Source organism: Halarchaeum sp. P4 (assembly GCF_051195175.1).
Lineage (GTDB): Archaea > Halobacteriota > Halobacteria > Halobacteriales > Halobacteriaceae > Halarchaeum.
This window is the reverse complement of record NZ_JBNTKC010000002.1, coordinates 107,143-212,233: the sequence shown is the minus strand read 5'-3', so window position 1 is coordinate 212,233 and position 105,091 is coordinate 107,143. Positions and strand designations below refer to the sequence as shown.

The window sequence follows — 105,091 nt, the reverse complement described above, 5'->3', positions numbered from 1 at the left end:
AGCGCCGCTCGACCCGTTCGAACCGTGGCCAGGAGCGCCGTCGTGTCCGGGCGGGTCGGGATGTGTCGCGTTCCCCGTGTCGCTGTGGCCGGGAGCGCCGTCGCGTCCGGGTGCGTTGGGGTGCGTCGCGTTCCCCGCGTCGCCCCCAGCGTCGTGGCCGGGCGGCGTGCCCCATCCGGGGCCGTCGCGGGCGTCGTCGTCCCCGCTACTCCGGTTCGTCGGCGGTCCGGCCCACGGCGGCGCGTTCCCGTGGGTGGCGCGCACCGCCTCGTTCGTCGCGCGGCGCAACTCGTCGAGGCCGCGCGGCGTGGCGTTCGTGCGCGCCGCCACCGTCGCGGTGTCGTTCACCGCGGCTGCGAGCGCGCTGATGCGGCTGTTGAGCGCCGCGAGGCGCGCCCGCGCTGCGATCGGGGAGCCGTTCCCGCGCGTCTCGTTTAGCAGCCGCGCCCGCTGGTCGTGGAGTCTGTCGAGGCGCTCGCTGAGCGTGTCGACGCGTTGCTCGAGGCGCTCCGTGCCCGCGTCACCCGCGGGACCGTCGGCGTCGACGCCGGCGTGCCAGACGCCCTGATCGACGGCGCCTTCGGCGCTCGCCGACGCGGACGCCATGAATCCCGAGAGCGCCCCACCGAACGCACTGGTCTCGTTCGTCGTGTTCGCTGTGCTCGTCGCGTTCACCACCCCGCCCTCTCCCGTCTGTACGCCCTGCGCGCTCGGGCCGGGCGGGGCGCCCGTCTGGGCTGCCGCCGCCGGCGCCGTGCACGCGAGGATGGCGAGTAGACAGGCCACCGCGCGTCTCATCATCTCTTGATACCGTACTCATCCCTAAAAACCCGCGGGACCGTTCGAGCCGTTTAGCGCCGTTCGAACCGTCCCTATGGCCGCTCTCGCCCGGTCGGGCGACGGCGGGCAATGCACTTTTCCGTTAGTGTGACAAACGTTACCATGTATGTTCGAGGTGTTCTCGTCCGGCTACTACCTCGGGCGGCTCTACGTCGAACCGTCCGACGGCGACACCGCCGCACTCCAGCGACGGCAGCACGAACGCGTCAACGAGCAAGTCTACGCCGACGACGGCGTCTCGCGGACCGACTACCCGCTCGTGATGAAGGTCGGCACGCGTCACTACCGCGTCGAGGGCGACGCGGACGTCCCCGCCGACACGCTCGTCGTGCCGCGCGACACGCTCGATGAGGCGGGTATCGACAACCCGCCCGCGCTCTCCGAAGTCCTGCTCGCGCGGCCCGGCCACGCGCGGCGGCTCTACGAAGCCGGCGCCGTCTGAGCGTGGCGCACGGCCCGCGGCGTTCGCCGGCCCGCGAGACTGCGCTCCGCTCGGACTGCTCGTGGCTCGCGGTGCTCACCGCCCGCGTGTTCGTGGGTCCCGCTCCGTTCGGGCGTTCGCGCCTCACTCCGTTCAGCGCTCCCTGTTCCGCGAGTTCTCGCGCTGCTCGCACTCGCGGAGACCACAACCCCTAAGCGGCGAGCGGACGCCGTTCCGGGCATGTTGGACCGACTCCTCGGCCGCGCGAGTCTGAAGGAGCGCATCGCGGAGCTGGAAGACGAGGTGGAGAGCCTCCGCAACCAGTTGGAGGCCGAGAGCGAGCGCCGCCGGGACGCCGTCGCCGCCCGCAACGAGGCCGAGGAGGAGGTCAACCGCCTCGAGGACCGCATCGAGGAGCTCGAGGACCGCGTCGAGCGCGCCGAAGCGACCGGCGACGGCCGGCGGGACTTCCGCGAGCGCAGCGCGCTCCGCGGCCGGCGCCTCGACGACGTCCTCCACCGCCTCGAAACCGTCGAGGCCGGCACCGAGGGTGCACTCACCGCGATGGTCCCTGACGAGCACGACATCCCCGAGGCCGTCAGCGACGCCGTCGGCGACCGGACGCCGCTCGTCGGCGCGGCCGCGCCCTGTCTCGTCTACGCTGACGACGCGGGGGTCGTCGCCTGCACGCTCGACCCGCCGCTCGCCCCCGACGCCTTCTGGGAGTGGGACGACGGCTTCCGCATCCAGCGCGAGTGGTTCGAGCCGTCGGGCCGCTACGCCCTCGCGCTCGTCCGCGCCGACCTGTTCGCCGTCGGCGTCTACGACGCCACCGGCGAGGGCCGGCCCGAGCGCGTCGCCTACGAGGGCTTTGAGAGCGACGTGAAGGGCACACACTCCAAGGGCGGGTTCTCGCAGGGGCGCTTCGAGCGCCGCCGAGAGAGCCAGATACGCGAGCACCTCGACGACGCCCACGACGTCCTCGACGGCCTCGACTACGACGCGCTCTACGTCACCGGCGAAACGACGCTCCTCGGGGAGTTCGACGCGGACGCGACGGCGCCCACGGACGCCTCCGGGCCGCCACGGGAGGCCCTCGAGAGCGCCGCCGAGGACTTCTGGACCGTCCCCTTCCGCGCGCTCTGAACCGGGTGGAGACGCCGACGCGACGCGCTTAACACCGCCCGCGACGACCGTTCCGGTATGCGAATCGCCATCCTCGCCCACGAGAAGTTCCCCGACGGCGCGAAGACCGCGACCGGCGTCCTCCGCTACGGCCAGCACGACGTCGTCGCCGTCCTCGACCGCGAGCACGACGGCGCGAGCGCGAGCGACCTGCGGCGCGACCTCCCGGACGTCCCGGTCGTCGCGTCGTTCAGCGACCTCGCCGAACCCGTCGACGCGCTCCTCATCGGCATCTCGCCCATCGGCGGCGGCTTCGACGAGACGTGGCGCCCGGACGTGCGCGCCGCCCTCCAGCAGGGCTGTGACGTGATTTCGGGCCTTCACTACTTCCTCGAGGACGACAGCGAGTTCCGCAACCTCGCCGAGGAGCACGGCTGCGAGCTCTGGGACGTCCGTCGCCCGCCGAACGACCTCGGCGTCGCGGACGGCGTCGCGGACGACGTCGAGGCCACCGTCGTCGCCACCGTCGGGACGGACTGCGGCGTCGGGAAGATGACGACGACGCTCGAACTCGTCGAGCGCGCCCGCGAGCGCGGCGTGGACGCCGCCTTCATCCCCACCGGGCAGACCGGCATCATGATCGAGGGCTGGGGCTACCCCATCGACCGCACGGTCTCGGACTTCACCGCGGGCGCCGTCGAGGAGATGATTCTCGAACGGGGGAACGACCACGACTACCTCTTCGTGGAGGGGCAGGCGAGCATCGTCCACCCCGCCTACTCTGCGGTCACGGCCGGCATCCTCCACGGGTCGATGGCGGACGACCTCGTCCTCTGTCACGCGACCGGCCGCGAGAACTTCCACGGCTTCACGCAGGAACTCCCGAGCATCCCGGAGTTCGTCGACCTCTACGAGTCGATAGCCGCACCCGTCGGCGGGGGCGAGGTCGTCGCGGGCGCGCTGAACACGAGCGGCGTCGCGGACGCCGAGGAGGCCGCGGCGGCCGTCGAGGCCTACGCGGACGCCCTCGGCGTGCCCGCCGCCGACCCCGTACGTGAGGGGCCGGACGCCATCCTCGACGAGATACTGTGAGCCTCACCACCGAGTTCGAGCGCCTCGAACTCCCGCTCGAACACGAGTTCGCCATCGCGCGCGGGTCCTCGGCGGTCGCCGAGAACGTCGTCGTCCGCATCACTGACGACGACGGCGTGACGGGCGTCGGCGCGGCCGCGCCCTCTGCCCACTACGGTGAAACGGTCGAAACGGTCGAGGCCGTCCTCCCCGACTTCCTTAGTGCGGTCGAGGACGTCGGCGATCCGACGAACCTCCAGCGTATCGAGGTCGAACTGGCGACCGTCGTCCGGGACAACCCCGCGGCGCGTGCCGCCGTCAGCATCGCCTGCCACGACTACGCCGCGAAACGAGCCGACATGCCCCTGTATCGCTATTGGGGCCTCGACCCCGCGCGGACCGTCGAGTCGTCGTTCACCATCGGCCTCGACACCACCGAGCGGATGCGCGCAAAGACCCGAGAGGCCGTCAACGCGGGCTACGGCATTCTGAAGGTGAAACTCGGGACACCCCGGGATAGGGAAATCGTCGAGGCAGTGCGCGACGCCGCGCCCGACGCGACGATTCGCGTGGACGCGAACGAGGCGTGGACGCCCCGCGAGGCCGTCGCGAACACCGAGTGGCTCGCCGACCTCGGCGTCGAGTTCGTCGAACAGCCCGTCCCCGCCGAGAACCCCGAGGGGATGCGCTTCGTCCGCGAGCACGGCGCGCTCCCGGTCGCGGCCGACGAGTCCTGCGTCACGCTCGCGGATATTCCCGAAGTCGCCGAAGTCGCGGACGTCGCGAACGTGAAACTGATGAAGTGCGGCGGCCCCCGTGAGGCCCGCCGGCTCATCGCCGCCGCGCGGGCACACGGTCTGGAGGTGATGCTCGGCTGTATGGTCGAGACGAACGCCGCCATCGCCGCCGCCCACCACCTCGTCCCGCTCGTGGACTACGCGGACCTCGACGGCTCGCTCCTCCTCGCCGAGGACCCCTACGAGGGGGTGCCGGTGCCCGCCGGGCACGTCGACCTCGCGGCCGTCGAGCGGCCCGGAACCGGCGCGCGACCCGTCGAATCCGGCGACTCCTCGTAGGTTCGGGGCGCCGTCGCTATCGGCGGACGGACACGCTTATGTGGGCCGTTGGCCGTATCACGCCCCATGAGCGACATCACGGTCACGCTCCCCGACGGCTCCACGCTCGACGCGGAGTCCGGGGAGACGGTCGAGGACATCGCGTACCACATCGGTGAGGGACTCGGCCGCGACACCGTCGCCGGCGTCGTCGACGGCGACCTCGTTTCCAAGGAGACGCCCCTCACGGAGGACTGCCGCATCGAAATTGTGACGGACTCCTCCGAGGAGTACGTCGACGTCCTCCGGCACACCGCCGCGCACGTCTTCGCGCAGGCCCTCCAGCGCCTCTACCCCGAGTCCAAACTCACTATCGGCCCCTACACGGACGAGGGCTTCTACTACGACATCTACGGCGTCGACCTCGACGAGGACGACCTTGAGGAGATTCAGGCGGAAGCCGAGGACATCATCGACGAGGACCTCGACGTCGAGCACGTCACGCTCGAGCGCGAGGACGCCCTCGAGTATTACGAGGACAACCGCTTCAAGCGCGAAATCCTGGAGGAGGAGGCCGCGGGCGAGGACCCCGTCTCCTTCTACCGGCAGGGTGAGTTTCAGGACCTCTGTAAGGGCCCGCACGTCGAGTCCACGGGCGAAATCGGGGGGTTCGAGCTCCTCGACATCTCTGCCGCCTATTGGCGCGGCGACGAGGAGAACGAGACGCTGACGCGCGTCTACGGCACGGCGTTCCCGTCCGAGGACGAACTCGAGGAGTTCCTCGAACTGCGCCGAAAGGCCGAGGAGCGCGACCACCGCAAGATTGCGCGCGAACTCGACCTCTTCAGCATCCCCGAGCACTCCCCGGGCTGTGCGCACTACCACCCGAACGGGATGGCGATTCGCCGCGAGCTCGAGGACTACATCCGCGCGAAGAACGACGAACTCGGCTTCGAGGAGGTCCGCACGCCCGAGCTGAACAAGACGGACCTCTGGAAGCCCACCGGCCATTACGAGACGTTCACGGAGAACGGCGAGATGTTCGCCTGGGAGCAGGACGACACCGAGTACGGCCTCAAGCCGATGAACTGCGCGAACCACGCGCACATCTACGACTCACAGACCCACTCCTACCGTGACCTCCCGCTGCGCTTCTCCGAGTTCGGGAACGTCTACCGCAACGAGCAGTCCGGCGAACTCTCCGGTCTGCTGCGCGTGCGCGGCCTGACGCAGGACGACGGCCACGCCTTCGTGCGCCCCGACCAGATTCAGAGCGAGATTCTCGACATCCTCCAGACCATCGAGGAGGTCTACGGCCACTTCGGCCTCGACGTCCTCTACAAGCTCGAGACGCGCGGCGAGGACGCGATGGGCAGCGAGGAAATCTGGGAGCAGGCGACGGACGCGCTCATCGACGCCCTCCGCGAGGAGGACCTCGACTACGACGTCGAGGAGGGCGAAGCCGCCTTCTACGGCCCGAAGATCGGCGTGAACGCCCGCGACGCCCTCGGCCGCGAGTGGACCATCGGCACGGTGCAGGTGGACTTCAACATCCCGCGCAACCTCGACCTGACGTACGTCGGCGAGGACAACGAAGAGCACCACCCGGTGATGATTCACCGCGCGCTCCTCGGGAGCTTCGAGCGCTTCATGGGCGTCATCATCGAGCACTTCAACGGGAAGTTCCCGACGTGGCTCGCCCCCGAGCAGGTGCGCGTCCTCCCCATCAGCGACGACAACCTCGATTACGCCCGCGAAGTCGCCGCCGAACTCGGCGACTACCGCGTCGAGGTCGAGGACCGCTCGTGGACCATCGGGAAGAAGATCCAGGCAACCCACGAGGACCGCGTCCCCTACATGGTCATCGTCGGCGGCGACGAGGCGGAGTCCGGGACCATCTCGGTGCGCGACCGGAAGGAGCGCGAGGCGAACGACGTCGACCCCGTCGAGTTCCGCGAGCACCTCGAGCGCGAAGTCGAGCAGAAGCACCTCGAGCCGACGTTCCTCGCTGGCCAGTAAGCGTGCGTCCGGGCGACGTCGAGCACGCTGTCCTCCTCACGTGGCTGCTCGGACCGCTCGCGCTGCTCGCGTGGCTGACGGGGATGCCGTTCCTGCTGCCGAGTCTCGGCCCGTCCGCGTACGTGCTGGTGACGCGCGAGCGCCCGTGGCGTGCGACCGCCCGCGAGGTCATCCTCGGGCAGGCGGTGGGGGTGCTGCTGGCGTTCCTCGCGGTGCGCGTGCTCGTCGGCCCGCTCGCGGGCGTCACGCTCCTCCCGCACACCGCCGTCGGCCTCCGACAGGTCGCGGCCGTCGTCGTCGCCGTCGTCGCCGCGACGCTCGGAATGGCGGCGCTGGAGGCGCGCCATGCGCCGGCGTACGCGACGGTACTCATCTTCACGCTCGGCATTCCCGGGCGGGCCGTCGACGTCCTCGTCTTCCTCGGCGGCGTGGGCCTCCTCCTCGTGCTCGACGCGGCGCGCGTGAAGGCCCGTGCTATGCGCGCACGGTGAGGACGGGCGCGTCGGAGCGCCGGATGACCTGCTCGGTGGTGCTGCCGACGAGGAAGCGCGCGACGCCGCTGCGGCCGTGCGTCCCCATCACGACGACGTCGATGTCGCGCTCGCGGACGTAGGACACGATGGTCTGATGGGGGCGTCCCGTTTCGATGGTGGTCTCGACGTCGAGGCCGCGCTCGCGTGCGCGAGCGGCGACGTCCGCGGCGGTGCGCTCGCTCTCGGCCTCGTAGGCGGTGGCGAGCGACCCGGTGGCGGCGGGGCCGACGACGGTCGTCGTCTCCTCCGTCGGGACGACGGAGAGGACGTGGAGTGTGGCGTCGTACTGGGCCGCGAAGTCGAGTGCGTGCGCGACCCCGCGGGCGGCGACGTCGCTCCCGTCCGTCGGAACCAACACGGAGTCATACATGCGTGAGACACACTAGCACCCACAACTATGTTAATCTATCGTGTAGAATCCTATTCCGTCTCGCCGTCGTGCTCGTCCCACTCGAAGTCGTGCGACCGGTCCGTCTCCCGGAGGATGAACGGGCCGATGGAGAGCGTTCGCTTCGTCACCGTCGCGATGCGCAGGACGTACGCGAGCAGGATGGCGAACGGCAGGAGCGCCACCGAGACGGTGGCCGCCGCGACGACGAGCGCCACCCAGCCCTGTGCCACGTCCCGCGGGTCGAAGAACAACAGCGACCCCGCCGCCACCGCGAGCGCCGGAATCGAGGCGTAGAGCACCGTTCGCGAGAGATCGACGAGCTCCCACTGGAAGTACAGCGTCTTGAAGTGCTCGCGTGCCGGCCCGAACAGCTCCAGCGCCTCGATGAGGTCGTCGAGCGCCGCCGTCCCTCGCTCCGAGAGCGCGTCGGCGTGCGCCACACGGAGGCGACGCGCCGCGTAGAGCTTCCACGAGTAGTTGTAGTTCAACGCTGAGAACACCACGTCGAACTCGCCGAACTGTGAGCCCTCGAGGTTCGACGCCACCCGTTCGGCGTTCCCCACCACGTCGTCGACGAGCGTCGCCGCGCGCTCCGCCAGTTCACCGTCGTCCAGTTCCGCGACGGCGTCGCCGACGGTTTCCGCCCGGCGCTGCGTGACCGCCACGAGCGCACGGAGGAACGCCGACGGCTGCGCCGGACTCACCGGCTCCCCAACGACGTCCGCCACGTCGTCGCGAAAGGCCATCGCGCCCTCCATGCGCTCGCGCTGGTCGCCCGCCGGTCCCTGCTCCTGTGAGAGCACGAGCTGGCTCAGCGTCAACACGAGCGTCACGCCCGTCACCGTCGAGCCGACGAGCGCCTGATAGAGCGTCTCCAGCGGGTCGCCACGCGTCAACAACGCCTTCACCGGCGTCGGGTGCAGCAGACCCGCCGCGACCAGCGTGCAGAACACCGACCCGAGGAAGAGGCTCGCGACCAGCCACCGGTCGGCGTCGAGCAACACCCAGAACGCCCACCTGCTCTCCGGCACCCGCTCGCGCATCGTGTCCCCCGGTTCGGAGTTCCCGTCTCCGTCCGACATACGCGGGAGTCGCGTCCCGACGCGCCAATAGCGTGGCGGCCCCTACTGCTTCTCCGCGTCGTCCTCCTCGCGCAACTCCTCGAGCTCCGCCTCGACGGCCGCCTCGTCCACGTCGACGTCCGCCTCCACGTCCTCGGTCTCGGCCGTCTCGTCCGTCTCGATCGACTTTCCGGACTCGGCGCGGAGCGTCTCCAGTTCGGCCTCGACCTCGCGACTGGCACGCCCCTGCGAGAGTTCGCGGTCGATGGCGTCCTCGTCCGAGAGTTGGTCCTCGAAGACGCCGCGGTCGGTGAGTTCGTCCATCGCCGCCGCGCGCGCCTCCATCTCGTCGGTGCGCTCCTCGGCGCGCTCGATGGCGCGCCCGACGTCCGCCATCTCGTCGCCGACGCCCGTCATCGCCTCCGAGACGCGCGTCTGTGCCTCGGCGGCCTCGTAGCGCGCCTTCATCGTCTCCTTCTTCGTGCGGAAGCGCTCGATGCGGTCCTGTAGTTGGCTCTTCTTCTCCTCGAGGTCGTGCTGCGTGGACTCGAGCGAGGAAATCTGCTCCTCCATCTCCTCGATCTGGTCGAGTTTCTGCTGTTTCTTCTCGAGGGCGCGTCGCGCCAGGTCCTCGCGGTCCTGTCGCATCGCCTCGCGCGCCTGCTCGTTGTGCTTCTCGACGTTCTTCTGGAGGCGCTCGCGCTGGACTTCGAGACGTTTCTTCTGCGCGACGAGGTCGGCGAGGCCGCGCTCGACGTCCTTCAGTTCGTCGCGCATCTGCTCGTACGAGTAATCGAGGGTCTCCGTCGGGTCCTCCGCGCGGTTCAGGAGGGAGTTGAACTTCGAGCGGAGGATGTAGGAGGCCCGCGAGAGTAGTCCCATACTCCAAACACGTCGTTCGAGGGTTAAAGTTCTCCCCCGCGCTCGTACCGGTATGCGACAGGAGACGGTACTGGTGCCGGGCGCGCGCCGCGTCGAAGCCACCCGTGACGCGCCCGAGGACGGCGCGGCCGCCTGCGTCGTCGCGTGCCCGCCACACCCACGGATGGGTGGCCATCGCGGTGACGGACGGCTCACCGCCGTCAGCGACTACTGCACCGAGCGCGGCGTCGCCTGTCTCCGCGTCGACTACGGCGAGTGGGACGACGGCTACGGCGAGCGCGAGGACGCCCGGAACGCCCTCCGGTGGGCGGCCGAGCGCTACGACCGGGTGGGCCTCTACGGGTTCAGTTTCGGCGGCGGCGTCGCCGCCCTCGCCGCCGCGGACGTCGACGTCTCCGTCGACGCGCTCGCGCTCCTCGCGCCCGTTTCGGCAGTCGGCGACGAGTTGGACGCCGCCGCGGCGATACGCGACATCGACCCCTCGACGCCGGTCTGTGTCGTCTACGGCGAGCGAGACGACACCGCGGACTGGCAGGGCGTCGTCGACGCCGTCCGCGAGCGCGGTGGGCCAGTCCGGGCGCTTAACGCGGACCACTCCTTCGTCGGCCAGCAGGACGCAGTCGCGGAGGAAGTCGGGTCGTTCCTCGTCACGCGCCTCACGGCGTGAGGACGGCGCGGAAGCGGACGTCGGCGTTCAGCATGCGCTCGTAGGCCTCGCCCGCGTCCGCGAGGTCGAACGTCTCGACTTCGGGCGTGACGTCGCGGAGCGCGCTGAACTCCAGCGTGTCCTGCGAGTCGCGCGCGGTGCCCGAGGCCCACCCGGAGACGGACCCGCGGGTGCCGACGAGTTGGCCGACGTGGACGTCCACGGGGTCGGCGGGGATGCCGACGGCGAGCACCTCGCCGTCAACACCGAGGCCACCGACGACGGAGGAGATGGCCTCACTAGACGGCGCAGTGGCGAGGACGACTTTCGCCCCGCCGAGCGCCTGCAGGGCTTCGGCGGGGTCCTCGCGCTCGGTGTCGACGTAGTGGTCCGCGCCGAGTTCGCGGGCGTACGCCTCCTTCTCGGTGCCCCGAGAGAGCGCGACGACCTCGAAGCCGGCCTCGTGGGCGTACTGGATGCCGAGGTGGCCGAGGCCGCCCACACCCTGCACGGCGACGAGGTTGCCGGGCCGGGCGTCGCTGTTGCGGAGCGCATTGAACGTCGTGATGCCCGCGCAGAGGAGCGGTGCGGCCTCGGTGGCGTCGAGTTCCTCGGGCACCGCGGCGAGCGCCTCGCGGGGCGCGACGGTGTACTCGGCGTAGCCGCCGTCGAAGTCGATGCCGGTGACGTCGGCGTGCTCGCAGTTGATGAAGTCGCCACGGCGACACGCCTCGCAGGTGAAGCAGTGGCCGCCGTGCCAGCCGACGCCGACGCGATCGCCCTCCGCCCACTCCGTCACGTCCGCACCGACGGCGTCGATGCGCCCCACGACCTCGTGGCCGGGCGTCCGCGGGAACTCGATGCGGGGGTAGACACCCTCCTTCGTCATCTCGTCGCTGTGACAGACGCCGCAGGCCTCGACGGCGATGCGGACCGCCTCGGGGCCGGGGGTCGGGACCTCGCGTTCGACGACCTCGAAGTCGGCACCTGCCTCCGGAACTTCGACTGCGCGCATCGTCTCTGACATACGCGAGGCGTCGGACGGCGCGCCGTTAGTTCTGTGGCTACGGGCACTCCGGGCCGCCTCCACGCCCGGGCGGACGCGTGGCACCACACCGCACTCTGCGGCCCGTCCCGAAACCGTTTTCATCGCTTCGTCCGGAGACGCAGTATGCCGCAGGAGACCGGATACGACCCCGAATTGGGGAACAAGTTCGTCTTCGTCACCGGCGGCGTGATGTCCGGCCTCGGGAAAGGCATCACCGCCGCGAGCCTCGGCCGCCTCCTCACGAACGCGGGCTTCGACGTTACCGCCGTCAAAGTCGACCCGTACCTCAACGTGGACGCGGGCACCATGAACCCCTATCAGCACGGCGAGGTGTACGTGCTGAAGGACGGTGGGGAAGTCGACCTCGACTTGGGCAACTACGAACGCTTCCTCGACGTCGACATGACGTCGGACCACAACGTCACGACTGGGAAGGTCTACCAGGAGGTCATCGAGCGTGAACGCGCCGGCGACTACCTCGGGAAGACCGTCCAGGTGATTCCGCACGTCACCGACGACATCAAGCGCCGCATCCGCGAGGCCGCGGAAGGCACCGACGTCTGTATCGTCGAAATCGGCGGGACCGTCGGCGACATCGAGGGGATGCCCTACCTTGAGGCGCTCCGCCAGTTCAGCCACGAGCAGGACGACGAGGACCTCCTCTTCACGCACGTCACGCTCGTCCCGAACTCGAAGAACGGCGAGCAGAAGACGAAGCCGACCCAGCACTCCGTGAAGGAACTGCGCTCCATCGGCCTCCAGCCGGACATTCTCGTTGGGCGCAATCCCGAGAAGCTCGACCCGGACGTCAAGGAGAAAATCGCGCTCTTCTGCGACGTCGACACCGAGGCCGTCTTCTCCAACCCCGACGTCGAGGACATCTACCACGTCCCGCTCGTCCTCGAAGACGAGGGCCTCGACGAGTACGTCATGGAGCGCCTCGCCATCGCCGACGACGCGCTCCCCGAGGGCGAGCGCTCGACGGAGTGGCGCGACACCGTCACTCAGGACACGACGGGCGAGGTCGACATCGCGCTCGTCGGGAAGTACGCCTTAGAGGACGCCTACATCAGCATTCACGAGGCGCTCAAGCACGCCGGCCTCCAGCAGCAGGTCGACGTGAACGTCCAGTGGGTGGACGCCGACGAGATGACGGACGCCCACGAGGAGCGCCTGAAGGAGGCCGACGGCGTCGTCGTCCCCGGCGGGTTCGGTGCGCGTGGCACCGAGGGCAAACTCGAGGCCGTCCGCTACGCCCGCGAGAACGGCGTCCCCTTCCTCGGCCTCTGTCTCGGCTTCCAGCTCGCCGTCGTCGAGCACGCCCGGAACGTCGTCGGCCTCAAGGGCGCACACTCCGCCGAAATCGACCCGGACACGCCCCACCCCGTCATCGACCTCCTGCCCGAGCAGTACGACCTCGAGGACCTCGGCGGCACGATGCGCCTCGGCGCGCACGTCACCGAAATCGACGAGGGCACGCTCGCCGAGGACGTCTACGGCGATACCGAGTGCACGGAGCGCCATCGCCACCGCTACGAGGTCAACCCCGAGTACATCGAGCGCCTCGCCACCGAGGGCTTGACGTTCTCCGGGCACGCCGGCAACCGCATGGAAATCGTCGAGCGCGAGGATCACCCGTTCTTCCTCGGGACGCAGTTCCACCCCGAGTTCCGCTCGCGACCCTCGCGTGCGTCGCCGCCGTTCGTCGGCCTCGTCGACGCCGTCATCGAGCAGGCTGGCACCGAGACGGCCACGGAGGTGAGCAACTGATGGTGGACGTCGAGGAATTCGTCGCGGACGCGAAAGCGGAGATTCGCGAGGAACTCGGCGACAGCACGGCCATCATCGCGCTCTCCGGCGGCGTCGACTCCTCGACGGCCGCCGCGCTCGCCTACGAGGCGGTCGGCGAGCAGCTCGTCCCCGTCTACGTCGACACCGGCCTGATGCGCAAGGGCGAGACCGAGGAAATCGAGGAGGTCTTCGGCTACATGGAGCGCCTGCGCGTCGTCGACGCGTCCGAGAGGTATTTCGACAAGCTCGAGGGCGTCACCGATCCCGAGGAGAAGCGCCACGTCATCGGCGAGCAGTTCATCCGGGAGTTCGAGACGGTCGCGAAGGAAGTCGACGCCGACTACCTCGTCCAGGGCACCATCTACCCGGACCGCATCGAGTCCGAGGGGAACATCAAGAGCCACCACAACGTCGGCGGCCTTCCCGACGTCGTGGACTTCGACGGCCTCATCGAGCCGCTGCGCGACCTCTACAAGGACGAAGTGCGCGAGGTCGCGCGCCACCTCGGCCTCGAGGAAGTCATTTCGGAGCGCATGCCGTTCCCCGGTCCCGGCCTCGCCGTCCGCGTCGTCGGCGAAGTCACCGAGGAGAAGGTCCGGGTCGCCCGCGAGGCGACCGCCATCGTCGAAGACGAACTCGAGGAGTACGACCCGTGGCAGGCCTTTGCGGCCGTCCTCGGTCGCGCGACCGGCGTGAAGGGCGACAACCGCGTCCACGGCCACGTCGTCGCCGTCCGCTCCGTCGAGTCCCGTGACGGCATGACCGCCCGCGCCCAGGAACTCGACTGGGAGACCCTCCAGCGCCTCCAGTCGCGCATCACGGGCACCGTCGAGGACTGCTCGCGCGTCGTCTACGACGTCACGCACAAGCCGCCCGCGACCATCGAGTACGAATAACGAACCGGCGTTCCGGAGTCGTCGTGGCCCGGTACGTCTTTTTATCTCTCTATTTACGTGTCACGTATGGACCGCTACAGCGACGTCGACATGGACGTCGACCCGAACGAAGTCGAGACGACCGAACTCCACTACTCGCCGGACGTGCTCGTGAAGGCGTTCGCGCTCGGGCCGGGCGCCCGAGTCGACCCACACGAACACCCAGAGCAGACGAACGTCTTCCACGTCCTCGAGGGCGAACTCGTCGTCGTCGCGGACGGCGAGGAGGAGCGCGTCGGCGCGCCCGCCGTCGTCCCCTTCGAGCGCGGCGTCCCGCACGGCGCGCGCAACGAGAGCGAGTCAGTCGCGGTGTTCACGGCGACGATGGGACCGATGGAGTGAGTCACCACGGTTGCTGACGGGTGCGCTACTCCCGCAGTTCTCCGCCATCTCGTCGCCGTCGCGACGTCCATGGCGACGCCGCCGCTCCTCCGCCGCACCCTCGCACGCCTCCCCGCCGACGCGTAGGCTCGCGGCGTGTCTCGCTCTAGCCGTAACGTCCGTTTTCCCGACAGTCGTACGTTCGCGTGTATGGGAGCGTCGGAGACCGATACCGGGTCGGTCGACGACTCGACCGGCCACGTGCGCTCGCAGGAGGAAGTGCTCGCCGCCCAACTCGACTACGGGCTCGACGAACTCCGGCGGCCGACCGACGGCCTCCTCCTCTCCGGCGTCTCGGCGGGCCTCGACGTCGGCTTCGGCCCGCTCTTCATGGCCGCGCTCTACTCCGTCGCCGCCGGCGTCTGGTCGGCCCCAACGCTCGAGTTGACGCTCGGCGTCCTCTACGCGACGGGGTTCGTCTTCGTCGTCCTCGGGCGCGCCGCGCTCTTCACGGAGCACACCACGCTCGCGGTCGTCCCTGTCCTCGACGGCCGTGCGACCGTCCGCTCGCTCCTTCGGCTCTGGGGCGTCGTCTACCTCGGGAACGCCGTCGGCGGTGCCGTCTTCGCGCTCGCGATGGTCGCCGCCGCGCCCGCCTACGGCATCGTCGACCCCGCGGCGTTCGTCCACCTCGCCGAGCCGCTCGTCTCCCATCCGTGGTACGTCACGCTCGTCGCCGCCGTCCTCGCCGGCTGGCTGATGGGCCTGCTCTCGTGGCTCGTCACCGCCGTCCGCGACGCGACGACCCAGCTCGCGCTCGTCGTCCTCGTCACCACCGTCATCGGCTTCGGCCACCTCCCGCACGCCGTCGCCGGCACCGTCGAAGTGCTCGCGGGCGCGTTCGTCGCCCCCACGATCACGCTCGCCGACTACGCCCGCTTCGTCGTCCTCGCCGTCCTCGGGAACGCCGTCGGCGGGTCGGTGTTCGTCGCCCTCCTGAAGTACGGCTACGTCGTTCGCGGCCAGCGCGAGTGAGGACGGCAGTCGGCACGCACCGTACTCGCCACATTCTTAGGCGCTCGTCGCGCAGAACAGGCCATGAACGTAATCATCGTCGGCCCCGACCGCGGCCTCGGCGCCGCCCTCGACGCCCGCGGCGCGGACGTCACGCGCCTCGAAGGCGCCGCGTCCGGCGACCGCCTCCGCGAGGCCGGCATCGAGTCCGCCGACCTCCTTGTCGTCACCGACGTCGGCGAAGCCACCGCGATTCCGGTCGCCCTCGAACTCAACGAGGGCCTCAAGACCGTCGTCTACGCCGCCGACTCCGTCCCCGAGTTCGTCCGTGGGAACCTCGACCTCGCCGTCCACCCGGACGTCCTTCCCGTCGAGGCCGTCGCCGAGGAACTCACCCCCGACGTCGAGTGATGCCGTCGCGCCCGTCGATTCCCGAATCGCTCCCCGAATTCTCGCTCCCGAAGCCGTCGCTCTCGGCGCCGAAACCACCTATTCCGTCCCCACCCGTCTCGTTCCCGCGGCCGCCGCGTCCGCGCTCGCTGCTGGCGGCGCTCCGGCCGTCCCGCGAGACGGTGGACCTCGTGCTCGCCGTCGGCGCGCTCGGGACTGGAGCCGGTATCGTCGCGACGGCAGCCTACACCGCCGCGAACGCGGCCCTGCCGCTCGCGCTGCTCTCCGGCGTGCTCTCAGGTCTCCGCGAGCGCGTCACTCCCTGAAGGAGTCGAGGGGCACCGCGATGGGGCGCTCGCTCGACTCGGGCGACCCGTTCACGTCCGCGGCGTAGGGACTGACGTGCTCCCAGCAGGCGAACGTCGACACCCGGTCGGCCTCGTAAAGGTAGAAGTCGGCGGACGCGGGACAGACCGAACACGTCGGCTTGCCGCCGCAGGCGTCCATTGCCGCGTCGCGGACGGCGAGTGCGGCGGCGTCCGGCCCGTCCGGGTCGTCGCCGCCGTCGGTCGCGTCGCCCGAAGACATGCCGTACAGTTCGGATCGCTGACTGATAAACTATCGGCCCGATTCCGCGAGTTCGTCGAGGATCGGGATTTCCTCGCGCTCCGTCGCCGAAACGGCGTCCCAGTCGATGCCCGCCGGCCGGTCGTAGGGCGTCTCGGTCTCGATGACGCGCTCGGGCGTCACCACGAGGTCCATCGGGACGTCGTGGGCGTCCACCGGCCACGACGCCTCGGCGAACACCTGCTCCTCGTGGACGGTCGTCGCGACCGTCGTCTCGTCGTCGCTTGTGGTTTCACCGCTCGCCGTTCGGTGGGTTCGACTCGGGGCCGGTCCCACCAACCCGGCGTCGGTGAGGATCGCGAACTCGAAGTCGCTGAACCCCTCGCCCTTCCCGACGCGCGCGCCGTCCTCGGAGACGGCGACGCTTCCCGAGAGCACCAGATCGACGTGTCCGACCGCCTCGGGGCGGACCGCCGTCGCGTACTCGTCGACGTTCGAGAGGGCGGGCGCGCGGTCGTACTCCGCCTCGTCGATGCGCTCGGGGTCGAGTTCGAGGAAACACTCGGGGTCGCGCAGGCGCGGCACCGCCATGTAGAGCGTCTTCCCGTCGTGGAGCGCGCGTCGGCGCGCCGGGAGTTGGGGCGCGTCCGGGTTCGCCTTCACGACGTCGGCGTCGCGCCACGCGTCCGTCTCGGCGAGGCGCTCGGCGGCCTCGTCCGCCCCCGCGAAGTTCGGGATGCGGCCGTGCGGCGGGAACGGGAAGCGCGCCAGTCCTTCCTCCTCGAGGGTGTCCCACACCGACTCGCGGACGTCGTCCTTCTCCATGCGGGGGCGTTCGGGCGCGTGCCCTAAGTCAGTCGTCGTCCGCGGGCGTGAACGTCACGCCGCCAACCTCGATTTCGTCGGGGACGCGGGAGGTGTCGTGCTCGCCGACCGGCGGACGGTTCGCGTCGGCGGCGGGCGAGGATTCGAGGTCGGTCTCGTCGTCGATGGTGCTCATCTTGCCGTCGTCGCGGGCGTCGCGGGCGTCCTGGTCGATGCGCATCGAGCAGAACTCCGCGCCGCACATCGAGCAGAAGCGCGCGTCCTTGTAGTTGTCCCCGGGGAGTGTCTGGTCGTGGTAGTCGCGGGCGCGTTCGGGGTCGAGCGCGAGCGTGAACTGCTCGCGCCAGTCGAACTCGTAGCGGGCCTCGGAGAGCGCGTCGTCCCAGTCGCGCGCACCCGGCAGGTTGTTGGCGACGTCGGCGGCGTGCGCGGCGATGCGGTAGGCGGCGAGGCCGTCCCGAACGTCCTCCTCGTCGGGAAGCCCGAGGTGTTCTTTGGGGGTGACGTAGCAGAGCATCGCGGCACCCGCGCGACCGGCTTCGGCGGCGCCGATGGCGCTCGTGATGTGGTCGTAGCCGGGCGCGACGTCCGTGACGAGCGGGCCGAGGACGTAGAAGGGCGCGCCGTCGCAGACCTCGCGCTGGCGCTCGACCTGTCCGGCGACTTCGTCCAGCGGGACGTGGCCCGGGCCCTCGACCATTACCTGCACGCCGTGCTCCTGCGCGGTCGCGGTGAGCGCGCCGAGCGTGTTGAGCTCGGCGAACTGGGCGTCGTCGCCGGCGTCGGCGAGACAGCCCGGACGGAGGCCGTCGCCGAGCGAGACCGTCACGTCGTGCTCGACGAGTATCTCGCAGATATCCTCGAACTCCGTGTAGAGCGGGTTCTCCATCGCGTTCTCCTCCATCCACTGTGCGAGGACCGACCCGCCGCGCGAGACGATGCCGGTCTTGCGCCCGTCGGTGAGCGGGAGGTGTGCCATCCGCACGCCGGCGTGTATCGTCATGTAGTCGACGCCCTGCTCGGCTTGCTTCTCGATGACGTCGAGGAGACCCTCGTGGGTGATGTCAGCGGGGTCGCCGGCGCGCTTGACGGCCTCGTAGATGGGGACGGTGCCGATTGGGACGGGCGAGTGTGCGACGTTCGCCTCGCGGACGGCGTCGAGGTTCGGGCCGGTCGAGAGGTCCATCACGGTGTCGGCGCCGTAGTGGACGGCGGTGTGGAGTTTCCGGAGTTCGCCCTCGCGGTCGCTCGTCTCCTCGCTGTTCCCGATGTTCGCGTTGACCTTCGTCGCGAACGCCTCGCCGATGACCATCGGGTCGAGCGAGTCGTGGCCGTGGTTCGCGGGAATGACCGCCCGTCCTTCGGCGACCTGCTCGCGGACGAACTCGGGGTCGCGGCGCTCGCGCTCCGCGACGCGCTCCATCTCGCTGGTTATCTCGCCGTCCCGTGCTCGTTGCAGCTGCGTTCGAGCCATCGATTACTAGGTTATACTACCACGTTATAGGACTAGGGGTGCCGACTCTCACTCCTCGCCCGACTGCTCTCCCCCCACCGTGTCGTCGCCATCCTCGGCGTCGCTGCCGGTCGATTCGGTGTCCGGTTCGTCCTCCTCGGGGCGCGTCGCGAGGCCGACGAGGTGGCTGATCTCCGGGAGAATCACCTCGGAGACGCCGAGGCGGACGGCGTCCTCGCTCCCCGGTAGCGAGAAGACGGGAACGCCGTTCGCGACACCCGCCTCCGCGCGCGTGCCGACGACGCGCGTCCCGATGTCGTCGTAGGAGAACCGTCGGAAGAGCTCACCGAAGCCGGGGAGGCGCTTGTCGCAGAGCGGCCGCACCGCCTCCACGGTCACGTCGTCGGGTGTCACGCCCGTCCCGCCCGTCGTCACCACGGCGTCCACGTCGTCGCGGCGGACGATGCGGTCGACGGTCCCCTGCACCTCGTCCAAGGCGTCCGGTACGAGTTCGCGCGTCACCACCTCGTGGCCCGCCTCGGCGAGGAGCGAGACGATGGCGTCGCCGCTCGGGTCGTCGTCCTCGGTCCGCGACGACGACACCGTCACCACGCCGACCGCCACCGACTCGACGTCGTGGGCGTGATGGTCGTGGCCGTGCTCCGCCGCATCGTGCCCGTCGCGGTCCGCGTGCTCGTCGTGGCCGCCGTTCTCCTCTCCCTCGCTCGCCTGTTTGTCGCCCTCGTCACTGTCGTCCCCGGCCGCGAGACGGCTGTCGCGGGACTGAAAATCGACCATACTCGTGGTGACGCCGCCACCCGCAAAGCCGTTGTCACCCCGGCGGGCGACCGGCAAGGCTTTGGCCCCGCCGCCGATACCCACGCCGTAATGGCACAGGACGCCGAGGACCCGTACGTTCACGAACCGGCGAGCGCCGAGAGCGACGCCGAGGGACTCTCCGAGCGCCAGTCGTGGCTCCTCGTCGGCGTCCTCGCGTTCGCCGGCATCGTCGCGCCCGGCATCGTCTACCTCTGGCCGCCCGCCTTCCTCAGTTTCGAGAACGCCTACATGGCCGCCGCGATGGTCCCCGCGCTCATCCTCGCCGTCGCCGCGCTCTGGTCCGTGCAGGCCTCGCGAAACTAGACGGGTTCCTCGGGTGCGCGGAACGCCTCGCCCATCGGCCCGCCACCCGCGAGACGCGCGAGCCACAACACCGTCTCGACGCCCTGATTCTCCTCGTCACCGGCTTCCGCGGACGCAAAGGCCGTGTTCGCCATCAGCCCGCGCGTCCCGTACTCCGCGTCGAGGTAGCGCGTGAACGCCGCCAGCCCCGCCTTCGAGACCTGATACCCCGGCGACCCGGACGTCGTCTCGCCCGGCGCACCGAGCGCGCTCCCGACGTTCACGACCCGCGGGGCCCGCTGCTGGAGGAGCAGCGGGAGCGCGTGCTTACAGAGCACCATCGGCCCCCGGACGTTCGTCGCGAGCGCCCGGTCGATGCGCGAGGGGTCCTCCGTGACGATGGTGTCGCTCCCCTCACCCTCCGGGCGGCCGAACTCCGCGGCGTTCACCAGCACGTCGAGGCGCTCCGTCTCGCTGTAGATGCCGTCCACGACCGCCTCGGCGTCGCCCTCCTGTGTCACGTCGAGCAGGACGTGCTCGCAGTCCGCGGGCACGTCGTCGTTCATCGACTGCGTCGCCGCGTACACCGTCGCGTCGTACTCCGCGAGGCCCGCTGCCACCGCGCGCCCCACGCCCGACGCCGCGCCGGTGACGAGGGCAACCTGTCCCGTCAGTGACTCCTGCGTCTCGACCATACTCGTGGGAAACGGCCCGCCCCCAAGAGACCCGCGGACGCGCGGCGTCGCCCGCGACGGGTGCGGAGAGAAAAATACGGCTCGGTCAGCGCTCGCGTATCGCGGCCCTCACACGGTGAGCGCCGAGGTTGCTCGCGTCTCACTCCGTTCGCGCTCCGCTCCTCGTCACGCGTTGCGTGACGGTTACTCGCGCGGTCCGCCGGCCTCGGGGTCCGCCTCGCCGGTGAGGTCACGCCGGAGCGCGATGTCGAACCACGGGCAGAAGCGGAGTTGGCGGTAGTGGCGCGGGTTCTCCCAGAGGTCCTCGTAGTCCGCCCAGAGGACGCCGCCGACCTCCTCGGGGTCCGGGTCGAGCGTCGTGTCGTGGAGCGTCGCCTTCAGCACCGCGCAGACCTCCCACTCGACGCCCTCGTCGAGGTAGTGGCGCTTGTACTCGAAGCGGTCGGTGACCTCGAGCTCGCCATACTGGTCGGGGGTCACGCCCAGTTCCTCCTCGAGGCGTTCCTCGGTCGCCTCGATTTGGGACTGGCCCTCGACGGGGTGGGAGGCGACGGTGCCGTCCCAGTGGGTGTCCCAGAGGCGCTTGCGCGCGGCGCGCTGTGCGAGGAGGACGCGGCCGTCCTCGTCGAAGAGGAGGCAGGTGAACGCGCGGTGGCGGACGCCGTCGCCCGTGTGCGCGTCGAGGCGGTTCACCAGCCCCTCGGGTTCGTCCGCGTTGTTCACCGCGACGACGTCCTGTCGCGCGTTCTCGACCTCCTCCGCCGTTCGGACGATTTCCTCGTCCTCGCGGCCGGCGTCTGCGTCGCTCATGCTCTCAGGGAGGGCGAGGCGCTACAAATGGCTTCGGACTTCCGTCGTCGCGCCGAGGACCCGGCGAGGGTGACGCTTTTCCCGCTCGTCCCCGCACCAACGAGCATGAAGGCCGCAGTGCTCCGCGAGTACGACGACCCGCTCGCCATCGAGGACGTCCCCGAACCGACACCGCCCGAGCACGGCGTGGTCGTCGACGTCGAGGCCTGCGGGGTCTGCCGGAGCGACTGGCACGCGTGGAAGGGCCACGGCGAGTGGGCGGACGACGCCGTCGAGCGCGGCCAGGTGCTCGGTCACGAACCCGCCGGCCGCGTCAGCGCCGTCGGCGAGCGCGTCACCGAGTGGGCGGTCGGCGACCGCGTCGTCGTCCCGTTCTCCCTCGGCGACGGCACCTGTGAGCACTGCGTCACCGGCCACGGCAACCGCTGTACGGACGGGTACGCGCTCGGCTTCGAGCAGTCCGTCCCGGGCGCGTTCGCCGAGCGGGTCGCCGTCCCGCACGCCGACTACAACCTCGCCGCGCTCCCCGACTCGCTCTCCGTTCGGGACGCCGCCGCGCTCGGCTGTCGCTACGCCACCGCGTTCAACGCGTTCACCAATCAGGCCGCCGTCGGGGCTGGCGACTGGGTCGCCGTCCACGGCTGTGGCGGCGTCGGCCTCTCGGCGGTCCAAATCGCCGCCACGCGGGGCGCGACCGTCGTCGCCGTCGACATCAACGAACAGGCGCTCGACCTCGCCGCCGCCCTCGGCGCGGACGTCCTCGTGAACGCCCGCGAGAGTGACGTCCGCGCCGAAGTCCGCGAGCACACCGATGGTGGCGCACACGTCTCCGTGGACGCGCTCGGCCGCGCGGAGACCTGTCGGAACTCCGTCGACTCGCTCCGACGCGCCGGCACGCACGTCCAAATCGGCCTCACGACGGACGCCGAAGAAGGCGAGGTGTCGCTCCCGACGGACGCGATGACGCGCAACGAGCTTACGTTCGTCGGGGCGCGCGGCCTCAGCCCCACCGACTACCCCGCGCTCCTCCGCTTCGTCGCGGGCGCGGACGTCGACCCGGGCGCGCTCGTCACGCGCGACGTGTCGCTTGACGAGGTGCCCGCGCGTCTCGCCGCGATGGACGACTACGACACCGCCGGCGTCGAAGTCGTCACCGAGTTCTAGGCGCCGTCGTCCGCTGCGGCGTCCTCGCGCTCCGACTGCACGAGGGCGAGCATGAGGCTCCCGAGGAGGTAGCTCACCGCCCCGACGGCGAGCAGCACCGCGAGCGGGCGGAGGACTGGCGTCGTCCGGTCGGCGATGCCGCGATACATCAGCGAGCGCGTGTAGGCGAGGAGGAGCGCCGCGAGCGGGAGCACCAAGACGGCGGTACACCGGCGGAGCGTGCGCTGAAGGGAGTCGTCGGACATACCCGTCTCGACGACTGCCCGGAAGAAGGAGGTTCGGGTGACTGAGACGGCGACTGAACCGTCACGTGGGCGCGCGCCGTGCCGGTCAGTTCCCGAGTCCGACGCACACGAGGACGTCCGCTAGCGGCCCTCGCCGCTGCCGACACCCGGAATCGCCACCTCGTCCTCGACCTTCGACATCGCGTAGGAGGCGGTGACGACGAGCACGAGGTAGAACACCGCCGCGAGGACGTAGGAGTTCGTGTACGCGAACGTCTCCGAGCCGACGTCCTGGGCGTTCTTGAATATCTCGGGCACGGTGATGAACGTCGCGAGCGAACTGTACTTGATGAGGTAGACGAGCTCGTTCGTCCACGACGGAATCGCGTACCGGAGCGCCTGCGGGAGGACGACGAAGCGGATGCCCTCCAGTTTGTCGAGGCCGACGGCGCGCGCCGCCATCAACTGGCCGGGGTCGACGCTCTCCACGGAGCCGCGGATGTACTCGGCCTGATAGGCCGAGGAGTTGATGGTGAAGCCGATGATGGCGATCCAGACTGCCTGCCCCGGGACGATGCCGTGCCCGACGAACGGGAGTTCGCGGATGAACTTCGAGAGGAACGGCGCGCCGAAGTAGAGCAGGAACAGTTGTGCGACGAGCGGCGTCCCGCGGATGAGTTCGATGTAGACGAGCGCGACGTACTTCGAGACGCCGCCGTAGACGCGCGCCGCCGCGAGCGGCACCGCGATGACGAGGCCGAACAGGATGCCGAGGACGGTGAGCACGACCGTCAGCCACGCCGCGACGGCGAGCTTCGGGCCGTACTGGCTCGCGAACCCGACCATCCCGACCGCCCAGCCGAGGAAGTCGAAGGCGACGGCGACGACCGGGACGCCGTTCGCGACCGCGCCGACGCTCGCGCCGAGCGACTCCAGCGACGCCGCGAACGACTGCGGGACGAGCGGCTCCGTCGGCCCGACGACGACGCCGCCGAGCCACGAGTTCAGCCACCGGAACACCAACCAGAGCCAGACGAACCCGCCGACGGCGTACGTGAGGGCGCGTTCGAGTCCGGCGTGACGGCGCTCTCGCTCGACCGACATCTATGACTCCGGTTCGGTGCCGCCGTGCAGTTCGGTGAGCCGGCGGAGGAACTGCTCGGTGCGTTCGTGCTGCGGGTTCGTGAACAACTGCTCGGGGTCGCCGTGCTCGACGAGGTGGCCGTCCTCGAGGAACATGATGTCCGTCGCCACCTGCCGGGCGAACCCCATCTCGTGGGTGACACAGAGCATCGTCATCCCCTCCTCGGCGAGTTCGCGCATCACGCCGAGGACGTCGCCGATGAGTTCGGGGTCGAGCGCTGACGTCGGCTCGTCGAACAGCATCAGCTTCGGGTCCATTGCGAGCGCGCGGGCGATGCCGACGCGCTGTTTCTGCCCGCCGGAGAGCTCCGCCGGGTAGGAGTCGACCTGGTCGGCGAGGCCGACGCGCTCGAGTTCCGCCAGCGCGCGCTCGTTCGCCTCCGCCTTCGACTGCCCGAGGACGCGGCGCGGGCCGAGCGCGACGTTCTCCCTCGCGGTGAGGTGCGCGAAGAGGTTGAAGTCCTGGAAGACCATCCCGACCTGCCGGCGCAACTCGTTGACGTCCATCGCCATGACGTCCTCGCCGTCGAGGCGAATCGTCCCGCCCTCGAACTCGGTGAGGCGGTTCACACACCGCAGGAGGGTGGACTTCCCGGAGCCGCTCGGCCCGATGAGCACCTGGACGTCCTGTCGGTCCATCTCGAAGTCGATGCCCTCGAGCACCCGTTCGTCGCCGTAGCTCTTCTGGAGGTCCTCGGCGGTGAGGAGGTGGTCGCTCATTGCGACGCACCTCCGCCGGGGATACTGAAGACGTCGTCGACGTACTCGAGAATCCGGTTCCCGGCCAGCGTCAACACGAGGTAGATGACGGCGACCGTGACGAACAGTTCGGGCGTCGCGGTTGTCTGCTGGGGGATGAGGTTGTACATCTGGTAGAAGATTTCCGTGTAGCTGATGGCGAACGCGATGCTGGTGTCCTTCAGGACGATGGTGTACTCGTTCTGGAAGCCCGGGATGTAGCGCCGGAGCGCCTGCGGAATCATCACGTGGCGAATCGCGCCGAGCTTCGAGAGGCCGATGGCGCGCGCGGCCTCCATCTGGCCGCGGCCGATGGACTGGAGCGCCCCACGGAACACCTGCCCCTGATAGGCGGCGCTTCGCACGCCGAGTGCGGCCGTCGCGGCGACGAACGCCGGCGAGAGGCCGAGCCCGAAGTACGTGATGAACATCAGGACGATGATGGGCGTGCCCCGAACGGCGACACCCACCTTCCGGGCGAGCCACGCGCTCCGTCGCCCGCCGTACACCTCGAGGACGCCGAGGGGAAGCCCGGCGACGAACCCGAGGCCGAGTGCCGCCCCGGTGAGCTTCAGCGCGGGCCAGACGGCCGCGAGGAGCGTCCAGAGGTTGTCCCTGACGAACCCCCAGTCAGACGCCGCGAGCGGCAGGGCGACGGACGACATGGGTTAGTTGCTGCTGTTCTCGCTGCTCGTCGTCGTCGTAGTCGTCGTCTCGGCGGACGCGAACCACTTCGTCTTCAGGTCGGCGTACGTCCCGTTGTCACGGACGGCCTGCAGGCCGGCGTTGAGGCCGGACTCGAGGTCCGGCGAGTTCTTCCGGATGCCGAAGGCGTACTGCTCGCCGGTTTCGACGACGGTCGAAATGACGACGTCCCGACTGCTGACGAAGGTGTCCGCGACGGGCTTGTCGAGGACGACGGCGTCGATGTTGCCGTTCTCGAGGTCGGTGACGGCGAGGACGTAGTTCGAGTAGGCGTTGTAGTTCGCCTCCTTGAGGGTGCCGTTCTCGATGAGGCCTTGGATCTGGGACTCGCCGGTCGTCCCGGACTGCGCGCCGACCTTGTGGCCGGCGAGGTCCGAGAGGCTCTGGGGCTTCCACGAGGAGCCCTTGCGGACGAGGATGGCCTGGTTCGCGTCCCAGTAGGGGTTCGTGAAGGCGATGGACTCCTTTCGCTTCTCCGTGATGGAGAGGCCGGCGGCGAGCACGTCCACCTTGTTCGCGGTGAGCGCGCCGATGAGCGAGCCGAACTCGTACTGCTCCCAGGTCTTGAGGGTATAGCCGTCGGACTGTTCGACGACGGCTTCGAGCAGGTCGATGTCGAAGCCGACGAGCTTGCCGTTCTGAATCATCTCGAACGGCGGGAAGCCGGGGGCGGTGCCGGCGACGATCTGAGTCTGCTGCTGGCTGGACGTCGTCGAGCCGGTGGTCGTGCCGTTGCCGCCGCCGTTGGACGAACAGCCGGCGAGCGTGAGCGCCGCACCGCTCGCTCCGAGTGCTTTGAGGTAGCTCCGTCTATCCATATCCACTCAATCGGGCGGGTTCTACATAAATTGAGGCAAAAGTGAGCGACGCGCGCCGAGAAACCCGTTTGGCGGCCGACACGCCGACCAGATGGTTACGACGGACGACGAACCCCCGTCTCGACGCAGACCATAGGTTTTTGGCGTGGGCCGTCGCCGTAGTGGACATGGGATTGGACGAAGACGCGCTCGAGTATCACGAGCGCGAGCCACCAGGCAAACTGGAGATCGCGACGACGAAGCCGACGAACACGCAGCGGGACCTCTCGCTGGCGTACTCGCCCGGTGTCGCCGCGCCCTGCCGACGTATCGACGAGGACTCTGAGAAGGCATTCCGCTACACGGCGAAGGGGAACCTCGTCGGAGTCGTCTCGAACGGCTCGGCGGTGCTCGGCCTCGGTGACATCGGCGCACAGGCCTCGAAACCCGTGATGGAGGGGAAGGGTGTGCTCTTCAAGCGTTTCGCCGACATCGACGTGTTCGACGTCGAACTCGACCAGAACGACGTCGATGCGTTCGTCGAGTCGGTGGCGGCGATGGAACCGACGTTCGGCGGCGTCAACCTCGAGGACATCAAGGCTCCCGAGTGCTTCGAGATCGAGGAGCAACTCCGCGAGCGGATGGACGTCCCCGTCTTCCACGACGACCAGCACGGCACCGCCATCATCAGCGGTGCGGGCCTCATCAACGCCCTCGACATCGTCGGGAAGGACATCGAGGACGTCGACATCACCATCTCCGGCGCGGGCGCCTCCGCTATTGCCTCCGCGAAGTTCTACGTCTCGCTCGGCGCGAAGAAGGAGAACATCACGATGTGCGACTCGACGGGCATCCTCACCGAGGAGCGCGCCGAGGCCGGCGACCTCAACGAGTACAAGGCCGAGTTCGCCCGCGACCTCCCCGAGGGCGGCCTCGCCGACGCGATGGAGGGCGCCGACGTCTTCATCGGCCTCTCCGCGCCCGGCATCGTCTCCCCCGAGATGGTGCGCTCGATGGCTGCGAACCCGGTCATCTTCGCGATGGCGAACCCGGACCCCGAAATCGGCTACGAGGAGGCGAAGAACGCCCGCGACGACACCGTCATCATGGGGACCGGACGCTCCGACCACCCCAACCAGGTGAACAACGTGCTGGGGTTCCCGTTCATCTTCCGGGGCGCCCTCGACGTTCGGGCGACCGGCATCAACGAGGAGATGAAGGTCGCGTGCGCGAAGGCGCTCGCGGAACTCGCGCGCGAGGACGTGCCCGACCAGGTCGTGAAGGCCTACGGCGACCAACCCCTCCAGTTCGGCCCCGAGTACATCATCCCGAAGCCCGTCGACCCGCGCGTCCTCTTCGAGGTCGCCCCTGCCGTCGCCGAGGCCGCCATCGAGTCCGGCGTCGCCCGGCGCGACCTCGACCTCGCGGAGTACCGCGAGCGCCTCGAGGCCCGCCTCGGCAAGTCGCGCGAGATGATGCGTGTCGTCCTCAATAAGGCGAAGAGCGACCCGAAGCGCGTCGCGCTCGGCGAGGGCGACGACGAGAAGATGATTCGCGCCGCCTCCCAGATGGTCGAGGAGGGCATCGCCGAACCCGTCCTCATCGGCGACGCGGACACCATCCACGAGACCGTCGAGGATCTCGGACTCGGCTTCGACCCCGAAATCGTCGACCCCGAGCAGTCCGACTACGACGAGTACGCCGAACGTCTCTACGACCTCCGCAAACGCAAGGGCGTCACGGAGAGCGAGGCCGCCGAACTCGTCCGCCGTGACCCGAACTACCTCGGGAGCGTCATGGTCGAGAAGGGCGACGCTGACGCGCTCCTCACCGGCCTCACCCACCACTACCCCTCGGCGCTCCGCCCGCCGCTCGAAGTCATCGGCACCGCGCCGGACGCCAAGCACGTCGCCGGCGTCTACATGCTGACGTTCAAGAACCGCGTCGTCTTCTGCGCCGACACCACCGTCAACACCGACCCCGACGAGGAGGTGCTCGCCGAAATCGCCGAGCACGTCGCCGCGCTCGCCCGGCGGTTCAACGTCGAGCCGCGCGTCGCGATGCTCTCCTACTCGAACTTCGGCAGCGTCGAGAGCGAGGGCACCGAGAAGGTCGCGGCGGCCGCAGAGCGCCTCCGCGAGGACCCCGCGGTCGACTTCCAGGTGGACGGCGAGATGCAGGCCGACACCGCCGTCGTCGAGGACATCCTCGAGGACACCTACGACTTCGCGGACCTCGACGGCCCCGCGAACTGCCTCGTCTTCCCCAACCTCGAGGCCGGCAACATCGGCTACAAGCTCCTCCAGCGCCTCGGCGGCGCAGAGGCAATCGGTCCGATGCTCACCGGCATGGACGAGCCCGTCCACGTCATCCAGCGCGGCGACGAGGTCAAGGACATCGTCAACCTCGCGGGCGTCGCCGTCGTCGACGCACAGGAGGAGGAAGCAGAATGAGTGACGCGACCTTCCTGCACGTCTGCCTGAATGTCGCGGACGTCGAGGAGTCCGTGGCGTGGTACACCGAGCAACTCGGCTTCGAGGAGTCCTGGGGCTTCGAGCTCGAGGACACCGTCAATCGCTACGTCGCCGACGAGGCCGGCGTCGAACTCCAGCTCTCCGAGACTGAGGGTGTGACGCCCTCCGAGTCCGGCGACCGCTGGGACCACTTCGCCGTCAAAGTCGAGGACGTCGACGCGGCGTTCGCGGACATCGACCACCACGGTGTCGTCCAAGCACCCGAGGACAACGAGACCGCGGGTGCGCGCACCGCGTTCATCGAGGACCCCGACGGCCACGTCATCGAACTTGTCGGTCCGCTGAGCGACGAGTAAGCGCACCTACCTCTCTCGGTTTTTCGCGCTGAATACGTCATGTTGCACTTGCCGGGCAGTCGTTACGATGGGCGCAAGGAAGTGGCTCGTCGTGGACAACCGGGTCCGCTCAGTCCCCGGCGTGGCGGTTCGCGCGACTCGGCGGCGGAATCTGTGGCTCCTCGGTCTCCACGTCGGGGAGGCGACACTGCGCGGGTTCCTCGTTGACGTGCGCGTACTGCTCGGGGGCGTTCGCGAGGACGTGCGCGGGGTTCTCGCCGCTCCCGAGTTCGGCGGCCCGGAGTTCGCCGAACCCGGCGACGCGCGCGCGGATGCCGCGCCAGTGGTTCGCCGCGCCGGACGGCACGGTGACGTCGCGCAGCGCCCGGTAGTTGGGGTCGCGACCCGCGAGGACGGCGAGGTTCACGTCCCCGGCGAGGTCGCTGTGGTCGACGAGGACGCCGACGTTCGCGTCCGCGGGCGCGCGGTGCGCGAGGACGTCGAGGCCGAGGTGGAGCGCGCGGTACTCCGCGACGTTGTTGTCCGGGGCCGAATCGGGGACGGCGAGTCGAGCGACGCGCTCACCGCTCCTGGTCTCGATGATGACTCCGAGCCCACCCCCGTCGGGTGCGAACGACCCGTCCGTCGCCACGTAGAAGTCCCGGCGGTGTGTCCGGGGGTGGTGGGCGATATGGGGGGTCGGTGAGTCGTCGAACAGCTCGCGCAGCCGTTGCCGGCCCACGGTGGCCATACGCGTCAGTACCTCCTGAGGGGACTTAAACCGTATGCTGGACCATGTCACAATTACCCATGGACCGGTCGCCCCACAACTACTACTACCGTCTCCACCGACAGGCCGGTATGGCGCTCACTGCCCGCGATTTAATGACGACGGACGTCGAGACCGTCTCGCCCGACGACGAAATCAGCGAGGTGCTCACGAAACTCGCCCGGCGCGACTTCACGGGCTTCCCAGTCGTCGAGGGGGGCGAACTCGTCGGCATCGTCACCGAACACGACCTCGTCGACATCTTCCAGCCGAGCGACCGCACCCTCTACGTCCCGTTCGGCCTCCCGCCGTTCCTCGAGAGCCTGACGTACGCTATCGACCTCTCGTGGGACGAACTCGACGTCGAACTCGACCTCGTGAAGAACGCCGGGCGGCCCATCCGCGAGGTGATGACGACGGACGTGAAGACGGTCACGCCCGACGCGCCCCTCGACGCGATACTCGCCGTGCTCACGAACGAGGACGAGGACGTCAACCGCATCCCCGTCGTCGAGGGCGACCACCTCGTCGGCATCGTCACCCGGCAGGACGCCCTGCGCGCCGTCTACCGCGAGCGGACAGGTGTGGACGTCGACGCGGCGTGAGGACCACGTGGGACGAGCACCTATCGAAACGTTGAGTGACGGCAGGCCCGTCCCTCCGCCGTGTCCCGATATCGTAACCTCCTGTTGTTCTGCGTGCTCGCGCTCGCGTGGGGGTCGGCGTTCGTCGCCATCAAGGCCGGCCTCGAATTCTTCGACCCCGTCTTCTTCGCGGCGCTGCGCTACGACGTCGCCGCCGTCCTGATGCTCGCGTACGCCGCCTACACCACCCGACAGTGGCGGCCCGAGACGCGTGCGGACTGGGCCGCCGTCGCCGTCGGCGCCGTCCTCCTCATCGCCGCCTACCACGCCTTCCTCTTCGTCGGCGAAGACCTGCCGGGCGTCACCTCCGCCTCCGCCGCCGTCGTCGTCAGCCTCAGCCCCGTCCTCACGTCCGCGTTCAGCCGCTACCTCCTCCCGAGCACGCGGCTCACCCTCCCTGGTGTCGCCGGCCTCCTCCTCGGCCTCGTCGGCGTCGGCGTCCTCGTCGTTCCGCCGGAGGTGTTCGCGACTGGCGACCTCTCGGCGCTCGTCGGGCCGAACGCGCTCGGACCCGTTCTCGTCTTCCTCGCCGCTGCGTCGTTCGCGCTCGGGAGCGTCCTCACCGAACGCATCGACGCCGGCCTCCCGCCGGAGACGATGGAGGCGTGGTCGATGCTCTTCGGCGCGCTCCTGATGAACGTTGCGAGCGTCGCGCTCGGCGAATCCCAACGCGTTCCGCTCACCGTCGAGAGCCTCGGTGCGCTCCTCTACCTCTCCGTCGTCGCGAGCGCGCTCGGCTTCCTCCTCTACTTCGACCTGCACGAGCGCCTCGGCTCCATCGAAATCAACCTCGTCTCCTACGTCGCGCCCGTCGTCGCCGCCGTCGTCGGCTGGATACTCCTCGGCGAATCCCTCGACGTCACCACCGCCGTCGGTTTCCTCGTCATCTTCACGGGCTTCTGCCTGCTGAAGCGTCGCGCGATGGCCGCGGAGCTACGGCGTCTCGGCGTGCTCGCCTAGAAAAAGCGGTCACTCGGTGTTGTACTCGCGCCCGACGACGAGCGCGACGACGTGGAGGGCGACGAGGAGCGCGAAGGCGTACTGCGTCCCCGTCGTCTGGAGGCCGCTGAGCACCAGCGGCACGTAGAGGAAGGGAAGGACGACCGCGCTCCAGAAGCCGAGCGCTTCGACGGGGCGCCGGAGGAACGCGAGCCCGTCGGCGTGACTGTTGAGGCGACGCAACGGGAGTTCGTGGAGGGGATGGTTGGACATGGGCGGGCTGACCTCAGCGGATACCATGAACGCCACCGGCATATAGGGGGCCGATACTTCCGGTCGTTTCACGACGCTCAACCGGAGTTGTCACTCGCACCCGGACGTTTCACGACTTGCTCAGAGACCTTTAGATGTTTTATCGGGCACCCTCAGTCTGTTTCGTAGATTATAACGAACGTTCCTGTCTATATAGCGGTATGAGGGCGTCCGGCCGTCGTGGTACCCCGTGGGACCGACCGCCGGTTCGCGGCCGCCGACCCCTCGGGCCAGTAGCGGTTTCACGGGTCCGGGAGAACACCCGCCCATGACCGACGGCCTCACGACACCGCCGAACTGGACGCGCGACGACCCCGACTGGGAGGAGGACGCCGGCCGCAAGTACGACCCACGCAGCGTCGTCGAGTACGAACACCTCGACCAGCCGCTCCGCGTCGTCCTCGCGCCCGCCCGCGTTCCCGAGCGCGTCGTCGCGGACGAACGCGGCTACCGCGTCGACGTCCGCCACGGCACCGCCGAGGAGGGCCTCGACACCTACGAACTCGCCGCCGTCCCGACGCTCGCCGACGCCCACGACGTCGCCGAGGACTTCATGCGCCTCTACACCGAGTTCGGTGCCGGCGGCGTGCGCGTCGAGCGCGTCATCGAAGACGTCGCTCGGGCGAAAGACGAGACGTGGCATGAGGACCACGACGCCGCCACCGGCGACGTCCACGAACCGGTGACGGCGTAACGGCACGCGAAATCGGCGTCGACGGACGACGAGCGATGCGACTGACGGCGCGTTCGCTCCCGAGAGAGAACGACAGTAGAAATGCCCGGGGAGGGAGTTGAACCCTCGGCCTCCGCATGTCCCAGGTTCGAGGCTCGGCGGGCCTCGGGGGACACGCACAGCCACCGAATGGCTGCCGCACCGAATCTCTGAACCCTATGAGTGCGGCGCTATGACCAGACTAAGCCACCCGGGCTCACTCCCGGCTAAGCGGAGGTTACCTATTAAAGTTCTCTTTCGTCACCGGACTACGGCAACACGGTACACGAACTCGGCGTCGGGTTTATGCTCGGCCAGAGGCACGACGCGGTATGGACGTACCCGCTGCCGTCGCGGACGCACTCGGCGACGAGTCCGTCGTCGCGCGCGTCCCGCTCCGGGGCGACGACGCGCTCTTCGTCACCCCGTCTCGAACGCTCGTCTACCGCGCCGACGGCCTCCTCAGCAACGAATCCGTCGCCACGTACGGCCACGACGCCGAACGCGTCACCGTCAGCGAGGGCCGCCGGAAGGCGACGGTCACGCTCGACTACGGCCTCGACGGCGAGCAGTCCTTCGACGTACCGGCACGTACTCTTGATGACGTGCTCCACCCCGTCCTCGCGGGCGTGTTGAGCGCCGCGGGCGTCACCGACCCCGGCGAGCGCGTCGTCCGGACGTACCGCTTCAGCGAACTCACGCTCGTCGTCACGAGCGAGCGCATCGTCCGGCACGTCGGCGCCGCCGTCTGGGACACCGACTACGACGAAATCCCCTACGGCGACGTCACGGACGTCACCGCCGAGGAGGGCACCGTCGCCAGCCAGCTCGTCCTCGAAACCACGGGCCGCACCCAGCGCATCAAGGTGCCCGACGAGCAGTTCCGCGACGTCCGCGAGACCGTCGAGAGCGCGCTCTTCGAGGCGCACGGCGTCTCCGGCTACGCCGCCTTCCGCCGCGCCGTCCGACCCGACGAGGACGACGGGGAATCCGCCGACGAGCAGGACGCGACCGCGCTCGCCTTCGAGACTGACGAGGGCGCGACGGCAGGGCACGCGGACACCGACCGCGACGAACGGCCGCACGGCGAGCCGGCCACCGCCGAGCCGGCCGGTCCCGATGTCGACGTCGACTCGCTCGAAGCCGACCTCGAAGCGCTTCGGGACTCCCTCGACGACCAGCGGGCGCGCGCGGAAGCCCAGCGCGAGGCCATCGAGCGCCAGCAGGCCGCCATCGACGCCCAACTCGACGTGCTCGACGAGCAGGCGGCCCGCATCGAGGACGCGCTCGAGGCTATTCGCGACCGGTGACCTTCCGGATACAGGAGGAGCCGAACGGTCCGATTTCGCCCGCGTCGAGCTTGATGAAGTAGCCTTCGGAGAGACCGGTACCACAGCGTCGACAGGAGAACTCGCCCTCTTTCGTCACGACGTCCGCGCCGAAGCGCACGTAGCCACCGCCCTGCGGCCGGACCGTCGCGCCGTTGCGCTCGATGACGCCGCGCTCCTCGGCAGCCTCGATGATGTCGCTGACGACCCGCGGATGCGTCGAAACCGTCTCGACGCGGTCCATCAGGTCCGCCATCGACAGCTCCTCGTCTTCGAGGCGCTCGATGAGCGCGACGCCGAGCTCGACCGGGTCGGCGTCGTCTGGGTCCGTTGAGGCGGCGCGCCGGTCCGTTGTGCTGCGCTCCTCGCGGTCGCCGGTCTCGCCGTCGGTCGCGTCCGCCTCGGTGCGGAACCGCGGGTCGCTCAGCGTCGCGTCCTCACGGCTTCGCCGTTCGGCGTCGTCCTCGTCCTTACTCTCTCCCGTATCCTCCTCGCTCACTACGCGGGGGTGCGCCCTCCGACAGTATAGCGCCTACGGTCGGAGAAGAAGACCTATCCTCGCCCGCGACCTATGCCCGGGAAGTGAGTCGGAGTCCGTCCGTGCGGGGCGTCGCCGCCGTCTGCTGTGTCGCCGCGGTCGTCGCGTTCGCCCTCCTCGTCTCCCCGACGTCTGTTCTCGCGCACGTCCGCGCACTCCTCTCGAGCCCGTGGTTCCCGCTCGTCCTCCTCAGTCTCTACCTCTTCCGGCCCTTCCTCGCGTGGCCAATTACCGTCCTCTCGGCGCTCTGTGGCTACCAGTACGGCTTCGGCGTCGGCCTCGTCGTCGCGCTCTGCGGCGCCGTCGCCACCAGCCTCATCCCCTACTACGCCGTCCGTCGCCTCCCCCCGACGTGGCCGCTCGTCGGGCGGTTCCGCGACGGCAGCACACGTTTCTTCGACGCCACCGGTGGGTTTCGCGGCGTCGTCGCCGCCCGGCTCGCGCCGACGCCCGCCGAAGCCATCTCGGGGGCCGCCGGGGCCGCTCGCGTCCCCGTCGGCGCGTTCGTCCTCGGCACCGCCGTCGGCGAACTCCCGTGGACCGTCGCCGCCGTCGCAATCGGCGTCGGCCTCGACCAGTTCGCCGTCGCCGCCGTCCACTTCGACCCCCTGCTCGTCGTCGCCGTCGCGTCGCTCGGCGTCGCCCTCCTCGCTGGCCCCGCCTACAGCGTCTGGCGCGAGCGTTAAGCGGGCACGAGGTGGACGACGCTCCCGGACGTACCGGACACCGTCCCGGTCTCGGTCGTGCAGACGAGGAGTTCGCTGTCCGCGTCCTCCCCGAACGCCGTGACGTACCCGGAGAGCCCGTCGACGGGGAGGGTGCGCGTCGGCCACGAGTCGCCTTCCGGCGTCGCGACGAACACGCGGCCGTCCGCCTGCCAGTCCGCGAAGACGTACTCGCCGCGCAGACCCGACAGCGCACTCCCCCGATAGACGTAGCCGCCGACCACCGCGATGCCCGCGACGCCCTCGCCGCTGTGCGGGTACTCGATGACGGGATCGCGCAGACGCTCGCCGTCCGGCGTCGCCGTCGGGCACGACGCCGGCGGGGTCGAGGGAGAACTCGTCGAGAAGCAGTGGCTCCCCTCCCGGACGTTCCACCCGTAGTTCCCGCCGGCTTCCACGACGTTCACCTCCTCGTAGCGGTTCTGGCCGACGTCCGCGACCACTAATCGACTCTGCCCCGGTTCGCCAGACGGGGCAGCGCCGCCGTCGAAACTCATGCGCCACGGGTTCCGGAAGCCCCACGCGTACTGCTCGGGGTACGGCGAGTCCGGGAGCGGGTTATCGTCGGGAATTCCGTACGGCTTCTCGCCCTCGCGGGTGTCGACGTCGATGCGGAGGACGCTCCCGAGGGGGTTCGCCGCGGTGTCCTGCCCGTTCCCGCCGCCGTTCGCGTCGTACCAGTCCGAGACGTGCCCGAGCCCGGTGTCGTTCGCGCCGCCGCCGTCGCCGACGCCGACGTAGAGCAAGCCGTCCGGACTGAAGGCGAGACTGCCGCCGTTGTGATTCGACTGTGGCTCCGGGATTTCGAGGAGAGCGCGCTCGCTCGTCGGGTCGAAGCGGCCGTCGCGCCACGTGAACTCCGCGAGGACGAACGTGTGACTGTAGTCGTCGGGCGTGCCCGCGCGCCGCGGCGCGCTGTAGCGGACGTACGCCCGCGGCGTCTTGGGGAACTCGGGGTGGAGCGCGACGCCGAGTAGGCCGCGCTCCTCGTAGCCGGAGAGACTGACGAGCTTGTTCCGCACGTCGAGGGCGGTTTCGGTGCCGGCCGCGGTGACGCGGTGGAGTCTGCCCGCTTGGTCCGCGACGAACGTCTCCCCGCCGCCGACGGCGACGTCCACCGGCGAGGCAAACCCCGACGCGACCGATTCGACGGCGACGCTCGGCGTCTCGTCCGTCGGTGCGCTACACCCGGCGAGCGCGCTCAGGCCGAGGAGGCCGCCGGCCCGGAGGGCGTCCCGTCGCGAGTACTGCATACGGGGCCGTCGGCGCGCGGGCGGAAATAGCTACCTCAGAAGACGAAGGGGTCCGAGCAGTCCACAACGATGCCGTGCTCCGGGCAGACGTACTTGCAGTGGCGTTTGTACATCGGGCGCTCGCACATCGGACACGGGCGGCCGCCCTGCTCACCGTCAGTGGCGTCGTCGGCGTCGCTCATACTGGGGGGTCGGCGCTCGCGAGTATGAGCGTTACGTCGCGAGAACGCAGAGAGAAGAACGGAGAGCCGTGGGTGTCGCTACGCTACGTTACGAGCACTCGGACCAGCCACACGACTGGCAGGTCTTGCAGCCCTCGGAGTAGTAGAGGTCCATCGAACCGCAGTCGGGACACTCGGGGCTCTCGCCGGCCGCGAGGAGGTCCGCGGTCGCGTCCGCGTCCGTGTCAGGCTTGCCGCTCACGCCCTCCTCGAGGTCGTCCCCGACGTCGACGTTCGGGGAGGCCGCGTCGCCGACGTCGACCGCGCCGGCGCCGTCGGCCTCGACACTCTCCGCCTCACGCTGTTCGGCTTCCTCCTCGGTGAGCTCGGTGAGGTTCTGCTGCTTCGGGACCTGCTTGTCGATCTCGCCGTCGAGGTAGCGGCGCATCGCGGTGCCGATGGCGTCCGGGATGGAGTTGATCTGCTCGCCCTTGTCCCAGGCGACCTTCGGCGACCGGATGCCCTGCAGCTCGCTCGCGATTTCCTCGGGGTCGACGCCCGCGCGGAGCGCCGTCGAGACCGTCTTCGCGAGCGACTCCGTGAAGGAGGCCGTGAAGCCACCGGAGTTGCCGATGTTCGCGAAGAGCTCGAACGGACGACCGTTCTCGTCCTCGTTGATGTTCACGTAAAGCTTCCCGTAGCCCGTGTCGATGCGCTGGGTGACGCCGTAGAGGACGTCCGGACGCGGGCGCTTCTGCGCGCCCTCGGGGGAGACGTCGACCTCGACGAGTTCCTCGACGTCCTCGCCGACGGCCGATCGGACCTCCTCGTTCTCGAGGAAGCCCTCGAGATCGCCGAAGGTCTCCTGGATGCTCTCCAGCATCGCCTCGGCGGCCTCGTCCTCCTCCATGTCGGAGAACTCGGAGTTCTCCGCACGGGTCGTGAGCACCTGCTTGTTCCGGGTGCCGTCGCGGTAGACGGTGACGCCCTTCCCGCCGTGCTCGTAGATGTACTCGTAGACCTCGCGCATGTCCTCGACGGACGCGTCGTTCGGGAAGTTGCAGGTCTTCGAGATGGCGGAGTCGACGCCGTCCTGGCACGCACACTGCACGGCGGCGTGCTGCTTGCCGGAGAGGTCGGAGGTGACGACGAAGAGTTCGCCGATGGCGTCCGGGACCGTGGAGAGCCCGGAGACGCCGTCGAACTCGTTGTTCGCCATCTGCTCCTGGGCCTCCTCCTTCACGGCCTCGACGTCGATGTCGTTGGCCTCGAGGGTGCGGAGGAAGTAGTCGTCGAACTCGACGAGCATCTCGTCGCCCTGCACGTCGTCGCTGACGTTCTTGTAGTAGGCGACGTTGTAAATCGGCTCACAGCCACCCGTGGTGTTGCCGACCATCGACGTCGTGCCGGTCGGCGCGATGGTGGTCGTGTTGTGGTTGCGGATCGGGTAGCCGTCCGCCCATTCCTCGGGGTCCTCGCCGGTGTGGTGCTCGAACCACTCCGCGTACTCGGTCGGGTTCGCGTACTTGGACTTGTCCCACTCGTCGAAGGAGCCGCGCTCTTCGGCGAGCTCGTGGGAGGCCGTCTTCGAGCCGTGGTTGATGTGTGTCATCACCTGGCTCGCGACCTCGTTCGCGGGCTCGTCCCCGTAGCGCATGCCGAGCTGGACGTAGAGCTGCGCGAGGCCCATGATTCCGAGGCCGATCTTGCGCATCTCGGCGACCTTCTCCTCGATCTCCTCGACCGGGAAGTCCGACATCGTGACGACGTTCTCGAGGAACCGGGTGCCGGTCTCGATGCGATAGTCGAACTCCTCCATGTCGAGTGCCTCGTCGAGGAAGCGCGAGATGCCCTCCTCGAGCGTGTCGTAGTCGTTCTCCTCGCTCCAGACGCGCCAGTCGGGCGCGTCGTCGTCGACGAGCGTGGAGAGGTTGATGTGCCCGAGGTTGCAGGCCTCGTACTCCTCGAGGGGCTGTTCGCCACAGGGGTTCGTCGCGAGCATCCGGTGGTCCGGGTGCTCCTCGACGTCGAAGGAGTGCTCGTCGTTCGCGCGCTCGAGGTAGATAACGCCGGGTTCGCCGTTCTCGTGGGCGCCCTCGACGATGCGCTCCCAGAGGAGTTCCGCGGGGATGGAGAACTCCTCGCCGACCTCGACGTAGTCGCCGAGGTCGTAGCGCTCGTACATCTCCTTCGTCTCCTCGGTGGCGATGTGGGGTTCGCCCGTCCGCGGGTTCGTGAAGGTGTACTCCTCGTCGTTCTGGAGGGCCTCCATGAAGTCGTTCGTGACGCCGACGGAGATGTTGAAGTTCGAGAGATGGCCCTCGACGGCGTTCCGGAGGTGCTTGGGGACCTTCCCGTCCTCGTCGATGAGGTCACGGGCTTCCTCCAGGGCCTCCGAGAACGTCGTGTAGGTGTAGTCGTCGGGGTCGTTGAGCTTCAGGCAGTGCGCGAGGGAGACGTCCTTGTTCTTCGCGTGGATGAACTCGATGACGTCCGGGTGCGAGATGCGCATGACGCCCATCTGCGCGCCGCGGCGCGTGCCACCCTGCGCGATGGTCTCACACATCTGGTCGAACGTCCGCATGAACGTGATGGGGCCGGAGGCGATGCCGCCGGTGGAGCCGACGGGGTCGCCGAACGGCCGGAGCTGCCAGAAGGCGTAGCCCATCCCGCCGCCGGACTGGAAGACTTCCGCGGCCTCCTTTGCGGTCTGGTGGATGTCGGTCAGGTCGTCGCCCGGCGAGTCGACGAAACACGCCGAGAGCTGCTGGAGCTCGTCGCCGGCGTTCATGAGCGTCGGGGAGTTCGGCATGAACGCGAGCCGGCTCATCAGGCCCTCGAAACGCTCGGCGGTGTCCTCGACGTGCTCACGAACCTCCTCGGGGAGTTCGGGGACGACGGTGTCGTAGGCGAACTTGTTGACGTTCTCTTCGGTCAGCTCGGTTTCGACGTCGTCTTCGGCGGTGACGCCCTCGCCGAAGACTTCCTCGGCGAGTTCGTCACGGCGCGGGTGGTCGGGCTTCAGCTGGTCGGGGGAGACGAGCACCTCGACGCCCTGGTTCTCCGCCTCGTAGACGGCCTCCGCGAGCGCGATGTTCTTCGCGACGCGCGGGAAGAGGTCCTCCTGGTCCTCGATGAGGTTGCCGTCCGCGTCCTGGCGGAGGTAGCGCGCGGGGAGAATGTTGTTGTAGGCGTTCTCCGTCATCCGCTCGGCGAGCGTGTCGCCGTCGACACGCTTGATGGGGAGCGTAATCTCGTCCGCGCTCAGATTGTTCGAACTCATGCAGCGGCCCTCCGTTCCGTTCTCGGTGTACAGGTTGGTTTCGGCGTCATGTGTAGTGGGGGTGAAACGGTCGTTTCGAGACGACCAATCGTTACTGGCGGACCGGTCATAGTAGTTGCGTTCACGGGCTAGCGGGCGTGAATCAGTGACAACCGCACCGGTCTCGCGCGTGCTACCTCCGTACTCTCGCCGGCCGTATAATCTCTCGTAAACCGGTGTGAAAGTGGACCTCCAAGCAGTCCGACGCCCCGCCCGAACTCGGTGCGAAGTCACCGGCAGCGGCCGGACGCGTCGCCCTCGTTTAGTTTCACTAGCGACCGGGTCGTGCCGCCGCGCGGGGGCGTGCGTCGTCGCGTGCCGCGCCGTCGGGTGCCCCCAGACTTTTCGTCTCAGCGGCCGACGCTCACTCCATGTCCCCCACGACTCTCGCGCTCCCGCTCGCGTTCGGCCTGCCCGGCGGCCAGCTCGGCACGCTACTCGCCGCCCTCGTCGCCGCGCTGGTCGTCGTCTTCGTCGGGAAGTTCGTGCTGAACGTCGCGTGGAAACTCCTCGTGCTCGCCATCGTCGTCATCGGCGCGCTCTGGGTCGTGACGACCTTCCTCCCCTAGTAGCGCCAGTGGGGTAGGCGATGACGGTCGCATCGCCACCGTTCCGGCGAGTGGGCCGAGACCGCCGAGCGTGGATTCCGCCACGTCGCCCGGTGGCCGCGGTGGGAGAAACAGTTACTCGCGGTCCTCGACAGCCGTGAGGAAGTTCGAGATGACGTCGTGGCCGACGCCGGTGAGGACGCTCTCCGGGTGGAACTGGACGCACTCGATGGGGTAGTCGCGGTGGCGCATCCCCATCGCGAGTGTCTCCCCGTCGTGCTCGGTGGTCGCCGACACCTCGAAGCAGTCCGGGATGTCCGTGCAAATGAGCGAGTGGTAGCGCCCCGCCTGGAAGCCGTCCTCGAGGTCGGTGAAGACGCCTTCGCCGTCGTGATCGATGGGGTAGGCCTTCCCGTGGACGGGTTCGGGCGCGTGCCCGACCGACCCGCCGTACTCGTAGACGGCGGCCTCCATCCCGAGGCAAACGCCGAGCGTCGGTATCTCGTGGCTCAGCGACGTGAGCACGTCGGCGGTGACGCCGACGTCCCGGTCGTTCTTCGGGTGGCCCGGGCCCGGGCTGACGACGATGGCGTCCGGGTCTTCCGCGCGCACCTCGGCGAGCGACGCCGTGTTCTTCAGGACGGCCGTCTCGACGTCCGGATGCTCGCTGACGTACTCCACGAGGTTGTACGTGAACGAGTCGAAGTTGTCCACGAAGAGGACCTTCGTCGTCATCGCTCCACCTCCGCGGAGTCCGTGACGGCCTCGAGGGCGTCGAGCACCCCGCCCATCTTCTTCTCCGTCTCCTCGTACTCGCTCGTCGGGTCGGAGTCCGCGACGACGCCCGCGCCCGCCCGGACGCGGACGACGTCCGCGCCGCCCTCGCCAGCGCCATGGTCGACCGTCGCGGTCCGAATACAGATGGCGACGTCCGCGTCGCCCGTCCACGAGACGTAGCCGACGCCGCCACCGTAGATACCGCGCGGGGTGCGTTCGAGTTCGTCGATGAGCTCCATCGCGCGGACCTTCGGCGCGCCCGAGAGCGTCCCCGCCGGGAAGGACGCCCGAATCGCGTCGAAGGCGTCGAGCCCGTCCTGCAAGTGGCCGGTCACGGTCGACTCGATGTGCTGGACGTGGCTGTACTTCAGGACGCGCATGAACTCCGGTACGCGGACGGAGCCCGCCTCGCTGACGCGTCGGACGTCGTTGCGCGCGAGGTCGACGAGCATCGTGTGTTCGGCGCGTTCCTTCTCGTCCGCGAGCATCTCGCCGGCCAAGCGGCGGTCCTCGACGGGGCTCGTCCCGCGCGGGCAGGTGCCGGCGATGGGGTTGTTCAGCACCTCGCGGCCGTGGACGCTCACGAGCGTCTCCGGGCTCGCGCCGACCACCGTCCGGTTGCCGTGGTTCAGGACGTACATGTAGGGCGACGGGTTGATGTCCCGGAGCGCCGCGTAGAGCGCCAGCGGGTCGAGGTCGCCCTCGAGCTCGCGCGTGCGCGAGATGACCCCCTGATAGATTTCGCCGTCCAGCACCGCCTCCTTCGCGCGCTCGACGGCCGCCTCGTACTCGTCCTGTGGGCCGGCGCGCTCTGCGACTTGCTCGAAGCCGCCCGTCTCCGGGTCCGTCGCGTCCGCGAGGGCGGACTCGACGCGCTCGGCCTCCGTGACGAGGTCCTCGTAGACTGCGCCCACGTCGTCCTCGTTCGGGTCGACGACGGGCGTGCAGACGAGCGAGAGCGTCCCCGTCGCCCGGTCGAAGCGCAGCACCGCCGTGTTCAGCACGAACTCGGCGTCCGGCACGCGCGTCTCCGGACGCTCGACGCCGACCTCGTCGAGCCAGAGGTCGTAGACGGCGTCGTAGGCGACGAAGCCCACGAGGCCGCCGTCGAGCAGTTGGCGCTCGCTCTCCGGGAACCCCCGGCGGTCGGCGTCCGGGAGCGCCCCGCGGAGCTGGTCGAGGACGTCGCCGTCCCCGGGTTCGACCGAGCGGGCCGCGCGCGTGTCCGCGAGTCGTTCGACGGACGCGCCGTCGGGCGTCGCGCGCACCACGGCGTCGGGGTCGTAGCCGACGAACGAGTAGCGCGCGTGGCGCTCGCCCGCCTCGACGTCCCGCGGGCGGAACGCCCCGCCGGGGTCGGAGGCCGCCGTCTTCTCCGCCGATTCGAGGAGGAAGGCGTAGTCGCCCTCCGCGAGCGCCGCGTACGCCGCGAGCGGCGAGACGTCCACGTCGAGCGTCGTCTCCGCGTAGACGACGCCGGGGCCGTCGCCGGCCGCGCGCGCTTCGAACTCCTCGCGGGTCACGTCGAAGCCCATCAGGCCGACACCCCCGTCTCGTCGTCCGCGCCCTCGAACGCGCGCGTCGCGCGCCGCACGAACGCTCGCACCGCGTCGTGGTCCTTCTGCCCGCCCGTCGCCTCAACGCCGGACGCGACGTCGACGGCGTATGGCTCCACCGTCCGCACGGCGTCCGCGACGTTCTCCGGGGTGAGACCGCCGGCGAGCACGACCGGCGAGTCGAGCTCGGCCGCGAGGCCACGCGTCACCGTCCAGTCGTGCGTCCGGCCCGTCCCGCCCGCGCCCGACGCGTCCGTCGAGTCGACGAGCAGCGCGTCGACGACGACGTCGTAGGCGTGCGCCGTCTCCGCGTCGTCGGCGTCCACCACCTTTACGAGGTCAACATCGGTGCCGTCAGCGAGGCGCTCGACGGCCGCCGCGTCGAGGTCGTTGTGAATCTGGACGGCGTCCGGCTCTATCTGTGAGAGAAGCGCCTCGACGTCGCGGGCTGTCTCCGGCATCGTGACGAGCACCGTCGAGACGAACGGCGGCACCGACGCGACAAGGTCCGCGGCGCGCTCGGGCGTGATTTCGCGGGGCGTGTCCACCGGCACGTCCACGATGAACCCGAGGGCGTCAGCACCCGCCTCAACGGCGGCGTCGACGTCCTTGCGGTTCGTGAGCCCGCAGACCTTCACACGCGTCGCCGACATCACTCGGCGCTCGCACCGCGCAGGTCCTCGAGTTTCGCGGCGGCCGCGCCGGAGTCAATGGCCTCGCGCGCGGCGTCCACTCCCGCTTCGAGGCTGTCGGCCTCGCCGGCGACGTAGACGGCTGCGCCCGCGTTCGCGAGGATGACGTCGCGTTTCGCGCCCGTTACCGTGCCCTCGACGATGCCGCGGAGGTCGTCGGCGTTCTCCTCGGGTGTGCCGCCCGCGATGGCGTCGATGGGCGAGCGTTCGAGGCCGAGGTCTTCGGGAGTGAGCGTGTACTCCTCGATGTCGTCACCGTGGACTTCCGCGACGACGGTCTCGTCGTGAATCGTGATTTCGTCGAGGCCGCTCCCGTGAACGACGAGGGCGTCCCCGGCGGGCATCTCGGTGAGCGCCTCCGCGATGACGGGGACGAGGTCCGGGTCGTAGACGCCGAGGACCTGCGCGTCCGCGCCTGCGGGGTTCGTCAGCGGCCCGAGGACGTTGAAGATGGTGCGCATCCCGAGTTCGCGCCGCGGGCCGATGACGGCCTTCATCGCCGGGTGGAACGCGGGTGCGTGCATGTACCCGATGCCGTACTCCTCGATATGTTCCTCGACGGAGTCCGGGCTGGCGTCGAGGTCGACGCCGACCTCCTCGAGGACGTCGGAGCTCCCCGAGGAGGAGGAGACGGAGTAGTTGCCGTGCTTGGCGACGGGGACGCCTGCGGCGGAGGCAACGATGGCGGACGTCGTGGAGACGTTGATGGTGTTGTAGTCGTCACCGCCCGTCCCGCACGTGTCGACGAGCGGGCTCCGGTCGGGGTCGATGGTGAGCGCGGCGTCGCGCATCCCCTGTGCGAAGCCCGCAATCTCGCCCTCCGTCTCGCCCTTCGCGCGGAGTGCGGCCAGCAGCGCGCCGATCTGCGCCTCCGTCGCGTCCTCGAAGACGGCGGTGGCTGCGTCGCGCGCTTCGGCGACCGACAAGTCCTCTCCCTCGGTGACGCGTGCGATGTAGTCTTGCATGGTGGAGCACCGGTGTACGATTTCGGCTTATGATGTACAACTCTGTACACCACTATAAGCCTGTCGCGGACTCGACGGGGTGGGAACCACTCACGGAGGCACCCCCGGTTCGAAACCTTCAACTATACCCCCGGACTACGAAGAGATGCGTTCGGAGGCGCACGCCACCGAGGGTTGGTGGTCTAGTCAGGCTATGACACCTCCTTGACATGGAGGAGGCCGGCGGTTCAAATCCGCCCCAACCCACTTCTACTTAACTCACACCGGGAAGCCGACGCTTCGTCGGCGCCGATACCGGTTTTTCGCCGCTCTCGACACCGAGTCCGTGGCACCCGTCCGTCGACTCTCGACACCCTATTTCGTGTGACGTCGTTGGCGCGCTGGCGGTCACGCCGATGCTGGACGTGACGGACTCCCCCTGTCGTCGGCGGGATGCGCTCCGTCGGTGTGCCGACGGCGTTCGGTCTCGTCGCCGTCGCGACCGTCGACCAACCCTCCCGTCACTGCGAGCCTACCTGCAACCGTCTTCGCGGTCGGTTACCTCCTCGCGACGGCGGTCGGCGCACTCTACGGGGCCTGGGCAGCGTTCTGACGGGGATGCAGTCGTGGGACACACACCACCGTCGCGAGTGTAAGCGAGGAGGTGCACGGCACGAGTCGAGAAACGGCGTCGGGAGCCGGAGACGGAATCATATATCTATATATTGTCGTCCTTCGTTAGAGCCCATTAGCTTATCTTCGGGAACTAGTACGAGAACGAACTCTTCGTTCTCCGGACGTTCCTGCCGCGTTCGCCGTTCCGGACTTCTCACCCTTTCCTCGTCGCTCTCCCGCGTTCCTCTCCCACCCCGCTCCCACACTTACATTCGCGACGGTGGTGTGGGTGTGGTCGGGGTCATTCGCCTCCTGACACAGACTCCCTCTCAGAGACTCCGGCTTTTATGGCCCAAAATACGTGCCTGCCGGCATTTACATTCGCGACGGCACCCCGTCTTTGGGAGTTCGTGTCGCGCACGGCGCCCGTTCCGTGGGCACCGCTGACATACACTCGCGAGGTCGGTGATATGACGGTTGGCGCCCGAACCGTGACGAATCGGGCTGTCAGACCGCTTTCGACGCCCTTACATCCGCGACGGAGGTCCGCTATCCTTATTCGTCCGCTCGCCGAACCGGAGGTATCCCGAATGGACTCGCGACGTGACGACCGAGACCCGCTCTTTCGCTACGAGGAACCCGTCTTCGCCCGGGAGGAACTCCTCAAGATCAGCCACGTGCCTGAACCAGACCGCATCGTCGGGCGCGACCAGCACATGCAGCGCGTCGCTGAGGCACTCAACCCCGCCGTCTTCGGGCGCGAACCCGACGACCTCCTCGTCTTCGGGAAGACGGGGACCGGGAAGTCGCTGACCGCGCGCAGCGTCACCGACCGCGTCGTCGTTGAGGCCGAACGCGATGACCACGTCGTGCAGTCCGCGTTCATCGACTGCGGCGAGCAGAACACCGAGACCGCCGTCGTGAAGAACATCGCGAAGGCTATCAACGACCCCGAGGTCTCGGGGACGACGGTGCCCGAGCGTGGCCTCGGTACCGGCGACTACTACAACCGCCTCTGGACTATCCTCGAGTCCTGTACGGACGTCGCCATCGTCATCCTCGACGAAATCGACCTCCTGGAGGACGACGAGGTCCTGCGCAAGCTCTCGCGCGCGGGCGAGAACCGCAACCTCACCGACGCCTCGCTGGGCATCGTCGGCATCTCGAACAAGATCGACTTCCCGAGCGACCTCGGCGAGCGCGTGAAGTCGAGTTTCAGCCCGGACGACATCGTCTTCCAACCCTACGACGCCGGCCAACTCATCGACATCCTCGAACACCGGCGCGACGCCTTCCACGACGGCGTCCTCGAGGACGGCGTCATCAACCTCACCGCGGCGCTCGCCGCGCGCGAACACGGCGACGCGCGCAAGGCCATCGACATCCTGCGCAACGCGGGGAGCATCGCGACGAACGCCGGCGACGAGCGCGTGACCGAGACCCACGTTCGGCGCGCGAAGGAGAAGACCGAGGCCGACCGCTTCGCCGAACTCATCGACGGCGCGCCCATCCAGACGAAGGTCATCCTCGCGGCGCTCACGCGCCTCAGCGCGACCCACAGCGAGGACGAGTTCGCGACCAAGCGCGTCTTCTCCGCCTACACGCAGCTCGCGGACGAACTCGACCTCGAGCGGCTCTCCGAGCGCCGCGTCACGGAGATTCTGAAGGAACAGGACTTCCTGAACGTCATCCGGAGTGAGAAGCACAGCCGCGGGCGCGGGCGGGGCGTCTTCTCGAAGCACCGCCTCCTCGAGGACCCGGACGTCGTCCGCCGGGTCATCTCGCGCGACGACGCCGTCGAACCCGTCCTGTGACGTGACGCCCGGTCCGGCCGGAGTGTGACCTACCCGTCGAGGTCTGCGCCGCAGTCGGGGCAGGTGTCGTCGACGTGCGTCAGCGACGCGTCGCACTCCGGGCAGAACTCACGATAACAGACACGTTCTCCCATGGGTATTAATACCACTCCCACCGGTAAGTGCTTTTTCCTCGGGCGAACGACCCTGAAACGCCGAAAATTGTGTTTTGCCAGTCGTCTGTACCCGCAATAATCTTTTAGACCCTACCGGGTCAAGTCCGACGTACATGGACATCTCTGATATCGCGACTCAGGACTACGTCGAGGTCGACGCCGAGGAACGCCTCGGCAAAGTCCGCTCGCTCTTCGAGGAGGAGAACCCGAAGGGCGTCATCGTCACGCGCGCCGGCGGCGCCGAGTACGTCGGCGTGATCACGCAGAAGCAACTTCTCAGCTCTCACATCGAGGACAACACGCGCGCCGTCTCGCTCGTGAACCCAGAGGGCCACGCGCCCAAGCTCAAGCGGACCGAGGACGTTCGGGACGCCGCCCGCAAGCTCGTCGAGGGCGGCTCGAAGGTCGCACCCGTCTTCGAGGCCGACCAGCTCTGGGGCATTCTCACCGAGGACCACGTCCTTGAGGCCGTCATCGACAACCTCGACGCCCTGACGGTCGAGCAAATCTACACCGTGGACGTCGTCACCGTCCGCGACGACGCCAACATCGGGACGGTCATCAACCGCCTGCGCGAGCACGGCATCTCCCGGCTCCCCGTCGTCGACGACGAGGGCGACCTCACGGGCGTCGTGACGACGTACGACCTCGTGGAGTTCGTCACGCGCGACATCCAGAAGACGACGCGCGGGGACCGACGCGGCGAAATCGAGCGCATGCTCGACCTCCCGGTCTACGACGTGATGTCGAGCCCGGTCGAGACCGTCACCCCGAGCGACTCCGTGGAGGATGCCGTCCGGACGATGCTGAAGAACGACTACGCGGGCCTCGTCGTCGCGCCCGAGGGCGAACCGACGACGGTCGCCGGCATCCTCACGAAGACGGACGTGCTGCGCGCGCTCTCCTACACGGAGAAGGAGCGCATGGACGTCCAGATTACGAACATCGAGCTCCTCGACACCATCGACCGCGAGGAGGTTCGTGAGGGCATCGAGGAGGTCGTGAATAAGTACTCGAAGATGCGCGTCCGCCACGCGCACGTTCGCTTCCATGAGCACAAGGAGACGCTGCGCGGGACGCCGCTCATCCGCTGTCAGATTCGCCTGCGGACGAACAGGGGCCAGGTCGCGGGCACCGGCGAAGGCTACGGCGCGGACAACGCCTTCTACGTGGCGCTCGACCTGTTGGAGCGCAACGTCCTCGAGAAGAAGGACATCCGCTCGGACGAGGAGTACCGCGGCCAGCTCCTCCGGAAGCTCGGCGAACTCTAATTCGCGAGGAGTAGCCCGAGCGTCGATATCGAGACGGTCCCGACGAGTCCGACGCCGGTGATGACGCAGAGGACGACGACGGGACCGCTGATGACCGGGGCCGTCTCCCCGGCGAGCAGCAACTGCACGTTCTGCGTGACGTCGGCCATCAGCGCCGTGCCCAGCGCACAGATAGTCACGACGGAGAGCAGGAGCATCGCGAGCGACGGCACTCCTCTCACGGCCGATCACCGTCGCGTGGGTCGGCGAGCCGCCGACGCGGGGTTGGTATCATGCGACCGACTACTGGATAGAAGGGTAAATACTCCCGTCCGGACGAGAACCCGGGCTACGTCGGGCCGTCCGACGCGGTTTCGATGCCCGCGTCGGTGATGGTGAAGCGCGCGCGTTCGCCCGCTGGCTTCGCGCGGTGTTTCTCCAGGACCGCACGGCGGGCGTCACCGCGGAAACGTTCGAGGCGAACGACCGTCGCCGTCCAGTGTTCGAGGGTCTGCCCGCCCAGCGGCCGCGTCCGCTCGGCCTCGGGGTCCGTGTAGACTTGGTTCGTCACGAGGACGCCGAGGTCGTGGCGACGCGCCAGCGAGAGCAGGTGGGTCACCTGCCGAGCGACGTCGCGTAACGCCTCCCCTTCCTCGCCGGCCTCCTCGGTCCGTCGGAGCCGATAGAACCCCGTCGCCGAGTCGAGGACGATGAGGTCCGCGCGCTCCGCGAACTCCTCGGTGTCCTTCACCGCCTCGGCCTGCTCGTCGAAGTCGTAGGCCTCGCTCACGACGATGCGTTCGGCGGCCGCGTCGGGGTCGTCGGCCGTCGCGCCGAGCACCTGCTCGAAGCGCTCCGGCGAGAGCCCCTCCGTGTCCACGTAGACGACGGTCATCCCCGCCGCCGCGGCGTGCGCCGCCGTCGAGAGCGCGACGTTCGTCTTCCCCGCGCCCGGCGGCCCGTACACCTGCGTGACCGCGCCGCGCTCGACGCCGCCCCCGAGGAGGGCATCGAGCGGCGCGCATCCCGTCGTCAGTGGCTCGCTCACGCCGTCTCGTAGTGTGGCACCCGGGAAAAACACCCCGGTAGGCTTTTTCCGCCCGCCGCCCGACTCACGGGCAGTGATAGTCGTCGCCACCGCCGACTTCGAGGTGTATCACGAAGTCGTCGGCGAACTCCGGGACCGCGGGGCTGCCTTCACCACCGTCGAGCCCGGCGACGCCCTCCCCGAGGACGCCGCCGTCGTCATCACGGGCCCCGACGACGAACTCGACGTCCCCTGTGACGTGGTCGTCGCCGACCCCGACGACCCGCGCGCCGCCGTCGAGGAAGCGCTCACGCTCCTCCGCGGCGGTGGCGGCCGCACCGTCGTCGGCGTCGACCCTGGCCCGCAACCCGGTATCGCCGTCCTCTCCGGCGACCTCGTCGTCGCCGTCTTCGACGTTCCCGTCGAGGACGCCGCCGACGTCGTGATGGAGGAGGTGGCGGACGACCTCGACCCGCTCGTCCGCGTCGGCGACGGCGCGCGTCTCCACGGCGCGCGCATCATCGAGGGCCTCGAGGATGTTACCGTCGAACTCGTCGACGAGACCGGGACGACGCCCTACCTCGGCCGCGGCGCGCGCGGGATGGCCGACGTCCTCGCCGCCGTCAACATCGCCCGCTTGGAGGGTGAGGTCGTCGGCGAACGCACCTTCGAACCGACCGCCGGCGAACTCGACGTCATCAAGCAACGCTCGCGCGAGCGCTCCGCCGAGAACCGGACCATCACGGAGGCGCTCGCCCGGAAGGTCGCCACCGGCGAACTCACCATCGACGAAGCGCTCGAACGACACAGGGAGGAGTAGCTACCGGACCGCTTCGACGGCGCGCCGCATTACCTCGCGCACCGGCAGCCCGGTTTCCCGCGCCACCGCGTGCGCGTCGTCGTACTCCGCGCTGTAGTCGTAGACCGTGCCGTCCTCGTCGCTCGCGACCTTTACCGACACCTCGTAGTGCTCGCCTTCGACCTCCAGCTCGGCGGTCTCGAACGCCCGCTCGGCAATCCAGCGGTGGCGCGCGCCCGACTCCCGAACCCCGAGCGTCCCCGTCTCCTCGGCGAGTCGACGCGCCACCCGTCCGGCGTCCTCCGGCTTCGTCACCACCTTCACGAGGTGGCCAGGTCGGGACTTCTTCATCGTCACCGGCAGCACCGAGACGTCGCGCGCGCCGGCCTCGGCGAGCGTCTCCTGCAGTCCGCCGAGGACCTCCGGCGTCGCGTCGTCGAGGTTCGTCTCGAGGACGACGACGTCGTCCCGGACGAGGCCGCTCTCCGCGGCGTGGCTCGCCTCGCTCGCCGTGTGTGACGTGTCTTCGACCGACCCCTCGCGCTCCTCGCCGACGGCCGCACGGATGACGTTCGGCCGCCCGTCGAAGTCCTTTGTCCCCGCGCCGTAGCCCGACTCCCGGACCTGCATCGCCGGCGTCTCGTCCACGCCCGTCGCGAAGTGTGCGAGGAGCGCCGCGCCCGTCGGCGTGAGGAGTTCGACGTCGATCGGGCCGCCCCGGAGTCGCCAGTCCGCGCGTTCCGCGATTTCGACGACGGCGGGCGCGGGCACCGGGTAGACGCCGTGGCTCATCTCGACTTCGCCGCCGCCCGCGCGGACGGGTGTCGTGACGACGCGGTCCGGATCGAGGTCCTCGAAGAGGAGCGCGACGCCGACGACGTCCGCGATGGCGTCGTCCGCGCCGACTTCGTGGAAGTGCGTGGATTCGAGGTCGGTGCCGTGGACGGCGGCCTCCGCGCGCCCGAGTATCTCGAACGTCGCGAGCGCGTCCGCCTCCACGGACGCGGGGAGGTCCATCCCCTCGACAACGTCGACGACCTCGCGGTAGGTCCGGTTCGGGCCGTGGCCCTCCGCGTCGTGCGTGTGGGAGTGCGCGTGGCCGTCGCCGCCGTGCTCGTGAGAGTGCGAGTGCTCGGCATCGCCGTGTGAGTGTGCGTGGTCGTCGTTCCCGCCACTGTCGGTTTCGTCGCCGTGGCGGACCGTCACCTTCGTCGCGCGGACGCCGCACCGCGTCACCTCGCGGACGTCGTAGGTCACGTCGAGGGCGGCCTCGACGGCGTCGAGGGCGGCGGGGTCGGCGCCGGCGGCGACGAGGGCGCCGAGGAGCATGTCGCCGCTCGCGCCCGTCCGGCCGTCGAAAGCGAGCGTGGTCATGCCCAGACGTGGGTGCGCGGCGGCGAAAAACGTGGCCATCCGCGCGACATCGACACCGGCCGGAATCCGTTCGAGCGTCAGCGATTTGTACGAGGGTGTGCTACTGGTACACATAGCCCTCGCCGTCCGGGGGAAGGGCTTTCCCCCGCCGGCGAGAATCTCAACCTATCGGACACAAGAGACAATGAACGAAGTCCAACTCGAGGTCGCGAAGGCGTACCCGAACGACTCGGGACGCGGTATCGCACGCCTCGACCCCGACACGCTGTTGCATCTGAAGCTCAGCCCGGGCGACATCATCGAGATCGAGGGCGCCGAAACGACCGCCGCGAAAGTCTGGCGCGCAGACCGACAGGACTGGAACACCGACACCGTCCGCATCGACGGGTTCACTCGGCAGAACGCCGACGTCGGCATCGGCGAACGCGTCAAGATCCGCAAGGCCGACGCCGAGAAGGCCGACTCGCTCGTCCTCGCACCCCCCGAGGAGGCGAGCGTCCAGTTCGGCAGTGACGCCGCCGGGATGGTCAAGCGTCAGATTCTCAAGCGCCCGGTCGTCTCGCGCGACATCGTCCCCGTGATGAGCTCGACGAACCACCCGTTCATGCGCTCGCCGGGACAGGCGATTCCGCTCATCGCCGTCGAGACCGAACCCGAGGGCGTCGTCCTCGTCACCGAGGACACCGACGTCGAGTTGCGCGAGGAGCCCATCAGCGGCTTCGAGCGCACTGGCGGCGGCATTACCTACGAGGACATCGGCGGCCTGCAGAACGAGATTCAGCGCGTCCGGGAGATGGTCGAACTCCCGATGAAACACCCCCAGATCTTCCAGAAGCTCGGCATCGAGCCACCACAGGGGGTGTTGCTCCACGGGCCGCCCGGAACCGGGAAGACGCTGCTCGCGAAGGCCGTCGCCAACGAGACGTCAGCGAGTTTCTTCTCCATCGCCGGCCCCGAAATCATCTCGAAGTACTACGGCGAGTCCGAGCAGCAACTTCGCGAAATCTTCGAGGACGCGAAGGACGACTCGCCCTCCATCATCTTCATCGACGAACTCGACTCCATCGCGCCCAAGCGCGAGGACGTCACCGGTGAGGTCGAGCGGCGCGTCGTCGCCCAACTCCTCACGATGATGGACGGTCTCGAGGGCCGCGGGCAGGTCATCGTCATCGCGGCGACGAACCGCGTCGACGCCGTCGACCCCGCACTCCGCCGGCCCGGCCGGTTCGACCGCGAAATCGAGATCGGCGTCCCCGACGAGGTGGGCCGCGAGGAAATCCTCAAGATCCACACCCGCGGGATGCCGCTCTCCGACGACGTCAACCTCAGCCACCTCGCCGACGAGACGCACGGCTTCGTCGGCGCGGACATCGAGAGCCTCAGCAAGGAGGCCGCGATGCGCGCGCTCCGGCGCTACCTCCCCGAAATCGACCTCGACGAGGAGGACATCCCGCCGAGCCTTATCGACCGGATGATCGTCAAGCGCGAGGACTTCCGCGGCGCGCTCAGTGAAGTCGAACCGAGCGCGATGCGCGAGGTGCTCGTCGAGCTCCCGAAGATGTCGTGGAACGACGTCGGGGGGCTCACCGACGCGAAGAAGAACGTCCAGGAGTCCGTCGAGTGGCCGCTCAACAGCCCCGAGAAGTTCGAGCGGATGGGCATCGACCCGCCTGCCGGCGTCCTCCTCTACGGGCCGCCCGGCACCGGGAAGACGCTCATGGCGAAAGCCGTCGCGAACGAGACGAACGCCAACTTCATCTCCGTAAAGGGGCCACAGCTCCTCTCGAAGTGGGTCGGCGAGTCCGAGAAAGCCATCCGGCAGACCTTCCGGAAGGCACGGCAGGTCAGCCCGACCGTCATCTTCTTCGACGAGCTCGACTCGCTCGCCCCCGGCCGGGGTCAGGATGTCGGCAACAACGTCTCCGAGCGCGTCGTCAACCAGCTCCTCACCGAGCTCGACGGCCTCGAGGAGATGGGCGAGGTGATGGTCATCGGCGCGACCAACCGCCCCGACATCATCGACCCCGCGCTCATCCGGAGCGGGCGCTTCGACCGGATGGTCATGGTCGGCCAGCCCGACGTCGAGGGCCGCGAGCGCATCCTCGAAATCCACACCGAGGACATCCCGCTCGCCCCCGACGTCAGCCTCCGCGAACTCGCCGAAATCACGGACGGCTACGTCGGCTCCGACCTCGCCTCCATCGCCCGCGAAGCCGCCATCGAGGCACTGCGCGAGGACGAGGACGCCGAGGAAGTCGAGATGCGCCACTTCCGCACGGCCATGGAGAACGTCCGGCCCACCATCACCGAGGACATCCTCGACTACTACGAGGAGGTCGAGGAGCAGTTCAAGGGCGGCAACACGCCCGGACAGGACCGGCGGGAAGGCGGTCACATCGGCTTCCAGTGAGCTTCTTCGCTGGTCGGGTGTGCTGACGCGTCACTCGAAAGGCGCGAAGCGCCTTTCGTGATGCCGAGGAGTACTGCTCTCTCGAACCGTACTGCACCTAACAACACCCGTCACTAAAGAGGTGGTGCGGCGAAGCCGCGCCGAGAACCGCGCGGTATGCTCCGTTTCTCTCGCCGCTGATACCTAACTCATATCGGACACTTTTTCGCGTTTGCGGCCGCGCGTCTACGAGATGCCCGCCACGACACGGCGCGACTACCTGCGCGCAGCGGCCGGGGTCGGCGTCGCCGGTGCGCTCGCAGGATGTAGTAGCGACGACTCGACGACGCCGCGACTCGGTGACCTGACCGCACTGAACTTCCACGACGAGCCCCACACGGTTCGTGTCCTCATGCTCGACGGCGAGGACGTGGTGTACTGGGAACAAACGCACCTCTCCGCTGGGTCGTCCGATGCCCCGAGCGGCGCGGCGTTCGCCGGCTATCCGACCGAGTCCGGCGAGTACGTTCTGTCGGCGCGTGTCGACGAGCGAGCGCACGAGCGGTGGGCGCGCGTCGACTTCGCCGAGCACGACGCCGCTTGCCTCGGCCTCAAACTGTTCGTCGGCGACAACCGGACGGACGGAAACGACCTCTCCGTCATGTACACGACCGACTCGGGCGTCTGTCGTGACGAGCGCACGAGGACGACTGCGAGCGCGACGATCGCGAACGGAACGCCAGAATAGCTATTCGGCGCGTTCGGCTTCGATAGCCTCCGCGAGTCCGCCGAAAGCGTACTGGAGGACGAAGCCGCCGAGGAGCGCGGCGACGGTGAGAGTGGCGGCGACGGGGTGGTCGACGGAGAGGCCGACGGCGAGCAGGACGAGGAAGCCGAAGGCGAGCGCGGCGGTCGCGAGGCCGCCGGGCGCGCGGAACGGGGCGTCGACGTCCGTGCGATGGACACGAAGGCCGACGAAGGAGGCGACGTTGATGGCGTAGGGGAGGACGGTACCGACGAGGGCGGCGAGGACGACGCCGCCGACGACCTGTTTGCCGACGACGACGGCCGCGGCGGCGACGGCGACGACGCAGAGTGCGACGTAGGGCGCGTTCGTGGACTCGTGGGTCGCGGCGAACGCACGCGGGAAGGCGTCGCGCTCAGCGAGCGCGCGGAGGACGCGCGCGCTCGAGGTCAACCCGACGAGCATCGTGGTGAAGATGGCGACGAGCGCGGCGACCGGCAGCGCGTAGTTCGCGAGAACGGGGAGGCCGGCGTCGACGACGACGGCGGAGAGCGGGGCGACCATCACGAGGGTCCCCTGCGTGAAGGCGCTCGCGGGGACGGTGAGGTGGAGTGCGAGGACGACGAGCGTGTAGAACGCCGTCGTGAGGAGGAGGCTGCCGACGATGGCGCGCGGGATGGTCCAACTCGGGTTCTTCACCTCGCCGGCGGCCGCGGGGACGACGGTCCACGCGCCGTAGCCGGTGATGGCGACGCCGATGGCGGCGAGGAAGCTCGTCGCGCCGCCACGGAAGAACGGCGTCGCGTTCGCGGGGTCGCCGTTCGCGAGGCCGACGGCGGCGACGACGGCGAGCACCGCGAGGACGAACGCGGTGAGGACGAGGTTCGTGCGCTTCGTGACGTCGATACCGGAGAGGGTGACGGCGAGGCTCGCGGCGATGGCGAGCAGGCCGAAGAGGACGGTGTGGCCCCGAACGCCGGCGAGCGGCGGGATGGCGCCGAGGTAGTTCGCGACGTACCACGCGGAGACGGCGACGCCGAAGACCCAGCCGAGGGCGTAGGACGTCCCTTCGAGGTAGCTGAAGAAGCCCCGGACGGCGGGGTTCGACCCGAGTGTCTCCGCGGGGAAAACGGCGGGTCCGCCTGATTTCGGGAACGCCGTCGCGAGTTCCGTGTAGCAGAGCGCGATCGCGACCATCCCGACGCCCGCGAGGAGCCACGCGAGGACGGCCGCGGGGCCGACCCACTGCCCGGTGAACGCGGGGAAGAAGAATACCGCGGAGCCGATCATGCCACCGACGCTGAGGAGGAGGAGGTCGCGGAGGCCGACGGAGCGCGGGAGGCCGTCGTCCGTCGCGTCGCTGTCCTGCATCGACGGCTACTCCGTCCGACGGCGCGTTAACCGTTTCGAAGTTGGGGAGCGTAACGAATCTGTGACAGCGGCGTGCGCAGCGCCGTCGCTGTGCGGCGTGGAGAACGGAGAAACGCGAGCGGGATGCTCGCGGAGAGGGGTGTGACTTACTCCTCGACGGCGACGGCGTTGACCTGCCCGCTCTGGCCGGGACGGGAGGTGACGCGTGCCTTCCCGGCGTCCGTCTCGATGATGGCGCCCTTCGTGATGATGTTACGGCGGGCGTAGTTCGGGTTCGCGTCGTTCTCGACGACGTCCTCGATGGTCGCGTGCGTCGTCTCGCCGTCCTCGGTGACGTTCGCGACGTTCGTGGAGAGCGCGCGGAGCTTCTCGTCGGTGCCGCGGGAGTCGACGACGCGGAAGCGCGGTTCGCCGAGCGTCGTCTCCGTCGGGGAGCGACCGAGTTCGTGCTTCTTCTTCTTCGAGTGGGGGCGAGTTCGCGCACCCGTCTTCGTGCGCTTGGAGCGGCCCTGGTACTGCATACCCGGAAATGGCGTCGTTACGTACTAAAGCCGTTCGGTCCGCCGTAGACTCGCTGTCTTTAGGCGTCGCGCCCGCCTCCACGCGACCATGAGCCTCCGCGTCGCCGCCGGCGCGCCCTTCGTCTCCCGCGGGCGCGAGCGCCTCGGCGAGCACGAGTTCGTCGTCGCCCTCTCGCTCGACCGGGACTGGATGAGTCCCGACCAGGCGAAACGCCTCATCGACGTCGCCACCAGCGAGGGCCTCCTCGCCCGCGAGGACGGCGACCTCGTCGCCACGTTCGACGTCGAGGACGTCGAGGTACCTGACGACTTCACGCCCGACGAATCCCTCTTCCGGGAGCGCTCGGCGTTCGAGACGGCGCTCGGCGCCCTCGACGCCGCCGGCGAGGACCGGCAGGAGGCCGTCGCCGCCGTCAACGCCCTCCAGCAGGACCTCGGCGTCACCGCCGACGTCGCCGCCGTCCTCTACGCCCGCCGTGAGGGTGTCGATGTCGAGGACGCCGCCGCGAAGGCCGCGGAGGGCCTCTGAATGGTCGAGCGCGAACTCGATGACGGCGTCCGAATCGCCCAACTGCTCGCCTCCGAGCTGACCGGGCGGGCGATTCCGCCGTTCGACGACGTCGCCGTCACCGACGCCGACTCGGACGTCGAGCCGACGCCCGAAGGCGCGCGCGCCTACGACGTCACCCACGACGGCGAGCGCGTTGCCACCGTCTACGTGATGCCCGAGCGTGCCCGCCTCGAACTGTTCGTCGGACTGGAGGCCGCGAAGCGTGCCGCCGATGACGTCGGCCTCCGTGCGCGTCCGCGCGCGTCGACGCCGCCCGCGCTCGTAGTCTTCGTAGAGAACGGCGCACACGCCAAGCGGGTGCTCGACGTCTTCGAGGCCGCGCTCGTGGCAGCCGACAGATCGGGTGTGGACACGGACGCGGCCGCCGGCGACGAGTAACAGTACGTTTAGGCGCTCGCCGGCCACAGACCACCCATGGGCTTCTTCGACGACCTCGCGGCCCGCATCGAGGACCGCGACACGATGGTCTGCGTCGGCCTCGACCCCGACACCGACCGCCTCCCCAACGAGGTGCGCGACGCCGAGCTGCCACGCTGGCAGTTCAACCGCCGCATCATCGACGCGACCCACGAGTACGCCGCCTGTTACAAGCCGAACGCGGCCTTCTACGAGGGCGCGGACGGGTGGCGCGCGCTCCGCGAAACAATCGCGTACGCGCACGGGAAGGACGTCCCCGTGATTCTGGACGCGAAACGCGGCGACATCGGGAACACCGCCCGCCAGTACGCGAAGGCGCTCGACGACGCGGACGCCATCACCGTCAACCCCTACATGGGCCACGACAGCCTCCAGCCGTTCCTCTCGCGCGAGGACAAGGGTGTCTTCGTCCTCTGTCGCACCTCCAATCCCGGCGGGAAGGACTTCCAGAACCTCGAACTCGCCTCGTTTGACGAATACCTCTACGAGCACGTGGCGCGCCGAATGAGCGAGTGGGACGAACACGGGAACGTCGGCCTCGTCGTCGGCGCGACCCGGCCCGCGGAACTCGAACGCGTGCGGGACGTCGCACCAGACCTCCCGTTCCTCGTGCCGGGCGTCGGCGCGCAGGGCGGCGACGCGGAAGCTGCCGTCGAGCACGGCCGCACGAGCGGGGGCGTCGGCGTCGTCAACTCCACGCGCGGCATAATCTTCGCGGGCGAAGATTCGGAGAACTGGGACCGCGCCGCCGGCGACGCCGCCAAACGACTGCGCGACCGACTGAACCAGTATCGCTAACGCGGACCGCCGACACCCGTCCCCTCGTCCCCTTCGACGACGCCTTGCGAACGGCGTTGCTCCGACGCGCACTCCGCACAGACGCCGAGTTCGGCGTCGTAGTGCGCCCGACAGACGACGGCTCCACAGCGGTCACACGCGAACCGCGCTTCGGCGCTCTCGCAAATCTGACAGAGCCCGGTGACGCTCATACCGAACGCGGACGGCGCGCTGACACATCAAGGCGGGGGCCGAACGCGGCGAAAAAACGAACTCCCTTCTCACGTCTCCGATTCGGCCTACTCCCCGTCGGTGGGTTCGTGCTCGTCGATGGCGTTCTTCGGCATCGAACCGGCGTCCGACCCGGACTGCGTGCTCCGGTTCGTCCGTGAGGACTGCGCACCCGCCCCACCTTGCGAGCCTTGCTCACCGTGACCGGGGAACGACCGCTGTGGCGGCGCTTGGGCCTGCGCCCGGCGTGGCGGCTTCCCTGCGCCCTTCGGGTGAACGTAGTCGAGGCGGTCGTAGGGGACGTAGGCCTTCAACTCACCCTCCTCGTCGAGGAGCTTCAATCCGTGCTCCCCCTCCTCGAAGCTCTGGCACTTCACGCGCTTTCCGGCTTCCAACAGGTCGACAACGAGCGGGTCGGACATATCCATATTTCCATACGACCGAGAAGGATATAAACGGCGGCGCGCACCCCGAGACGGGTCCGAGAGCGCGTCTACGGACGACTCGTGAGCCCTCCAGAGCCCTCGTGCGAGGAAGGCTTTTGGTAGATGGTCCCTAACACGGACCTATGAGCGTCGACCGGTCCGTCCTGCACCGCGCGCTCGAGCGCGGGGAGCAGGAGGGGGGGAACGTCGAGTTCAAGGAACGCCTCACTCGCGACGTCCACCTCGCTGACGGACGCCTCGAAAGTCTCGTCGCACAACTGCGCCATCGCGTCCTCTCCGGCGACGGCGAAGCCCAGTACGTCGTCGGCGTCACCGACGACGGCGGTATCGCCGGCGTCGACCCCGATACCTTCTCCGAGACGCTCGACGTCCTCAGCCTCCTCGCCGAAGAAGCCGGTGCTCACATCGACGACGTCGAGACGTGGGGTACCGAGAACGAGGGCCTCGTCGGTGTCGCCACCGTCCGCGACGGCGGCCAACTCACCGCCGACGACGACCACATCATCGTCGGCACCGCCGGCCACGTCGACCACGGCAAGTCCACGCTCGTCGGCTCGCTCGTCACCGGCCGACCCGACGACGGCGACGGCGACACCCGCTCCTTCCTCGACGTCCAACCCCACGAGGTCGAACGCGGCCTGTCGGCCGACCTCTCCTACGGCGTCTACGGCTTCGACGGCGACGGCCCCGTCCGCGTCGAAAACCCCCACCGTAAACACGAACGCGCCGCCGTCGTCGAGCAGGCCGACCGCGTCGTCTCCTTTGTCGACACGGTGGGCCACGAGCCATGGCTCCGCACCACCATCCGCGGCCTCGTCGGCCAAAAACTCGACTACGGCCTCCTCGTCGTCGCCGCCGACGACGGCCCCACCGCCACCACCCGCGAACACCTCGGCGTCCTCCTCGCCACCGACCTCCCCACCATCGTCGCCATCACCAAGACCGATCTCGTCTCCGAAGAGCGCGTCGCCGAGGTCGAACGCGACGTCGAACGCATCCTCCGCGAAACCGGACGCGTCCCCCTTCCCGTCGAACGTCACGGCGTCGACGCCGCCGTCGAGGAAACCGACGACGCCGTCGTCCCCGTCGTCCGAACCAGCGCCGTCGACAGGGACGGCCTCGACGTCCTCGACGAACTCTTCGAGCGCCTCCCCAAGACCGCCGCCGCGGGCGGCGACTTCCGCCTCTACGTCGACCGCTCCTACAAGGTCACGGGTGTCGGCGCCGTCGCCTCCGGCACCATCGAGTCCGGGACTGTTGAGGCCGGCGACGAACTCCTCCTCGGGCCCTTCAGTGACGGCTCCTTCCGCGACGTCGAAGTCCGGAGCATCGAGATGCACTACCACCGCGTCGACCGCGCGGAAGCCGGCCGCATCGTCGGCATCGCACTCAAGGGAGTCCGGGAGAGCGAAATCGAACGCGGGATGGCGCTCCTCCCGCGCGACGCCGACCCGACCGCCGTCCGGTCCTTCGAGGCCGACGTCATGGTGCTCAACCACCCGACGCGTATCGACGCCGGCTACGAACCCGTCGTCCACCTCGAAACCGCCAGCGAGGCTGCGCGCTTCCACCCCGAAGGTGGCCAACTCCTCCCCGGCGACACCGGCACCGCCCGCATCGAGTTCAAGTTCCGCCCCTACGTCGTCGAGGAAGGCCAGCGCTTCGTCTTTCGGGAGGGCTCCAGCAAGGGCGTCGGCACCGTCACGAACATCCCCGACTGAGCGCCGCCTCGCCGACCGGCGCTACGCGCGCACGTAGCCCGCGTCGCGCGCCTCCGCGAGACCGACCAGCACCGCCCAGTCGAGCAGGCGCCGCACTAGTTCTTTCTCGCCCACGCGTGCGGGAACGCGCGACGTCACCTCCTCCGCGGAGCGCGGGGTGTCGGTGAGCGCCTCGATGACCTCGCGCGCGCCGTAGACGCTCCCGACGAACGCGCCCGCAAGCGACTCCCGGTCGACCGGCGCGTCCGTCCGTGCGTACGTCCCGCCCTCCTCGCTAGCGAGTCCGAGCGCGCGCAGAAAGCCGAGCCACTCCGCTGCCGTCTCGCGGTCGGGTACGTCGGCGTCCGCGTCCGCCCGCAGAACGAGCGCACAGCAGTCGGTTCGCGCGTTCGGCTCCGCCGGGAGGGCCGCCCGCAGGTCCGCGAGCGCCGACAGCGACGCCGGGACCGGCGGGACGGCCGTCCACCTCACAGCCCGAAGGACTCCGCGAGGACGAACTCCTCGGTCTCGCCGAGCGCGTACGTCGGGCCGCCCACGACGTTCACCGTCACCGACGCCGGGCCGAAGACGCCCGCCGCAACCTCCGAGAAGTCCCACTCGACCTCGTCGAACACCTCACCGAGCGGCCGGCCGTGCTCCTCGCCCGCCGTCGACGGCACCGCCTCGAACGCCTCCTCGTCGTCCTCCTCGACCGTCATGTAGACCTCGCCGCCGTACGCGAGCGCGTCCATCTGCCGGGCGATGGCGGTCTCCTCCTCGTCCGCGACCGGCGCGACCGGCGCGCGCCCGTTCACCGACAGTACGTTCTGCGGGTCGTAGCCGGCCTCGAAGAGTCGGAAGACAGCCATCTCCGCCGCGCGCGCCGCCGCGGAGACGCTCCCCGCGATGGACCCGGCCGCGTAGACCGGGAGGTAGACGCCCTCCGTGTTCACCTCCGCGCGCTCCGCGATCACCTGCGCGACGCGCTCGTCCGGCAGAACGTCCGACTCCAGCGTGAGCGCCGTCAGGTCGAAGGCGTCCGTGTAGCCGAGTTCGCGGAACTCCGCCTCCTCCGCGACCAACGCGCGCGCCGGCCCCGAGCCGAGCCCCTCGAAGCCGTCCACCGACACCTCCCAGCCCGCCTTCTGCGAGCAGAGCAGCGCGAGGTCCGGGCGGTCACACGCCAACTCGACGTACGTGAACGGCGCGTCCGCGACGGTGTCGACGCGCGTCTGGACCGTCGCCAACCCTGCCGTCTGCAGTTCCGCGAGCAGGAGGCCGGCCTCGATGCCGCCCGTGTGCTCCACGCCGAAGTCCAGTACTGTCGCGCCGTTCTCCAAGTCGAACGCGCCGATTTCGAGCTCCCCCGCGAACTCGAGGGCCTCGTCGGCCAGCTCGACGGCCATCCGGTTGATGCTCTCCATGCATCCGGATTCGACCGTCTCTCGGTAAAGGGTTTCCAGTGCGGGGCGCTACGCGTCGTCCGCCTCGTCGCCCGTTCCGCTCCGCGCCGGGCGGCCGAGCGCCCGCTCGACGCCTTCCACCTTCTCGCGCGCCGACGAGGTGGACGTGCGCTTGTCGTCGATCTTCAGGAACGTGCTCACCCGGTCGCCCGGCACCGCCTTGTGCGCTGCCCCGACGGCCTTGAGGAGCGTGTCGACGTCCTCCGCCTCGATGACGGTCCCCATCGGGTTCGTCTCGTAGGTGACGTCGAAGTCTTCCAGAGCCTCGACGGCTTTCGCGACGTCCTCCGCCATACTTCCCTCACGGACCGGTGCGACACTGAGGAGTGCGACGACGGTCATGGTCGGGCGCACGCCGGCCTCCCGCATAGCAGTAGCGGTAGTTGTCTCACACGCACGCGTACGCGCTAAAGAACAGAGAGAAAGCGACGCTACCTGTCAAAAGTCAGAGAGCAGAGTGATGAAGCCGTCACTCCAGAGGAGCAGTGAACGGAAGGATGGAAGTGCACTAGCGGGGATTTGAACCCCGGTTGTGACCATGGCAAGGTCACGTGATACCACTACACTACTAGTGCGCGTCTGCATTCTATCGAAGTACCCGGGTATAAAAAAGACTTTCGAAGCGACATCGAGCTGTCGGGCAGTTCCACGGGTGAATGTACCACGCCGACGCCGGCGAGACGGCCGTGATACGGCTTCACGGGGCCACGAACGAAACAACACCCTTTTTACCGCGCCGTCGGTAGAACATCTACAGTCTCGTGACGAGACGTGGACGCGACTAAGGCATGACACGCACCGTACTCGTGCCGTCGTCCGTCGTCCGGGAAGCCGAGGACAAACGCGAGGCGACTCGCAAGCTCGGCTACGTGGCCCGCGCGGCCGCGGTCTTCCGGGCCGACCGCCTCGTGGTCTTTCCAGACCCCGACGGCGAGCGGCGATGGGGCGGCGGGTTCGTCGAAACGGTGTTGCGGTACGCCGCAACGCCACCGTACCTCCGAAAGGAGGCCTTCGACACTCGCGACGAACTGGAGTACGTGGGCGTGCTGCCCCCGCTCCGCCTCTCGTCATGGACCGGCTCCGAATCGAGCGGTTCGGGGTCGCATCGAGAAGGGATCGTGACCCAGGTCGGACCTGAAGGGCGCGTTCGGGTCAATTGCGGAATGCAACACCCGGTCTCCCTCCACCTCCCCGGCGATATGGAGGTTTCGGAGGGGGAGCGCGTGACCATCAGGATATCTTCGCGACGACCGGTCCGGGCGAAGATCATAGACGAAGCCCCACCGGGCTTCCAGGTCTTCACCCGGCCCATTGGGGACGAACTCGACCGTCCGGACGCCGGGTTCCGGGTCGCCACCTCGCGCTTCGGCGTGCCAGTCGGCACGTCGGGGCTCGAACGACTCACCCAGCGCGTCCACGACGACGGACTGACCGTCGCCTTCGGCTCGCCCGGGCGTGGGCTTCCGCCCATACTCGGCGTCGACGCCGAGGCGGTCAGCGAGTTCGACCCCGACCAATCCACCGGCGCTCCCGGGGGGTTCGACGTCTGGCTCAACACCATCCCGAACCAGGGTAGCGAGGTCGTGCGAACTGAAGAAGCGATGTTCGCCTCCCTCGCGTGCCTGACGCTCACGGAGTGATACGATGCCACAACCAAACCGACCACGCAAAGGCTCTCTGGGGTTCGGACCCCGAAAGCGCGCGACGACCGAAGTCCCGCGCTTCAACAGCTGGCCCGATGACGATGGCCAGCCTGGACTCCAGGGTTTCGCCGGGTACAAGGCAGGCATGACTCACGTCGTGATGGTGGACGACAAGTCCAACTCCCCCACCGAGGGCATGGAGCAGTCCGTCCCCGTCACTGTCGTCGAAACACCCCCGATGCGCGCCGCAGCAGTGCGTGCGTACGAGGACACCCCGTACGGGCTCAAGCCCGTCACGGAAGTCTGGGCCGAGGACCTCGACGCGGACCTCGACCGGACCCTCGACGTGCCCACTGACGAGGCGCGCGGCGGCTACGACGCCCTCCAGGACCTCGTGGAGAACGGTGAGGTCGACGACCTCCGTGTCGTCACCCACACCGTTCCCGCGGGCCTCAACGGCGTCCCGAAGAAGAAGCCCGACGTGATGGAGACGCGCGTCGGCGGCGGCTCGCTCGCCGACCGCGCCGAATTCGCGCTCGACCTCCTCAAAGAGGGCGGCGAGCACGAGTTCGGCGACGTCTTCCGTGCCGGCGAATTCCTCGACGCCTCCGGCGTCACCAAGGGGAAGGGCACGCAGGGCCCCGTCAAGCGATGGGGCGTCCAGAAGCGCAAGGGTAAGCACAAGCGCCAGGGCTGGGTTCGCCGCATCGGCAACCTCGGTCCGTGGAACCCGAGCCGCGTTCGCTCGACCGTTCCCCAGCAGGGTCAGACTGGCTACCACCAGCGCACCGAGCTCAACAAGCGCCTCGTCGACTTCGGCGAGGGCGAGGACGTCAACGCCGAGGGCGGCTTCCCGAACTACGGTGAAGTCTCCGGCTCGTACGCCCTCATCAAGGGCTCGCTCCCCGGCCCCGAGAAGCGCCTCCTGCGCTTCCGACCGGCCATCCGCCCGAACGAATCGCCGCGCCTCGACCCCGAGGTGCGCTACGTGAGCACCGCGTCGAATCAGGGCTAAATCATGCAGGCAACAGTCCGTGGCCTCGACGGCGACGACTCCGGCTCCGTAGACCTCCCCGAGGTCTTCGAGACGGAGTACCGCCCCGACCTCATTCGTCGGGCGGTCCTCGCCGCGCAGGCCAACCGAAAACAGAAGTACGGCGCTGACGAGTACGCGGGTCTGCGCACCCCCGCCGAATCCATGGGTAGCGGCCGCGGCATGGCCCACGTCCCCCGAACGAACGGACGTGGCGCCCGCGTGCCCCAGACTGTGGGCGGTCGGAAGGCGCACCCGCCGAAAGCAGAGAAAGACCAGGGACAGACGGTCAACAAGAAGGAGCGCAAGAAGGCTATCCGGTCCGCCATCGCGGCGACCGCCGACGCCGAACTCGTCGCCGAGCGCGGCCACGAGTTCGACGAGGACACCGAGCTCCCGATCGTCGTTGATGACGAGTTCGAGGACCTCGTGAAGACGAAGGAGGTCGTCTCCTTCCTCGAGGCCGTCGGCGCGCACGACGACGTCGAGCGCGCGGACGAGGGTCGCACCGTTCGTGCGGGCCAGGGTAAGCTCCGCGGTCGTAAGTACCGCGAGCCTAAGTCCGTCCTCTTCGTCACCTCCAGCGAGACCGGTCCGTCGAAGGCTGCCCGCAACCTCGCGGGCGTCGACGTCGCGACCGCCGCCGAGGTGAACGCTGAGGACCTCGCGCCCGGCACGCACGCCGGTCGACTCACAGTCTGGACCGAGAGTGCCGTCGAGGAGGTGGCCGAGCGATGAGCGGCATCATCGAGTACCCGCTCGTCACGGAGAAGGCCATGAACGACATGGACTTCGGCAACAAGCTCCAGTTCATCGTCGACATCGACGCGACGAAGACGGACGTCAAGGAGGAAGTCTCCGAGCAGTACGACGTCACCGTCGAGTCCGTGAACACGCAGGTGACGATGGACGGCACGAAAAAGGCCATCGTCAAGCTCTCCGAGGAGGACGACGCGCAGGACGTCGCCTCCCGCATCGGGGTGTTCTGAAAATGGGACGCAGAATTCAGGGTCAGCGACGTGGCCGCGGTACTTCGACGTTCCGCGCGCCCTCGCACCGATACAAGGCAGAACTGTCGCACAAGAAGCCAGAGGGCGACGTGCTCTCCGGCGAGGTCGTTGACATCGAGCACGACCCTGCCCGGAGTGCGCCTGTCGCACGCGTCGAGTTCGACGACGGCGACCAGCGCCTCGTCCTCGCCGCCGAGGGCGTTGGCGTCGGCGACACGCTCGAGGTCGGCATCTCGGCGTCCGTCGAAGCCGGGAACACGCTCCCGCTCGCGGAAATCCCCGAGGGGATTCCCGTCAGCAACGTCGAGCGTCAGCCCGGCGACGGTGGCGTGTTCGCGCGTGCCTCCGGCGTCAACGCGGACCTCATCACGCACGAGCGTGACGCCGCCGTCGTGCAGCTCCCGAGCGGTGAGGTCAAGCGCCTCTCGCCGGACTGCCGTGCCACCATCGGCGTCGTCGCCGGTGGCGGCCGCACCGAGAAACCCTTCGTGAAGGCCGGCAACAAGCACCACAAGATGAAGGCGCGTGGCACGAAGTGGCCGCGCGTCCGTGGTGTCGCGATGAACGCCGTCGACCACCCGTTCGGTGGCGGTGGCCGCCAGCACCCCGGTCGCCCGAAGAGTGTCTCGAAGAACGCGCCGCCAGGCCGCAAGGTCGGGGACATCGGTTCCCGCCGCACCGGCCGCGGTAACAAATAACCCATGAGTACGGAATACCGAACCGGCCGCGAAGGTGAGTTCACCTATCGTGGCTACGACCTTGACGAACTCCAGGAAATGGACCTGGAGGAAGTCGCCGAACTGCTTCCCGCTCGACAGCGGCGAACCATCACCCGTGGACTCTCCGAGGAACACCAGAAGGTCCTTGAGAAGGCGCGCGAGCGAACCGCCGAGGAGACCGCCAACAACCCGATTCGCACGCACCTGCGTGACATGCCGGTCCTCCCCGAGTTCGTCGGCCTGACCTTCGCGGTTTACGACGGCCAGGAGTTCGGGCGCGTTGAGGTCCAGCCGGAGATGATCGGCCACTACCTCGGCGAGTTCGAGCTGACGCGTAGCTCGGTCGAACACGGGCAGGCGGGTATCGGCGCGACCCGCTCCTCGAAGTTCGTGCCGCTCAAGTAAACCATGGGAATCAGTTACAGCGTCGACGCCGATCCGGAGACCACCGCCAAGGGTATGCTCCGCGAGCGGCCGATCAGCCTGAAGCACAGCAAGGCCATCGCCCGCGAAATCAAGGGCGAGACGGTCGCGGACGCCGAGGAGTACCTCGAAGCGGTTCTCAACGAGGAGAAGTCGGTTCCGTTCAAGCAGCACAACACGGGCGTCGGACACCGCTCGGACCTGCAGGGTTGGGACGCCGGTCGCTACCCGGAGAAGGCGACGAAGGACTTCCAGAAGCTCCTGACGAACGTCTCGAACAACGCCGAACAGCAGGGCTTCGAGCCCGAAAGCATGGTCATCAAACACGTCGCCGCCCACAAGGTCGGCGAGGTTCAGGGCCGCAAGCCCCGTGCGATGGGCCGTGCGACCGCGTGGAACACCCCACAGGTGGACGTCGAACTCATCATCGAGGAGGCAGAATAACATGGCAGACGAACTCGAATTCATCGAGGAGGGGCTTCAGCGCTCCCAGATCGACGAGTTCTTCTCGGAAGAACTCGCCCGCGCCGGCTACGGCGGCATGGACGTCGCTCACACGCCGATGGGAACCCAGATCGTCCTCAAGGCCGAGAAGCCCGGGATGGTCATCGGGAAGGGCGGGAAGAACATCCGGAAGATCACGACGCAGCTCGAGGAGCACTTCGACCTGGACGACCCGCAGATCGACGTCCAGGAAGTCGAGGAGCCCGACCTGAACGCACAGATCGTCGCGGACCGACTCGCGAACGCACTCGAACGCGGCTGGTACTTCCGCAAGGCCGGTCACACGACCATCGACCGCATCATGGACGCGGGCGCCCTCGGCGCCGAGATCGTCCTCAGCGGGAAGGTTACCGGCAACCGCGGCCGCGTCGAGAAGTTCAACCGCGGCTACATCAAGCACAACGGCGAGCCCGCCGAGGAGATCGTCGACCACGGCCAGGGTGTCGCGGTCATGAAGCTCGGCACCATCGGCGTGAACGTCAAGATCATCCCGCCGGGAGCCGAGCTCCCCGACGACTTCGAAATCGACGAGGACGCCGACATCGAGGACCTCATCGTCGAAGAGGAGGAACTCGAAGGCGAAGGTGTCGAGGAACTCCTTGAGGGCGAACCCGAGGAGACCGAACTCGGCGGCCCCGAAGGCGAAGCGCCCGGTGAGGACGCCCTCACCGAGGCCGCCGACGACGAGGCGGAAGAGGAAATCCTCGAAGAGGACCTCGAAGCGGGCGCACGCCCCGACCGGCACGCGGAGGAGGGCGCGAGCTCCACCTCGCCGCCGGAGTCCGAGGAGGCCGTCGAGGAAGCCCTCGACGAACTCGAGGAGGAAGTCGTCGACACCGACGAGTTCGACGAAGTCGAGGCCGACATCGAAGAGGAGGCCGACGCACTCCTCGAAGAGATGGAGGAGTCCGAGGAATCCGAAGAGGAGGGTGAGGAATAATGGCGATTCTCCACACCCAGGAAATCCGCGACATGACGCCCGCCGAGCGTGAGGCCGAGCTCGAAGAGCTCGAGACCGAACTGCTCAACGAGAAGGCCGTGAAGGCGGCCGGCGGGGCGCCCGAGAACCCCGGGCGTATCGGCGAACTGCGCCGTACCATCGCGCGCATCAAGACAATTCAGAACGAAGAGGGCGACCTCGAGGAGTAATTCGGAATGGCGCTGACACCCGAGACACTACCGCGACACGAACTCGTCGGCCTGCACGTGCGGGTCGTCGAGTCGACCGACCCTTCACAGGTCGGTATAGAAGGTACCGTCGTCTCTGAGACGACGAACACGATCGTGGTTGAGACTGTCTCGGGTACCAAGCGCGTTCCGAAAGCGGGAAGAACGTTCGAGTTCCGACTGGTAGATGAAGCCGCGGCCGACCGCAAGGTGGCCGGGACCGCGTCCGAACCCGAAACGTGCGGCGGCACTTCGGGCGAGGACGTGGCCTACGTTACGGTGGATGGCGATACACTGCTCTCACGACCCGCATTACGCTCCGAAAACGGAGTCGAATCACAATGGCGATAGGATTGAACGTACCCGAGCCCGACGGCACTTGCGCCGACGATGACTGCCCGTTCCACGGGAGTCTGTCCATCCGCGGACAGGTCATCGAAGGCGAAGTCGCTTCTACGGCCATGGAAAAGACCGTTGTCGTCGAACGCGAATACGACGTATTCGTCCCGAAATACGACCGCTACATGAAGCGGCGTTCCCGGGTTCCGGCACACGCGCCGGAATGCTTCGACATCGCAGAAGGCGACACGGTCCGCATAGCAGAGACACGACCGCTCTCGAAGACCAAATCCCACGTGGTCGTCGAGCTCACGGAGGGTGAGAACTGATGGAGGCCATTAAGGCAGACATCACGCCCGGACTCGAGAAGGGTTCCCTCATCACGTGCGCCGACAATACTGGCGCGCGCGAGCTCAAGATCACGTCCGTCTCCGGTTACCAGGGGACGCACAACCGACACCCAAAGGCGGGTGTCGGCGACAAGGTCACGGTTTCCGTGACCAAAGGGACGCCCGAGATGCGCCGTCAGGTGCTTGAGGCTGTCATCGTTCGACAGCGCAAGCCCATTCGGCGCCCCGACGGCACGCGCGTGAAGTTCGAGGACAACGCCGCAGTCATCATCGATGACCTCGGCGAGCCTCGCGGGACCGAAATCAAGGGTCCCATCACGCGGGAGGTCGCGGAGCGGTACGGCAGCATTGCAAGCACCGCGACGATGATCGTATAGAACCATGAGTGAGCAACCACGCAAACAGCGCACCCGCACGGAGAACGCACCGCTGCACAAGCGGCAGAAGCAGGTTCGTGCCCACCTCGCGGAGGATCTCCGTGATGAGTACGACCAGCGCCGCGTTCGCGTGAACGCGGGCGACACGGTCGAGGTCATGCGCGGCGACGACGCCGGCGAAGAAGGCGAAGTCACCGACGTCGACCTCAAGGATGCCGCCGTCTACGTCGACGGCGTCACCGTCGAGGCTGCGGACGGCGAGGAGGTTCCCCGGGCGCTCGACGCCTCGAACCTCCGCGTCACCGAACTCGACCTCTCCGACGACGTGCGCGAGACCCGACTGGAGGGTGACAACGAATGAGCAACCACCAGAAACGACTCTCCGTTCCGAAGTCGTGGCCGGTCGAGCGGAAGACCGCCACGTTCACGGCGAAGGCTGGTGCCGGCCCGCACGGCGAGGCCGGCGTCCCGCTCGTCGTCGTGCTCCGGGACGTCCTCGAATACGTCGACACCACGAAGGAAGCGAAGTACGCTGCCCACAACGACAGCGTCCTCGTCAACGGCGACACCGTCCGCGACGTGACGCTTCCCATCGGGATGTTCGACATTCTGGGCTTCCCCGAGCGCGAAGAGTACTACCGCGTCTTCCCCGACGAGGGTGGGCGTCTCGCCCTGACCGAGATTCCGGCCGCTGACGCGGACGGCAAGCTCGCGAAGGTCGTCGACAAGACGCTCGTCTCCGGTGGCGACGTGCAGCTGAACCTGCACAACGGCCACAACATCGTCGTCGAGGAGGACGAGTACAGCGGTAACGACAGCATCGTCGTCGATCTCGAGTCTGACGACGTGCTCGCGCACTTCCCCTACGAGGAAGGTGCGCTCGTCACCGCAGTTTCCGGCCAGCACGCCGGCGAAGTCGGCGAAGTGACGGACATTACCGTCTCCCCCGGTAGCGCAGACAACACGGTCGAAGTCGAGACCGACGACGGCTCCTTCGAGACCGTCGAAAGCTACGTGTTCGTCATCGACGAGCAGTTCGTCGGCGACGAGGAGGGTGAGGAAGAATGAGCGAGGCCGAATTCCACGAGATGCGCGAGCCCACCATCGAGAAGGTCGTCGTCCACATGGGCGTCGGCCAGGGTGGCCGCGAACTCCAGAACGCGGAGGCCATCCTCGAGGAGATTACCGGACAGGAGTCCGTCCGCACGACGGCGAAGCGGACGGAACCCGAATTCGGGATCCGCGAGGGTGACCCCATCGGTGCGAAGGTCACGCTCCGTCACGAGACCGCCGAGGACTTCCTCGAGCGGGCTTTCGACGCAGTCTCCCTCGACCGCGCGCAGTTCGACCAGACCGGGAACGTGAGCTTCGGCATCGAGGAGCACACCGACTTCCCGAGCCAGGAGTACGACCCGAGCATCGGGATCTTCGGGCTGGACGTCACGGTCAACCTCGTCCGCCCCGGCTACCGCGTCGCCAAGCGCGACAAGCGGAGCCAGCAGATTCCCGCGAACCACCGCCTCGATGCTGAGGACGCCGTTGCGTTCCTCGAGGCGAACTTCGACGTGGAGGTCACGCAATGAGCGAAGCAGAGCAAGAGCACGAAGAAACTGGCCAGACCCACGAGTGCCGACGCTGTGGCCGTAATCAGGGCCTCGTCGGTAAGTACGACGTGTGGCTGTGCCGCCAGTGCTTCCGAGAAATCGCCCGACCGATGGGCTTCAAGAAGTACAGCTAAACCATGACAGGGAAAGACCCGCTCTCCGACGCCCTCTCCGGCATCGATAACGCCGAGAGCGTCGGGCATCTCACCCACACGGTATCGACCGCCTCCAACACCATCGGGTCCGTCCTCGAGGTCTTCTACGACCGCGGGTACATCGACGGCTTCGAGTTCGTCGAAGACGGCAAAGGTGGCAAGTTCGAGGTCGAACTAAAGGGTGCCATTAACGAGTGCGGCCCCGTGAAGCCCCGCTATTCGGCGGGCGTTGAAGACTTCGAGCAGTGGGAGAAGGAATTCCTCCCCGCTCGTGACTACGGGACGCTCATCGTGACGACCAGCCATGGCATCATGAGCCACTACGAGGCCCGCGAAGAGGGCATCGGTGGCCAGGTCATCGCCTACGTCTACTAACAATGACGCGAATAGAACTCGAAATCCCGGAAGACGTCGACGCGGAAGTCGACCACCTGGAGCTGACCGTTGAGGGGCCGCAGGGCTCCGTCACGCGTCGGCTCTGGTACCCGGACGTACGCGTGTCCGTCGAGGACGGCGCCGTCGTCATCGAATCGGAGAACGAGGACGCCAAGACGAACGCGACGGTCGGGACGTTCGAGAGCCACGTCGAGAACATGTTCCACGGCGTGACCGAGGGCTGGGAGTACCGGATGCAAGTCCACTACTCTCACTTCCCCATGCAGGTCAACGTGGAAGGTGACGAAGTGGTCATCGAGAACTTCCTCGGTGAGAAGGCGCCCCGGCGCGCGCAGATCCGCGGCGACACGGACGTTCAGGTCGACGGCGAAGAGCTGACCCTCTCGGGCTCCGACATCGAGTCCGTCGGGCAGACCGCCGCCGACATCGAACAGCTGACCCGTGTCACCGACAAGGACACGCGCGTGTTCCAGGACGGCGTCTACATCGTCGAGAAGCCCACGAAGGGAGGTGCCTGATAGATGGCAGACGAACCCCAGGAACTCGAAGACATCAGTGGCGTCGGCCCGAGCAAGGCCGAGGCGCTCAGCGAGGCCGGCTACGAGACTGTCGAGGACGTGAAGGCGGCGAGCCAGAGCGACCTCGCAGACGTCTCCGGCATCGGGAATGCGCTCGCGGCCCGTATCAAGGCCGACGTCGGCGGTCTCGAGGTCTCCGAGGAGACCGAGGCCGAACTCGAAGAGGAAGCGCCCGAGGCCGAGGAGGCCGAGGAAGAGGCGGAAGAAGTCGAGACGGAACTCCGTCCGCGCGGCCACGCCGACAAGACGCCGGAGCTTGATGAGGAGGCAGAACGCCTCCTCGCCAAGCGCCGCCGTGAAGGCAAGCCGCAGTTCAACCGCCAGGACTACCACAAGAAGAAGCGGACGCCGACCTCGTGGCGCAAGCCCCGCGGCGGCCTGTCGAAGCAGCGACGGGGCGTCAAGGGCAAGGGCCCGAAGGTCGAAGCCGGTTTCCGTACGCCGAAGGCCGTCCGGGGCAAGCACCCGAGCGGCTTCGAGGAGGTCCGCGTCCACAACGCGGACGACCTCGAAGGTGTCGACCCGGACACCGAAGCGGTCCGCATCGCCTCGAAGGTCGGTGCGCGCAAGCGCGAGACCATCGAGGAGCAGGCTGAGGAAGCAGGCATCCGCGTCCTCAACCCGACCTACGTCGAAGTGGAGGTCGAAGAATGACTGACCTGAGCGCACAGAAGCGACTTGCGGCCGACGTCCTCGACGTCGGGCAGAACCGCGTCTGGTTCGACCCGGACGCCCAGGAGGAGATCGCGGACGCCATCACGCGTGAAGACATCCGCGACCTCGTCCAGCAGGGCACGATTCGGGCCGAGAACAAGCAGGGCAACTCGCGCGGCCGTGCCCGGGAACGGGACGCGAAGCGCGCGTACGGCCACCGCAAGGGGCCGGGCAAGCGCCGCGGCAAGGCGGGTGCCCGCCAGAACAAGAAGGACGAGTGGAAGAACAGCATCCGCGCACAGCGTCAGGAGCTCCGTGAGCTCCGAGACAGCGGCGAACTCACGCCCGCCCAGTACCGTGAACTCTACAACATGGCGAAGGGTGGCGAGTTCGACAGCGTTCGCCGGATGCACAACTACATCGAAGACCAATACGGTGAGCAATAATGGCTAGCGGACCACGATACAAGGTTCCGATGCGCCGCCGCCGCGAGGTCCGGACGGACTACCATCAGAGGTTGCGCCTCCTCAAGTCGGGCAAGCCCCGACTTGTCGCTCGAAAGAGTAACAACAATGTCACGGCACAGCTGGTCGCGACCGGTCCTAACGGCGACGAGACGCTCGCGAGTGCACAGGCGACCGACCTCGAAGAGTACGGCTGGGAAGCGCCCACGGGGAACCTCCCCTCGGCCTACCTGACCGGCTACCTCGCGGGCGTTCGAGCCCGCGATGTTGGTCTCGACGAGGCCGTGCTGGACATCGGGTTGAACACCGCGACCCAAGGGTCGAAGGTGTTCGCCATCCAGGAAGGCGTCATCGACGCCGGCCTCGACGTTCCGCACAACGAGTCCGTCTTCGCGGACTGGTCGCGCACGCGCGGCGAGCACATCGCGGACTACGCAGAACAGCTCGATGAGCCGCTCTACAGCGGTGACTTCGACGCAACCGAACTCCCCGAGCACTTCGACGACGTGCTCGAATCCATTCAGGAGGACTAACGAATGAGCTACAACGACAGTTGGCAGCCCCAGACCCGACTCGGTCGACTCGTCCAGGACGGCGAGATCGAGTCGATGTCGGCGGCGCTGAACTCCGGTCTCCCGCTGAAGGAGCCCGAAATCGTCGACAACCTCCTTCCGGGGCTCGACGATGAGGTACTGGACATCAACATGGTCCAGCGGATGACGGACTCCGGCCGCCGGGTGAAGTTCCGGTGTGTCGTCGCCGTCGGCAACCGCGACGGATTCGTCGGGTACGCCGAGGGTCGTGACGACCAGGTCGGTGGCGCCATCCAGAAGGCCATCGAAGTCGCGAAACTGAACATCATCGACGTCTCCCGCGGCTGTGGGTCGTGGGAGTGTGGCTGTGGGCGTCCGCACACGGTCGCACTGAAGACGACTGGGAAGGCGGGGAGCGTCTCCGTCGACCTGATTCCCGCACCGCGCGGTCTCGGCCTCGCGGGTGGGGAGACCGTCCGACACGTTCTTGAGCTCGCCGGTATCGAGGACGTCTGGACGAAGTCCGCAGGGAAGACCCGGACGACGGTGAACTTCGCGAAGGCGACGTTCAACGCGCTCCAGAACACGGCGGAAGCGCGCGTTCCCGAGCGCACGCGCGAGAAGCGTGAGGTGATCGAATGATGCAGGCAATCGTTCAGCTCCGCGGTGAGGTCGACATGCGTGAGACCGTGCAGGACACGCTCTCGATGCTCAACCTCCACCGCGTCAACCACGCGACCTTCGTCCCCGAAACGGACGCGTACAGCGGGATGATCGCGAAGGTGAACGACTACGTCGCGTACGGCGAGCCGTCGCTCGAGACGGTGAAGACGCTTGTCGCGAAGCGCGCCGAACCCCTCGAGGGCGACGCCGACATCGACGACGAGTGGGTCGCCGAGAACACCGACTACGACGACGTCGACGACCTCGCCCGCGCAGTGTACAACGAGGAGACGACGCTCCGCGAGGAGGGCGTCTCGCCGGTGCTGCGCCTGCATCCGCCCCGTGGCGGCCATCAGGGCATCAAGAAGCCGCAGTCGCAGGGTGGACAGCTCGGTAAGCAGACGACCGAGCAGATCGACGAGCTCCTCGAGAGGATGCGATAACCATGACGAGCAAGAAACGACGCCAGCGCGGATCTCGGACGCACGGCGGTGGGACGCACAAGAACCGGCGCGGTGCCGGTCACCGTGGCGGGCGCGGACGCGCCGGCCGCGACAAGCACGAGTTCCACAACTACGAACCGATCGGCAAAAGCGGGTTCAAGCGCCCGGAGAAGGCGAAGATCGACGTCGCCGAGATTACCGTCCGCGAACTCGACGAGGACATCGCGCTCCACGTCGCCGACGGTGTCGCCGAGGAGACTGAGAACGGCTACCGTGTGGACGTCCGCGACGTCGTCGAGGACGGTCACGAGGTCGATGCCGTGAAGGTCCTCGGATCCGGTCAGGTCTACAACCAGCTCGAAGTCGTCGCTGACGCCTTCAGCGAGTCCGCCGTCGACCTCATCGAGGCCGAGGGTGGCGAAGCCGTCCTCACCGAGCGCGGCGAGGAGCTCGCGAGCGAAGACGACGAAACCGAAGAGAGCGAGGACTAAACCATGGGCTGGAAGGAAGCTGCCGAGCCGTACCTCACCCGGATGCCTACCGTCGAACGGCCGGAGGGCCACGTGCCCTTTAAGCGCAAGCTGGCGTGGACGGGCTCCATCCTGGTGGTGTACTTCTTCCTGACGAACGTCTCGCTCTGGGGGCTCGGTGCGGGGGCGTCCGACCTGTTCGGACAGTTCCGTAGTCTGCTCGCCGGCGGTCAGGGGACGGTGCTCCAGTTGGGTATCGGCCCCATCGTCACGGCGAGTATCGTCCTCCAGTTGCTCGGCGGGGCAAACCTGCTCGGATTGGACACCAACGACCCACGCGATCAGGCCATCTATCAGGGGCTCCAGAAGTTCCTGGTGCTCGTGATGATTTGCCTGACGGGCCTCCCGATGGTGTTCCTCGGCGGCTTCCTGCCGGCTAGTGACGCTCTCGCGGCCTCACTCGGCATCGGCACGACTGGAGTGAAGTGGCTGATCTTCCTCCAGATCTTCGTCGGTGGCGTCCTCATCCTCTACATGGACGAGGTCGTCTCCAAGTGGGGCGTCGGCTCCGGTATCGGGCTGTTCATCGTTGCGGGGGTCTCACAGAGCCTCGTCGGTGGGCTGCTCTACTGGGGCGGCGGCACGGGCAGCATGGGTGTCTTCCCGTTCTGGATTAACGTCCTGCTCGGGAACATCGAGAACGTCACGTTCAGCACCGTGCTGTTCAACTCGACGGTCGGCCTGCTCCCGATTATTACGACGATCCTCATCTACGCGGTCGTCGTGTACGCGGAGTCGGTCCGCGTCGAGATCCCGCTCAGCCACGCTCGGGTGAAGGGTGCTCGCGGTCGCTTCCCGGTGAAGCTCATCTACGCGAGCGTCCTGCCGATGATCTTGGTGCGCGCCCTGCAGGCGAACATCCAGTTCTTGGGGCGAATCCTCAAGAGCTGGCTCGGCCCCGGGATGCCCGCGTGGCTCGGCCAGTACACGAGCGAGATGCAGGTGACCGGTGGCCTGTTCTACTATCTCGCCCCCATCCACAGTCCGTCCGACTGGATGTGGTGGGTGTCCGGCATCGGCGCCGAGCCGTGGCAGGTCCTGCTCCGGGTCGCCATCGACCTGACCTTCATGGTCATCGGCGGTGGCATCTTCGCGATCTTCTGGGTGGAGACCGCGGACATGGGCCCGGAGGCGACCGCGAAGCAGATCCAGAACTCGGGGATGCAGATCCCCGGCTTCCGGCAGAACGTCGGGGTCATCGAGAAGGTGATGGAGCGCTACATCCCGCAGGTCACCGTGATCGGCGGCGCGCTCGTCGGCTTCCTCGCGGTCCTCGCGAACATGCTGGGCACCATCGGCGGCGTCTCCGGTACGGGGCTGCTGCTCACGATCTCCATCACGTACAAGCTGTACGAGGAGATCGCCGAGGAGCAACTCATGGAGATGCACCCGATGATGCGCCAGATGTTCGGCAACTAATCGGCGCGTTCTGTCTTTTTTCGCTTTCTTCGCCGTGTAGCGACCGCGTCGTCGAGCGACGCCCCGGGGTGTCTTGGTGACTCTGCACGAGCGCGTTTCCGCAGACATTTATCCCGGGAGAGTGAACGCCTTGCTATGAGCGACCCGCGCATTCTCATTCTCGGCGCACCGGGCGCTGGGAAGGGGACGCAGTCGAAGCGGCTCTGTGAGGAGTACGACATCGAGCACATCACGACCGGTGACGCGCTCCGCGCGAACAAGCAGATGGAGACGGAGTACGGGACGCCCGCCGAATACATGGACGCGGGCGAGCTCGTTCCGGACCCGCTGGTGAATGAAATCGTCGCGGCGGCGTTAGAGGACGCGGACGGCTTCGTCCTTGACGGCTACCCGCGCAACGAGAGCCAGGTCGAGTACTTGGAGGACGCGACGGATCTCGACGTCGTCCTCTACCTCGACGTGGACGAAGAGGAGCTCGTTCGCCGCCTCACGGGCCGTCGCGTCTGCCCGGAGTGTGGGGCAAGCTATCACGTTGACTTCAACCCGCCCGAGGAGGAAGGCGTCTGCGACGAGTGCGGTTCGGAGCTCGTGCAGCGCGACGACGACACGGAGGAGACGGTCCGCGAGCGCTTGAAGACCTACGAGGAGAACACCGAGGACGTCATCGAGCACTACCGCGGTACCGACGAGTTCGTGCAGATCGACGGCGAGCAGTCCCCCGACGAGGTCTGGGCGGACGTGAAGGACGCCGTCGACGCGCAGGCGGAGTAAAAGGTTGATGAATGCCCCCACCGGAGGTACGTAGTACATGGCACGGACTGCGGAGAAGGTACGCGAGCTCGTCTCGGAGGACCCCGAGATGCGCGACGCCATCGCCGCGCTCCTCGAACACGAGGGGGAGACGGTCGAGTGGCGCGACGTCAAGGGCGAGTTGACGAGCGGCCAGTGGGGGCGCCTCATCGAGAAGGGCGTCCTCGTGGAGTCCGGCGACGGGTTCCGGGTCGAGGATGCGGAGGCGGTCCGCGACGGTCTCTCTGGCGAGGACGAGGAGCCGGTGTCGACGGCGGACGTCGACGTGGACGACGACGAGTCCTCGTGGACGACGTACGACAAACTCGCCGGCGTCGTCTCCATCGCGATGATGGCAGGCTACTACTACCACCCGATTCGACGGGTAGTCGGCGGCGTCGTCGACGTGGTGCTCGGCCCGCTCGACGCCGTCCTCCCGTTCTTCGTCGTCATCATGGTGCTGGCGACGTTCACGGGCTTCTACACCTCCATCATCCAGGCGAACCTGATGGACTTCGAGAAGATGTCGGTCTATCAGGAGCGGATGCAGGAGATTCAGGAGCGCCAGAAGGCCGCGAAGGAGCGCGGCGACGAGGAGGCCTTAGAGCGCATCCAGAAGGAGCAGATGGAGGCCATGGGCGACCAGCTCGGCATGTTCAAGATGCAGTTCCGCCCGATGGTCTGGATCATGCTCCTGACGATTCCGGTCTTCCTCTGGATGTACTGGAAGCTCCTGAACGGCATGGTCACGGGCGCGGAGGCGTCCTTCGTCATGCCGCTCGTCGGCGATATCCACCTACTCGACCGCATCGCCGGCTTCCTGCCGGCGTGGATCGTCTGGTACTTCCTCTGCTCGATGGGGTTCAGCCAGGTCGTCCGCAAGGGCCTGGGCATCCAGACGACCCCAACCTGAGGATGTAACACCGTCGCACGCGGCGACGCGTCCCAAAAACGTCTTTTCCGCTCCCGTCGTGGTTCGCATATGTTGATAACCATCTCCGGGCCGCCGGGGAGCGGCAAGAGTACGGTCGCGGCCTTTCTCGCGACTGAACTCGGCTACGAGCACGTGAGCGGTGGCGACATCTTCCGCGCGCTCGCGGACGAGCGCGGCTACACCCTCGCGGAGTTCAACGAGCTCGCGGAGGAGGACGAGAGCGTGGATCGGGACTTGGACGCCCAGCTGCGCGAGACGGCGCGCGAGCGCGACGACCTCGTCTTGGAGTCGCGGCTCGCGGGATGGATGGCTGGCGAGTACGCGGACTTGAAGTTCTGGCTGGACGCCCCGCTGGACGTGCGCGCCGAACGCATCGCGGAGCGCGAGGAGAAACCGGTCGATGTCGCGCGCCGGGAGACGGCCGAGCGCGAGCGCTCGGAGAAACAGCGCTATGAGGAGTATTACGGCATCGACTTCGACGACCGCTCCATCTACGACCTCGCAGTGAACACGGCACGCTGGGGTGAGGCGGCGGTGCCGCGCCTCGTCCTCGACGCCGTGGAGGCGTACGACCCCGAACGAGACGAGGGTGAGACGCCGGTCGAGAACGTCCGCTACGAGTTTTGATGCTCCGGGACGCACCGTCCGAACGGGACGTCGAATCACTCTGCTCGTTCGGGGTAGTGAACCTCGACAAGCCGCCGGGCCCGTCGGCCCATCAGGTGTCGGCGTGGGTACGGGATATGATGGGCGTCGAGAAGGCTGCACACGCGGGGACGCTCGACCCGAAGGTGACGGGATGTCTCCCGATCCTCACGGGGGCGGCGACGCGACTCGCGCCGGCGCTCTTGGAGGGAGCGAAGGAGTACGTCGCGGTCCTCGAACTCCACGCGCGAGCGCCGACGGACTACGAGGCGGTGCTCTCGGAGTTCGAGGGGCGCCTCTACCAGAAGCCCCCACGCAAGAGTGCGGTGGCGCGGCGCCTCCGGGTTCGCGAGGTGTACGAACTGGAGGCGCTGGAGGTGAGTGACGACCGCCGCCAGCTCCTCCTGCGGATCCGCTGCGAGAGCGGCACGTACGTCCGGAAGCTCTGTCACGACCTCGGGCTGGCGCTCGGGACGGGCGCGCACATGGGGCATCTGCGACGGACGGAGACCGGCCCCTTCGACGACGGCGATCTCGCGTACTTGCAGGACCTCTCGGACGCGCTTGCGCGCTGGCGCGAGCGCGCGGAGGACGATTGGCTCCGGGAGGTCGTCGCTCCGGCGGAGCGTGCGCTGACGCATCTGCCGTCGGTGACGATTGCGCCGTCGGCGGCCCGCGAGGTCGCGGAGGGCGCACCGGTGTTCGCACCAGGCGTCATCGACGCCGAGGAAGTGGATGAGGGGTCGCTGGTGGCGTGCTACACGCCGAACGGCGCGGTCGTCTGCCTCGGCCGGTTGGTCGGCGACCCGGACGCGGCGCACGGGGAAGTCGTCTCGCTCGAACGCGTCCTCGTCTGACTAGTTCTGGGCGTCGACAGTTGAGACGTCGATGCTACCCTGGAGTGTGCGAATCGGGCACGGCATCGTAATATCCTCCTCTTGGAAGCGCCGCTTGACGGCTTCGGTGATGTCCGACTGGGCGCTGATGGCGCGCGCGTGCGTCGGGTTCTCGACGTAGAAGCGGACGTCGAGGCCGACGGCGGACGGCCCGAGTTCGGTCACGACGACGGACGGGGCGGGGTCGTCGGTGACGTTCGGGTGGCTGTTCGCGACGTCGAGGAGGATTTCGCGTGCCCGCTCGATGTCGTCCTCGTAGCCGATGCCGACCGTGCAGTGTTCGCGGAGCGCGCCGTTGGACATCGGGTTGACGACGACGTCGTCGGTGAGGTTCGAGTTCGGGACGAGGACAGTCTCGCTGTCGAAGGTCTCGAGTTTGGTGACGCGAAAGGAGATGGCCCGGACGACGGCGGCGTTGTCGTCCCACTCGATCCACGAGCCGATGTCGATGTCCTCGTTGTTCAGAATGAAGAAGCCACTAACGAGGTTGCGGATGATTTCGCGCGCGCCGATACCGGCGGAGAGCGTAGCGGCGGCGAGGACGGCGGACGCCGCGGTTGGCATCGGCCCGACGTGCGCGACGGTGAGTGCGACGAGGAGCGAAACGACGACGAGAAGCGTCGTATAGGCGTCCTCGAGGCTGTCACGCATCACTTCGCTGTAACCCTGGTGGCGGAGGAGCGCGGTGTACAGCGGCCGGCCAACCAAGTGGCCGGCGGTGAGGACCAGCGCGGCGACGAGGACGAACGTGAGCCACGACGGGAGCGAGACGTACCACTGCGCGAGTTGGTCGAGGAACGCCATCGTTGTTGTTTCATACATCATCTGTCTGGGCGGAAAATATGTGATGGTCACGTCGACGAAACGAAGGCCTTAATGCCGGCACCCACGTCTTCCCGAGTGCGGGGCCGTGGGGTAGCTTGGTATCCTCGGCGGATGGGGTCCGTCGGACTTGAGTTCAAATCTCAACGGTCCCACTTCTCAAACTCCTGAATCCGGACACCTCCGGGTTCAGCACTCCACTTCTCAAATTACTCCATACTCGGGAGTGCACGCAACACCCTCTTTCAAGTAGTCGGTTAGTCGGGGGTGTCGGTGCGTGAGCGGTCAGTCTGTCCGTGGTGAGGAACGCAGCGAGATGGAGGTCGGACGATTCACGGCCTGGGCAGAAACTGACGCTTGGAAGGTGACCATCAACCTCGGCACGCTCTCGACCTGCTTCTTGCTCGGCTACCTTCTTGGGCGGCGAAAGATGCGCACAGGAGGTGAGTGCGATGGAAAGTGACGGTACTGCACGGTTCTCGCGAGTCATCCGTGCTGTGTGGACTGACACGCGCGAGCGAAGTTTGTGGTGCGCAGTCTGGGTGACCGTGTCGTCGTGGCCTGCTCTGCTGGTTTGGGCATTCTTCTCGGATGTCCCGTCCGACGAGATTCGACAGCGGTGCGCGCGTCCAATCGATGCGGATACTGAGAAATCTGCGGACACGGAGGAGTCGCGATGAACCTGCTCAAGCAGTCGACCTCCCGGATTCGCCGGTTCCTCTTTGGGATGAGCGAGGAGGAGAAAGCGCTGGAGCTGATTAAGAGAGAGTTAGAGGAAGCCGACCCGGAGGATATCGAGGTCAAATGGACACAGTTGCCGTGTCCGCTCTGTGATTTCTGTGCCACAGGCGAGGAAGACGTCGTCGACGAATGGGCAGACCACGTCCAGGAACACGGAGTGGAAGTGCGAACTGAAACCTCACGAGGTGATGGTGCGTGAGTTTCGACCGGGACGCGCCCGAGTGCGACTGCGCGACCTGGAAGGACGCACGCCACCGCCGCGAACGCCGCGACGGCCAGACCATCCTCGTCTGTGACAGCTGCAACACCACCCTCACGGAGGGATCGGCATGACGCGCCGCCCCGGACGCGACCAGCACGACTTCGGCGACTTCGATGAGCCCGCCGACGCCGCCGACCTCGACGAAGACGACGCACTCGCACTCTTTCGTGGCGGCGCCCTCGACGGCGACCAACACGAGCGCGACGTCGACGAAGAGGACGACACCGACGACGAGGTGTCCCTCGAGGAGATCGACGGGCGCTGCTGTCGCTTCTGCCAGGAAACCTTCGACCGCCGCGCCGACGACGGCCGGCACCGCTGCGAGGGTCGCTTCGACCTGGACAAACTTCTCCACGAACAGCAGACCACGACCTACCAGCAGACCGCGCCCCACGAATTCCAGGCGTACTTCTACTACGGACAGCATCGTTCGACCCCCGGTCGGAAGCCATTCAGCGCCTTCTACGCGATTCGGAGCGCGATGCTCGGCGACGGCCGCCTCGACGAACTCCCGCTCGGGAAAGACTTCAACCCAGCCGACCATCCCGACCTCCCGCGCTTCCAGTTCCAAGGCGAGACGTGGCGGCTCTCCGGCCTCACCTACCAGAAGGGGAACATCGAGCCACACGAGAACATGGACTTCGAGCACACCTACGAGTTCTACATCTCCGTGTGCGCCGAGAACGGCCTCGAGGAGAAGAAGGCCAGCCTCCACATCACGCCCGCATGGAGCGGGATGCAGTCGAAGTCCGGAAAGTCGATTCCCGCCCCGAACGACTTCCACGGCCTGAGCGTCGACGTCCAAGGCTCGAACCTCGAACTCGACGCCTATCCGCGGCTCGTGAACCGCGTCATCGACGAGATCGTCGACACCGAGACCGGCGGCCGGATGCACCGCTACGTCGCCCCGAAACTCGTGCATCCTGAGAGCCGCATCACGCAGTTCGAACGCTACGTCCGCATTCACAGAGAGAAGAGCCAGCAAGTCGTCGGCTGGGAAGGCTCGCTAAAGCGCCTTATGGAGTTCGCCGGCCGCGAAGGCCAGAAACTCGTCTACTACCGCGACGACACCGACATCGAGGGCCACCTCCACCGCGTCGAAGTCGACAACCGCGCCGCCGGGAAGCTCATCAGCGGCCACGGGCTCGGGAAGAAGTTCAAGCACTACCACCCGCGGAACGTCAACGACAACGAGGACAGCCCGCTCTACCACCCGAAGATCGGCGTCTCCCTCGACAGCAAGAAGTCGGGCGGCTCGATTACCTGGAGCGACCGCGACCAACTCGACCGCGAACTCGACGAGGCGCTCATCAACATCCTCCACTGGTCCGACCTGCCCACCGGCCCGCATCCGTGGATCTTCGTCGAAGACGACTACTTCAAAGTCGGCGGCGAGGACCGGAACATCGCGACCCACCCCGACCCGACGCCCGAGCTCCGCGCCGAACAGGAACACCTCGTCACCCGCGTCTTCTCACCCGACACGATGGGCAACCGCGAACTCGACGTCCTCCACGCCCTCACCGACGGCGGCGAAGACCGCCACTACGAGGACGTCGCCGACGACGCCAACATCTCCACCCGCACCCTCTGGCGCGCCCTGGAACGCCTCGAGGGCATCGTCGAGAGCGACAACGGACGCCTCCAGTTCGTCACGAACCACCTGAAGAAGTCCGTCCACCAGGCCGTCGACTCGCTGCGCTCGGCAGTGAAGAACACCGGCCGGAAGCTCGCGAACCAACTGTCCGCCGCGAATCTCGAGGCCGACTCCGCACTCGCGAAGTGGATGAACCGCTACGGCGTCTCGTTCGGCGACGCCGCCGAAGACGACCTCGAAATCGACCTCGGCGCGACACGCTACAGCCGCAAGGAGGTCGCGGCCATCCTCCGCGCCGGCCACAAGGCGTGGCTCCGCGCCGGACTCGACCCCGAGCGCTTCGAAGACGCGAACCTCCGCTGGATCAACGACGACGGCGAGCGCCAGACCGAGACCAGCCGTCTCGTCCGCGTCGTCGGAAGCGAACTCCGCTACCTCGGCGAGGCAGAACACGCACTCTCCGCGAGCACGGTCCTCGACTGACCTGCTCCGAGGTAGTGGCAACACTATTCAGCGCTCTTCTTTCGCTCAGTCTCTGAACCGCCGTAGCGCTCCTCTTTCTCACTCCTATGGCTGTCTCGGGCGCTCGCGCAGTTCTCGCTCGCGCGCGCCCAAACACTCGGACAAGCGACACTTTCGACGTCGAGCACGCTCGACGAGGTCGCGGCCCTCGCGGGGCTGCGACACACCGTGTCGGCACCCCCTTAGGAAGTGTCCCTAAAGAGACGGGCAAAAAATACCCGCCACGCCACAGCACAGCAGCACTTGAAACACTTGCAGAAAGGGTCCGCACCGCCGCCGTGACTACAGCCGCTCCCGAAGCGCCTGCGAGCGCTGCTCGCCGACGTTCGGAACGTCCTCCAGCTCCTCACGCGACGCCTCGCGAAGCGCGTCCTCGTCGTGGAAATGCTCCGCGATAGACCACGCAGTATCCGGACCGATGCCGGAAACCGTCTCGACCGTCCGCCGTAGCTTGTCCGCTCGCGGATTCACTGCGACGGAGAGGCGGCGCTCCATCTCCTCCATCGATATCTCGCCCTCGACGTACGCCAGCTTGATTTCCTCCTCAGTGCGCGGATCCTCTAAGTCGAGGCCCCCGAGCCAGACGCGCACACGAACCGGAAACTGCTCCTCGAAGCGTCTCACGACCACCGCCACCATCCACAGGCCGAGAAACAGCAGCCCGAGAAGCTCGACGTCCATTCACGCTCCCCTCCATGCGCCGACAGCGAGACCGAGGACAGCCGCTACGACCAGTCCAGCAGGATTCATCGTAACTGCCTCCCACGTCACGCGATTCCCGTACGGTCCGTAGACGCCAAGCGAGCCGTGTATCACGGATCCGATGCCGCTCGAGAAGAGGGCCACGAACACGACGCCGACGATGAAGAGGGCGAGCCAGCGCACGGTCATCGCGACTCCTCGTCGTAGTGTACGGCGTCGAGCATCAGAGCACCACCTCAACGAGACGGCCGAGCCACGGTCTCGCGATGTGCCATGCCGTGCCCGCCAGCGACCCGAGCGTCCCAAAATCTACGTCGAGGTCGATTCCGGGCACCAGCCCCGAGTACGCGACTGCCGCGAGTATCGCGAGGAGGCCGCTGAAACGGAGCCACGTCCCGAGCAGCGCACCGAGCCGGAACAGATGCCGGCCGTGATAGACCGTCAGCGCGACCGATCCAACCAGCACGATCGAGCCCGACACGCCGAGCCAGTGCAGGAGGTCGGTGAGCACTACTGCCCACCTCGACGCCTCCGGACTGCATCGACGACGACGTTCGTCGTTTTCCCTCGCCGGTACGCCTTCACGGCACGATACGCGACGTAGATGACGCCGATACCGAGGAACGGGAGCATCTTCTGCACCGGCCCAGCCGAGAGAATCGTCGAAACGAGATTCCCCGTCAGCTGGAGGCCGAGCAGAATCGCCGCCCCGGAGACGACGCCGAAGACCGGCAGACTGAACGACCCAGTCCGTCGGAGGACGAAGAACGTCCCGAGCGGAATCGCCGTCACGAGCAGGAGGACGCCCGTCCCCGGCGGCAACTGAATGACACCGGTTACGAGGGCGCCCACGAGCCCGAGTGCGAGCAACGCGCCCACGACCTTCGGGTTGCGTGCGACCAGTTGCGCGCCGCCCGCGACCGAGCGAAGCACGCGGCCCGTCCGGGACGACGACCCGCTCGAGGAGCCGGCGAACCGGCCGCCGACGTAGAGCACACCGATACCGCCGATGAGCAGGACGCCGAGCCCGAGCCAGTTCACGCCGCCCATGCTGCTCGCCGTTGAGCGTGCATACTGACCGATGACCCGAACCGTACTGCCACTGTCGTCGCTGTCGGAGCTGCTCGTCCCGTCTTCGAAGCGGAACTCCAGCGTCTCTCGAGAGTCGTCGTCCGTCAGCGTCAGCGGCGAGTTCGCCGTCCCACTGTCGCGGACCATCTCGTAGGTCTGCGACCACAGGATGTACTTCGTCTCGTCCTTCGCGTTCAGGAACGTGAAGTCGACCGAATCAGACGGCGTGTTACCCGAGGACACCGTGAACACGGGCTCTGACTGCCGCGGAGTCTCGACTGTCACCGCAACGTCACCCGTCTGCGGCGACGCCTTCACCGGAATCGTCGAGACACGGACTGTGCCGTTCTCCACGGCGTTCGGTAGCACGAGATGCTGGCCGCTCGACGATGACTGGAGCGCATACTCGGAAGAGTCCGACCACGACGCCTCGTACGCGTAGTGGACTCTATCGCCGGACAGCGTACCGCCGACGTTGAGCACGAGGTCGCGACTCTGATTCACGCTCGTGACCTTCAGCTTCGAATCGAGCGCGCCCTCACTCTCCGTCGTCGGGTCGGTCACCTGAATCTCGCCACCATCAACGCCGACCTTCACACCGTTCGCACGGACACGCGCCGTCGTGTCCGCCGGCACATCACCGATATCGACAGTCAGCGTCCCATTATGGAACGCCGTCGCCGAGTCGGAGACCGGCATCCACGACCCACCACCGATACGCTTCTCGACGGCACCGATTTCCACGACGTGCGACGCGAACGGCACCGTAAACGTCGCCCCGGACTTCGCGCTCGCGAAGTGCGTCGAGACGTTGTAGCGCTCCGACCACGCCGACGAGGTGTAGTTCACCGACTGCCTGCTCGCCGAGTCGTGTCGGAACGAGAGGTTAACCGCCTGCGTCGGCGCGTCGCTCGACAGTGTTCCGTCTCCGACGCCGACCTCGATCGTGTTCGTCCCCGATTGGATCCACGACGTGTCTGTCGACAGGCTTGCCGTTTCGCCCGGTGACAACGTCTGCGACGTCGAGGTCGTGTTCCCGTTGACTGTCACGCTCGGCGCGTGGGTCTGGACGCGCTCCTCGTAGCTTAGCGACCACGAGAGCGACGACTGGTTATCGAGCGTCGAGAGGTCCAGTGACGACGCGCCTGCCGGGACATCGATGCTACGCGTCTTCGTCTCTCCTTCAGCGAAGTCACCGAAAGACACCGTTGAACCGCCGATGTTAGCAGAGACATCTCTCGGTGTCGACCCAACGATTTTGATGTAGTCGAGGTACCCACTCTGGATATCGCTGTAGAGTGTGAGTGAGCCACCCGTCTGGACGTTCAGCGTCTTCGTGTCTGTGAGAGTGACCGCGTAGTCCGTCGACCCGGATGCGACCGTCGTGTTGTGTCCGGATGCATTCTCAAGCGCAACTGAGTACGACCCAGCGTCACTCTTCTCAATCCGATATTTGACCGTTACCACCGTAGACGGCGGGTCCGAGAGAGACCTTGACGCCGTTTGATGAAGGTCCTCGGTGTGGTTGATTGCACGTCGCTCTCCCGTTATCGTGAGCGACGGGTCTGTTGCTCCACTCGGACCCTGTGGTTCGAGACTGCCGGCTATCGAGAGGCTCGAGGAGCCATCGCCGGTAATCGTCCCACTCTCGCTGTCCTGCTCGTGCCCGACAGCACCAGTCACGTTGACGGACAGGTTCGACACCGAGTCAGCATCCGCGAGGTCGTAGCTCGCCGTCGAGCCATCGAGGAAACGGCCGGACACAGTCGTCTCACCGCCGAACGAGACGACGTTACTACTGAACTCGGGCACGCTGAAGACGACGAAGCCGTCGTCGTAGCGAATCGTCCGCGACCAGCGCGTGCCGTCGTCGTGAACTCCTTGGACGACGCGCGGGAGGTAGCCGAGTGCCTGTCGGAGCGCCGTCGCCTCGATCGCGACGCGCCGCCCCTCGTGATTCGTGTCGTCGGAGAGGACGAGCACCATCTCGTCGCCCGAGAGCGACACCGCGTCCGTGCCCATCACTTCATCAGCGTTCGCGGCCGTCGTCAGCGTCAGCGACATCGACGACGCGTGCGCCGACGACAGCACACGCCCATCCTCGAAAGCAGACGCTGAGACAGGAATCGACTCGCCACTCGGCACGTCCTCGCTGATCTGCTCGTCCGGAATCGAAACCATTCCGCTCGGCGGCGACTCGGCTGCGCTCGCGACGGACGCAACGCCACCGACCGCGGAGACGAGCAGGAGCGCGACGAGCACGAGTGCGCGACCGCGCTCACGCATGAGCGCTCACCTCCTTCGAGGCGCGAGTACCCGCGCGTGGCTGGCGGCGCTCGCGAACACGATTGGAGGCGCGCCCCCGCCCCCGGGGGGTTGTGTAAGTCGAATCGTAACGCGCGCGTGCGTCTGGTGTCGGCTCGCCGAGATGACGGCTCGATTTCGGCCGATCGACCCTGATCATGCCGAACCACCGACCGAGTTCACGAACTCGATCGCGATCTTCGCGACGACCGGCTTCGGGACGTCGCTCCAGCTGAACTTCGAGTAGTGGAGCGCCGTCCACCACAGGCCCTTCCCGACGTTGAAGTACTTCGTGTGCTGCTCCTCCATCGGCGCGTCCTTGAAGCCGACCACCTTGTCGCCCTTCGTCGGGTTCGGCCACCCCGGCATCGTGATCCGCCAGCGGAGCTTCCGCCGCACGAGGTCGTGTACGTCGGCCTCGTTGTGACCGAACATGTAGATGGACTTGTTGTTCTTCCGTGCGTCCACGAGCGCGTCCCGGAACGTCTCGACCTTCTCGTACCAGTGGTGGTTCTTCGGGCCACTCCGCGCGGCCTGCGGCAGGAGGTCGCCGACCTCGTCGAGGATCAACGAGAGGAACTCTGGCCCCATGAGGTCGACCATCCCGACGACGAACGCGAACCACCAGTGCGAGAGCGGCGTCGGCGTGTCGTAGTCGGACTCGTCGTCGCCCATCGACGCGTGATTGATCCACTGGAAGTTGTCCGTGCGCGCCGACTGAGCGAACAGGTCACTCACGCCGCTCCCGTACGGATCCGGGTAGACGACGTGGAGCTTCCCCGGCTCGAAGCGCTCGAACAAGTCGAAGATGCCCGTGTAGTACTCAACCTCACGAGCGATATCCTCGGGAGCCATCTCGAAGGACTTGGAGCCGTGCTGTGGCGGCGAAACCTTCACCGTCGCTTCCTGACTCTTCGGCAGGAGGAGCTTCGCCCACGGCGCGAGCGGCGTCCACTCCGCACGCGACGGCGTTCCACGCCAGACGACCGCCTCCTCCGGGTTGATCTCGAGAATCTCTCGAGTGAGGTCACACGCGAGTGTACTCTTACCGCTCCCTGGCTGGCCCGTCCCGAGGAAGTCAGTACCGCCGATGCTCATCTTCGAGAGCGCACGCTCGTCCGCTGCGAGCCAGCGCAGCACGTGCCGCCGCTCCTTCGGGTAGGCCGAGAGGTCCGGCGCGTCCTGTTTCAGGAGTTCGCGCTCGTCGCGACGCAGGTGGATGAGGCAGTCGGGGATGACCCCCGGGAACTTCACTGCGTCCGCTGTCGGGTCGATCGCCGTCGCGTCCGAAGACTGGTAGAGTTGTTTCCAGAACGGCTTGAGCCCATGCGTCCGCCGCATCGAGTCAGCGTCCCGGTAGCCATACGTGACGCCCTTGAACTCCTGCGTCCGCGTCTCGGGCTCGAAGGCCGCGATGACGTCCTCGGGCGTCAACTCGTTGTGTGTTGTAGTCGTGCTCATGAGTTAGACTTCGACGCCTCCAGAGTGCTCGGAGGTCGCCAGATTCGTCTCGCCGGCCTTCTCCGCGAGCGTCCGAACAGCGACGTTGAACGCTGGCAGGAGATACCGGGCAGCAATGCGTTCGCGAGCGAGCACGTAGCGCGGTTCATCGCGTAGGCACGCTCGCCGTGCGACCGCGTCGTCCAGGAGGAGGAAGTCGAACTCCGGCTCGACCTCCTTGATGGCGCCGAACGTCGCGAGGTCGAGATCGTGGAGCCACTCGTCGAGCGCATCCACGGACTCGAAGCCATCGAGGAGGTCCTCGAGTGCCGCCTCTTGGCGCTGGTAGTGTTCGTCGAGTGCTGGGCGCATCGCGAGCGCCGCCATCTTCTCCGGGTCCGGGTTGTCCTCGTCGAGGTACTCGACGGCACGCGTCCGTAATTCGCGGAACGCGTCTCGGCACGCCGGCCGCAGATAGCGCGCAACGAGCCGCCGCCGGAACGACCGCGCTTCCTTGAGCGTGATGTCGGTTCCATCACGCTCGCCGTACTGCCCGCGCTCGTCACCCGTCAGGACGACTGCAAGGGCGCTCGGGCGCGTCGCGATGTTGAAGTACCAGTAGTCGGGAAGCCGTCCCAGCGTACGATACTGGAGCCGCAGGAGCCACGTCAGCAGACCGCGACGCGTCTCCACCCCATTCTGGAGGAATCCACGGAGCGTCTCCATCTGCTGCTGGTGGAGCGTCGCGAGCGCCGGCCGGTACGTCTCGATGCGGTCCTCGTCGTGCTCATCCTCCGGCTCGAAGTCCGGCAGGACCGAGCCAACGACGTCACTCGACACGGTTAGTCACCCTCCGCGGCCGACTGGCCGCCGGTCACGTAGCCGCTAGGAGCGTTGTCGCGCTCAGCGGACGACCGGATGAGGTTCTCCTCGTCGAGCTCCTCGAGCTTCGAGACGAGTTCGTCATCGGTGTTCCGCTCGTCGATGAGCGCCGTGATGGCATCCTCGAGCGTCTCGTAGTTGTCGACCTCCGACTCGTAGTACATCGCCGTCGCGACCGCGTCCTGCGTGTTCCCGACCGCCGGGACGAACGCCGCGCGACCCGGCGAAACGTGCGTGAACACGACGCCGACGGTGAGCAGCGCCGACACGATGCCCGTCGCCGGAGACGCCATCCCGATAGCGCCGAACCCGAGGTAGCCGACGACGCCACCGAGAACGCTGTAGAACCCGATGGACGTGAGACCGGCCCAGTCGAGATTGTCGTCGTGGTCCGTGATCGGAAGGTCGAACTCTAACTCCTCAGGCTCGTAGTCGATAATCTGCTCGACGTCCTCGTCGACGAAGACCATCTTTGAGGCCGGCGACCGCGTCAACGACAACTCCGGCGAGGAGAGCGTGAACTCGTTCTGCAGCTTCTCCTGCCCGAGGAGCTTCGCACCGCCACCCCAGAGCCGAGCGAGCCACGGCCGGATACCGTCCGTGATGGCGAGGACATCGCCGTCGCCTGTGTTCGCGATGGTCGCAATCTCGAACTCGCCACCATTCGCCTTCGCTGCGAGGTCGCCGCGCGGATTCGTCTTCTCCTCCGTGAACAGACGCACGAACGCGACCCGGTCGACGCCGGACTCCATCGTCTCGAGCATCATGATGCCGATGACGGCCGCGATGAGGAATGCAACCACCCACGGCGCGCTCGCGAGCAGACTCGTAGTCCAGACGTACGCGCCCCCCGCGACGAGGCCGACGCCGATCGAGAGCACGATGAACCAGAACAACAGGCCCATGTTCGGCCCGCGGCCGGTGCGCCGGATACTCGCCGGGACAGCCATCGCGACACCCCCAACGAGCACCAGAATCGGCAGCAGGAGCGTGCCGCTCACGTACTTCCAGAATCCCGCCCACGTCGGCGCGAACGGGACGCTCTGCGAGGACTTCACCGACTTGTGCGCAAACCTCCAGCGCGCACCATCGTAGCCCTCGAGGAGCATCGTCACCTGCACGGCCTCGCCGTAGTTCTGCGGGAGCGAGACGTTGGCCGTGTCGTACCCACGCCCGAGTTCGACCTGTTTCGTGACCGCCGAGACGTTCTTCGCGACCGGTCGCGTCGCCGTCGCGTTACCACGCTGGACCGACTCCTGTCCCTTCTGCCACGTGACGACCGTGACGTTCATCGTCGCATCAAGTTCGTCCTCGGGCGCGAGCCGGACCGACCGCAGCGTCAGCTGGTTGCTGTGGATGGTCGTCCCCGGCTTGAGGTACTTCCACCCAGAGGCGATACCCACCGGCGTATGCCGGACCGTGATGCTTCCGTAGCGCCCCAGCCAGCGCATCGAGGATGGTGCGTCCTCGTAGCGCTTCCCGGCCCGCGCAAGGCCCTCATACGTCCACTCGCCCGACGTCGCTGTCGGGCTCGCCGCCGACTGTGACGACGATTCGTCGTCCGTCTCAGAGACGGACTGAATCGAGTCCTTCACCGACGCCGTCCACGACGCGCCCGACTCCTCTGCCGCCGCGAGCACGCGATTCGCGGTCTTCACCGGCAGAGTCTCGGTGACGTCGCGGGCGATCTGCTCAGCCGTCTGCGCGTCCAGCTGCGCCGTCGTCTGCGTGACGACGTCCGATGGCACACGCTCCTCGGCCGCACGCTGAAGCACCCAGCGATACAACTGCTTCGAGCGCTCAGTCGAGAGGTTCGAGAGGTCGTTACTGCGGACCCACTCGTAGACCGTCTCGGCCTGCGCCCGTGTGACGTCCGAGCCCTGCTCCACGATTTCGAAGACGTCGGCCTTCGAAGGCCCGTCATCGGGCGCACTTGCCGTCGTCGTAGTCGTCGGCGAGGTCGTGGTCGTTGGCCCTGCCGCGACGACACCCGCGGACGCGAGGCTCGCGACGAGCAGCACAGCCAGCATCAGGCCCGAACGTCCGCGCATCTACGCGGTCACCTCCTCGAGGGCGTCGTCGTCACCCACGAAGCGACCCGTGTAGTGACCCCACGCGTCGTCGAGCAGGATGACCGCCGTCCCGCCGAACAGTGCGACGAGAGGGAGTGCCTCTATCGACAGCCCGAACGCCAGGACTGCGAGGACGGCGAACGACCCGTGCACGAGGCCAAGACCGAGATGAGCAACGACCTCCATGACGTCGCCAGCGACGCCGAGCCGTTCTCCGAGTCGCTCGATCATGCCGAATCAGCCTCCCGGTTCCCATACCACACCATCAACGCGATGACGAGGATGAGCAGGAACGCGAACCCGAGCGTGTCCGTCGCGAGACCGAACTCAATACCCGCCCACGACAACAGCCCGTAGAGCAGGTATCCGACGAGGAACGGCACGCCGCCGAGCAGGCCGTTCAGGTCGCTCGCGAGATGCATGAACTCGATCGCGACCGTCCCGCCGATCCCCACGAGCCCGACGACGAGCGCACGGAAGCCCGAGAGAGCACCGCCCGTCACGGACTCCATCCGGTCCGTGATGCCGTCGACTGTCTCGCCAGCCGACTCGGCGTCTTCACGTTCGTCCCACCACCAGTAGGCGAGCATCGCCGTCAGTAGTGCGCCGAGCAGCCACGGCCAGTTGTCCGCGAGCACCTGACCGAGCGGGCTCACGTCGATACACCTCCTAAACCGCCGGTACGCGCGTAGTACTGCGCGTGCGTCGTGTGTTCAGTCATAGCTCCTTGTTCATGTCTTGGTAGACCGTGTACGCGAGACGAGCGGCGTAGGCGACCCCGGAGATCGCGATCACGGGGATGAGGAACGGCTTCACGAACGCCAGCGACGGAAACACGCGCGGCATCGTGAAGCCGCCAATCGTCGCCGCCGTGAAGATATGTCCCGCATTCCCGAGAAGCGCCCACAGGAACGCTTCCGCAGCGGCGGGATGGAGCAGCGCACCAAAGATGGCGAACGCGCTCGTCGCCGCCGCGTACGGATGCCGGACCGCCTCGCGGAGTTTGTTCATCATGTCTTATCCTCCGAACAGCAGCGTCTTGACGCCCGAGAGACCGGGAATCGCGCTCAGTAATGCCGGAGCCAGCCGTAGGAGCCCCTCCACGATGAGGCCGATCTCGATGGCGACCATCACGTAGAGCACGAGACCGGTCAGCGGCCCCGGATCGACCGGCAGGAGCGCAGCGTTCACGCCGAGCAGCGCGTCGACGACCGATGTCACTGCCCAAACCGCGAGGTTGACGATGCTCGTCCCGATATACAGGAAGACGTCCTCGACGCCCCAGACGGCGGTCGGCCCCATGTCGAGACCCGGCGAGGAGCCGCGCCCGAACATGAGGATACCGCCGATAATCGTCGAGACGAACCCGAGGATGCCCTGCACAATCGGGCGGAAGATGACGCCGCGAATCTTCGACGCGGGCCGCCAGACCCACGATGGGACTGCCTTCGCCATCGTTACGACCTCCACATCTTAACGGCAAATGCGACGGTCGAGAACAGGACGAGCAGGAGCAGGACGTTGAACGGAAGCTGGAACAGGCCGAGGTCGACTACTTGGCCGCTCCAGAGAGTGTCCGCCGCGTCCCGCACCCACGACAGGAACCGTCCGAGCTGGCCGGTCGTGCCGTCGAGAATCCCCGTGACGACCATCGAGGGCAGCGAGAGGACCGACAGCGTCCCCTCAATCCACGCGACGAATGTCGCGTAGACTGTACCCCCGGTTGCTGCTGCACCGAGCGCGCGCCACTTAACTCGATTCTCGGCGGTGAGGAACTGGTCCGCGAGGGCCATCATTGCCACCTCCGGGCTCGCGCTCGACGCATCGCTATTGCTCGCCTCCGGGATCCTCCTCCTGGACGCCCGTGAACGGACTGTCCCAGAACGTTCCTGGGAGGAAGTCGCTCGTACTCGGCCGCCGGAGGTACCACGCGATTATCGCGAACGTGAACAGCAAAATCGCGGTCCCCAGCGGGAGTCCGAATAACTCGAACTGTGCGACCGATGCCGCCGTCGCTTCAGAGCCGGAGATGACGATGGTGAGCGGCTTCAGGATCATCGCGTCGATGACCGCGTCACCGATGTTGCTAATCGCGATGACCGGGAACAGCAGCAGGTCCGTCACCGCCTTCGTCCCGCGGATGAATGATACCGAGACGGCGAGCATCCAGCCGCCCACACCCTGCTTTGCGAGGGTGGTGAGTGACTGACCGCGCGCCTTCTCGAGTAACGTCATCGGGCTCGTTGCAGCCATCGGAGATCACCGGTTCAGAGCCAATTTGCCTCCGAGCACGACGCCGACGAGGCTAATCAGAGAGCCGATGACCGGGAGCGAGGTGAGGTCGTAGCCGAAGACCGTCCAGCCACTCGCAGACGACGCGAACTGACCGACAGCGCCACCAGTCTGCACGAAGTTCCCCTTCTCGGTGTCCGTCACCGGGTACTCGAAGTGCAGCCCGATCGCCTGCCCAGACTGAATCGTCGAGTCCAGCGTGACCGTCTCACCGCGGCTGTCGAACTTGCTCGTCACGTCCGTCCACGAGGAGATGTCCTTGAAGTCCGTGTCACCGACGCCCTCCGCGACCTCGACGGTCTGGTAGCGCGATGCCGGGAGCGTCACCTCACTCGTCAGCTCCGCGTTGCTGTAAGAGAGGTCGTAGGCCGCCGGAAGCTCGAGCCGGTAGTAGACGTCAGCCATCCACTTGAAGTCCGGCCAGCCCGACGCCGTCGTGAACTCCACGTGCGCGTCCGTCTCCTTCGAGAGGTCCGCCGTCGAGAAGTTCATCGCGATATCCGCGTTGTGCACGACCGCATCCGAGAACGCGCCACCGAGCGTGTCGAAGGACGTGACGCCGTACGCACCAGCCGGCTCATAGACCGTCCGCGTCTCGTCCTTCGTCCCGTCGTTGTCCGTGTCGGCCTTCTGCTCACCGAGCACGTACTTCGACATCTTCTCGATGTTGATCACCGAGAACGCCGCATCGAGGTCACCGTCTTGGACGTGGACTTCGACGGAACGGATGTTGTCGAACGTCCCGTCACTGCCGGAGACCGTCTGCGTCGTGAGCTTCCCGAGCTGGCGCTGGCTGACGAAGCCCTCGCCCGTGCTGTTCGCGAGCACGCTGGCCGCGTTCGTCGAGTTATCCGCGTCGATGATGAGTCGCTTGTAGTCGCCGTCCTGGTCGACGACACGCACCGTCGCGTGCGTCGCCGAGTCGAGCGTCGACACGTCCGCGAAGATCTGGACGTAGCGCTTGTTCTCGTCCGAATCCACGGACATCGTGTAGCTCGCAGACGCCGTGTTCCCGGACGCCATCGAGCCGTTCGTCGCGACACCGAGCGCGTCCACACCGGACGCCGTCGACGTCTCGGAGACCGTCAGACCCGACGTCGTCCACTCGCTCGCGTCAAGCGCACTCGCGTTACTGTCACCGTGCGGGAACGCGCCCGCGTCCGAGAAGTTGATGTCCGTCGCAAGGAGCGTCACCGGATTCTTCGCCGACTCGTTCACCGACGCATTCAGCGACGACAGCGTCCCGCTGTCACTCTCGTACTCGATCGCCGACCAGTCGCCCACCCGATGGACGTCCTTCGTCACCTCCACCGGAATCTGTGCCGTCGCGACCGCCGTCGCACTGCTGTTGATCTTGTCCGGGTCGTCAACCGTCGTGTCGCCGGCCGCAGCCGCTGCGCCAGCGAACACCGAGACGACCATCAATGCCATCAGGAATGCCGTCGTAAAGCGTGACTTTCCGAGTTTCATGCTGTGTAAGAGCGTAGTTCACCGCTGCGCGCCGCAGCGAGCGCCTGTTCGTCACCGGGACAGGTGTCGCGGAGTGCCTCAACGTACGCCGCGAACTCCGGCGTCACGAAGAGCCCACGAGGCGACCACGTCACGCCGGATCACTCCAGCGCGAGCGGACCGAGACGTAGCCGACGAACACGCCGCCGGCCAACATCGCAAGGCCGGCGAGACCCGACGACGCCACCGGGCTCCCGAGAAACGCGCCCGACGCCGCGAGCAGAACGACGGCCAAGAAGAGCCCTATGTTCGCGTGCTCCTCCTGGAGACCGAAACCCCGCATCTCGATCTCCCGACGAGTCGTCGTGCCACCGTCAGCCGCGACAGCCTCATCGTCGACGTCATCGTCGTCCCAGTAGCCGACCGAGACCTTCGACGGAATGTGGAGCGTAGGATGCTCACCGTCGAGGTCGACATGGATCTGGCCCTCGAGGCCAGGCGCGTCGATCGCCGTCTCCTGTCCGTTCTGCTGGACAGCGACCTCACCAGACTCGTCGTCCGTCATCGCGAGAACCTCCCCGCGAGACGCTTCGACACGGCCTTCAGCCGCCCCTTCAGCGACCCGTGCTGACTGATGCAGCCCGCCCGCTGATGCTGCGGCGACTTCATCGATACTCACCTGCCCGAAGCTCGGCCTCGCGACGATCACGCGCCACCGCCTCCAGTCGCTCCTGGAGTCGGAACGCCTCATCGAGCGCGTCCATCACGCCGCACCTCCGACGAGCGCGCTCACGTCATCGTTGAGCCGCGCGACGTCGCGCACCTCGACCACCGTCGCGATAGACCGGTCGCTAAGCGATGCCTCCGAAAACGAGTGCGAGCCGTCCCGACGGGACGGCCGTGGGGTTCGTGTCGCCATGATTGGCACTCCGCCGCCGTCGCGGCGGACGCCTACACCCTCGACTCAGACCCTCAAACACCCCCGCAGAACGTACACCAAACTCATACCGTGTGTACACGACGTGCGCACCACGAGAAGTAGCCACAACAGCGGCTTGTTCTACACCAGTTAGGGCCGTGCGCAGTTTGATAGGGGAAGAAACCGACGAATTCTGTATGGTCGACTTACGGGATTTCGGTGGCGGGAGCGGGGATGACCCAGAACCGGAAGACGAGGTCCGGCTAAAACTGTCCCGCTGGCTCGCAGACCACGGCGCGAAGGTCTACTGGGATCAACGCCCATCTTATGGCTATCAGACTTTCGACCCCGGGAGACGTGCCCGCCCTGACCTCCTCGTTGAAGGTCAGTTCCAGACGTACGCACTTGAGGTGAAAGTTGGCGATGAGAGCGCGACGATTCACGATGCACTACCCCAGCTTGTCGGCTATTGGGAAACAGTGGCAGCAGATGAGACCGAATATCGTGTAGACGGAAAGGAGCGGGAGATCGACGCGTTCCTACTCGCAACAGGAAACTCTCCATTCGGACGCCTGTTCCAAGCTGAAGGTGAGAAGGACGTTCTCCGAACCGGAACGAGTGAAGGTCGACAGCGAGCAGTTTCTGCCGGTCAAATTCCTGAACGGGAGTTTGGAGCTAGCGAGACAGCGGTACGGGCTCTCTGGCGGTTCGCAAAGGACCGTCGCCCAGATGCTGAACTCGGTATCGGTGCCCTTCTGTCGTCACGTTTGGATGGTGATGCAGGGGGTGTTGATGAGGCAGCGCCACACGCGCTATACTATCGTCCGGGCGGATATCAGCCAGACCATTGGGACTCACCCGGATACCAGTTTTGGGAGTCTGTACCGTCGTATCTCGATAAGTAGATTTGAGGTTCAAGCACCCCCAGCCGCGACGTGGGTCGTGGGATTGACAGCGGCCCCACTATTGTCGACGAACGAGAGCGTCGCGCTCGTATAATTCCCGTTCGCGTCCGTGCCGTAGCTCACGCTCCAGTTCGCTTCCGACTCGACGACCACATCGAGCAACGGCTTGGCCGCGTAGGGCTTCGCAAACGAGACCGTCACCGACCCCGACGACGGCGCCAGTCCGCGGTGCACGTCGAACTCGTTGAAGTTCGATAGGACTCGCGTGTTCGGTCCCACAATCCGCCAGACGCTCTCGTCCGTCGGCGCCTTGTTTGCGACGAACAGGTTGTTATCGCATCCGTCGCCCTCATAGAACGAGGCCGACCCCGTGTCTTTGCTCATCACGAGCGTTCCCGTTACGATGCAGTCGGACGCGTTCACCTCGACCGGCCGGTAACTCGCCATCGAGATGATGTTTCCTCTCGCCGTTGTGTCGTTTCCGCGGAGCAGGAGCCCCCGGGCATTCGGGTTCTTGATGCGGTTGTTAGACACTGCACACCCGGGTGCGGTGGTTTTTATCCCCTGAGCGTCCGCACCGTCGATGAGGCAGTTTTCGATCGTCGTGTCCGCGGACTGCGACCAAATCCCGTCCGAGTTGGAGCCGCTATCTGTCCCGGTATTCACCAGCCGGCACGCGGATATCGTCCCATCCGATCCCGTCGTTTTGATTCCCTCCAAGCCGACATTTTTCACGATGCAATAGCCGATAGTGAACCCAGTTCCACGAATCCGGAGGCCGCGGTCCGCGTAGCCGTCGAGAAGACAGGCCACGACGGTAACATCGGTCGCCTGCGTGTCCATGTGGATGCCGCTCGTCGTGCTCGAACTCGTCTTCCCGATGTTCGCGACCGCAATGATTCCGGACGGGCCGCTCCCATTGACTCCATCTTTGATATGGATTAGCGTCCGGTGGTCACCGAGTCCGATGTTCGCGGTGAGTGTGGTTTTGCTCGTGGTCCCGTTGTGTTGGACCCCGATAATCGACCCCTGGGAATTGTCCATCGCGACGTTCGCGGTCGCGATGACGTGACTCCCGTTATTCGTCTGGAAGTTGATGGCCCGGTCGAATCCGGAGAGGAAGAAGCAGCCGACGACAGAGGCATCCCCGCTGAACACTTCGACTCCGCGGTCCCCGTTGTCGTCGAACCAGCAGTTGCGGACCGTGTTGTAGTCTGACGACCCTCTCACAGAGATGCCTGCTCCCCCTGTTGAGTGTTCGTGATGAGGGCTAGTCCCCGTGAAGAAGCTCTCTTCGACAGTGACCCGCTCGCCGTTGCTGATTTTCACTCCGTCCAGGTCGGTCACGGACTGGTCTTGGTTAGTGTGATTCCCGTCGTATCCGATGTCGCGGATGGTGATGTTGCGGCGAACGGTTCCGTTCGGTCCGACGTTGAATCCGCCGACATTAGCACCGTCGGCGACTCTCAGAAGGGTTCTGTTGAAGCCGTCCCCCTCGAATGTGACGTTGTCACGGTCGACAGTTATCCAGCTGTCGAGGAGCCACACGTTGTTCGTGTCCGGCCCCTGCGCGGGGAGGTAGACCTTCCCACCTGGATTGATCTGTCGCGATGCCCAGTTGATGGCGCGAGTGCCACGAGTGTCGCCGGTAACCCGCAGGACGTGCGCCCACGGACTGTGAGCGACGTATCCGACATTCACTGTTTCGAGGCCGAACAACCAGATGGCGGCCGTGTAGAACGTCCCGATAGTGGCCCACGTCCAACGCTGGATAAGCGTGAGTGATTGGGGTTCTGGCCGCGGTCGTGCGGCTTCGATGTACTCTCGGTACTCCGCCTCAACGTCGTTGAGGTCGGCCTCCGAGAGGTCCTCGATAGAGTCGATACCACGGGGCAGATTGGATTCGACCTCGTCGATGGAGACGTCCTCCGGGAGCTGGTCAGCGACATCGTCGCGGGAGAGTTCTGCGACCGTGTCTTGTGCGTCGCGCCCGCCGAGGAACTGGTCGGGGTCAACGTCACGCTTCTTGAGGTAGCGACGCTGTTCGTCTCGGGATAGAGTCCTGGGCCCAGGAATCTTCATTTGAGGTCTCCCGTAGCCGCGTTGATTTTTTCAGAGCCGGATTGGCCCGGGTAATGCTCCGCAAACAGGATGCTATTTAGATCCTCTGTCTGTACCTCTGGAACCCCCTCCTTGAGCGTCTCTTCGATTTGCGGCCGGCCCGATAGCGACTTGCCGTTCTCTGGGTTCACCATTTAGTTCTCACCTTCTTTGTGGATTCGGATGCCCTCGTACTCGCCGTCCTCGACGAGGATCAGCGCGGGATAGTCGTCGATCTCGATGCTCCCGTAGTCCTCTGTATCAGCTGCACGCCAGAACTCGAACTCGCCGAGTCGCTCTGCCACGTCGCGGTCACCTCCCCCACGCGCGGCTGGTAGCATCGCGCCCTGCTCGCCATCCGCCCCATCCGACGTCAGCCAGCCCGCAAGAAACGACCCGCCGCCGACGCCCGCGACGCCGAGGAACTCGCGCCGCGAAATCTTCTCCGCCATCACCAGCCTCCCGTTCGTTCGTCGATACGCCCGTCGATACTGTGGTGTCTCGGTTCATGCATTGTCACACCGGAACCATCGCCAACAGATTCTGAGCGATCTGCTGGGGGGTTCCATACGTCGCGCCGAACCACCGCCCGGCGGCGAACCCTCCAGCCGCGACCGCGACAACGGACAGGATCCGAACCGTCATCGCAGTGTCGCGCGTCGCGACAGCCGCCACCTGCGACCTCACCGTCCAAGTTCCGATGAGGAGCACTATGGCGGCTGCCGCGGCCTTCGGGTGCTCGAGGGCGAACGACACCACCCAGGTCACGACGTCGAAGACCACGTCGATCATGCTGCACCTCGCCGTCGCTGCTCGTCCGTCGTCGTCCAAGAGGGGGTGGCGTCTCTCATCTTTCTCGCCGCCGTCGCGGCAGACGCCTACACCCTCGCCTCAGAACCCCATACACCCCCGCAGAACGTACACCAGACTCATACCGTGTGTACACGACGTGCGCACGAGGAACGCTTTACTAGCTCCACGCCGATATATCGGCTATGCAGACGCTCCAAGTGCACAACGCGAGCGGGCAGGTCACCCTCCCAAAAGACGACCTTCGACGCGACGGCGTCATCGACGACGACTTCGAGGACGATTTCGAGCAGAACTGCGTCGTCGACCGGCTCGGCCGCGGCCAGTTCCTCGTCCGACTCGTCGACGTCGACGGCGAAGGCGATGTCCCCGATCTCCTCGAGTCCGAAGTCGTCCAGCGCGCCGCGATGCAACTCCTCCTCGACGACGACCGCCGCGTCAACCTCGCCCTCGACTGAGACGCTTCTACTCGTGAGGCCAAACGTCGATATCCCGTGGGGCACGCATGGACGAATCAAGGAGTATCAAGAGAACCACGATGTGACGCTCTCCGAAGCGTACGACGTTCTTCTTCGGCGCGGCCTCAACCACTCCACTCGCTCCCTCCCAGACACGACCCGATACCGGTGCCAGCAGTGTGACGAGGTCTGGGTGTCAGAGAGCACCCAACTGCCGGTTAGAACCTGTGGGGAATGTGGTGGTGTGGCCGTCGCGTCGCTGTAGCTACTCGAACTCGACGTCTACCGACGGCCCCTCGTACTCGACCCGCACGTTTCGGGTGGAGACTGAGTCAGATTGTCTCGAAATGGTCGTACTCGCGCTCAGTCGTGAGAATCGTCGCGTGTCGGAGTCGATTCCGGACGTCGTACAGCGTGTTCCCTTCCTCAACGCGGAGCATCCGCCATGCGACGCTATGCCGGAGCGTGTGCGCCGTCACGTCGTCGGGCTCGCCACGACCTTCGTAGGAGTGCGGACGAATATCGGCGCGTGCGGCGAGCCGCTTCACGACGTCGTTGATTGCCTTCCCGGTGAGCCGGTCAGATTTTCGCGACGGAAATAGCGCCGGGCTGTCGTCGTCGCGGGCCTGGAGGAACATCCGGAGCGTGCGGACAGTTCGAAGCTCGCCGCTCGGGTCGAGCGCGAAGGTCGCGGCGCTCGGCGTGTTGTCGTTCGGGTAGTCCTTCTGGATGCTCGCCGGGATGCGGAGCTGCTCGTCGTCGAGGTCCACCATATCCCGGTTCACCTGCGCGAGCTCGGCGCGCCGGAGGCCGGTGTCGTAGAGGAGCGTCACGATCGCGTCGTCGCGCGGTCCGTGGTGTCCCTCGTGCGCGGCGTCGCGCATCGCCTCGACCTGCTCGGGCTTCACCCAGCACTTCCGAATGTTCGAGTTTGCAGACGTGGTTGTCGAAGGCATGACCAGTATATAAAGAACGTCGGAGGGATACGGCTTGAATGTTCGCTTCCATTCGTAGAGTCGAACATTCAGAGTGCGGGAGCAATCTCGAGATACGTCACTCCACACGCGGTCACGCGCAGACAGACTGTCCCTGCATACATTGGTATGTTATAGCACGTTCGGTTGGACGCTGCCTTTTTAGAAGTGTATGCTCACTATCTGTCCGTTGATGGCTCGAAAGATGATTGCGGTCTTGATTGCTACCGCCCTCCTGTTGCTTAGCGCGCCTTCCGTCGCTGCTGGTGGGGCCGGTCTGGCAGTACAAATTGATGCTCCTGGTGAACCGGGAGAGGAAGAACCGACGAAAGTAACCGCTGACCTCAACGCAGGAGAGGCATTCCACGGCAACAAGCACGAAGTTCAGGTTCAGCTTCTCGTCAACGGAGAAGCCCGATCTAACCAGAGTACCATGCTGTCGTGGACAGACGGTAATGAGTCGGTCAGTCTGTTTACTGACCTCGACCCTGGTGAGAAAAACCTCACTATCGTCGCGACGTACCAAGATGGCGGTCAAGAATATCAATCGAGCGCGACGCAACACGTTGTCGTCAAATCATCTGGAAACGGTTCTGCGGATACCGGATCGGATGATGGTCTTTCAGCTTTTGAGCGCTGTAATGCTCGTGCCGAACTTGGCTGGGGTAGCCCGTACGAGGTCACCTGCCTCCTCGACCATCGCGGCGTTTCGGGAGTTATTGAAAACTTCCTCGGATAGCTAACTCACTGCGTCTACGTCTTTTCCAGATTACTTTCACTCCGTTCTGCGAGCTTTCATATCCCCACACCTACTCGGAAGTTGTATGATTACTAACCTCCGGGCGCTGGAGGAGGCCTACGTCCCCCGCGACCTGCACCACCGGGAAGGCCAAATCAACCAAATGACGGCCTCACTGGAGCCACTACTCAACGACCATCCCGGTGAGGACCTGTTCGTCTTCGGGCCGAGCGGCGCCGGGAAGACGACCATCGCGAAATTCGTCCTGCGACAACTCCACCGCCAGGCCGACATCGCGTGGGGGTACGTCAACTGCATCTCGGACTCCGGGAAGTCCGCCGTTCTCCATCGTCTCCTGCGCGACGCCGGGCTGGGCCTCGACCTCCGACAGGAGGGAACATCGCCTTCGACGTTCCTGAATCGGCTTCGCGACCTTGACCGGCAGTTCATCGCTGTCCTCGACGAGGTCGACGTCCTCGCTGACCACGACACGCTCACCGCCCTCTACGAAATCCCGAACGTCACACTCCTCCTGATCACCGTCGACGAAAACGACTTCTTCGCCAGCCTCGACGGCCGCCTCCAAAGTCGCCTACGTGGTACCGTGCGCGTCGAACTCCGCCCGTACAGCCACAACGAGATGGTCGACATTCTGCGCTCGCGCGTGAAAGCCGGCCTCCGACCAGGCATGATTCAGGATGAGGTCCTCGAGCACATCGCGGACCTCGCGACCGGCGACGCCCGCTACGCCATCACCCTCCTGCGACGCGCCGCTCGTGCCGTCGAGTCGAGCGAGCGACGCTACATCACACGCGACGTCGTCGATAGCGTTGCTGGAGAGGCGCGCGACGTCATCCACGACCAGCGCGTCACCTCACTCTCCACGGAAAAACGGCTCCTCTACGAGCTCGTCACACAGGCCGGCACAATCTCGGCATCCGACCTCCGCGCCCGATACAAGGAGCAACGCACCGACCCGATCGCCAGCCGGACGCGACGCAAGTACCTTCGCGCCCTGGAACGCTACGGCCTCGTCGAATCGAGCGGACAGGGCCGTGGGAAGACGTTCTATGCAGGTGGACGATGAGTCGAGACGGGGAGTCACTCGACGATGTGTATCGTAGTAGCGAGGAAGATGGCCAGTTCGATCTCGCCTACTTCGTGGGCGACTACTCTGAGCTATTCGCAATTATGGGGGTCTTTGCTGCCCTTGCGGTGTATATCTCCCAGTCTAAGACTGGAACGACACCCGATTTTAGCCTTATGAGGAGTGTCGGGTTTGTTTCGTCGTTCGGGCTTTCATTGCTCATGTACCTACTAATATATTCGAAACTTGCAGAGAAACTCGGTGGATGGCCAGCATTGTATCGTACCCATATCCGTGTTGAGAACGGATTATTAGTGGTGTTCTCCTTCCTGTCCGCTATGCTCATGGGTTCTCTTACGTCACTTCTCCTTGAGCGAGAGCCGGCCTTCTTTATGATTCTCTTGGTCGCAGCGGTGTTCCTCACCTATGTGATCTCGTTCCGCGTCCTCCGAACCACTTCCTCATTTATTCCGGACGATGAGCTTTCTAGGGCTGCTGTTCTTCTTGTCAGTTCCTGCGCTATTCTCCTCATCACGGAGGCTCTTTACACACAATTTGTATCTTCCTTCCAGATGACTACTGTCTGGGAATTGTCTCTGTCTACCCCTCTGCTGGTGGCAGCCAATATAGCTGCACTCGTAATTGCAGTTATCCGGTCACTCGCTATGTATGCCGTCGTCATCTCAGCCCTCTACGCACCAGTTGCTCTCTACAGGCGGTATCGATAGATAACTCTCCACAACCTGTTCCCGTAGGTACAAGTGCCCGATATTCCATTCAAGAATATGGTACGAAGACGGACGCTCTTACTCGCGGCACTCGTCGGCGCGATGATACTGACGGCTGGTTGCAGCGGTGTCCTCGACTCCGGCCCGTCAGTCTCGAACGCGCAGACACAACTGACCGAGTACGGACCAGCAATCGAGTTCAACTACTCCGTCGGCGACTACTCGAAGGTGATGCTCCAGCGGCCTGACGGCGAAGTCGTGACCGAAGACACCATCGAGCCGAACCAGAGCTCGAGCGCACTCCTGATGGGCGACCCACAACCCGGGACCTACAAGCTCATCGTGCAGCAGGGTGGCGAGACTGTGACGACGAAGAAGGTCACATTCAGCGGGCCAAACGCGCACGTCCGCGACGTGAGCGCGAACTGGTCCGGCAGCGTCCTCCACGGCGTCTCTGTGACGGTAGA

Annotated in this window: 127 protein-coding genes and 4 tRNA genes (2 of these 131 running past the window's edge); 72 read left to right on the top strand and 59 right to left on the bottom strand. The window is 67.0% G+C overall.

Features of this window, described 5'->3' with window-relative positions; translation table 11 throughout:
- On the bottom strand, positions 1 to 798 hold the 5' portion of the coding sequence (locus ACQUS8_RS09205; RefSeq protein ID WP_435099934.1) for a hypothetical protein. Its footprint begins 219 nt before the window's first position; 798 of the gene's 1,017 nt are visible here — the first part of the coding sequence; its start codon is at positions 796 to 798; its stop codon lies beyond the left edge, outside the window.
- Between the two features lie 148 nt (positions 799 to 946).
- On the opposite strand from ACQUS8_RS09205, the gene ACQUS8_RS09200 reads away from it, so the two are divergent.
- The 6 genes from ACQUS8_RS09200 (at position 947) to ACQUS8_RS09175 (ending at position 7,022) form a co-directional block, all read left to right on the top strand.
- Positions 947 to 1,282, top strand: a complete 336-nt coding sequence (locus ACQUS8_RS09200; protein ID WP_435099931.1) for a DUF5802 family protein — start codon at positions 947 to 949, stop codon at positions 1,280 to 1,282.
- A gap of 219 nt (positions 1,283 to 1,501) precedes the next feature.
- Positions 1,502 to 2,407 carry a Vms1/Ankzf1 family peptidyl-tRNA hydrolase gene (locus tag ACQUS8_RS09195; RefSeq protein ID WP_435099928.1) on the top strand — a complete coding sequence of 302 codons (906 nt, stop codon included), beginning with the start codon at positions 1,502 to 1,504 and terminating at the stop codon, positions 2,405 to 2,407.
- Positions 2,408 to 2,464: 57 nt separating this feature from the next.
- Positions 2,465 to 3,478: a DUF1611 domain-containing protein gene (locus tag ACQUS8_RS09190; protein ID WP_435099925.1), complete on the top strand. Its 1,014-nt coding sequence runs from the start codon at positions 2,465 to 2,467 to the stop codon at positions 3,476 to 3,478.
- Complete coding sequence (locus ACQUS8_RS09185; protein ID WP_435099922.1) at positions 3,475 to 4,533, top strand: dipeptide epimerase; 1,059 nt, start codon at positions 3,475 to 3,477, stop codon at positions 4,531 to 4,533. Before ACQUS8_RS09190 ends, ACQUS8_RS09185 begins: the two co-directional genes overlap by 4 nt.
- A 66-nt stretch (positions 4,534 to 4,599) precedes the next feature.
- On the top strand, positions 4,600 to 6,531 hold the full coding sequence (thrS, locus tag ACQUS8_RS09180; protein ID WP_435099919.1) for a threonine--tRNA ligase: 1,932 nt from the start codon (positions 4,600 to 4,602) through the stop codon (positions 6,529 to 6,531).
- Positions 6,532 to 6,533: 2 nt separating this feature from the next.
- Positions 6,534 to 7,022 carry an HPP family protein gene (locus ACQUS8_RS09175; RefSeq protein WP_435099916.1) on the top strand — a complete coding sequence of 163 codons (489 nt, stop codon included), beginning with the start codon at positions 6,534 to 6,536 and terminating at the stop codon, positions 7,020 to 7,022.
- Here the strand turns inward: ACQUS8_RS09175 and ACQUS8_RS09170 are convergent.
- From ACQUS8_RS09170 to ACQUS8_RS09160, 3 genes are read right to left on the bottom strand one after another with little or no spacing between them, the layout of a single operon-like run.
- Positions 7,006 to 7,434, bottom strand: a complete 429-nt coding sequence (locus tag ACQUS8_RS09170; protein WP_435099913.1) for a universal stress protein — start codon at positions 7,432 to 7,434, stop codon at positions 7,006 to 7,008. The genes ACQUS8_RS09175 and ACQUS8_RS09170 overlap by 17 nt on opposite strands.
- A 50-nt stretch (positions 7,435 to 7,484) precedes the next feature.
- A complete protein-coding gene (locus tag ACQUS8_RS09165) occupies positions 7,485 to 8,537 on the bottom strand; it encodes a hypothetical protein (protein WP_435099910.1) in 1,053 nt (350 codons plus the stop codon).
- Positions 8,538 to 8,579: 42 nt separating this feature from the next.
- Positions 8,580 to 9,398: a PspA/IM30 family protein gene (locus ACQUS8_RS09160; RefSeq protein ID WP_435099907.1), complete on the bottom strand. Its 819-nt coding sequence runs from the start codon at positions 9,396 to 9,398 to the stop codon at positions 8,580 to 8,582.
- Between the two features lie 52 nt (positions 9,399 to 9,450).
- Here ACQUS8_RS09160 and ACQUS8_RS09155 point away from each other — a divergent pair, with 52 nt between their 5' ends.
- Complete coding sequence (locus ACQUS8_RS09155) at positions 9,451 to 10,065, top strand: CocE/NonD family hydrolase (protein ID WP_435099904.1); 615 nt, start codon at positions 9,451 to 9,453, stop codon at positions 10,063 to 10,065.
- Here ACQUS8_RS09155 and ACQUS8_RS09150 read toward each other — a convergent pair.
- Positions 10,055 to 11,071: an alcohol dehydrogenase gene (locus ACQUS8_RS09150; protein WP_435099901.1), complete on the bottom strand. Its 1,017-nt coding sequence runs from the start codon at positions 11,069 to 11,071 to the stop codon at positions 10,055 to 10,057. The genes ACQUS8_RS09155 and ACQUS8_RS09150 overlap by 11 nt on opposite strands.
- 144 nt (positions 11,072 to 11,215) lie before the next feature.
- Between ACQUS8_RS09150 and ACQUS8_RS09145 the strand changes: the two genes are divergently transcribed.
- From ACQUS8_RS09145 to ACQUS8_RS09120, 6 genes are all read left to right on the top strand, one after another.
- Entirely contained in the window at positions 11,216 to 12,862 is a 1,647-nt protein-coding gene (locus ACQUS8_RS09145) for a CTP synthase (RefSeq protein WP_435099898.1), read from the top strand.
- Positions 12,862 to 13,779 (top strand): glutamine-hydrolyzing GMP synthase, encoded by a 918-nt coding sequence (gene guaA, locus ACQUS8_RS09140; RefSeq protein WP_435099895.1) that lies wholly within the window; start codon positions 12,862 to 12,864, stop codon positions 13,777 to 13,779. The genes ACQUS8_RS09145 and guaA overlap by 1 nt, the downstream gene beginning before the upstream one ends.
- 66 nt (positions 13,780 to 13,845) lie before the next feature.
- Positions 13,846 to 14,160, top strand: coding sequence for a cupin domain-containing protein (locus ACQUS8_RS09135; RefSeq protein WP_435099892.1), 315 nt, complete (start codon positions 13,846 to 13,848; stop codon positions 14,158 to 14,160).
- A gap of 189 nt (positions 14,161 to 14,349) precedes the next feature.
- Entirely contained in the window at positions 14,350 to 15,174 is an 825-nt protein-coding gene (locus tag ACQUS8_RS09130) for a formate/nitrite transporter family protein (protein WP_435099889.1), read from the top strand.
- Between the two features lie 63 nt (positions 15,175 to 15,237).
- The gene (locus ACQUS8_RS09125; RefSeq protein ID WP_435099886.1) at positions 15,238 to 15,564 is read left to right on the top strand and encodes a DUF7126 family protein; all 327 of its coding nucleotides are present in this window, start codon (positions 15,238 to 15,240) and stop codon (positions 15,562 to 15,564) included.
- Complete coding sequence (locus ACQUS8_RS09120; RefSeq protein ID WP_435099883.1) at positions 15,564 to 15,869, top strand: hypothetical protein; 306 nt, start codon at positions 15,564 to 15,566, stop codon at positions 15,867 to 15,869. Before ACQUS8_RS09125 ends, ACQUS8_RS09120 begins: the two co-directional genes overlap by 1 nt.
- Here the strand turns inward: ACQUS8_RS09120 and ACQUS8_RS09115 are convergent.
- From ACQUS8_RS09115 to ACQUS8_RS09100, 4 genes are all read right to left on the bottom strand, one after another.
- A complete protein-coding gene (locus tag ACQUS8_RS09115) occupies positions 15,859 to 16,131 on the bottom strand; it encodes a hypothetical protein (RefSeq protein WP_435099880.1) in 273 nt (90 codons plus the stop codon). The genes ACQUS8_RS09120 and ACQUS8_RS09115 overlap by 11 nt on opposite strands.
- Positions 16,132 to 16,161: 30 nt before the next feature.
- Positions 16,162 to 16,935 (bottom strand): 5-formyltetrahydrofolate cyclo-ligase, encoded by a 774-nt coding sequence (locus ACQUS8_RS09110; protein ID WP_435099877.1) that lies wholly within the window; start codon positions 16,933 to 16,935, stop codon positions 16,162 to 16,164.
- Between the two features lie 28 nt (positions 16,936 to 16,963).
- Entirely contained in the window at positions 16,964 to 18,358 is a 1,395-nt protein-coding gene (gene thiC, locus ACQUS8_RS09105; protein ID WP_435101024.1) for a phosphomethylpyrimidine synthase ThiC, read from the bottom strand.
- Positions 18,359 to 18,457: 99 nt separating this feature from the next.
- On the bottom strand, positions 18,458 to 19,186 hold the full coding sequence (locus ACQUS8_RS09100) for a molybdenum cofactor synthesis domain-containing protein (RefSeq protein ID WP_435099874.1): 729 nt from the start codon (positions 19,184 to 19,186) through the stop codon (positions 18,458 to 18,460).
- A 90-nt stretch (positions 19,187 to 19,276) separates the two neighbouring features.
- Here ACQUS8_RS09100 and ACQUS8_RS09095 point away from each other — a divergent pair, with 90 nt between their 5' ends.
- A complete protein-coding gene (locus tag ACQUS8_RS09095) occupies positions 19,277 to 19,531 on the top strand; it encodes a hypothetical protein (protein ID WP_435099871.1) in 255 nt (84 codons plus the stop codon).
- On the opposite strand, the gene ACQUS8_RS09090 is transcribed toward ACQUS8_RS09095, so the two are convergent.
- Together ACQUS8_RS09090 and idi are read right to left on the bottom strand one after the other, a co-directional pair.
- Positions 19,528 to 20,205 carry an SDR family NAD(P)-dependent oxidoreductase gene (locus ACQUS8_RS09090; protein WP_435099868.1) on the bottom strand — a complete coding sequence of 226 codons (678 nt, stop codon included), beginning with the start codon at positions 20,203 to 20,205 and terminating at the stop codon, positions 19,528 to 19,530. The two genes, ACQUS8_RS09095 and ACQUS8_RS09090, sit on opposite strands and share 4 nt — an antisense overlap.
- Positions 20,206 to 20,388: 183 nt before the next feature.
- A complete protein-coding gene (gene idi / locus ACQUS8_RS09085; RefSeq protein WP_435099865.1) occupies positions 20,389 to 21,015 on the bottom strand; it encodes an isopentenyl-diphosphate Delta-isomerase in 627 nt (208 codons plus the stop codon).
- Positions 21,016 to 21,120: 105 nt separating this feature from the next.
- On the opposite strand from idi, the gene ACQUS8_RS09080 reads away from it, so the two are divergent.
- Positions 21,121 to 22,179 (top strand): zinc-binding dehydrogenase, encoded by a 1,059-nt coding sequence (locus ACQUS8_RS09080; protein ID WP_435099862.1) that lies wholly within the window; start codon positions 21,121 to 21,123, stop codon positions 22,177 to 22,179.
- On the opposite strand, the gene ACQUS8_RS09075 is transcribed toward ACQUS8_RS09080, so the two are convergent.
- The 5 genes from ACQUS8_RS09075 to ACQUS8_RS09055 form a co-directional block, all read right to left on the bottom strand.
- Positions 22,176 to 22,424, bottom strand: a complete 249-nt coding sequence (locus ACQUS8_RS09075; RefSeq protein ID WP_435099859.1) for a hypothetical protein — start codon at positions 22,422 to 22,424, stop codon at positions 22,176 to 22,178. The genes ACQUS8_RS09080 and ACQUS8_RS09075 overlap by 4 nt on opposite strands.
- Before the next feature lie 120 nt (positions 22,425 to 22,544).
- Positions 22,545 to 23,507: an amino acid ABC transporter permease gene (locus ACQUS8_RS09070; protein ID WP_435099856.1), complete on the bottom strand. Its 963-nt coding sequence runs from the start codon at positions 23,505 to 23,507 to the stop codon at positions 22,545 to 22,547.
- Positions 23,508 to 24,266 carry an amino acid ABC transporter ATP-binding protein gene (locus tag ACQUS8_RS09065; RefSeq protein ID WP_435099853.1) on the bottom strand — a complete coding sequence of 253 codons (759 nt, stop codon included), beginning with the start codon at positions 24,264 to 24,266 and terminating at the stop codon, positions 23,508 to 23,510. It abuts the gene before it with no gap.
- The gene (locus tag ACQUS8_RS09060) at positions 24,263 to 24,949 is read right to left on the bottom strand and encodes an amino acid ABC transporter permease (RefSeq protein WP_435099850.1); all 687 of its coding nucleotides are present in this window, start codon (positions 24,947 to 24,949) and stop codon (positions 24,263 to 24,265) included. Before ACQUS8_RS09060 ends, ACQUS8_RS09065 begins: the two co-directional genes overlap by 4 nt.
- A 3-nt stretch (positions 24,950 to 24,952) precedes the next feature.
- Positions 24,953 to 25,807 (bottom strand): basic amino acid ABC transporter substrate-binding protein, encoded by an 855-nt coding sequence (locus ACQUS8_RS09055; protein WP_435099847.1) that lies wholly within the window; start codon positions 25,805 to 25,807, stop codon positions 24,953 to 24,955.
- Positions 25,808 to 25,974: 167 nt separating this feature from the next.
- On the opposite strand from ACQUS8_RS09055, the gene ACQUS8_RS09050 reads away from it, so the two are divergent.
- Positions 25,975 to 28,239: an NADP-dependent malic enzyme gene (locus ACQUS8_RS09050; RefSeq protein WP_435099844.1), complete on the top strand. Its 2,265-nt coding sequence runs from the start codon at positions 25,975 to 25,977 to the stop codon at positions 28,237 to 28,239.
- The gene (locus ACQUS8_RS09045; RefSeq protein ID WP_435099841.1) at positions 28,236 to 28,616 is read left to right on the top strand and encodes a VOC family protein; all 381 of its coding nucleotides are present in this window, start codon (positions 28,236 to 28,238) and stop codon (positions 28,614 to 28,616) included. Before ACQUS8_RS09050 ends, ACQUS8_RS09045 begins: the two co-directional genes overlap by 4 nt.
- A gap of 109 nt (positions 28,617 to 28,725) precedes the next feature.
- Here the strand turns inward: ACQUS8_RS09045 and ACQUS8_RS09040 are convergent, their stop codons facing one another.
- Positions 28,726 to 29,346, bottom strand: coding sequence for a ribonuclease H (locus ACQUS8_RS09040; RefSeq protein ID WP_435099838.1), 621 nt, complete (start codon positions 29,344 to 29,346; stop codon positions 28,726 to 28,728).
- A 110-nt stretch (positions 29,347 to 29,456) separates the two neighbouring features.
- Between ACQUS8_RS09040 and ACQUS8_RS09035 the strand changes: the two genes are divergently transcribed.
- Both ACQUS8_RS09035 and ACQUS8_RS09030 read left to right on the top strand, forming a co-directional pair.
- Positions 29,457 to 29,969 (top strand): CBS domain-containing protein, encoded by a 513-nt coding sequence (locus ACQUS8_RS09035; RefSeq protein ID WP_435101022.1) that lies wholly within the window; start codon positions 29,457 to 29,459, stop codon positions 29,967 to 29,969.
- 60 nt (positions 29,970 to 30,029) lie between these two features.
- Positions 30,030 to 30,968 carry a DMT family transporter gene (locus tag ACQUS8_RS09030; protein ID WP_435099835.1) on the top strand — a complete coding sequence of 313 codons (939 nt, stop codon included), beginning with the start codon at positions 30,030 to 30,032 and terminating at the stop codon, positions 30,966 to 30,968.
- A gap of 9 nt (positions 30,969 to 30,977) precedes the next feature.
- On the opposite strand, the gene ACQUS8_RS09025 is transcribed toward ACQUS8_RS09030, so the two are convergent.
- The gene (locus ACQUS8_RS09025) at positions 30,978 to 31,220 is read right to left on the bottom strand and encodes a hypothetical protein (RefSeq protein ID WP_435099832.1); all 243 of its coding nucleotides are present in this window, start codon (positions 31,218 to 31,220) and stop codon (positions 30,978 to 30,980) included.
- Between the two features lie 307 nt (positions 31,221 to 31,527).
- Here ACQUS8_RS09025 and ACQUS8_RS09020 point away from each other — a divergent pair, with 307 nt between their 5' ends.
- On the top strand, positions 31,528 to 31,953 hold the full coding sequence (locus tag ACQUS8_RS09020) for a hypothetical protein (protein WP_435099829.1): 426 nt from the start codon (positions 31,528 to 31,530) through the stop codon (positions 31,951 to 31,953).
- An 82-nt stretch (positions 31,954 to 32,035) separates the two neighbouring features.
- Here the strand turns inward: ACQUS8_RS09020 and ACQUS8_RS09015 are convergent.
- Positions 32,036 to 32,188, bottom strand: a tRNA-Met gene (locus tag ACQUS8_RS09015).
- Positions 32,189 to 32,303: 115 nt separating this feature from the next.
- Between ACQUS8_RS09015 and ACQUS8_RS09010 the strand changes: the two genes are divergently transcribed.
- Positions 32,304 to 33,281, top strand: coding sequence for a DUF7115 domain-containing protein (locus ACQUS8_RS09010; protein WP_435099826.1), 978 nt, complete (start codon positions 32,304 to 32,306; stop codon positions 33,279 to 33,281).
- Here ACQUS8_RS09010 and ACQUS8_RS09005 read toward each other — a convergent pair.
- Positions 33,265 to 33,726: a DUF5830 family protein gene (locus ACQUS8_RS09005; RefSeq protein WP_435101020.1), complete on the bottom strand. Its 462-nt coding sequence runs from the start codon at positions 33,724 to 33,726 to the stop codon at positions 33,265 to 33,267. The genes ACQUS8_RS09010 and ACQUS8_RS09005 overlap by 17 nt on opposite strands.
- 155 nt (positions 33,727 to 33,881) lie before the next feature.
- On the opposite strand from ACQUS8_RS09005, the gene ACQUS8_RS09000 reads away from it, so the two are divergent.
- Positions 33,882 to 34,523 carry a TVP38/TMEM64 family protein gene (locus ACQUS8_RS09000; RefSeq protein WP_435099824.1) on the top strand — a complete coding sequence of 214 codons (642 nt, stop codon included), beginning with the start codon at positions 33,882 to 33,884 and terminating at the stop codon, positions 34,521 to 34,523.
- On the opposite strand, the gene ACQUS8_RS08995 is transcribed toward ACQUS8_RS09000, so the two are convergent.
- The 3 genes from ACQUS8_RS08995 to ACQUS8_RS08985 all read right to left on the bottom strand — a co-directional run bounded on the left by ACQUS8_RS08995 (position 34,520) and on the right by ACQUS8_RS08985 (position 39,259).
- On the bottom strand, positions 34,520 to 35,815 hold the full coding sequence (locus ACQUS8_RS08995; RefSeq protein ID WP_435099821.1) for a PQQ-dependent sugar dehydrogenase: 1,296 nt from the start codon (positions 35,813 to 35,815) through the stop codon (positions 34,520 to 34,522). The two genes, ACQUS8_RS09000 and ACQUS8_RS08995, sit on opposite strands and share 4 nt — an antisense overlap.
- A gap of 35 nt (positions 35,816 to 35,850) precedes the next feature.
- Positions 35,851 to 35,997: an HVO_2523 family zinc finger protein gene (locus ACQUS8_RS08990; protein WP_435099819.1), complete on the bottom strand. Its 147-nt coding sequence runs from the start codon at positions 35,995 to 35,997 to the stop codon at positions 35,851 to 35,853.
- Positions 35,998 to 36,085: 88 nt separating this feature from the next.
- The gene (locus ACQUS8_RS08985) at positions 36,086 to 39,259 is read right to left on the bottom strand and encodes an adenosylcobalamin-dependent ribonucleoside-diphosphate reductase (RefSeq protein WP_435099817.1); all 3,174 of its coding nucleotides are present in this window, start codon (positions 39,257 to 39,259) and stop codon (positions 36,086 to 36,088) included.
- A gap of 410 nt (positions 39,260 to 39,669) precedes the next feature.
- Here ACQUS8_RS08985 and ACQUS8_RS08980 point away from each other — a divergent pair, with 410 nt between their 5' ends.
- On the top strand, positions 39,670 to 39,867 hold the full coding sequence (locus ACQUS8_RS08980) for a hypothetical protein (RefSeq protein ID WP_435099815.1): 198 nt from the start codon (positions 39,670 to 39,672) through the stop codon (positions 39,865 to 39,867).
- Between the two features lie 114 nt (positions 39,868 to 39,981).
- Here the strand turns inward: ACQUS8_RS08980 and trpG are convergent, their stop codons facing one another.
- From trpG to trpD, 4 genes are read right to left on the bottom strand one after another with little or no spacing between them, the layout of a single operon-like run.
- Positions 39,982 to 40,581, bottom strand: a complete 600-nt coding sequence (gene trpG / locus ACQUS8_RS08975; RefSeq protein ID WP_435099813.1) for an anthranilate synthase component II — start codon at positions 40,579 to 40,581, stop codon at positions 39,982 to 39,984.
- Entirely contained in the window at positions 40,578 to 42,158 is a 1,581-nt protein-coding gene (gene trpE / locus ACQUS8_RS08970; protein WP_435099811.1) for an anthranilate synthase component I, read from the bottom strand. Before trpE ends, trpG begins: the two co-directional genes overlap by 4 nt.
- Positions 42,158 to 42,832 (bottom strand): phosphoribosylanthranilate isomerase, encoded by a 675-nt coding sequence (locus tag ACQUS8_RS08965; protein WP_435099809.1) that lies wholly within the window; start codon positions 42,830 to 42,832, stop codon positions 42,158 to 42,160. Before ACQUS8_RS08965 ends, trpE begins: the two co-directional genes overlap by 1 nt.
- Positions 42,832 to 43,836 carry an anthranilate phosphoribosyltransferase gene (trpD, locus tag ACQUS8_RS08960; protein ID WP_435099807.1) on the bottom strand — a complete coding sequence of 335 codons (1,005 nt, stop codon included), beginning with the start codon at positions 43,834 to 43,836 and terminating at the stop codon, positions 42,832 to 42,834. Before trpD ends, ACQUS8_RS08965 begins: the two co-directional genes overlap by 1 nt.
- 171 nt (positions 43,837 to 44,007) lie before the next feature.
- Between trpD and ACQUS8_RS08955 the strand changes: the two genes are divergently transcribed.
- From ACQUS8_RS08955 to ACQUS8_RS08945, 3 genes are all read left to right on the top strand, one after another.
- Positions 44,008 to 44,082, top strand: a tRNA-Val gene (locus ACQUS8_RS08955).
- Positions 44,083 to 45,020: 938 nt separating this feature from the next.
- Positions 45,021 to 46,244 carry a Cdc6/Cdc18 family protein gene (locus tag ACQUS8_RS08950; RefSeq protein ID WP_435099805.1) on the top strand — a complete coding sequence of 408 codons (1,224 nt, stop codon included), beginning with the start codon at positions 45,021 to 45,023 and terminating at the stop codon, positions 46,242 to 46,244.
- Between the two features lie 268 nt (positions 46,245 to 46,512).
- Complete coding sequence (locus ACQUS8_RS08945) at positions 46,513 to 47,670, top strand: CBS domain-containing protein (RefSeq protein WP_435099803.1); 1,158 nt, start codon at positions 46,513 to 46,515, stop codon at positions 47,668 to 47,670.
- Here the strand turns inward: ACQUS8_RS08945 and ACQUS8_RS08940 are convergent.
- Together ACQUS8_RS08940 and radB are read right to left on the bottom strand one after the other, a co-directional pair.
- Positions 47,667 to 47,891, bottom strand: a complete 225-nt coding sequence (locus tag ACQUS8_RS08940) for a hypothetical protein (RefSeq protein ID WP_435099801.1) — start codon at positions 47,889 to 47,891, stop codon at positions 47,667 to 47,669. The two genes, ACQUS8_RS08945 and ACQUS8_RS08940, sit on opposite strands and share 4 nt — an antisense overlap.
- A 107-nt stretch (positions 47,892 to 47,998) precedes the next feature.
- Complete coding sequence (gene radB / locus ACQUS8_RS08935; RefSeq protein ID WP_435099799.1) at positions 47,999 to 48,697, bottom strand: DNA repair and recombination protein RadB; 699 nt, start codon at positions 48,695 to 48,697, stop codon at positions 47,999 to 48,001.
- Positions 48,698 to 48,770: 73 nt separating this feature from the next.
- Between radB and ACQUS8_RS08930 the strand changes: the two genes are divergently transcribed.
- Positions 48,771 to 49,496: a hypothetical protein gene (locus ACQUS8_RS08930; RefSeq protein WP_435099797.1), complete on the top strand. Its 726-nt coding sequence runs from the start codon at positions 48,771 to 48,773 to the stop codon at positions 49,494 to 49,496.
- Here ACQUS8_RS08930 and larC read toward each other — a convergent pair whose 3' ends face one another.
- Positions 49,497 to 50,849 carry a nickel pincer cofactor biosynthesis protein LarC gene (larC, locus tag ACQUS8_RS08925; protein WP_435099795.1) on the bottom strand — a complete coding sequence of 451 codons (1,353 nt, stop codon included), beginning with the start codon at positions 50,847 to 50,849 and terminating at the stop codon, positions 49,497 to 49,499. It lies immediately after the preceding gene.
- A 184-nt stretch (positions 50,850 to 51,033) separates the two neighbouring features.
- Here larC and ACQUS8_RS08920 point away from each other — a divergent pair, with 184 nt between their 5' ends.
- Complete coding sequence (locus tag ACQUS8_RS08920) at positions 51,034 to 53,259, top strand: CDC48 family AAA ATPase (protein WP_435099793.1); 2,226 nt, start codon at positions 51,034 to 51,036, stop codon at positions 53,257 to 53,259.
- 232 nt (positions 53,260 to 53,491) lie between these two features.
- Positions 53,492 to 53,986, top strand: a complete 495-nt coding sequence (locus ACQUS8_RS08915) for a hypothetical protein (RefSeq protein WP_435099791.1) — start codon at positions 53,492 to 53,494, stop codon at positions 53,984 to 53,986.
- On the opposite strand, the gene ACQUS8_RS08910 is transcribed toward ACQUS8_RS08915, so the two are convergent.
- Both ACQUS8_RS08910 and ACQUS8_RS08905 read right to left on the bottom strand, forming a co-directional pair.
- A complete protein-coding gene (locus tag ACQUS8_RS08910) occupies positions 53,987 to 55,354 on the bottom strand; it encodes an APC family permease (RefSeq protein WP_435099790.1) in 1,368 nt (455 codons plus the stop codon).
- A 146-nt stretch (positions 55,355 to 55,500) separates the two neighbouring features.
- A complete protein-coding gene (locus ACQUS8_RS08905) occupies positions 55,501 to 55,875 on the bottom strand; it encodes a 30S ribosomal protein S8e (RefSeq protein ID WP_435099789.1) in 375 nt (124 codons plus the stop codon).
- Positions 55,876 to 55,963: 88 nt separating this feature from the next.
- Here ACQUS8_RS08905 and ACQUS8_RS08900 point away from each other — a divergent pair, with 88 nt between their 5' ends.
- From ACQUS8_RS08900 to pyrF, 3 genes are read left to right on the top strand one after another with little or no spacing between them, the layout of a single operon-like run.
- Entirely contained in the window at positions 55,964 to 56,404 is a 441-nt protein-coding gene (locus ACQUS8_RS08900; protein ID WP_435099787.1) for a DUF2240 family protein, read from the top strand.
- Positions 56,405 to 56,824, top strand: coding sequence for a hypothetical protein (locus ACQUS8_RS08895; protein ID WP_435099785.1), 420 nt, complete (start codon positions 56,405 to 56,407; stop codon positions 56,822 to 56,824).
- 36 nt (positions 56,825 to 56,860) lie between these two features.
- Entirely contained in the window at positions 56,861 to 57,661 is an 801-nt protein-coding gene (gene pyrF, locus ACQUS8_RS08890; protein ID WP_435099782.1) for an orotidine-5'-phosphate decarboxylase, read from the top strand.
- On the opposite strand, the gene ACQUS8_RS08885 is transcribed toward pyrF, so the two are convergent.
- Together ACQUS8_RS08885 and ACQUS8_RS08880 are read right to left on the bottom strand one after the other, a co-directional pair.
- Positions 57,658 to 57,852, bottom strand: a complete 195-nt coding sequence (locus ACQUS8_RS08885; RefSeq protein ID WP_435099779.1) for a hypothetical protein — start codon at positions 57,850 to 57,852, stop codon at positions 57,658 to 57,660. The two genes, pyrF and ACQUS8_RS08885, sit on opposite strands and share 4 nt — an antisense overlap.
- A gap of 87 nt (positions 57,853 to 57,939) precedes the next feature.
- Positions 57,940 to 58,293: a hypothetical protein gene (locus ACQUS8_RS08880; protein ID WP_435099776.1), complete on the bottom strand. Its 354-nt coding sequence runs from the start codon at positions 58,291 to 58,293 to the stop codon at positions 57,940 to 57,942.
- 146 nt (positions 58,294 to 58,439) lie between these two features.
- Here ACQUS8_RS08880 and ACQUS8_RS08875 point away from each other — a divergent pair, with 146 nt between their 5' ends.
- Entirely contained in the window at positions 58,440 to 60,038 is a 1,599-nt protein-coding gene (locus ACQUS8_RS08875; RefSeq protein ID WP_435099773.1) for a GTPBP1 family GTP-binding protein, read from the top strand.
- A 21-nt stretch (positions 60,039 to 60,059) separates the two neighbouring features.
- Here the strand turns inward: ACQUS8_RS08875 and ACQUS8_RS08870 are convergent, their stop codons facing one another.
- From ACQUS8_RS08870 to ACQUS8_RS08855, 4 genes are all read right to left on the bottom strand, one after another.
- On the bottom strand, positions 60,060 to 60,509 hold the full coding sequence (locus ACQUS8_RS08870; protein WP_435099770.1) for a hypothetical protein: 450 nt from the start codon (positions 60,507 to 60,509) through the stop codon (positions 60,060 to 60,062).
- Positions 60,506 to 61,441 (bottom strand): methenyltetrahydromethanopterin cyclohydrolase, encoded by a 936-nt coding sequence (gene mch, locus ACQUS8_RS08865; RefSeq protein ID WP_435099767.1) that lies wholly within the window; start codon positions 61,439 to 61,441, stop codon positions 60,506 to 60,508. Before mch ends, ACQUS8_RS08870 begins: the two co-directional genes overlap by 4 nt.
- Before the next feature lie 48 nt (positions 61,442 to 61,489).
- Complete coding sequence (locus ACQUS8_RS08860; RefSeq protein ID WP_435099764.1) at positions 61,490 to 61,822, bottom strand: MTH1187 family thiamine-binding protein; 333 nt, start codon at positions 61,820 to 61,822, stop codon at positions 61,490 to 61,492.
- Positions 61,823 to 61,984: 162 nt separating this feature from the next.
- Positions 61,985 to 62,055, bottom strand: a tRNA-Gly gene (locus ACQUS8_RS08855).
- A 213-nt stretch (positions 62,056 to 62,268) separates the two neighbouring features.
- Between ACQUS8_RS08855 and ACQUS8_RS08850 the strand changes: the two genes are divergently transcribed.
- From ACQUS8_RS08850 to ACQUS8_RS08710, 29 genes are all read left to right on the top strand, one after another.
- A complete protein-coding gene (locus ACQUS8_RS08850; RefSeq protein WP_435099761.1) occupies positions 62,269 to 63,120 on the top strand; it encodes a putative RNA uridine N3 methyltransferase in 852 nt (283 codons plus the stop codon).
- A 4-nt stretch (positions 63,121 to 63,124) separates the two neighbouring features.
- The gene (locus ACQUS8_RS08845; RefSeq protein ID WP_435099758.1) at positions 63,125 to 64,138 is read left to right on the top strand and encodes a 50S ribosomal protein L3; all 1,014 of its coding nucleotides are present in this window, start codon (positions 63,125 to 63,127) and stop codon (positions 64,136 to 64,138) included.
- A 3-nt stretch (positions 64,139 to 64,141) separates the two neighbouring features.
- The gene (gene rpl4p, locus ACQUS8_RS08840) at positions 64,142 to 64,894 is read left to right on the top strand and encodes a 50S ribosomal protein L4 (RefSeq protein ID WP_435099755.1); all 753 of its coding nucleotides are present in this window, start codon (positions 64,142 to 64,144) and stop codon (positions 64,892 to 64,894) included.
- The gene (locus ACQUS8_RS08835) at positions 64,891 to 65,145 is read left to right on the top strand and encodes a 50S ribosomal protein L23 (RefSeq protein ID WP_435099752.1); all 255 of its coding nucleotides are present in this window, start codon (positions 64,891 to 64,893) and stop codon (positions 65,143 to 65,145) included. Before rpl4p ends, ACQUS8_RS08835 begins: the two co-directional genes overlap by 4 nt.
- Positions 65,146 to 65,147: 2 nt before the next feature.
- Complete coding sequence (locus ACQUS8_RS08830; protein WP_435099749.1) at positions 65,148 to 65,864, top strand: 50S ribosomal protein L2; 717 nt, start codon at positions 65,148 to 65,150, stop codon at positions 65,862 to 65,864.
- 3 nt (positions 65,865 to 65,867) lie between these two features.
- On the top strand, positions 65,868 to 66,290 hold the full coding sequence (locus tag ACQUS8_RS08825; protein WP_435099746.1) for a 30S ribosomal protein S19: 423 nt from the start codon (positions 65,868 to 65,870) through the stop codon (positions 66,288 to 66,290).
- 3 nt (positions 66,291 to 66,293) lie between these two features.
- A complete protein-coding gene (locus ACQUS8_RS08820; protein ID WP_435099743.1) occupies positions 66,294 to 66,752 on the top strand; it encodes a 50S ribosomal protein L22 in 459 nt (152 codons plus the stop codon).
- Between the two features lies 1 nt (position 66,753).
- On the top strand, positions 66,754 to 67,752 hold the full coding sequence (locus ACQUS8_RS08815) for a 30S ribosomal protein S3 (protein ID WP_435099740.1): 999 nt from the start codon (positions 66,754 to 66,756) through the stop codon (positions 67,750 to 67,752).
- Positions 67,752 to 67,961: a 50S ribosomal protein L29 gene (gene rpmC / locus ACQUS8_RS08810; RefSeq protein ID WP_435099737.1), complete on the top strand. Its 210-nt coding sequence runs from the start codon at positions 67,752 to 67,754 to the stop codon at positions 67,959 to 67,961. Before ACQUS8_RS08815 ends, rpmC begins: the two co-directional genes overlap by 1 nt.
- 6 nt (positions 67,962 to 67,967) lie before the next feature.
- Complete coding sequence (locus tag ACQUS8_RS08805) at positions 67,968 to 68,330, top strand: ribonuclease P protein component 1 (RefSeq protein WP_435099734.1); 363 nt, start codon at positions 67,968 to 67,970, stop codon at positions 68,328 to 68,330.
- Positions 68,321 to 68,647 carry a 30S ribosomal protein S17 gene (locus ACQUS8_RS08800; protein ID WP_435099731.1) on the top strand — a complete coding sequence of 109 codons (327 nt, stop codon included), beginning with the start codon at positions 68,321 to 68,323 and terminating at the stop codon, positions 68,645 to 68,647. The genes ACQUS8_RS08805 and ACQUS8_RS08800 overlap by 10 nt, the downstream gene beginning before the upstream one ends.
- Positions 68,647 to 69,045 carry a 50S ribosomal protein L14 gene (locus tag ACQUS8_RS08795; protein WP_435099728.1) on the top strand — a complete coding sequence of 133 codons (399 nt, stop codon included), beginning with the start codon at positions 68,647 to 68,649 and terminating at the stop codon, positions 69,043 to 69,045. The genes ACQUS8_RS08800 and ACQUS8_RS08795 overlap by 1 nt, the downstream gene beginning before the upstream one ends.
- A 4-nt stretch (positions 69,046 to 69,049) precedes the next feature.
- Positions 69,050 to 69,406 (top strand): 50S ribosomal protein L24, encoded by a 357-nt coding sequence (gene rplX, locus ACQUS8_RS08790; protein ID WP_435099725.1) that lies wholly within the window; start codon positions 69,050 to 69,052, stop codon positions 69,404 to 69,406.
- Entirely contained in the window at positions 69,403 to 70,113 is a 711-nt protein-coding gene (locus ACQUS8_RS08785) for a 30S ribosomal protein S4e (RefSeq protein WP_435099722.1), read from the top strand. The genes rplX and ACQUS8_RS08785 overlap by 4 nt, the downstream gene beginning before the upstream one ends.
- A complete protein-coding gene (locus tag ACQUS8_RS08780) occupies positions 70,110 to 70,628 on the top strand; it encodes a 50S ribosomal protein L5 (RefSeq protein WP_435099719.1) in 519 nt (172 codons plus the stop codon). Before ACQUS8_RS08785 ends, ACQUS8_RS08780 begins: the two co-directional genes overlap by 4 nt.
- Positions 70,625 to 70,783, top strand: a complete 159-nt coding sequence (locus ACQUS8_RS08775; RefSeq protein WP_435099716.1) for a 30S ribosomal protein S14 — start codon at positions 70,625 to 70,627, stop codon at positions 70,781 to 70,783. Before ACQUS8_RS08780 ends, ACQUS8_RS08775 begins: the two co-directional genes overlap by 4 nt.
- Before the next feature lie 3 nt (positions 70,784 to 70,786).
- A complete protein-coding gene (locus tag ACQUS8_RS08770; RefSeq protein ID WP_435099713.1) occupies positions 70,787 to 71,179 on the top strand; it encodes a 30S ribosomal protein S8 in 393 nt (130 codons plus the stop codon).
- A 2-nt stretch (positions 71,180 to 71,181) separates the two neighbouring features.
- On the top strand, positions 71,182 to 71,718 hold the full coding sequence (locus ACQUS8_RS08765) for a 50S ribosomal protein L6 (RefSeq protein WP_435099710.1): 537 nt from the start codon (positions 71,182 to 71,184) through the stop codon (positions 71,716 to 71,718).
- A gap of 3 nt (positions 71,719 to 71,721) precedes the next feature.
- Positions 71,722 to 72,432 carry a 50S ribosomal protein L32e gene (locus ACQUS8_RS08760; RefSeq protein ID WP_435099707.1) on the top strand — a complete coding sequence of 237 codons (711 nt, stop codon included), beginning with the start codon at positions 71,722 to 71,724 and terminating at the stop codon, positions 72,430 to 72,432.
- Positions 72,429 to 72,878 (top strand): 50S ribosomal protein L19e, encoded by a 450-nt coding sequence (locus tag ACQUS8_RS08755; protein ID WP_435099704.1) that lies wholly within the window; start codon positions 72,429 to 72,431, stop codon positions 72,876 to 72,878. The genes ACQUS8_RS08760 and ACQUS8_RS08755 overlap by 4 nt, the downstream gene beginning before the upstream one ends.
- Complete coding sequence (locus ACQUS8_RS08750; RefSeq protein ID WP_435099701.1) at positions 72,878 to 73,429, top strand: 50S ribosomal protein L18; 552 nt, start codon at positions 72,878 to 72,880, stop codon at positions 73,427 to 73,429. The genes ACQUS8_RS08755 and ACQUS8_RS08750 overlap by 1 nt, the downstream gene beginning before the upstream one ends.
- Before the next feature lie 3 nt (positions 73,430 to 73,432).
- Complete coding sequence (locus ACQUS8_RS08745) at positions 73,433 to 74,071, top strand: 30S ribosomal protein S5 (protein ID WP_435099698.1); 639 nt, start codon at positions 73,433 to 73,435, stop codon at positions 74,069 to 74,071.
- Entirely contained in the window at positions 74,071 to 74,535 is a 465-nt protein-coding gene (gene rpmD / locus ACQUS8_RS08740; protein WP_435101018.1) for a 50S ribosomal protein L30, read from the top strand. Before ACQUS8_RS08745 ends, rpmD begins: the two co-directional genes overlap by 1 nt.
- A 2-nt stretch (positions 74,536 to 74,537) precedes the next feature.
- Entirely contained in the window at positions 74,538 to 75,026 is a 489-nt protein-coding gene (locus tag ACQUS8_RS08735) for an uL15m family ribosomal protein (protein ID WP_435099695.1), read from the top strand.
- Between the two features lie 3 nt (positions 75,027 to 75,029).
- Positions 75,030 to 76,484 carry a preprotein translocase subunit SecY gene (gene secY / locus ACQUS8_RS08730; protein ID WP_435099692.1) on the top strand — a complete coding sequence of 485 codons (1,455 nt, stop codon included), beginning with the start codon at positions 75,030 to 75,032 and terminating at the stop codon, positions 76,482 to 76,484.
- 135 nt (positions 76,485 to 76,619) lie between these two features.
- Positions 76,620 to 77,255 (top strand): adenylate kinase, encoded by a 636-nt coding sequence (locus ACQUS8_RS08725; RefSeq protein WP_435099690.1) that lies wholly within the window; start codon positions 76,620 to 76,622, stop codon positions 77,253 to 77,255.
- Positions 77,256 to 77,292: 37 nt separating this feature from the next.
- Positions 77,293 to 78,186 carry a DUF106 domain-containing protein gene (locus tag ACQUS8_RS08720; protein ID WP_435099688.1) on the top strand — a complete coding sequence of 298 codons (894 nt, stop codon included), beginning with the start codon at positions 77,293 to 77,295 and terminating at the stop codon, positions 78,184 to 78,186.
- A gap of 69 nt (positions 78,187 to 78,255) precedes the next feature.
- Positions 78,256 to 78,834: a (d)CMP kinase gene (cmk, locus tag ACQUS8_RS08715; RefSeq protein WP_435099685.1), complete on the top strand. Its 579-nt coding sequence runs from the start codon at positions 78,256 to 78,258 to the stop codon at positions 78,832 to 78,834.
- A complete protein-coding gene (locus ACQUS8_RS08710) occupies positions 78,834 to 79,709 on the top strand; it encodes an RNA-guided pseudouridylation complex pseudouridine synthase subunit Cbf5 (protein ID WP_435099682.1) in 876 nt (291 codons plus the stop codon). The genes cmk and ACQUS8_RS08710 overlap by 1 nt, the downstream gene beginning before the upstream one ends.
- Here ACQUS8_RS08710 and ACQUS8_RS08705 read toward each other — a convergent pair whose 3' ends face one another.
- On the bottom strand, positions 79,710 to 80,573 hold the full coding sequence (locus tag ACQUS8_RS08705; protein ID WP_435099679.1) for a mechanosensitive ion channel family protein: 864 nt from the start codon (positions 80,571 to 80,573) through the stop codon (positions 79,710 to 79,712).
- 79 nt (positions 80,574 to 80,652) lie between these two features.
- Here ACQUS8_RS08705 and ACQUS8_RS08700 point away from each other — a divergent pair.
- The 4 genes from ACQUS8_RS08700 (at position 80,653) to ACQUS8_RS08685 (ending at position 83,653) form a co-directional block, all read left to right on the top strand.
- Positions 80,653 to 80,725 (top strand) — tRNA-Pro (locus ACQUS8_RS08700).
- Positions 80,726 to 81,246: 521 nt separating this feature from the next.
- Positions 81,247 to 81,510, top strand: coding sequence for a hypothetical protein (locus tag ACQUS8_RS08695; protein ID WP_435099676.1), 264 nt, complete (start codon positions 81,247 to 81,249; stop codon positions 81,508 to 81,510).
- On the top strand, positions 81,507 to 81,644 hold the full coding sequence (locus ACQUS8_RS08690; RefSeq protein WP_435099673.1) for a hypothetical protein: 138 nt from the start codon (positions 81,507 to 81,509) through the stop codon (positions 81,642 to 81,644). The genes ACQUS8_RS08695 and ACQUS8_RS08690 overlap by 4 nt, the downstream gene beginning before the upstream one ends.
- Positions 81,641 to 83,653, top strand: coding sequence for a hypothetical protein (locus tag ACQUS8_RS08685; RefSeq protein WP_435099670.1), 2,013 nt, complete (start codon positions 81,641 to 81,643; stop codon positions 83,651 to 83,653). Before ACQUS8_RS08690 ends, ACQUS8_RS08685 begins: the two co-directional genes overlap by 4 nt.
- Before the next feature lie 321 nt (positions 83,654 to 83,974).
- Here ACQUS8_RS08685 and ACQUS8_RS08680 read toward each other — a convergent pair whose 3' ends face one another.
- The 15 genes from ACQUS8_RS08680 to ACQUS8_RS08610 all read right to left on the bottom strand — a co-directional run bounded on the left by ACQUS8_RS08680 (position 83,975) and on the right by ACQUS8_RS08610 (position 96,469).
- Entirely contained in the window at positions 83,975 to 84,373 is a 399-nt protein-coding gene (locus tag ACQUS8_RS08680; RefSeq protein WP_435099643.1) for a helix-hairpin-helix domain-containing protein, read from the bottom strand.
- Positions 84,374 to 84,583, bottom strand: a complete 210-nt coding sequence (locus ACQUS8_RS08675) for a hypothetical protein (protein WP_435099633.1) — start codon at positions 84,581 to 84,583, stop codon at positions 84,374 to 84,376.
- 34 nt (positions 84,584 to 84,617) lie between these two features.
- The gene (locus tag ACQUS8_RS08670; RefSeq protein ID WP_435099630.1) at positions 84,618 to 84,905 is read right to left on the bottom strand and encodes a hypothetical protein; all 288 of its coding nucleotides are present in this window, start codon (positions 84,903 to 84,905) and stop codon (positions 84,618 to 84,620) included.
- Positions 84,905 to 87,751: a hypothetical protein gene (locus tag ACQUS8_RS08665; RefSeq protein ID WP_435099627.1), complete on the bottom strand. Its 2,847-nt coding sequence runs from the start codon at positions 87,749 to 87,751 to the stop codon at positions 84,905 to 84,907. The genes ACQUS8_RS08670 and ACQUS8_RS08665 overlap by 1 nt, the downstream gene beginning before the upstream one ends.
- A gap of 174 nt (positions 87,752 to 87,925) precedes the next feature.
- Positions 87,926 to 89,230: a hypothetical protein gene (locus ACQUS8_RS08660; RefSeq protein WP_435099624.1), complete on the bottom strand. Its 1,305-nt coding sequence runs from the start codon at positions 89,228 to 89,230 to the stop codon at positions 87,926 to 87,928.
- Positions 89,231 to 89,233: 3 nt separating this feature from the next.
- Positions 89,234 to 90,049 carry a hypothetical protein gene (locus tag ACQUS8_RS08655; protein ID WP_435099621.1) on the bottom strand — a complete coding sequence of 272 codons (816 nt, stop codon included), beginning with the start codon at positions 90,047 to 90,049 and terminating at the stop codon, positions 89,234 to 89,236.
- Between the two features lie 2 nt (positions 90,050 to 90,051).
- A complete protein-coding gene (locus ACQUS8_RS08650) occupies positions 90,052 to 92,142 on the bottom strand; it encodes a hypothetical protein (RefSeq protein ID WP_435099618.1) in 2,091 nt (696 codons plus the stop codon).
- Positions 92,143 to 92,394: a hypothetical protein gene (locus ACQUS8_RS08645; RefSeq protein ID WP_435099615.1), complete on the bottom strand. Its 252-nt coding sequence runs from the start codon at positions 92,392 to 92,394 to the stop codon at positions 92,143 to 92,145.
- Entirely contained in the window at positions 92,391 to 92,819 is a 429-nt protein-coding gene (locus tag ACQUS8_RS08640; RefSeq protein ID WP_435099612.1) for a hypothetical protein, read from the bottom strand. The genes ACQUS8_RS08645 and ACQUS8_RS08640 overlap by 4 nt, the downstream gene beginning before the upstream one ends.
- Positions 92,820 to 92,880: 61 nt before the next feature.
- Positions 92,881 to 93,177 (bottom strand): hypothetical protein, encoded by a 297-nt coding sequence (locus ACQUS8_RS08635; RefSeq protein WP_435099609.1) that lies wholly within the window; start codon positions 93,175 to 93,177, stop codon positions 92,881 to 92,883.
- A gap of 3 nt (positions 93,178 to 93,180) precedes the next feature.
- On the bottom strand, positions 93,181 to 93,618 hold the full coding sequence (locus tag ACQUS8_RS08630) for a hypothetical protein (RefSeq protein ID WP_435099606.1): 438 nt from the start codon (positions 93,616 to 93,618) through the stop codon (positions 93,181 to 93,183).
- A gap of 2 nt (positions 93,619 to 93,620) precedes the next feature.
- Entirely contained in the window at positions 93,621 to 93,956 is a 336-nt protein-coding gene (locus ACQUS8_RS08625; RefSeq protein ID WP_435099603.1) for a hypothetical protein, read from the bottom strand.
- A 34-nt stretch (positions 93,957 to 93,990) separates the two neighbouring features.
- On the bottom strand, positions 93,991 to 94,398 hold the full coding sequence (locus ACQUS8_RS08620) for a hypothetical protein (RefSeq protein ID WP_435099601.1): 408 nt from the start codon (positions 94,396 to 94,398) through the stop codon (positions 93,991 to 93,993).
- A 24-nt stretch (positions 94,399 to 94,422) separates the two neighbouring features.
- A complete protein-coding gene (locus ACQUS8_RS08615) occupies positions 94,423 to 95,886 on the bottom strand; it encodes a hypothetical protein (RefSeq protein WP_435099598.1) in 1,464 nt (487 codons plus the stop codon).
- A 169-nt stretch (positions 95,887 to 96,055) separates the two neighbouring features.
- On the bottom strand, positions 96,056 to 96,469 hold the full coding sequence (locus ACQUS8_RS08610) for a hypothetical protein (RefSeq protein ID WP_435099595.1): 414 nt from the start codon (positions 96,467 to 96,469) through the stop codon (positions 96,056 to 96,058).
- 551 nt (positions 96,470 to 97,020) lie between these two features.
- Here ACQUS8_RS08610 and ACQUS8_RS08605 point away from each other — a divergent pair.
- Positions 97,021 to 97,728 carry a hypothetical protein gene (locus ACQUS8_RS08605; RefSeq protein WP_435099592.1) on the top strand — a complete coding sequence of 236 codons (708 nt, stop codon included), beginning with the start codon at positions 97,021 to 97,023 and terminating at the stop codon, positions 97,726 to 97,728.
- A gap of 9 nt (positions 97,729 to 97,737) precedes the next feature.
- Here ACQUS8_RS08605 and ACQUS8_RS08600 read toward each other — a convergent pair whose 3' ends face one another.
- The 4 genes from ACQUS8_RS08600 to ACQUS8_RS08585 all read right to left on the bottom strand — a co-directional run bounded on the left by ACQUS8_RS08600 (position 97,738) and on the right by ACQUS8_RS08585 (position 100,620).
- Positions 97,738 to 99,810: a right-handed parallel beta-helix repeat-containing protein gene (locus ACQUS8_RS08600; RefSeq protein WP_435099587.1), complete on the bottom strand. Its 2,073-nt coding sequence runs from the start codon at positions 99,808 to 99,810 to the stop codon at positions 97,738 to 97,740.
- A complete protein-coding gene (locus ACQUS8_RS08595) occupies positions 99,807 to 99,983 on the bottom strand; it encodes a hypothetical protein (RefSeq protein WP_435099583.1) in 177 nt (58 codons plus the stop codon). Before ACQUS8_RS08595 ends, ACQUS8_RS08600 begins: the two co-directional genes overlap by 4 nt.
- A complete protein-coding gene (locus ACQUS8_RS08590) occupies positions 99,984 to 100,280 on the bottom strand; it encodes a twin-arginine translocation signal domain-containing protein (protein ID WP_435099580.1) in 297 nt (98 codons plus the stop codon).
- A 64-nt stretch (positions 100,281 to 100,344) separates the two neighbouring features.
- Positions 100,345 to 100,620 (bottom strand): hypothetical protein, encoded by a 276-nt coding sequence (locus ACQUS8_RS08585; RefSeq protein WP_435099577.1) that lies wholly within the window; start codon positions 100,618 to 100,620, stop codon positions 100,345 to 100,347.
- 203 nt (positions 100,621 to 100,823) lie between these two features.
- Between ACQUS8_RS08585 and ACQUS8_RS08580 the strand changes: the two genes are divergently transcribed.
- The gene (locus ACQUS8_RS08580; RefSeq protein WP_435099574.1) at positions 100,824 to 101,096 is read left to right on the top strand and encodes a hypothetical protein; all 273 of its coding nucleotides are present in this window, start codon (positions 100,824 to 100,826) and stop codon (positions 101,094 to 101,096) included.
- 332 nt (positions 101,097 to 101,428) lie between these two features.
- Here the strand turns inward: ACQUS8_RS08580 and ACQUS8_RS08575 are convergent, their stop codons facing one another.
- On the bottom strand, positions 101,429 to 102,052 hold the full coding sequence (locus ACQUS8_RS08575) for a tyrosine-type recombinase/integrase (RefSeq protein WP_435099571.1): 624 nt from the start codon (positions 102,050 to 102,052) through the stop codon (positions 101,429 to 101,431).
- A gap of 190 nt (positions 102,053 to 102,242) precedes the next feature.
- Between ACQUS8_RS08575 and ACQUS8_RS08570 the strand changes: the two genes are divergently transcribed.
- The 4 genes from ACQUS8_RS08570 to ACQUS8_RS08555 form a co-directional block, all read left to right on the top strand.
- On the top strand, positions 102,243 to 102,809 hold the full coding sequence (locus ACQUS8_RS08570; protein ID WP_435099568.1) for a hypothetical protein: 567 nt from the start codon (positions 102,243 to 102,245) through the stop codon (positions 102,807 to 102,809).
- A gap of 85 nt (positions 102,810 to 102,894) precedes the next feature.
- Positions 102,895 to 103,896, top strand: coding sequence for a Cdc6/Cdc18 family protein (locus ACQUS8_RS08565; RefSeq protein ID WP_435099565.1), 1,002 nt, complete (start codon positions 102,895 to 102,897; stop codon positions 103,894 to 103,896).
- Positions 103,893 to 104,624 carry a hypothetical protein gene (locus ACQUS8_RS08560; RefSeq protein ID WP_435099562.1) on the top strand — a complete coding sequence of 244 codons (732 nt, stop codon included), beginning with the start codon at positions 103,893 to 103,895 and terminating at the stop codon, positions 104,622 to 104,624. Before ACQUS8_RS08565 ends, ACQUS8_RS08560 begins: the two co-directional genes overlap by 4 nt.
- 57 nt (positions 104,625 to 104,681) lie before the next feature.
- A protein-coding gene (locus ACQUS8_RS08555) for a hypothetical protein (protein ID WP_435099559.1) crosses the window boundary here: on the top strand, positions 104,682 to 105,091 show its 5' end (the start). 1,183 nt of this gene lie beyond the right edge of the window; only the first 410 of its 1,593 coding nucleotides appear in the window; its start codon is at positions 104,682 to 104,684; the stop codon falls past the right edge of the window.

What these genes read in the sequence shown, in the direction of transcription:
- ACQUS8_RS09200 (WP_435099931.1), top strand. Translation starts at nt 947, where the DNA reads ATGTTCGAGGTGTTCTCGTCCGGCTACTACCTCGGGCGGCTCTACGTC.
- ACQUS8_RS09195 (WP_435099928.1), top strand. Translation starts at nt 1,502, where the DNA reads ATGTTGGACCGACTCCTCGGCCGCGCGAGTCTGAAGGAGCGCATCGCG.
- ACQUS8_RS09190 (WP_435099925.1), top strand. Translation starts at nt 2,465, where the DNA reads ATGCGAATCGCCATCCTCGCCCACGAGAAGTTCCCCGACGGCGCGAAG.
- thrS (WP_435099919.1), top strand. Translation starts at nt 4,600, where the DNA reads ATGAGCGACATCACGGTCACGCTCCCCGACGGCTCCACGCTCGACGCG.
- ACQUS8_RS09170 (WP_435099913.1), bottom strand. Translation starts at nt 7,434, where the DNA reads ATGTATGACTCCGTGTTGGTTCCGACGGACGGGAGCGACGTCGCCGCC.
- ACQUS8_RS09165 (WP_435099910.1), bottom strand. Translation starts at nt 8,537, where the DNA reads ATGTCGGACGGAGACGGGAACTCCGAACCGGGGGACACGATGCGCGAG.
- ACQUS8_RS09160 (WP_435099907.1), bottom strand. Translation starts at nt 9,398, where the DNA reads ATGGGACTACTCTCGCGGGCCTCCTACATCCTCCGCTCGAAGTTCAAC.
- ACQUS8_RS09155 (WP_435099904.1), top strand. Translation starts at nt 9,451, where the DNA reads ATGCGACAGGAGACGGTACTGGTGCCGGGCGCGCGCCGCGTCGAAGCC.
- ACQUS8_RS09150 (WP_435099901.1), bottom strand. Translation starts at nt 11,071, where the DNA reads ATGTCAGAGACGATGCGCGCAGTCGAAGTTCCGGAGGCAGGTGCCGAC.
- ACQUS8_RS09145 (WP_435099898.1), top strand. Translation starts at nt 11,216, where the DNA reads ATGCCGCAGGAGACCGGATACGACCCCGAATTGGGGAACAAGTTCGTC.
- guaA (WP_435099895.1), top strand. Translation starts at nt 12,862, where the DNA reads ATGGTGGACGTCGAGGAATTCGTCGCGGACGCGAAAGCGGAGATTCGC.
- ACQUS8_RS09135 (WP_435099892.1), top strand. Translation starts at nt 13,846, where the DNA reads ATGGACCGCTACAGCGACGTCGACATGGACGTCGACCCGAACGAAGTC.
- ACQUS8_RS09130 (WP_435099889.1), top strand. Translation starts at nt 14,350, where the DNA reads ATGGGAGCGTCGGAGACCGATACCGGGTCGGTCGACGACTCGACCGGC.
- ACQUS8_RS09125 (WP_435099886.1), top strand. Translation starts at nt 15,238, where the DNA reads ATGAACGTAATCATCGTCGGCCCCGACCGCGGCCTCGGCGCCGCCCTC.
- ACQUS8_RS09120 (WP_435099883.1), top strand. Translation starts at nt 15,564, where the DNA reads ATGCCGTCGCGCCCGTCGATTCCCGAATCGCTCCCCGAATTCTCGCTC.
- ACQUS8_RS09115 (WP_435099880.1), bottom strand. Translation starts at nt 16,131, where the DNA reads ATGTCTTCGGGCGACGCGACCGACGGCGGCGACGACCCGGACGGGCCG.
- ACQUS8_RS09110 (WP_435099877.1), bottom strand. Translation starts at nt 16,935, where the DNA reads ATGGAGAAGGACGACGTCCGCGAGTCGGTGTGGGACACCCTCGAGGAG.
- thiC (WP_435101024.1), bottom strand. Translation starts at nt 18,358, where the DNA reads ATGGAGCGCGTCGCGGAGCGCGAGCGCCGCGACCCCGAGTTCGTCCGC.
- ACQUS8_RS09100 (WP_435099874.1), bottom strand. Translation starts at nt 19,186, where the DNA reads ATGGTCGATTTTCAGTCCCGCGACAGCCGTCTCGCGGCCGGGGACGAC.
- ACQUS8_RS09095 (WP_435099871.1), top strand. Translation starts at nt 19,277, where the DNA reads ATGGCACAGGACGCCGAGGACCCGTACGTTCACGAACCGGCGAGCGCC.
- ACQUS8_RS09090 (WP_435099868.1), bottom strand. Translation starts at nt 20,205, where the DNA reads ATGGTCGAGACGCAGGAGTCACTGACGGGACAGGTTGCCCTCGTCACC.
- idi (WP_435099865.1), bottom strand. Translation starts at nt 21,015, where the DNA reads ATGAGCGACGCAGACGCCGGCCGCGAGGACGAGGAAATCGTCCGAACG.
- ACQUS8_RS09080 (WP_435099862.1), top strand. Translation starts at nt 21,121, where the DNA reads ATGAAGGCCGCAGTGCTCCGCGAGTACGACGACCCGCTCGCCATCGAG.
- ACQUS8_RS09075 (WP_435099859.1), bottom strand. Translation starts at nt 22,424, where the DNA reads ATGTCCGACGACTCCCTTCAGCGCACGCTCCGCCGGTGTACCGCCGTC.
- ACQUS8_RS09070 (WP_435099856.1), bottom strand. Translation starts at nt 23,507, where the DNA reads ATGTCGGTCGAGCGAGAGCGCCGTCACGCCGGACTCGAACGCGCCCTC.
- ACQUS8_RS09065 (WP_435099853.1), bottom strand. Translation starts at nt 24,266, where the DNA reads ATGAGCGACCACCTCCTCACCGCCGAGGACCTCCAGAAGAGCTACGGC.
- ACQUS8_RS09060 (WP_435099850.1), bottom strand. Translation starts at nt 24,949, where the DNA reads ATGTCGTCCGTCGCCCTGCCGCTCGCGGCGTCTGACTGGGGGTTCGTC.
- ACQUS8_RS09055 (WP_435099847.1), bottom strand. Translation starts at nt 25,807, where the DNA reads ATGGATAGACGGAGCTACCTCAAAGCACTCGGAGCGAGCGGTGCGGCG.
- ACQUS8_RS09050 (WP_435099844.1), top strand. Translation starts at nt 25,975, where the DNA reads ATGGGATTGGACGAAGACGCGCTCGAGTATCACGAGCGCGAGCCACCA.
- ACQUS8_RS09045 (WP_435099841.1), top strand. Translation starts at nt 28,236, where the DNA reads ATGAGTGACGCGACCTTCCTGCACGTCTGCCTGAATGTCGCGGACGTC.
- ACQUS8_RS09040 (WP_435099838.1), bottom strand. Translation starts at nt 29,346, where the DNA reads ATGGCCACCGTGGGCCGGCAACGGCTGCGCGAGCTGTTCGACGACTCA.
- ACQUS8_RS09035 (WP_435101022.1), top strand. Translation starts at nt 29,457, where the DNA reads ATGGCGCTCACTGCCCGCGATTTAATGACGACGGACGTCGAGACCGTC.
- ACQUS8_RS09025 (WP_435099832.1), bottom strand. Translation starts at nt 31,220, where the DNA reads ATGTCCAACCATCCCCTCCACGAACTCCCGTTGCGTCGCCTCAACAGT.
- ACQUS8_RS09020 (WP_435099829.1), top strand. Translation starts at nt 31,528, where the DNA reads ATGACCGACGGCCTCACGACACCGCCGAACTGGACGCGCGACGACCCC.
- ACQUS8_RS09010 (WP_435099826.1), top strand. Translation starts at nt 32,304, where the DNA reads ATGGACGTACCCGCTGCCGTCGCGGACGCACTCGGCGACGAGTCCGTC.
- ACQUS8_RS08995 (WP_435099821.1), bottom strand. Translation starts at nt 35,815, where the DNA reads ATGCAGTACTCGCGACGGGACGCCCTCCGGGCCGGCGGCCTCCTCGGC.
- ACQUS8_RS08990 (WP_435099819.1), bottom strand. Translation starts at nt 35,997, where the DNA reads ATGAGCGACGCCGACGACGCCACTGACGGTGAGCAGGGCGGCCGCCCG.
- ACQUS8_RS08985 (WP_435099817.1), bottom strand. Translation starts at nt 39,259, where the DNA reads ATGAGTTCGAACAATCTGAGCGCGGACGAGATTACGCTCCCCATCAAG.
- ACQUS8_RS08980 (WP_435099815.1), top strand. Translation starts at nt 39,670, where the DNA reads ATGTCCCCCACGACTCTCGCGCTCCCGCTCGCGTTCGGCCTGCCCGGC.
- trpG (WP_435099813.1), bottom strand. Translation starts at nt 40,581, where the DNA reads ATGACGACGAAGGTCCTCTTCGTGGACAACTTCGACTCGTTCACGTAC.
- trpE (WP_435099811.1), bottom strand. Translation starts at nt 42,158, where the DNA reads ATGGGCTTCGACGTGACCCGCGAGGAGTTCGAAGCGCGCGCGGCCGGC.
- ACQUS8_RS08965 (WP_435099809.1), bottom strand. Translation starts at nt 42,832, where the DNA reads ATGTCGGCGACGCGTGTGAAGGTCTGCGGGCTCACGAACCGCAAGGAC.
- trpD (WP_435099807.1), bottom strand. Translation starts at nt 43,836, where the DNA reads ATGCAAGACTACATCGCACGCGTCACCGAGGGAGAGGACTTGTCGGTC.
- ACQUS8_RS08950 (WP_435099805.1), top strand. Translation starts at nt 45,021, where the DNA reads ATGGACTCGCGACGTGACGACCGAGACCCGCTCTTTCGCTACGAGGAA.
- ACQUS8_RS08945 (WP_435099803.1), top strand. Translation starts at nt 46,513, where the DNA reads ATGGACATCTCTGATATCGCGACTCAGGACTACGTCGAGGTCGACGCC.
- larC (WP_435099795.1), bottom strand. Translation starts at nt 50,849, where the DNA reads ATGACCACGCTCGCTTTCGACGGCCGGACGGGCGCGAGCGGCGACATG.
- ACQUS8_RS08920 (WP_435099793.1), top strand. Translation starts at nt 51,034, where the DNA reads ATGAACGAAGTCCAACTCGAGGTCGCGAAGGCGTACCCGAACGACTCG.
- ACQUS8_RS08915 (WP_435099791.1), top strand. Translation starts at nt 53,492, where the DNA reads ATGCCCGCCACGACACGGCGCGACTACCTGCGCGCAGCGGCCGGGGTC.
- ACQUS8_RS08910 (WP_435099790.1), bottom strand. Translation starts at nt 55,354, where the DNA reads ATGCAGGACAGCGACGCGACGGACGACGGCCTCCCGCGCTCCGTCGGC.
- ACQUS8_RS08905 (WP_435099789.1), bottom strand. Translation starts at nt 55,875, where the DNA reads ATGCAGTACCAGGGCCGCTCCAAGCGCACGAAGACGGGTGCGCGAACT.
- ACQUS8_RS08900 (WP_435099787.1), top strand. Translation starts at nt 55,964, where the DNA reads ATGAGCCTCCGCGTCGCCGCCGGCGCGCCCTTCGTCTCCCGCGGGCGC.
- ACQUS8_RS08895 (WP_435099785.1), top strand. Translation starts at nt 56,405, where the DNA reads ATGGTCGAGCGCGAACTCGATGACGGCGTCCGAATCGCCCAACTGCTC.
- pyrF (WP_435099782.1), top strand. Translation starts at nt 56,861, where the DNA reads ATGGGCTTCTTCGACGACCTCGCGGCCCGCATCGAGGACCGCGACACG.
- ACQUS8_RS08885 (WP_435099779.1), bottom strand. Translation starts at nt 57,852, where the DNA reads ATGAGCGTCACCGGGCTCTGTCAGATTTGCGAGAGCGCCGAAGCGCGG.
- ACQUS8_RS08880 (WP_435099776.1), bottom strand. Translation starts at nt 58,293, where the DNA reads ATGTCCGACCCGCTCGTTGTCGACCTGTTGGAAGCCGGAAAGCGCGTG.
- ACQUS8_RS08875 (WP_435099773.1), top strand. Translation starts at nt 58,440, where the DNA reads ATGAGCGTCGACCGGTCCGTCCTGCACCGCGCGCTCGAGCGCGGGGAG.
- mch (WP_435099767.1), bottom strand. Translation starts at nt 61,441, where the DNA reads ATGGAGAGCATCAACCGGATGGCCGTCGAGCTGGCCGACGAGGCCCTC.
- ACQUS8_RS08860 (WP_435099764.1), bottom strand. Translation starts at nt 61,822, where the DNA reads ATGACCGTCGTCGCACTCCTCAGTGTCGCACCGGTCCGTGAGGGAAGT.
- ACQUS8_RS08850 (WP_435099761.1), top strand. Translation starts at nt 62,269, where the DNA reads ATGACACGCACCGTACTCGTGCCGTCGTCCGTCGTCCGGGAAGCCGAG.
- ACQUS8_RS08845 (WP_435099758.1), top strand. Translation starts at nt 63,125, where the DNA reads ATGCCACAACCAAACCGACCACGCAAAGGCTCTCTGGGGTTCGGACCC.
- rpl4p (WP_435099755.1), top strand. Translation starts at nt 64,142, where the DNA reads ATGCAGGCAACAGTCCGTGGCCTCGACGGCGACGACTCCGGCTCCGTA.
- ACQUS8_RS08835 (WP_435099752.1), top strand. Translation starts at nt 64,891, where the DNA reads ATGAGCGGCATCATCGAGTACCCGCTCGTCACGGAGAAGGCCATGAAC.
- ACQUS8_RS08830 (WP_435099749.1), top strand. Translation starts at nt 65,148, where the DNA reads ATGGGACGCAGAATTCAGGGTCAGCGACGTGGCCGCGGTACTTCGACG.
- ACQUS8_RS08825 (WP_435099746.1), top strand. Translation starts at nt 65,868, where the DNA reads ATGAGTACGGAATACCGAACCGGCCGCGAAGGTGAGTTCACCTATCGT.
- ACQUS8_RS08820 (WP_435099743.1), top strand. Translation starts at nt 66,294, where the DNA reads ATGGGAATCAGTTACAGCGTCGACGCCGATCCGGAGACCACCGCCAAG.
- ACQUS8_RS08815 (WP_435099740.1), top strand. Translation starts at nt 66,754, where the DNA reads ATGGCAGACGAACTCGAATTCATCGAGGAGGGGCTTCAGCGCTCCCAG.
- rpmC (WP_435099737.1), top strand. Translation starts at nt 67,752, where the DNA reads ATGGCGATTCTCCACACCCAGGAAATCCGCGACATGACGCCCGCCGAG.
- ACQUS8_RS08805 (WP_435099734.1), top strand. Translation starts at nt 67,968, where the DNA reads ATGGCGCTGACACCCGAGACACTACCGCGACACGAACTCGTCGGCCTG.
- ACQUS8_RS08800 (WP_435099731.1), top strand. Translation starts at nt 68,321, where the DNA reads ATGGCGATAGGATTGAACGTACCCGAGCCCGACGGCACTTGCGCCGAC.
- ACQUS8_RS08795 (WP_435099728.1), top strand. Translation starts at nt 68,647, where the DNA reads ATGGAGGCCATTAAGGCAGACATCACGCCCGGACTCGAGAAGGGTTCC.
- rplX (WP_435099725.1), top strand. Translation starts at nt 69,050, where the DNA reads ATGAGTGAGCAACCACGCAAACAGCGCACCCGCACGGAGAACGCACCG.
- ACQUS8_RS08785 (WP_435099722.1), top strand. Translation starts at nt 69,403, where the DNA reads ATGAGCAACCACCAGAAACGACTCTCCGTTCCGAAGTCGTGGCCGGTC.
- ACQUS8_RS08780 (WP_435099719.1), top strand. Translation starts at nt 70,110, where the DNA reads ATGAGCGAGGCCGAATTCCACGAGATGCGCGAGCCCACCATCGAGAAG.
- ACQUS8_RS08775 (WP_435099716.1), top strand. Translation starts at nt 70,625, where the DNA reads ATGAGCGAAGCAGAGCAAGAGCACGAAGAAACTGGCCAGACCCACGAG.
- ACQUS8_RS08770 (WP_435099713.1), top strand. Translation starts at nt 70,787, where the DNA reads ATGACAGGGAAAGACCCGCTCTCCGACGCCCTCTCCGGCATCGATAAC.
- ACQUS8_RS08765 (WP_435099710.1), top strand. Translation starts at nt 71,182, where the DNA reads ATGACGCGAATAGAACTCGAAATCCCGGAAGACGTCGACGCGGAAGTC.
- ACQUS8_RS08760 (WP_435099707.1), top strand. Translation starts at nt 71,722, where the DNA reads ATGGCAGACGAACCCCAGGAACTCGAAGACATCAGTGGCGTCGGCCCG.
- ACQUS8_RS08755 (WP_435099704.1), top strand. Translation starts at nt 72,429, where the DNA reads ATGACTGACCTGAGCGCACAGAAGCGACTTGCGGCCGACGTCCTCGAC.
- ACQUS8_RS08750 (WP_435099701.1), top strand. Translation starts at nt 72,878, where the DNA reads ATGGCTAGCGGACCACGATACAAGGTTCCGATGCGCCGCCGCCGCGAG.
- ACQUS8_RS08745 (WP_435099698.1), top strand. Translation starts at nt 73,433, where the DNA reads ATGAGCTACAACGACAGTTGGCAGCCCCAGACCCGACTCGGTCGACTC.
- rpmD (WP_435101018.1), top strand. Translation starts at nt 74,071, where the DNA reads ATGCAGGCAATCGTTCAGCTCCGCGGTGAGGTCGACATGCGTGAGACC.
- ACQUS8_RS08735 (WP_435099695.1), top strand. Translation starts at nt 74,538, where the DNA reads ATGACGAGCAAGAAACGACGCCAGCGCGGATCTCGGACGCACGGCGGT.
- secY (WP_435099692.1), top strand. Translation starts at nt 75,030, where the DNA reads ATGGGCTGGAAGGAAGCTGCCGAGCCGTACCTCACCCGGATGCCTACC.
- ACQUS8_RS08725 (WP_435099690.1), top strand. Translation starts at nt 76,620, where the DNA reads ATGAGCGACCCGCGCATTCTCATTCTCGGCGCACCGGGCGCTGGGAAG.
- ACQUS8_RS08720 (WP_435099688.1), top strand. Translation starts at nt 77,293, where the DNA reads ATGGCACGGACTGCGGAGAAGGTACGCGAGCTCGTCTCGGAGGACCCC.
- cmk (WP_435099685.1), top strand. Translation starts at nt 78,256, where the DNA reads ATGTTGATAACCATCTCCGGGCCGCCGGGGAGCGGCAAGAGTACGGTC.
- ACQUS8_RS08710 (WP_435099682.1), top strand. Translation starts at nt 78,834, where the DNA reads ATGCTCCGGGACGCACCGTCCGAACGGGACGTCGAATCACTCTGCTCG.
- ACQUS8_RS08705 (WP_435099679.1), bottom strand. Translation starts at nt 80,573, where the DNA reads ATGATGTATGAAACAACAACGATGGCGTTCCTCGACCAACTCGCGCAG.
- ACQUS8_RS08695 (WP_435099676.1), top strand. Translation starts at nt 81,247, where the DNA reads ATGAACCTGCTCAAGCAGTCGACCTCCCGGATTCGCCGGTTCCTCTTT.
- ACQUS8_RS08685 (WP_435099670.1), top strand. Translation starts at nt 81,641, where the DNA reads ATGACGCGCCGCCCCGGACGCGACCAGCACGACTTCGGCGACTTCGAT.
- ACQUS8_RS08680 (WP_435099643.1), bottom strand. Translation starts at nt 84,373, where the DNA reads ATGGACGTCGAGCTTCTCGGGCTGCTGTTTCTCGGCCTGTGGATGGTG.
- ACQUS8_RS08675 (WP_435099633.1), bottom strand. Translation starts at nt 84,583, where the DNA reads ATGACCGTGCGCTGGCTCGCCCTCTTCATCGTCGGCGTCGTGTTCGTG.
- ACQUS8_RS08665 (WP_435099627.1), bottom strand. Translation starts at nt 87,751, where the DNA reads ATGCGTGAGCGCGGTCGCGCACTCGTGCTCGTCGCGCTCCTGCTCGTC.
- ACQUS8_RS08660 (WP_435099624.1), bottom strand. Translation starts at nt 89,230, where the DNA reads ATGAGCACGACTACAACACACAACGAGTTGACGCCCGAGGACGTCATC.
- ACQUS8_RS08650 (WP_435099618.1), bottom strand. Translation starts at nt 92,142, where the DNA reads ATGCGCGGACGTTCGGGCCTGATGCTGGCTGTGCTGCTCGTCGCGAGC.
- ACQUS8_RS08645 (WP_435099615.1), bottom strand. Translation starts at nt 92,394, where the DNA reads ATGATCGAGCGACTCGGAGAACGGCTCGGCGTCGCTGGCGACGTCATG.
- ACQUS8_RS08635 (WP_435099609.1), bottom strand. Translation starts at nt 93,177, where the DNA reads ATGATGAACAAACTCCGCGAGGCGGTCCGGCATCCGTACGCGGCGGCG.
- ACQUS8_RS08630 (WP_435099606.1), bottom strand. Translation starts at nt 93,618, where the DNA reads ATGGCGAAGGCAGTCCCATCGTGGGTCTGGCGGCCCGCGTCGAAGATT.
- ACQUS8_RS08625 (WP_435099603.1), bottom strand. Translation starts at nt 93,956, where the DNA reads ATGGCCCTCGCGGACCAGTTCCTCACCGCCGAGAATCGAGTTAAGTGG.
- ACQUS8_RS08620 (WP_435099601.1), bottom strand. Translation starts at nt 94,398, where the DNA reads ATGACGTTACTCGAGAAGGCGCGCGGTCAGTCACTCACCACCCTCGCA.
- ACQUS8_RS08615 (WP_435099598.1), bottom strand. Translation starts at nt 95,886, where the DNA reads ATGGCATTGATGGTCGTCTCGGTGTTCGCTGGCGCAGCGGCTGCGGCC.
- ACQUS8_RS08610 (WP_435099595.1), bottom strand. Translation starts at nt 96,469, where the DNA reads ATGACGGACGACGAGTCTGGTGAGGTCGCTGTCCAGCAGAACGGACAG.
- ACQUS8_RS08605 (WP_435099592.1), top strand. Translation starts at nt 97,021, where the DNA reads ATGGTCGACTTACGGGATTTCGGTGGCGGGAGCGGGGATGACCCAGAA.
- ACQUS8_RS08600 (WP_435099587.1), bottom strand. Translation starts at nt 99,810, where the DNA reads ATGAAGATTCCTGGGCCCAGGACTCTATCCCGAGACGAACAGCGTCGC.
- ACQUS8_RS08595 (WP_435099583.1), bottom strand. Translation starts at nt 99,983, where the DNA reads ATGGTGAACCCAGAGAACGGCAAGTCGCTATCGGGCCGGCCGCAAATC.
- ACQUS8_RS08590 (WP_435099580.1), bottom strand. Translation starts at nt 100,280, where the DNA reads ATGGCGGAGAAGATTTCGCGGCGCGAGTTCCTCGGCGTCGCGGGCGTC.
- ACQUS8_RS08585 (WP_435099577.1), bottom strand. Translation starts at nt 100,620, where the DNA reads ATGATCGACGTGGTCTTCGACGTCGTGACCTGGGTGGTGTCGTTCGCC.
- ACQUS8_RS08580 (WP_435099574.1), top strand. Translation starts at nt 100,824, where the DNA reads ATGCAGACGCTCCAAGTGCACAACGCGAGCGGGCAGGTCACCCTCCCA.
- ACQUS8_RS08575 (WP_435099571.1), bottom strand. Translation starts at nt 102,052, where the DNA reads ATGCCTTCGACAACCACGTCTGCAAACTCGAACATTCGGAAGTGCTGG.
- ACQUS8_RS08570 (WP_435099568.1), top strand. Translation starts at nt 102,243, where the DNA reads ATGCTCACTATCTGTCCGTTGATGGCTCGAAAGATGATTGCGGTCTTG.
- ACQUS8_RS08565 (WP_435099565.1), top strand. Translation starts at nt 102,895, where the DNA reads ATGATTACTAACCTCCGGGCGCTGGAGGAGGCCTACGTCCCCCGCGAC.
- ACQUS8_RS08560 (WP_435099562.1), top strand. Translation starts at nt 103,893, where the DNA reads ATGAGTCGAGACGGGGAGTCACTCGACGATGTGTATCGTAGTAGCGAG.